The organism is Pseudomonas sp. P42 (assembly GCF_017973755.1).
In the GTDB taxonomy this organism is placed as follows: domain Bacteria; phylum Pseudomonadota; class Gammaproteobacteria; order Pseudomonadales; family Pseudomonadaceae; genus Aquipseudomonas; species Aquipseudomonas iridis.
The window spans coordinates 1-115,343 of the sequence record NZ_JACOPU010000003.1; the positions used below are offsets into that span (position 1 = coordinate 1).

The 115,343-nt window shown below is 59.3% G+C and carries 99 protein-coding genes and 1 tRNA gene; 55 read left to right on the top strand and 45 right to left on the bottom strand.

Annotation, left to right across the window (positions count from 1 at the left end; all coding sequences use genetic code 11):
* Positions 1-284 precede the first annotated feature (284 nt).
* On the bottom strand, positions 285-1,484 hold the full coding sequence (gene tyrS / locus H8B20_RS09405; RefSeq protein ID WP_042561355.1) for a tyrosine--tRNA ligase: 1,200 nt from the start codon (positions 1,482-1,484) through the stop codon (positions 285-287).
* A gap of 212 nt (positions 1,485-1,696) precedes the next feature.
* Between tyrS and H8B20_RS09410 the strand changes: the two genes are divergently transcribed.
* Both H8B20_RS09410 and H8B20_RS09415 read left to right on the top strand, forming a co-directional pair.
* Positions 1,697-3,121 (top strand): peptidoglycan DD-metalloendopeptidase family protein, encoded by a 1,425-nt coding sequence (locus tag H8B20_RS09410; protein WP_210622976.1) that lies wholly within the window; start codon positions 1,697-1,699, stop codon positions 3,119-3,121.
* A 3-nt stretch (positions 3,122-3,124) separates the two neighbouring features.
* Positions 3,125-4,216 (top strand): anhydro-N-acetylmuramic acid kinase, encoded by a 1,092-nt coding sequence (locus H8B20_RS09415; protein WP_210622978.1) that lies wholly within the window; start codon positions 3,125-3,127, stop codon positions 4,214-4,216.
* A 76-nt stretch (positions 4,217-4,292) separates the two neighbouring features.
* Here the strand turns inward: H8B20_RS09415 and erpA are convergent, their stop codons facing one another.
* The gene (erpA, locus tag H8B20_RS09420; RefSeq protein ID WP_042561358.1) at positions 4,293-4,643 is read right to left on the bottom strand and encodes an iron-sulfur cluster insertion protein ErpA; all 351 of its coding nucleotides are present in this window, start codon (positions 4,641-4,643) and stop codon (positions 4,293-4,295) included.
* 168 nt (positions 4,644-4,811) lie between these two features.
* Complete coding sequence (gene argC / locus H8B20_RS09425) at positions 4,812-5,846, bottom strand: N-acetyl-gamma-glutamyl-phosphate reductase (RefSeq protein ID WP_210622980.1); 1,035 nt, start codon at positions 5,844-5,846, stop codon at positions 4,812-4,814.
* Between the two features lie 135 nt (positions 5,847-5,981).
* Between argC and hemJ the strand changes: the two genes are divergently transcribed.
* The 6 genes from hemJ to coq7 all read left to right on the top strand — a co-directional run bounded on the left by hemJ (position 5,982) and on the right by coq7 (position 10,550).
* The gene (gene hemJ, locus H8B20_RS09430) at positions 5,982-6,410 is read left to right on the top strand and encodes a protoporphyrinogen oxidase HemJ (RefSeq protein ID WP_042561360.1); all 429 of its coding nucleotides are present in this window, start codon (positions 5,982-5,984) and stop codon (positions 6,408-6,410) included.
* Between the two features lie 33 nt (positions 6,411-6,443).
* The gene (locus tag H8B20_RS09435) at positions 6,444-7,412 is read left to right on the top strand and encodes an NAD(P)H-dependent flavin oxidoreductase (protein ID WP_210622982.1); all 969 of its coding nucleotides are present in this window, start codon (positions 6,444-6,446) and stop codon (positions 7,410-7,412) included.
* 79 nt (positions 7,413-7,491) lie between these two features.
* On the top strand, positions 7,492-8,442 hold the full coding sequence (locus H8B20_RS09440) for a DUF805 domain-containing protein (protein ID WP_210622984.1): 951 nt from the start codon (positions 7,492-7,494) through the stop codon (positions 8,440-8,442).
* Positions 8,443-8,503: 61 nt separating this feature from the next.
* Positions 8,504-9,292 (top strand): SDR family NAD(P)-dependent oxidoreductase, encoded by a 789-nt coding sequence (locus H8B20_RS09445; protein WP_042561362.1) that lies wholly within the window; start codon positions 8,504-8,506, stop codon positions 9,290-9,292.
* 80 nt (positions 9,293-9,372) lie between these two features.
* Positions 9,373-9,711 (top strand): histidine triad nucleotide-binding protein, encoded by a 339-nt coding sequence (locus H8B20_RS09450; RefSeq protein WP_003228789.1) that lies wholly within the window; start codon positions 9,373-9,375, stop codon positions 9,709-9,711.
* Positions 9,712-9,902: 191 nt separating this feature from the next.
* Positions 9,903-10,550 carry a 2-polyprenyl-3-methyl-6-methoxy-1,4-benzoquinone monooxygenase gene (gene coq7, locus H8B20_RS09455; RefSeq protein ID WP_042561363.1) on the top strand — a complete coding sequence of 216 codons (648 nt, stop codon included), beginning with the start codon at positions 9,903-9,905 and terminating at the stop codon, positions 10,548-10,550.
* A gap of 111 nt (positions 10,551-10,661) precedes the next feature.
* Here coq7 and speD read toward each other — a convergent pair whose 3' ends face one another.
* Together speD and H8B20_RS09465 are read right to left on the bottom strand one after the other, a co-directional pair.
* On the bottom strand, positions 10,662-11,456 hold the full coding sequence (gene speD, locus H8B20_RS09460) for an adenosylmethionine decarboxylase (RefSeq protein WP_042561364.1): 795 nt from the start codon (positions 11,454-11,456) through the stop codon (positions 10,662-10,664).
* A 237-nt stretch (positions 11,457-11,693) separates the two neighbouring features.
* Positions 11,694-12,116: an OsmC family protein gene (locus H8B20_RS09465; RefSeq protein WP_003228794.1), complete on the bottom strand. Its 423-nt coding sequence runs from the start codon at positions 12,114-12,116 to the stop codon at positions 11,694-11,696.
* Between the two features lie 236 nt (positions 12,117-12,352).
* On the opposite strand from H8B20_RS09465, the gene crp reads away from it, so the two are divergent.
* Complete coding sequence (crp, locus tag H8B20_RS09470; RefSeq protein ID WP_007966430.1) at positions 12,353-12,997, top strand: cAMP-activated global transcriptional regulator CRP; 645 nt, start codon at positions 12,353-12,355, stop codon at positions 12,995-12,997.
* Positions 12,998-13,006: 9 nt separating this feature from the next.
* Here crp and H8B20_RS09475 read toward each other — a convergent pair whose 3' ends face one another.
* The 4 genes from H8B20_RS09475 to H8B20_RS09490 form a co-directional block, all read right to left on the bottom strand.
* Positions 13,007-13,708, bottom strand: a complete 702-nt coding sequence (locus H8B20_RS09475; RefSeq protein ID WP_210622985.1) for a lipoate--protein ligase family protein — start codon at positions 13,706-13,708, stop codon at positions 13,007-13,009.
* A gap of 134 nt (positions 13,709-13,842) precedes the next feature.
* Positions 13,843-14,679 carry an indole-3-glycerol phosphate synthase TrpC gene (gene trpC / locus H8B20_RS09480; RefSeq protein ID WP_042561366.1) on the bottom strand — a complete coding sequence of 279 codons (837 nt, stop codon included), beginning with the start codon at positions 14,677-14,679 and terminating at the stop codon, positions 13,843-13,845.
* Entirely contained in the window at positions 14,676-15,725 is a 1,050-nt protein-coding gene (trpD, locus tag H8B20_RS09485) for an anthranilate phosphoribosyltransferase (protein ID WP_200616513.1), read from the bottom strand. Before trpD ends, trpC begins: the two co-directional genes overlap by 4 nt.
* 9 nt (positions 15,726-15,734) lie before the next feature.
* Positions 15,735-16,328, bottom strand: a complete 594-nt coding sequence (locus H8B20_RS09490) for an aminodeoxychorismate/anthranilate synthase component II (RefSeq protein WP_210622987.1) — start codon at positions 16,326-16,328, stop codon at positions 15,735-15,737.
* Positions 16,329-16,734: 406 nt separating this feature from the next.
* Between H8B20_RS09490 and estP the strand changes: the two genes are divergently transcribed.
* Positions 16,735-18,645, top strand: coding sequence for an esterase EstP (estP, locus tag H8B20_RS09495; RefSeq protein ID WP_210622988.1), 1,911 nt, complete (start codon positions 16,735-16,737; stop codon positions 18,643-18,645).
* A gap of 169 nt (positions 18,646-18,814) precedes the next feature.
* Here the strand turns inward: estP and trpE are convergent, their stop codons facing one another.
* The 10 genes from trpE to H8B20_RS09545 form a co-directional block, all read right to left on the bottom strand.
* On the bottom strand, positions 18,815-20,296 hold the full coding sequence (trpE, locus tag H8B20_RS09500; protein ID WP_042561369.1) for an anthranilate synthase component I: 1,482 nt from the start codon (positions 20,294-20,296) through the stop codon (positions 18,815-18,817).
* A 70-nt stretch (positions 20,297-20,366) separates the two neighbouring features.
* Positions 20,367-21,185 carry a phosphoglycolate phosphatase gene (locus H8B20_RS09505; protein WP_042561370.1) on the bottom strand — a complete coding sequence of 273 codons (819 nt, stop codon included), beginning with the start codon at positions 21,183-21,185 and terminating at the stop codon, positions 20,367-20,369.
* A complete protein-coding gene (gene rpe / locus H8B20_RS09510; protein ID WP_042561371.1) occupies positions 21,182-21,856 on the bottom strand; it encodes a ribulose-phosphate 3-epimerase in 675 nt (224 codons plus the stop codon). Before rpe ends, H8B20_RS09505 begins: the two co-directional genes overlap by 4 nt.
* Before the next feature lie 114 nt (positions 21,857-21,970).
* Entirely contained in the window at positions 21,971-23,119 is a 1,149-nt protein-coding gene (locus H8B20_RS09515; protein WP_210622990.1) for an iron-containing alcohol dehydrogenase, read from the bottom strand.
* Positions 23,120-23,343: 224 nt separating this feature from the next.
* Positions 23,344-24,168 (bottom strand): ABC transporter permease, encoded by an 825-nt coding sequence (locus tag H8B20_RS09520; RefSeq protein ID WP_042561373.1) that lies wholly within the window; start codon positions 24,166-24,168, stop codon positions 23,344-23,346.
* A gap of 12 nt (positions 24,169-24,180) precedes the next feature.
* Entirely contained in the window at positions 24,181-25,428 is a 1,248-nt protein-coding gene (locus tag H8B20_RS09525) for an ABC transporter permease (RefSeq protein ID WP_210622991.1), read from the bottom strand.
* 194 nt (positions 25,429-25,622) lie between these two features.
* A complete protein-coding gene (locus H8B20_RS09530) occupies positions 25,623-26,666 on the bottom strand; it encodes an ABC transporter substrate-binding protein (RefSeq protein ID WP_042561375.1) in 1,044 nt (347 codons plus the stop codon).
* A 48-nt stretch (positions 26,667-26,714) separates the two neighbouring features.
* Positions 26,715-27,839 carry an ABC transporter ATP-binding protein gene (locus tag H8B20_RS09535; protein WP_042561376.1) on the bottom strand — a complete coding sequence of 375 codons (1,125 nt, stop codon included), beginning with the start codon at positions 27,837-27,839 and terminating at the stop codon, positions 26,715-26,717.
* Positions 27,840-28,170: 331 nt separating this feature from the next.
* Complete coding sequence (locus H8B20_RS09540) at positions 28,171-28,800, bottom strand: response regulator (RefSeq protein WP_008147212.1); 630 nt, start codon at positions 28,798-28,800, stop codon at positions 28,171-28,173.
* A gap of 110 nt (positions 28,801-28,910) precedes the next feature.
* The gene (locus tag H8B20_RS09545) at positions 28,911-31,307 is read right to left on the bottom strand and encodes a PAS domain-containing sensor histidine kinase (protein WP_210622993.1); all 2,397 of its coding nucleotides are present in this window, start codon (positions 31,305-31,307) and stop codon (positions 28,911-28,913) included.
* Positions 31,308-31,380: 73 nt separating this feature from the next.
* Between H8B20_RS09545 and H8B20_RS09550 the strand changes: the two genes are divergently transcribed.
* A complete protein-coding gene (locus H8B20_RS09550; protein WP_210622995.1) occupies positions 31,381-32,370 on the top strand; it encodes an alpha/beta hydrolase family protein in 990 nt (329 codons plus the stop codon).
* A gap of 70 nt (positions 32,371-32,440) precedes the next feature.
* Here H8B20_RS09550 and H8B20_RS09555 read toward each other — a convergent pair whose 3' ends face one another.
* From H8B20_RS09555 to H8B20_RS09565, 3 genes are read right to left on the bottom strand one after another with little or no spacing between them, the layout of a single operon-like run.
* Entirely contained in the window at positions 32,441-33,208 is a 768-nt protein-coding gene (locus H8B20_RS09555; RefSeq protein ID WP_210622997.1) for a TerB family tellurite resistance protein, read from the bottom strand.
* 1 nt (position 33,209) lies between these two features.
* On the bottom strand, positions 33,210-33,881 hold the full coding sequence (murU, locus tag H8B20_RS09560) for an N-acetylmuramate alpha-1-phosphate uridylyltransferase MurU (RefSeq protein WP_042561380.1): 672 nt from the start codon (positions 33,879-33,881) through the stop codon (positions 33,210-33,212).
* The gene (locus H8B20_RS09565) at positions 33,878-34,897 is read right to left on the bottom strand and encodes an aminoglycoside phosphotransferase family protein (RefSeq protein WP_210622999.1); all 1,020 of its coding nucleotides are present in this window, start codon (positions 34,895-34,897) and stop codon (positions 33,878-33,880) included. Before H8B20_RS09565 ends, murU begins: the two co-directional genes overlap by 4 nt.
* Before the next feature lie 131 nt (positions 34,898-35,028).
* On the opposite strand from H8B20_RS09565, the gene H8B20_RS09570 reads away from it, so the two are divergent.
* From H8B20_RS09570 to H8B20_RS09620, 11 genes are all read left to right on the top strand, one after another.
* A complete protein-coding gene (locus tag H8B20_RS09570) occupies positions 35,029-37,842 on the top strand; it encodes an LPS-assembly protein LptD (RefSeq protein WP_210623001.1) in 2,814 nt (937 codons plus the stop codon).
* Positions 37,817-39,139, top strand: coding sequence for a peptidylprolyl isomerase SurA (gene surA, locus H8B20_RS09575; RefSeq protein ID WP_191624491.1), 1,323 nt, complete (start codon positions 37,817-37,819; stop codon positions 39,137-39,139). The genes H8B20_RS09570 and surA overlap by 26 nt, the downstream gene beginning before the upstream one ends.
* Positions 39,136-40,125, top strand: a complete 990-nt coding sequence (gene pdxA, locus H8B20_RS09580; RefSeq protein WP_210623002.1) for a 4-hydroxythreonine-4-phosphate dehydrogenase PdxA — start codon at positions 39,136-39,138, stop codon at positions 40,123-40,125. The genes surA and pdxA overlap by 4 nt, the downstream gene beginning before the upstream one ends.
* Positions 40,122-40,940: a 16S rRNA (adenine(1518)-N(6)/adenine(1519)-N(6))-dimethyltransferase RsmA gene (gene rsmA, locus H8B20_RS09585; protein WP_210623003.1), complete on the top strand. Its 819-nt coding sequence runs from the start codon at positions 40,122-40,124 to the stop codon at positions 40,938-40,940. Before pdxA ends, rsmA begins: the two co-directional genes overlap by 4 nt.
* Before the next feature lie 113 nt (positions 40,941-41,053).
* The gene (gene apaG, locus H8B20_RS09590) at positions 41,054-41,434 is read left to right on the top strand and encodes a Co2+/Mg2+ efflux protein ApaG (RefSeq protein WP_042561385.1); all 381 of its coding nucleotides are present in this window, start codon (positions 41,054-41,056) and stop codon (positions 41,432-41,434) included.
* Positions 41,434-42,315: a symmetrical bis(5'-nucleosyl)-tetraphosphatase gene (locus H8B20_RS09595; RefSeq protein WP_115147185.1), complete on the top strand. Its 882-nt coding sequence runs from the start codon at positions 41,434-41,436 to the stop codon at positions 42,313-42,315. Before apaG ends, H8B20_RS09595 begins: the two co-directional genes overlap by 1 nt.
* Before the next feature lie 33 nt (positions 42,316-42,348).
* A complete protein-coding gene (gene glpE, locus H8B20_RS09600) occupies positions 42,349-42,678 on the top strand; it encodes a thiosulfate sulfurtransferase GlpE (protein ID WP_042561387.1) in 330 nt (109 codons plus the stop codon).
* 294 nt (positions 42,679-42,972) lie between these two features.
* A complete protein-coding gene (locus H8B20_RS09605) occupies positions 42,973-44,895 on the top strand; it encodes a PrkA family serine protein kinase (RefSeq protein WP_042561388.1) in 1,923 nt (640 codons plus the stop codon).
* A gap of 117 nt (positions 44,896-45,012) precedes the next feature.
* A complete protein-coding gene (locus H8B20_RS09610; protein WP_042561389.1) occupies positions 45,013-46,284 on the top strand; it encodes a YeaH/YhbH family protein in 1,272 nt (423 codons plus the stop codon).
* Positions 46,281-47,843 carry a SpoVR family protein gene (locus H8B20_RS09615; protein WP_210623004.1) on the top strand — a complete coding sequence of 521 codons (1,563 nt, stop codon included), beginning with the start codon at positions 46,281-46,283 and terminating at the stop codon, positions 47,841-47,843. Before H8B20_RS09610 ends, H8B20_RS09615 begins: the two co-directional genes overlap by 4 nt.
* Positions 47,844-47,906: 63 nt before the next feature.
* On the top strand, positions 47,907-49,130 hold the full coding sequence (locus H8B20_RS09620; protein ID WP_210623005.1) for a multifunctional CCA addition/repair protein: 1,224 nt from the start codon (positions 47,907-47,909) through the stop codon (positions 49,128-49,130).
* 95 nt (positions 49,131-49,225) lie between these two features.
* On the opposite strand, the gene folK is transcribed toward H8B20_RS09620, so the two are convergent.
* Both folK and folB read right to left on the bottom strand, forming a co-directional pair.
* Positions 49,226-49,741, bottom strand: coding sequence for a 2-amino-4-hydroxy-6-hydroxymethyldihydropteridine diphosphokinase (folK, locus tag H8B20_RS09625; RefSeq protein WP_210623006.1), 516 nt, complete (start codon positions 49,739-49,741; stop codon positions 49,226-49,228).
* Positions 49,732-50,088 (bottom strand): dihydroneopterin aldolase, encoded by a 357-nt coding sequence (gene folB, locus H8B20_RS09630; RefSeq protein WP_210623007.1) that lies wholly within the window; start codon positions 50,086-50,088, stop codon positions 49,732-49,734. Before folB ends, folK begins: the two co-directional genes overlap by 10 nt.
* A 74-nt stretch (positions 50,089-50,162) precedes the next feature.
* On the opposite strand from folB, the gene plsY reads away from it, so the two are divergent.
* Entirely contained in the window at positions 50,163-50,732 is a 570-nt protein-coding gene (gene plsY / locus H8B20_RS09635) for a glycerol-3-phosphate 1-O-acyltransferase PlsY (protein ID WP_210623008.1), read from the top strand.
* Between the two features lie 23 nt (positions 50,733-50,755).
* Here the strand turns inward: plsY and tsaD are convergent, their stop codons facing one another.
* The gene (gene tsaD, locus H8B20_RS09640; RefSeq protein ID WP_042561395.1) at positions 50,756-51,781 is read right to left on the bottom strand and encodes a tRNA (adenosine(37)-N6)-threonylcarbamoyltransferase complex transferase subunit TsaD; all 1,026 of its coding nucleotides are present in this window, start codon (positions 51,779-51,781) and stop codon (positions 50,756-50,758) included.
* A gap of 202 nt (positions 51,782-51,983) precedes the next feature.
* Here tsaD and rpsU point away from each other — a divergent pair, with 202 nt between their 5' ends.
* The 15 genes from rpsU (at position 51,984) to H8B20_RS09715 (ending at position 71,556) form a co-directional block, all read left to right on the top strand.
* Positions 51,984-52,199, top strand: coding sequence for a 30S ribosomal protein S21 (gene rpsU, locus H8B20_RS09645; protein WP_002551877.1), 216 nt, complete (start codon positions 51,984-51,986; stop codon positions 52,197-52,199).
* Between the two features lie 483 nt (positions 52,200-52,682).
* Positions 52,683-54,647: a DNA primase gene (dnaG, locus tag H8B20_RS09650; RefSeq protein ID WP_210623009.1), complete on the top strand. Its 1,965-nt coding sequence runs from the start codon at positions 52,683-52,685 to the stop codon at positions 54,645-54,647.
* A gap of 67 nt (positions 54,648-54,714) precedes the next feature.
* Positions 54,715-56,562 carry an RNA polymerase sigma factor RpoD gene (gene rpoD, locus H8B20_RS09655; RefSeq protein ID WP_042561397.1) on the top strand — a complete coding sequence of 616 codons (1,848 nt, stop codon included), beginning with the start codon at positions 54,715-54,717 and terminating at the stop codon, positions 56,560-56,562.
* Between the two features lie 126 nt (positions 56,563-56,688).
* A complete protein-coding gene (locus tag H8B20_RS09660; RefSeq protein ID WP_210623010.1) occupies positions 56,689-60,435 on the top strand; it encodes a bifunctional diguanylate cyclase/phosphodiesterase in 3,747 nt (1,248 codons plus the stop codon).
* A gap of 15 nt (positions 60,436-60,450) precedes the next feature.
* A tRNA-Ile gene (locus tag H8B20_RS09665) sits at positions 60,451-60,527 on the top strand.
* A 120-nt stretch (positions 60,528-60,647) separates the two neighbouring features.
* A complete protein-coding gene (locus H8B20_RS09670; protein ID WP_007910086.1) occupies positions 60,648-61,109 on the top strand; it encodes an Lrp/AsnC family transcriptional regulator in 462 nt (153 codons plus the stop codon).
* Positions 61,110-61,330: 221 nt separating this feature from the next.
* Entirely contained in the window at positions 61,331-63,013 is a 1,683-nt protein-coding gene (locus tag H8B20_RS09675; protein WP_042561400.1) for a flavin monoamine oxidase family protein, read from the top strand.
* A gap of 12 nt (positions 63,014-63,025) precedes the next feature.
* Positions 63,026-63,820: a carbon-nitrogen hydrolase family protein gene (locus H8B20_RS09680; RefSeq protein WP_210623011.1), complete on the top strand. Its 795-nt coding sequence runs from the start codon at positions 63,026-63,028 to the stop codon at positions 63,818-63,820.
* Between the two features lie 38 nt (positions 63,821-63,858).
* Positions 63,859-66,264 carry a pyrroloquinoline quinone biosynthesis protein PqqF gene (gene pqqF, locus H8B20_RS09685; protein WP_210623012.1) on the top strand — a complete coding sequence of 802 codons (2,406 nt, stop codon included), beginning with the start codon at positions 63,859-63,861 and terminating at the stop codon, positions 66,262-66,264.
* 158 nt (positions 66,265-66,422) lie between these two features.
* The gene (gene pqqA / locus H8B20_RS09690; RefSeq protein WP_003422658.1) at positions 66,423-66,497 is read left to right on the top strand and encodes a pyrroloquinoline quinone precursor peptide PqqA; all 75 of its coding nucleotides are present in this window, start codon (positions 66,423-66,425) and stop codon (positions 66,495-66,497) included.
* Positions 66,498-66,578: 81 nt separating this feature from the next.
* The gene (gene pqqB, locus H8B20_RS09695; protein ID WP_210623013.1) at positions 66,579-67,490 is read left to right on the top strand and encodes a pyrroloquinoline quinone biosynthesis protein PqqB; all 912 of its coding nucleotides are present in this window, start codon (positions 66,579-66,581) and stop codon (positions 67,488-67,490) included.
* A gap of 135 nt (positions 67,491-67,625) precedes the next feature.
* A complete protein-coding gene (gene pqqC / locus H8B20_RS09700) occupies positions 67,626-68,378 on the top strand; it encodes a pyrroloquinoline-quinone synthase PqqC (RefSeq protein ID WP_210623014.1) in 753 nt (250 codons plus the stop codon).
* The gene (pqqD, locus tag H8B20_RS09705; RefSeq protein WP_042561406.1) at positions 68,375-68,650 is read left to right on the top strand and encodes a pyrroloquinoline quinone biosynthesis peptide chaperone PqqD; all 276 of its coding nucleotides are present in this window, start codon (positions 68,375-68,377) and stop codon (positions 68,648-68,650) included. Before pqqC ends, pqqD begins: the two co-directional genes overlap by 4 nt.
* A complete protein-coding gene (gene pqqE, locus H8B20_RS09710) occupies positions 68,622-69,782 on the top strand; it encodes a pyrroloquinoline quinone biosynthesis protein PqqE (RefSeq protein ID WP_042561407.1) in 1,161 nt (386 codons plus the stop codon). Before pqqD ends, pqqE begins: the two co-directional genes overlap by 29 nt.
* A complete protein-coding gene (locus H8B20_RS09715; protein WP_210623015.1) occupies positions 69,748-71,556 on the top strand; it encodes a S9 family peptidase in 1,809 nt (602 codons plus the stop codon). Before pqqE ends, H8B20_RS09715 begins: the two co-directional genes overlap by 35 nt.
* Positions 71,557-71,705: 149 nt before the next feature.
* On the opposite strand, the gene H8B20_RS09720 is transcribed toward H8B20_RS09715, so the two are convergent.
* Positions 71,706-71,864, bottom strand: coding sequence for a YqaE/Pmp3 family membrane protein (locus tag H8B20_RS09720; RefSeq protein ID WP_003228885.1), 159 nt, complete (start codon positions 71,862-71,864; stop codon positions 71,706-71,708).
* 195 nt (positions 71,865-72,059) lie between these two features.
* The gene (locus H8B20_RS09725; protein ID WP_210623016.1) at positions 72,060-73,343 is read right to left on the bottom strand and encodes an aspartate aminotransferase family protein; all 1,284 of its coding nucleotides are present in this window, start codon (positions 73,341-73,343) and stop codon (positions 72,060-72,062) included.
* 169 nt (positions 73,344-73,512) lie between these two features.
* Between H8B20_RS09725 and H8B20_RS09730 the strand changes: the two genes are divergently transcribed.
* Positions 73,513-74,442: a LysR family transcriptional regulator gene (locus H8B20_RS09730; RefSeq protein WP_210623017.1), complete on the top strand. Its 930-nt coding sequence runs from the start codon at positions 73,513-73,515 to the stop codon at positions 74,440-74,442.
* A gap of 228 nt (positions 74,443-74,670) precedes the next feature.
* Here the strand turns inward: H8B20_RS09730 and H8B20_RS09735 are convergent, their stop codons facing one another.
* From H8B20_RS09735 to bioB, 10 genes are all read right to left on the bottom strand, one after another.
* Positions 74,671-76,449, bottom strand: coding sequence for an acyl-CoA dehydrogenase C-terminal domain-containing protein (locus tag H8B20_RS09735; protein ID WP_210623018.1), 1,779 nt, complete (start codon positions 76,447-76,449; stop codon positions 74,671-74,673).
* A gap of 210 nt (positions 76,450-76,659) precedes the next feature.
* Positions 76,660-78,456, bottom strand: a complete 1,797-nt coding sequence (locus H8B20_RS09740) for an acyl-CoA dehydrogenase C-terminal domain-containing protein (RefSeq protein ID WP_210623019.1) — start codon at positions 78,454-78,456, stop codon at positions 76,660-76,662.
* Positions 78,457-78,547: 91 nt separating this feature from the next.
* On the bottom strand, positions 78,548-79,837 hold the full coding sequence (locus H8B20_RS09745; protein ID WP_042561413.1) for a GGDEF domain-containing protein: 1,290 nt from the start codon (positions 79,835-79,837) through the stop codon (positions 78,548-78,550).
* Between the two features lie 298 nt (positions 79,838-80,135).
* Positions 80,136-81,941 carry an acyl-CoA dehydrogenase C-terminal domain-containing protein gene (locus tag H8B20_RS09750; protein WP_210623020.1) on the bottom strand — a complete coding sequence of 602 codons (1,806 nt, stop codon included), beginning with the start codon at positions 81,939-81,941 and terminating at the stop codon, positions 80,136-80,138.
* Positions 81,942-82,218: 277 nt separating this feature from the next.
* Positions 82,219-82,515, bottom strand: coding sequence for a hypothetical protein (locus H8B20_RS09755; RefSeq protein ID WP_047303795.1), 297 nt, complete (start codon positions 82,513-82,515; stop codon positions 82,219-82,221).
* Between the two features lie 108 nt (positions 82,516-82,623).
* Positions 82,624-83,304: a dethiobiotin synthase gene (gene bioD / locus H8B20_RS09760; protein WP_210623021.1), complete on the bottom strand. Its 681-nt coding sequence runs from the start codon at positions 83,302-83,304 to the stop codon at positions 82,624-82,626.
* Positions 83,301-84,113: a malonyl-ACP O-methyltransferase BioC gene (gene bioC / locus H8B20_RS09765; RefSeq protein WP_210623022.1), complete on the bottom strand. Its 813-nt coding sequence runs from the start codon at positions 84,111-84,113 to the stop codon at positions 83,301-83,303. Before bioC ends, bioD begins: the two co-directional genes overlap by 4 nt.
* The gene (locus tag H8B20_RS09770; protein WP_210623023.1) at positions 84,106-84,837 is read right to left on the bottom strand and encodes an alpha/beta fold hydrolase; all 732 of its coding nucleotides are present in this window, start codon (positions 84,835-84,837) and stop codon (positions 84,106-84,108) included. The genes bioC and H8B20_RS09770 overlap by 8 nt, the downstream gene beginning before the upstream one ends.
* Positions 84,830-86,008, bottom strand: coding sequence for an 8-amino-7-oxononanoate synthase (gene bioF / locus H8B20_RS09775; RefSeq protein ID WP_210623024.1), 1,179 nt, complete (start codon positions 86,006-86,008; stop codon positions 84,830-84,832). Before bioF ends, H8B20_RS09770 begins: the two co-directional genes overlap by 8 nt.
* Positions 86,009-86,167: 159 nt before the next feature.
* Positions 86,168-87,223: a biotin synthase BioB gene (gene bioB / locus H8B20_RS09780; RefSeq protein ID WP_042561420.1), complete on the bottom strand. Its 1,056-nt coding sequence runs from the start codon at positions 87,221-87,223 to the stop codon at positions 86,168-86,170.
* A gap of 91 nt (positions 87,224-87,314) precedes the next feature.
* Here bioB and H8B20_RS09785 point away from each other — a divergent pair, with 91 nt between their 5' ends.
* The 5 genes from H8B20_RS09785 (at position 87,315) to rarD (ending at position 93,202) form a co-directional block, all read left to right on the top strand.
* On the top strand, positions 87,315-88,049 hold the full coding sequence (locus H8B20_RS09785) for a ComF family protein (protein ID WP_210623025.1): 735 nt from the start codon (positions 87,315-87,317) through the stop codon (positions 88,047-88,049).
* A gap of 218 nt (positions 88,050-88,267) precedes the next feature.
* Positions 88,268-89,032, top strand: coding sequence for a TOBE domain-containing protein (locus H8B20_RS09790; RefSeq protein ID WP_210623026.1), 765 nt, complete (start codon positions 88,268-88,270; stop codon positions 89,030-89,032).
* A gap of 70 nt (positions 89,033-89,102) precedes the next feature.
* Positions 89,103-91,004 (top strand): PhoX family protein, encoded by a 1,902-nt coding sequence (locus H8B20_RS09795; protein ID WP_210623027.1) that lies wholly within the window; start codon positions 89,103-89,105, stop codon positions 91,002-91,004.
* A gap of 166 nt (positions 91,005-91,170) precedes the next feature.
* Positions 91,171-92,145 (top strand): serine/threonine protein kinase, encoded by a 975-nt coding sequence (locus H8B20_RS09800; protein ID WP_210623028.1) that lies wholly within the window; start codon positions 91,171-91,173, stop codon positions 92,143-92,145.
* Between the two features lie 169 nt (positions 92,146-92,314).
* A complete protein-coding gene (gene rarD / locus H8B20_RS09805; RefSeq protein ID WP_042561425.1) occupies positions 92,315-93,202 on the top strand; it encodes an EamA family transporter RarD in 888 nt (295 codons plus the stop codon).
* A gap of 220 nt (positions 93,203-93,422) precedes the next feature.
* Here rarD and H8B20_RS09810 read toward each other — a convergent pair whose 3' ends face one another.
* Complete coding sequence (locus tag H8B20_RS09810; protein WP_042561426.1) at positions 93,423-93,941, bottom strand: glycine cleavage system transcriptional repressor; 519 nt, start codon at positions 93,939-93,941, stop codon at positions 93,423-93,425.
* Between the two features lie 521 nt (positions 93,942-94,462).
* On the opposite strand from H8B20_RS09810, the gene H8B20_RS09815 reads away from it, so the two are divergent.
* Positions 94,463-96,640 (top strand): malate synthase G, encoded by a 2,178-nt coding sequence (locus H8B20_RS09815; protein ID WP_210623029.1) that lies wholly within the window; start codon positions 94,463-94,465, stop codon positions 96,638-96,640.
* Positions 96,641-96,741: 101 nt separating this feature from the next.
* Here the strand turns inward: H8B20_RS09815 and H8B20_RS09820 are convergent, their stop codons facing one another.
* Positions 96,742-97,188 carry a response regulator gene (locus H8B20_RS09820; protein WP_210623030.1) on the bottom strand — a complete coding sequence of 149 codons (447 nt, stop codon included), beginning with the start codon at positions 97,186-97,188 and terminating at the stop codon, positions 96,742-96,744.
* Positions 97,189-97,441: 253 nt separating this feature from the next.
* On the opposite strand from H8B20_RS09820, the gene H8B20_RS09825 reads away from it, so the two are divergent.
* The 8 genes from H8B20_RS09825 to H8B20_RS09860 all read left to right on the top strand — a co-directional run bounded on the left by H8B20_RS09825 (position 97,442) and on the right by H8B20_RS09860 (position 106,653).
* Positions 97,442-99,382 carry a putative nucleotidyltransferase substrate binding domain-containing protein gene (locus H8B20_RS09825; RefSeq protein WP_210623031.1) on the top strand — a complete coding sequence of 647 codons (1,941 nt, stop codon included), beginning with the start codon at positions 97,442-97,444 and terminating at the stop codon, positions 99,380-99,382.
* Entirely contained in the window at positions 99,379-100,086 is a 708-nt protein-coding gene (locus H8B20_RS09830) for a 3'-5' exonuclease (protein WP_210623032.1), read from the top strand. Before H8B20_RS09825 ends, H8B20_RS09830 begins: the two co-directional genes overlap by 4 nt.
* A gap of 201 nt (positions 100,087-100,287) precedes the next feature.
* The gene (locus H8B20_RS09835) at positions 100,288-100,806 is read left to right on the top strand and encodes an RNA polymerase sigma factor (protein ID WP_210623033.1); all 519 of its coding nucleotides are present in this window, start codon (positions 100,288-100,290) and stop codon (positions 100,804-100,806) included.
* The gene (locus tag H8B20_RS09840) at positions 100,803-101,777 is read left to right on the top strand and encodes a FecR domain-containing protein (RefSeq protein ID WP_210623034.1); all 975 of its coding nucleotides are present in this window, start codon (positions 100,803-100,805) and stop codon (positions 101,775-101,777) included. Before H8B20_RS09835 ends, H8B20_RS09840 begins: the two co-directional genes overlap by 4 nt.
* Before the next feature lie 266 nt (positions 101,778-102,043).
* Positions 102,044-104,470, top strand: a complete 2,427-nt coding sequence (locus tag H8B20_RS09845) for a TonB-dependent siderophore receptor (protein ID WP_210623035.1) — start codon at positions 102,044-102,046, stop codon at positions 104,468-104,470.
* A 74-nt stretch (positions 104,471-104,544) separates the two neighbouring features.
* Positions 104,545-105,675: a PepSY-associated TM helix domain-containing protein gene (locus H8B20_RS09850; protein ID WP_210623036.1), complete on the top strand. Its 1,131-nt coding sequence runs from the start codon at positions 104,545-104,547 to the stop codon at positions 105,673-105,675.
* Positions 105,672-105,851, top strand: coding sequence for a hypothetical protein (locus H8B20_RS09855; protein WP_042561436.1), 180 nt, complete (start codon positions 105,672-105,674; stop codon positions 105,849-105,851). Before H8B20_RS09850 ends, H8B20_RS09855 begins: the two co-directional genes overlap by 4 nt.
* Before the next feature lie 172 nt (positions 105,852-106,023).
* Complete coding sequence (locus H8B20_RS09860; protein ID WP_210623037.1) at positions 106,024-106,653, top strand: glutathione S-transferase; 630 nt, start codon at positions 106,024-106,026, stop codon at positions 106,651-106,653.
* 244 nt (positions 106,654-106,897) lie between these two features.
* Here H8B20_RS09860 and creD read toward each other — a convergent pair whose 3' ends face one another.
* Positions 106,898-108,268 carry a cell envelope integrity protein CreD gene (gene creD, locus H8B20_RS09865; RefSeq protein ID WP_210623038.1) on the bottom strand — a complete coding sequence of 457 codons (1,371 nt, stop codon included), beginning with the start codon at positions 108,266-108,268 and terminating at the stop codon, positions 106,898-106,900.
* Between the two features lie 169 nt (positions 108,269-108,437).
* On the opposite strand from creD, the gene H8B20_RS09870 reads away from it, so the two are divergent.
* Positions 108,438-109,448 (top strand): acyltransferase family protein, encoded by a 1,011-nt coding sequence (locus H8B20_RS09870; protein WP_210623039.1) that lies wholly within the window; start codon positions 108,438-108,440, stop codon positions 109,446-109,448.
* Positions 109,449-109,463: 15 nt separating this feature from the next.
* On the opposite strand, the gene creC is transcribed toward H8B20_RS09870, so the two are convergent.
* The 3 genes from creC to rloA2 all read right to left on the bottom strand — a co-directional run bounded on the left by creC (position 109,464) and on the right by rloA2 (position 112,136).
* A complete protein-coding gene (gene creC / locus H8B20_RS09875) occupies positions 109,464-110,882 on the bottom strand; it encodes a two-component system sensor histidine kinase CreC (protein ID WP_150593671.1) in 1,419 nt (472 codons plus the stop codon).
* Positions 110,882-111,562 carry a two-component system response regulator CreB gene (gene creB / locus H8B20_RS09880; protein WP_210623040.1) on the bottom strand — a complete coding sequence of 227 codons (681 nt, stop codon included), beginning with the start codon at positions 111,560-111,562 and terminating at the stop codon, positions 110,882-110,884. The genes creC and creB overlap by 1 nt, the downstream gene beginning before the upstream one ends.
* Before the next feature lie 67 nt (positions 111,563-111,629).
* Positions 111,630-112,136, bottom strand: coding sequence for a retropepsin-like aspartic peptidase RloA2 (gene rloA2, locus H8B20_RS09885; RefSeq protein WP_042561441.1), 507 nt, complete (start codon positions 112,134-112,136; stop codon positions 111,630-111,632).
* Between the two features lie 247 nt (positions 112,137-112,383).
* Here rloA2 and H8B20_RS09890 point away from each other — a divergent pair, with 247 nt between their 5' ends.
* Positions 112,384-113,271 (top strand): acyltransferase, encoded by an 888-nt coding sequence (locus H8B20_RS09890; protein WP_210623041.1) that lies wholly within the window; start codon positions 112,384-112,386, stop codon positions 113,269-113,271.
* A gap of 1 nt (position 113,272) precedes the next feature.
* On the opposite strand, the gene H8B20_RS09895 is transcribed toward H8B20_RS09890, so the two are convergent.
* Together H8B20_RS09895 and fdhA are read right to left on the bottom strand one after the other, a co-directional pair.
* Positions 113,273-113,830, bottom strand: a complete 558-nt coding sequence (locus H8B20_RS09895; protein ID WP_042561443.1) for a DUF2780 domain-containing protein — start codon at positions 113,828-113,830, stop codon at positions 113,273-113,275.
* A gap of 209 nt (positions 113,831-114,039) precedes the next feature.
* Positions 114,040-115,239 carry a formaldehyde dehydrogenase, glutathione-independent gene (gene fdhA, locus H8B20_RS09900; RefSeq protein ID WP_042561444.1) on the bottom strand — a complete coding sequence of 400 codons (1,200 nt, stop codon included), beginning with the start codon at positions 115,237-115,239 and terminating at the stop codon, positions 114,040-114,042.
* Positions 115,240-115,343: the final 104 nt, after the last annotated feature.

Here is a 115,343-nt window from a genome sequence, read left to right on the forward strand (position 1 = left end):
ACCACTTGCGCTTCCGATCTCTCGTTAGCGGGAGGCGAATTCTACAGCGTTACTCGCTGTTGTCAACACCTCTTTTTCTCCGCTTTCGACCGAGAAGATCGAACCGTCAAAAGAGCCAAACATCACCACTCTTTCAACTCCTTCCAGACTTCGATGAACTGAAGCGACCCGCTCTCGAAACCTACTTAACTCATTGAATTTCAAGGAGTTTTCCGTTTCGACTGCGCCGGAAGTGGGGCGAATTATAGACGTCTGGAATCTGCCGTCAACCGCTAATTTCGATTTTATTCAGATTTCAGCGTGATACGCGCAAAAGCCTTCTTGCCAGCCTGGCAAACGTGAGTCGCACCCACTGCATATATAAAGGAGCGATCAACGACCTCACCATCTATACGCACACCGCCGGACGCCAGAAGATCACGCGCCGCTGCCGAGTTCTTCACCAGACCTGCCTTATTAAGGACGGCGGCAATCGGCATATCTTCAGCAGAAGCCAGCTCGATCTCCGGCAGATCATCCGGGAGCTCGCCATCCTTCATACGATTACCCGCCGCGCGGTGAGCGTTCGCTGCAGCCTCTTCGCCATGGAAGCGCGCAACGATCTCTTCAGCCAGCTTGATTTTCACATCACGCGGATTGGCGCCTGCTTCTACATCAGCACGCAACGCATTGATCTCGTCCATCGAGCGGAAGCTGAGCAATTCGAAGTAACGCCACATCAGCGCATCCGGAATCGATACGAGCTTGCTGTACATGACGCCCGGCGCTTCTTGAATACCGACGTAATTGCCCAACGACTTGGACATCTTCTTCACGCCATCGAGACCTTCAAGCAGAGGCATCGTCAGAATGCACTGAGCTTCCTGACCATAACCACGCTGCAACTCACGTCCCATCAGCAAGTTGAACTTCTGATCGGTACCGCCCAACTCGACGTCCGCACGCAGAGCGACGGAGTCATATCCCTGAACCAGCGGATAGAGAAACTCGTGAATAGCGATTGGCTGGTTGGTGGTGTAACGCTTGTCGAAGTCATCGCGCTCAAGCATGCGCGCGACGGTGTACTGCGAAGTCAGGCGTATGAAATCCGCCGGCCCCATCTGATCCATCCAGGTGGAGTTGAAAGCAACTTCGGTTTTCGCCGGATCGAGAATCTTGAACACCTGAGTTTTATACGTCTCGGCGTTTTCCAGGACCTGCTCACGAGTCAACGGCGGACGAGTGGCGCTCTTGCCGCTCGGATCACCGATCATCCCGGTGAAGTCCCCTATAAGGAAGATCACCTGATGCCCCAGCTCCTGGAACTGACGCAGCTTATTAATAAGCACGGTATGACCCAAGTGCAGATCCGGAGCGGTTGGATCAAAACCAGCCTTGATACGCAGCGGTTGGCCGCGCTTGAGCTTCTCGATCAGCTCGGACTCGACCAACAGTTCTTCCGCACCACGTTTAATCAGCGCTAGCTGCTCTTCAACCGACTTCATAACAGACCCGCAAGGCTCAGATTCAAAGGGAACCAACCATACAAGATCGCGCACCAATTACAAGTTTTGCCCGGCGCACGGACACCAATCCACAGACGCGATGTCTGTAGACTTGCTTCAGAGATGATTTGGTTATATTTTATACAGTTATTTCATCTTCATCATGTCATTCATCTTTTCCAATTCATCACTTTTCAAAGTCAAAATTACCTATGACCACCGAACCGTCTAAAGCGCCACCGCTTTACCCGAAGACCCACCTGCTCGCTGCAAGTGGAATCGCCGCCCTTCTCAGCCTGGCGCTCCTGGTATTTCCTTCCAGTGATGTAGAAGCCAAAAAGACAACCCTGAGCCTTGAACTGGAAAGTCCCGCTGAACAACTGACACAAGATCAAGACGCTGCAGACGCCGCTCAAGCCACAAATGAGCCTGTAGCCTCACCGTTCGCCCAAATCGAAAACAGTGAAGAAAACACTCCGCAAACCGCTGAAGCCGCGCCCGCCCCGGCTCCGATCGCTGAAAAACCTAAAGCCCCTGGGCATCGAGAAGTAGTTGTTGCAAAAGGCGATACGCTATCGACCCTGTTCGAAAAGGTCGGTTTGCCTGCAACCGCCGTGCATGAAGTTCTGACCAGCGACAAACAAGCCAAACAGTTCAGCCAGCTCAAGCGCGGCCAGAAACTCGAGTTCGAACTCACCCCTGAAGGTCAACTGACAAGCCTGCATAGCAAAGTCAGCGACGTTGAAACCATCACCCTGACAAAGAATGACAAGGGCTTCGCCTTCAACCGGGTTACTACAAAACCTATCGTTCGCACCGCCTACGCTCACGGTGTAATCAACAGTTCGCTATCGCAATCCGCCGCTCGCGCCGGGCTTTCCCATAGCATGACCATGGATATGGCCAGTGTCTTCGGCTACGACGTCGACTTTGCTCAGGACATTCGCCAGGGCGATGAATTCGATGTGATCTACGAACAGAAAGTGGTTAACGGCAAGGCTGTCGGCACCGGCCCCATCCTGTCAGCGCGCTTCACTAACCGCGGCAAGACCTACACCGCTGTGCGCTACACCAACAAACAGGGTAATAGCAGCTACTACACCGCCGATGGCAACAGCATGCGCAAAGCGTTCATCCGCACTCCGGTGGACTTCGCCCGCATCAGCTCCAAGTTCTCCATGGGCCGCAAGCACCCGATCCTGAACAAGATCCGCGCCCACAAAGGCGTCGACTACGCAGCTCCACGCGGCACGCCGATCAAGGCTGCCGGTGACGGTAAAGTGCTGCTGGCCGGCCGCCGCGGAGGCTACGGCAACACTGTTATCATTCAACACGGCAATACTTACCGTACGCTTTACGGCCACATGCAAGGCTTCGCCAAAGGTGTGAAGACCGGCGGCAGTGTCAAACAGGGCCAAGTGATCGGTTACATCGGCACGACTGGCCTGTCGACCGGCCCGCACTTGCACTATGAGTTCCAGGTCAATGGCGTTCACGTCGACCCACTGGGCCAGAAGCTGCCAATGGCCGATCCAATCGCCAAAGCCGAACGCGCCCGCTTTCTGGCGCAGAGCAAACCACTGATGGCGCGTATGGACCAAGAGAAGGCCACCATGCTGGCTTCGAGCAAGCGATAAGCCATGGCTCTCTATATCGGTGTGATGTCCGGAACCAGTCTCGACGGGCTGGACATCGCCCTGATCGAGCAAACCTCGGCGATCAAACTGATCGCCACGCACTACATTCCCATGCCTGAATCCCTGCGCGCCGAGCTGCTTGGCTTGTGCGCAAGCGGCCCCGACGAGATCGCTCGATCGGCGATTGCCCAGCAAGAGTGGGTAAGGCTCGCGGCACAGGGCATCGATGCCCTCCTCAGCCAGCAACAGCTCAAACCTGAAGCTATCCGTGCGATCGGCAGCCATGGCCAGACTATTCGCCACGAGCCAGCGCGCGGTTTTACCGTACAGATTGGTAACCCTGCCCTGCTGACAGAGCTGACGGGTATCACGGTGGTCAGTGACTTCCGCAGCCGCGATGTCGCTGCCGGCGGTCAAGGTGCGCCTCTGGTACCCGCCTTCCATGAAGCTTTGTTCGAAGAGCGTAGCGTTAATCAGGCGGTCTTGAATGTCGGCGGTTTCAGCAATCTGAGTCTGATTGAGCCGACCAAGCCTGTAGCCGGTTTCGACTGCGGGCCTGGGAATGTGCTGATGGACGCCTGGATTCAGCAGCGGCGTGGTGAGAATTATGACCGTAACGGCGATTGGGCTGCCTCCGGTACCGCTGAACCAGCGCTGCTGAAAGCATTGCTCAGCGATCCGTTCTTCGTGACCAAAGGCCCGAAAAGCACTGGCCGGGAAGTGTTCAACCTGCCTTGGCTGGAACGACACCTTGCAAGCCTGCAGGCGTACCCAGCTGAAAACGTACAGGCAACGTTACTCGAACTGACTGCGCTGACCATTATTGAGTCGCTGAAAAGCGCTCAGTCGGATACCCGCGAACTGTTGGTCTGCGGTGGTGGCGCACACAACGCGACACTGATGAATCGTCTTGCCGAGTTGCTGCCAAACACGAAAGTCGCCAGCACTGCCATTCACGGCGTAGATCCTGACTGGGTAGAAGCCATGGCTTTCGCCTGGCTGGCTCATTGCTGCCTCGAAGGCATCGCCACCAACCGCCCGAGCGTCACAGGCGCCAAAGGCCTGCGTGTACTCGGCGCCATCTACCCCAACTGAGTAGATCGCCAACCAATAAAAAACGCCGCAGAACCGTAAGGCTCTGCGGCGTTTTATTGTCTGCAGCGAAGTGCGATCAGATCGAAAACGACGAGCCGCAACCACACGTCGTGGAAGCATTCGGGTTCTTGATCACGAAGCGCGAACCTTCCAGACCTTCCTGGTAGTCCACCTCCGCACCGGCCAGGTACTGGAAACTCATCGGATCAACCACCAGACTTACGCCTTCGCGCTCGACAATGGTGTCGTCCTCGGCAACATCTTCATCGAAGGTGAAACCGTATTGAAACCCTGAACAACCGCCGCCCGTAACAAATACGCGCAGCTTCAAGCGATCATTCCCCTCTTCATCGACCAGGCTCTTCACCTTGTGCGCAGCACCTTGGGTGAATTGCAAAGCCGTGGGGGTGAAGGATTCGACGCTCATGCTGACTATCTCCCGGCGTTACGCCGCCATAATGCGTGATGACGCGCATTATCCGCTTGTCCGAGAAAATCGGTCAACTATTGTTACGGTATATCAATAAACCCGACGAGCTGTTCAGAATGCAAAAAGGCCCGTTCAACGGGCCTTTTTGCTGTGCGAGTTAAAGTGTTACGGCAGCATACCGGCGTGAGAAAGACCGAAACGCTCATCCAGCCCGAACAGGATGTTCATGTTCTGCACCGCCTGCCCCGAGGCGCCTTTGACCAGATTGTCGATCACCGACAACACCACCACCAGATCGCCATCCTGTGGACGGTGAACTGCGATGCGACAGACGTTCGCGCCACGCACGCTGCGGGTTTCCGGATGACTGCCAGCCGGCATGACATCAACGAACGGCTCGTTGGCGTAACGCTTTTCAAACAGTGCCTGAAGATCAACCGAGCGATCGACTACCGTCGCGTACAGCGTGGAGTGAATACCACGGATCATCGGAGTCAGGTGCGGCACGAATGTCAGACCAACATCCTTGCCCGATGCACGACGCAGACCCTGGCGAATTTCCGGCAGATGACGGTGACCTTTCACCGCATAAGCCTTCATGCTTTCCGACGTCTCGGAGTACAAAGAACCTACAGCCGCGCCGCGACCGGCACCGCTGACACCGGATTTGCAGTCGGCAATCAGACGCGAGGTGTCGGCCAGACCGGCTTCAAGCAGCGGCAGAAAACCTAATTGCGTAGCGGTCGGATAGCACCCCGGCACGGCGATCAAACGGGCTTTCCTGATTTGCTCACGATTGACTTCCGGCAGACCGTAGACCGCCTCATCCAGCAACTCTGGTGCACCGTGCGGCTGGCCGTACCACTTGGCCCACTCCTCAGCGTCTTGCAGACGGAAGTCTGCCGACAGATCAATGACCTTCGTGCCTGCCGCCAGCAGCTCACCCGCCAGAGCGTGAGCGACACCGTGCGGCGTGGCGAAGAACACCACGTCGCAAGCGCCGAGGGTTTTGATGTCCGGCACGCTGAACGCCAAGCCGTCGTAATGACCGCGCAGGTTCGGGTACATATCAGCCACGGCCAGACCGGCCTCGGATCGGGAAGTGATGACTGCCACTTCTGCCTGCGGATGCTGTGCCAACAGACGCAGCAGTTCGACACCGGTGTAACCCGTGCCGCCGACGATACCGACCTTGACCATAAACCTGCCCTCTACGAACCCACTGGAAAGCCGTCGATAATAGGGGCCGCGCGCGCCTGCGACAACCGTCAAGGTGACGTGCGGACGCTCAAGCCTCTACTATCCAGACTACCGTGAACCTGGGAATAACTAAAAATGCTCTATCTGTGGATCAAAGCGTTTCATATCGTCAGTCTTGTGTGCTGGTTTGCCGGGCTGTTCTACCTGCCACGACTGTTCGTTTATCACGCACAGAGTGAAGATACGATCAGCAAAGAACGCTTCAGCGTCATGGAGCGCAAGCTCTATCGCGGCATCATGGGCCCGGCGATGATCGCCACGCTGATCTTCGGTGGCTGGCTGATCTACCTCAACCCGAGCATTTTCAGCATGGGCGGCTGGATTCACGCCAAGCTGACCCTTGTCGTCTTGCTGATCGGCTACCACCACATGTGCGGCGCGCAGGTAAAACGTTTTGCCCGTGGCGAGAACACCCGCAGCCATGTCTTTTATCGCTGGTTCAATGAAGTGCCGGTTCTGATGTTGATTGCTATCGTAATTCTGGTGGTGGTCAAGCCGTTCTAACTTCAACCGGTACAAATCTTTGGGGTGTTCATAATGTCGCTGCCCGCTCTGCTCGAACAACGTCTGCGCCTGCCTGTGGTGGCGGCGCCGATGTTTCTGATTTCCAATCCGGAACTGGTGTTGGCCTGCTGTCGTAATGGCGTGGTCGGCAGCTTCCCGGCGCTGAACCAACGCGAAAGCAGCGGATTCAAAGCCTGGCTGGAACAGATCGAGGCGGGACTGGCGACGCTGGACAATCCGGCCCCGTATGCGGTGAACCTGATCGTTCACAACAGCAATCCGCGCTTGCAAGCGGATCTGGATATTTGCGTCGAACATAAAGTGCCCATCGTTATCACCAGCCTTGGCGCGGTGAAGGAGTTGGTCGACGCGGTGCACAGTTATGGAGGCCTGGTTTTCCATGATGTCACCACTCGCCGCCATGCCGAGAAAGCCGCCGAAGCCGGCGTCGACGGTTTGATCGCCGTCGCGGCCGGCGCCGGGGGTCATGCAGGTACGTGGAGCCCATTTGCGCTGATCGCCGAGATTCGTCAGTTCTTCGACAAGACCTTGCTGCTTGCGGGATGTTTGAACCATGGCCACGAGATTCTGGCCGCTCAATTACTTGGTGCGGATTTGGCCTACTTCGGTACGCGATTTATCGGCACCACCGAAAGTCATGCGCCTGACGCTTACAAAGAGATGCTGCTGACAGCCAAAGCAGCCGACATCATTCATACTCCAGCGGTGTCGGGGGTGCCGGCCAGCTTCATGCGCCAAAGCCTTGAGGCCGCGGGTTTCGACCCGGCGACGCTGCAAGGCAAAGGCGAAGTCAATTTCGGCGAAAAGCTCAAGCCGATCAGCGATGAAGCCAAAGCCTGGAAGACTGTCTGGTCTGCCGGTCAGGGTGTCGGGCAGATTGATGATCTGCCCAGCGTGGATCAGTTGATCGCCCGCCTCGACACTGAATACCGGCAGGCTCAGGAACGTGCCGCGCAGTTACCGCAACGCTGGCCGCGCTAAGAAAAAATCAGGCCAGTCGCTGGCGGACTGGCTCTACACTGACGACCTTTCAATCTATCGCGACAAGGATGCCTCGGCCATGAGCGACCCCCGTTACAAGATCGTTTTCGACGGAGCTCTACAGCCCGGTGTCGATATCACCACAGCCAAGCTGAATCTCGCAGATCTGTTCAAAAGCGAAGTGGCCAGCATTGAGCGGCTGTTCAATGGCAGCACCGTGGCACTCAAGCGCGATCTGTCTCACAGCGATGCGCAGACCTACCTGCAAGCATTGAACAAAACCGGGATCGACGCCCGGATCGAAGCCGAAACAGCCTTCGAGTTGAACCTCTCGGACGTACGCGAGCAATCCGCTGCCGTGGCAGAACCCTCCTCGCCTTATGCGCCACCGCGGGCCAGCGTAGGTGAAACCTTCGCAGCGTTTGCACCGCTCAAACCGCTTGGTGTGGAAGGCCGGATCGGCCGATTGCGCTTTCTGGCCTGGACGATGGTCGTGACGTTGGTAAGCCTGCCGATCATCAGCATTTTTGCGCTGATTGCCGTGGGGCTGGTCAGCGCCGAATCCACCAGCGGACTGATCATCGGCGGCATCGTCGCGCTCTTTCTGGGTTTGGCGCTCATCGTCATCAGCATTTTCTTCACCGTGCAACGCCTGCACGATATCGGCTGGTCCGGCTGGCTGTGGTTGCTGACCCTGGTCCCATTCGTGGGCAGCATTTTCCCTTTTGTAATCATGGTCGTGCCGGGCAATACCGGTGCCAACCGATACGGGCCACCACCTCCGCCCAACAACACAGCAGTCAAAGTTTTGAGTGCACTGTGGATCGTCTTTATCGGGTTGTTTTTCATGGGCGGGATACTCGGCGGAATTTCGGCCATCCAGCAGGAATACGAAACAAGCCTCGAAAGCAGCTACGACAGCGGCTCGGTGACCACCGATGAAGTCGAAGTCGAGGACGAGCCCGCAGCGAATTCCACCGACGATGCAGCCGAAGCGGCGCAGGCCCCTGTAGACTCTGCGCAAGAATGAACAGCGCTCCCCGCCGTGACACCCGCGTCGCTGGCGCGGAGCTGTTGCGAGGGAGAATTGCATGACCCGTTACGCTCTGATCACTGGCGCCTCCAGCGGCATCGGTCTGGCCATGGCCGAAGCGCTGGCCCGGCGCGGCCGCAGCCTGATTCTGGTCGCACGACAGCGTGATCAGCTGGAAAGTATTGCTATCGAACTGACCCAGCGCTTCGGCGTCGAGGTCCTGTTCCGAGCCTGCGATCTGGGCGAACCGCTGCGCCTCTCCGGTTTCCTGCTGGAGCTGGAAGAAGGTGACCGGCAAATCGACCTGCTGGTGAACTGCGCCGGCATCGGTACTTGCGGCCCTTTCCTGGCTCAGGACTGGATGACCGAGCAGGACCTGATAGAAGTAAACATCCTCGCCCTTACCCGCCTGTGCCATGCGATTGGCAACAGCATGGCGCTGCAGGGTGGCGGGCAGATTCTCAACGTTGCCTCCGTGGCGGCGTTCAATCCTGGCCCGTGGATGAGCACCTATTACGCCAGCAAGGCGTATGTGCTGCACTTCTCCGAAGCATTGCGGGTTGAGCTCAAACAAAGCGCGGTCAAGGTTTCGGTGCTCTGCCCAGGCCCGACCCGCACGGCTTTTTTCCGCACCGCGCAGTTGAACAGTGACAAACTCAAAGACAGCAAAATGCTGATGAGCCCTGAAGAAGTCGCGCTCTACACCGTTCGCGCGCTGGAGAAAAATCGCGCGATCATCATTCCGGGACGGCGCAATCGCTGGTTCGCATTTTTACCGCGACTGGGTTCGCGCTGGCTGAACCGCACCATCGTCGGCATGGTCAACAAGGCCTACTGCCCGCGCTGATCTGTCCTACGGCAAAACACTGGGCGGGTTCAGTCCCCATGAGTACACTCAGACCAGCCCAAACAACGGAGAAAACAGCAGTGGATACTCTGTTCACCAAGATCATCAACCGGGAAATCCCGGCCAAGATCATCTACGAGGACGACCAGGTTCTGGCCTTCCACGACATCGCCCCTCAGGCACCGGTGCATTTTCTGGTGATCCCGAAAAAACCGGTGCGCACCCTCAATGACCTGACCGAGGACGACAAGGCACTGGCCGGGCATATCCTGTTTACTGCGCAACGTCTGGCACTGGAGCTGGGCTGTGAAGAGGGCTTCCGGGTCGTCATGAACTGCAATGAAAAGGGTGGGCAGACCGTCTACCATATTCATATGCACGTACTCGGACAACGCCAGATGAACTGGCCTCCGGGCTGATGTAACGCAAAAACTGTGGGAGCGATCTTGCTCGCGAAGGCGGAGTGTCAGGCGCTGATGCTTTGAATGTGCCGACCTTCGCGAGCAGGCTTGCTCCCACAAAAGCATGACCGCATGGCTAATGACCCAGCGCAAACCTTCTCCGGCCGATTCGGTTAAACTGGCCGCCGAGATTCTTCCCGGAGGTCAGCATGACTACCCAACGTCACTACTCGCCGATTGACCGTCTTCTGCTGCAGGCCGATGCCGCGATGCGTACCCTGCTGCCCTTCAGTGGCCAGCCGTACCGTCCGTCACCGGCGATTTTGCAGCCGGAAACCCAGATGAGCGACGAAAACACCCGCCATGTCGCCGGGCTGATGCGCATCAACCATACCGGCGAAGTCTGTGCCCAGGCGCTGTATCAGGGACAGGCGCTGACCGCCAAGCTGCCACAGGTGCGCAAGGCCATGGAGCACGCAGCCGAAGAGGAAATCGATCATCTAGTCTGGTGCGAACAACGCATTCACCAGTTGGGCAGTCATACCAGCGTGCTCAATCCGCTGTTCTATGGCATGTCGTTCGGGATTGGCGCTGTGGCCGGTCTGATCAGCGACAAGGTCAGCCTCGGGTTTGTTGCGGCGACCGAGCATCAGGTATGCAAGCACTTGAACGAGCACCTGGAGCAACTGCCAGTCGAGGACGAGAAGTCTCGGGCGATTCTCGAGCAGATGCGCATTGATGAAGAGCATCATGCCGAGAGTGCGCTGGATGCGGGTGGTTTCCGGTTTCCGGCACCAGTGAAGTTCGGGATGAGTCTGTTGGCCAAGGTGATGACCAAGAGTACTTATCGGATCTGAAGTTTGAATCGTCAGACAGGGACTTGTCGTTGGCAAGCCAGCTGCCACAAAGATCCTGTGATGGAATGAAAAAGGCGACCGAAAGGTCGCCTTTTTTTGTGCCTGAAACTCTTACGCTGGCATGTTGCGCGCGTAAAAGATTTCCAGCATCTCGTGTTTCACACGATCAGTCACTTGGGCACGTTGCTCAGACGACAGGCTGCTGGTGGCGTCGCCGAACAGGTAGTTGTCCAGTTCGAAGTTCTTCAGCAGCATTTTGGTGTGGAACAGGTTTTCCTGATACACGTTCACGTCGGTCATCTGGTACGCGTCGCGGGTGTCTTCGGAAAGGTAGTTCTGGATCGAGTTGATCTCGTGGTCGATGAAGTGCTTGTTGCCTTCAACGTCACGGGTGAAGCCGCGCACACGGTAATCCACGGTCACGATGTCCGAATCGAACTGGTGAATGAGGAAATTGAGCGCTTTAAGCGGTGAAATGACACCACAGGTCGACACATCAATGTCTACACGGAAAGTCGCAATACCGGCGTCCGGATGGATTTCCGGGTAGGTATGCACCGTGATGTGACTCTTGTCGAGGTGGGCCAGGATAATTTCGGGCAATGGACCTGGCGACTCTTCGATCTGGCTTTCAGTCGGGGTCACCGGCTCTTCCGAGATCAGAATCGTGACGCTGGCACCCTGAGGCTCATAGTTCTGACTCGCAATGTTCAGAATGTTGGCACCAATGATTTCTACAACTTCCGTGAGGATCTGCGTCAGACGTTCTGCGTTGTACTCTTGATTGATGTACTCGACGTACGCCTGCTGGTCTTGCGGGGTTTCCGCGTAGCAGATGTCATAGATGTTGAAGCTCAAGGTCTTTGTCAGGTTATTGAACCCGTGGAGCTTGAGTTTGCTTTTCACCGTTAAAAACTCTCTATGTATGCGGCACAGCCGCGTGATCAAGCATGCCCGTCAAATGCGAACAACGCACCTGCGTAGGACGGTTAACACCTCTTCGCGATGGCGATTTTGGTTATCTGTTCAGGCGGATGACCCGTCGGCTGACCGATCACTGCCCTGAAAAAAGTGGCGCATTATGCAGACGTCAGCGGGGGATCGCCAGAGTCTGCACTGCTTTTATGATAGTTGAATGTCGCTTCAACCCAGTTCGACGATTTCGTAATCGTGGGTGATCGCCACACCGGCCGCGCCAAGCATGATCGAAGCCGAGCAATACTTTTCGGCAGACAGTTCGATGGCGCGTTTGACCTGGGCTTCTTTCAGGCCACGGCCCTTGACCACGAAGTGCATGTGGATCTTGGTGAATACCTTCGGGTCTTCGGTCGCACGCTCGGCTTCGAGGAAGGCTTCACAGCTTTCAACGGCCTGACGGGACTTCTTCAGAATGCTGACCACGTCGAAGTTGCTGCAACCGCCGACACCCAGCAGGAGCATCTCCATCGGGCGAACACCCAGATTACGACCACCGGCGTCCGGCGGACCGTCCATGACCACGACATGACCGCTACCGGATTCGCCGAGGAACATGGCTTCGCCAGCCCATTGGATGCGTGCCTTCATCGCCCAGACTCCACTGTAAAAAAAGGGTCGCCAGCTTAGCACAGGGGATTGCCCTGACAGCGAGCAGCATTCCTAGGATGAATGCTCCAACCGTGTAGGTAATTTCTCGAATTTGCGACGAAGTGTCTGTTAAGCTGGCGCCAATTCGCTGGCGCCTATGCCAGCTGTGTAGCGACCGCCTTCAGCGCCTCCTAAAAAAATCAAACATCACCGTGCAGTCTTTTCGGGATACAACCATGGTTGCTATTACCCCCACACCCAAAATCAAGAACCTCGACAAGCTGCTGATGCATTGTCAGCGTCGTCGTCATGCCGCCAAGAGCAACATCATCTGCGCCGGCGACCGTTCGGATACGTTGTACTTCATCATCAAGGGTTCGGTGACGATCCTGATCGAAGACGACGATGGTCGCGAGATGATCATCGCTTACCTGAACGCCGGGGACTTCTTCGGTGAACTGGGCCTGTTCGAACAGGCTGGTCAGGAACAACAACGCAGCGCCTGGGTGCGGGCCAAGGTTGAATGCGAAATTGCGGAAATCAGTTACGTGAAATTCCGCGAGTTGTCGCAGCAAGATCCAGACATTCTTTACGTGCTCAGCGGACAAATCGCACAACGTTTGCGCAACACCACGCGCAAGGTCGGCGATCTGGCATTCTTTGACGTAACCGGTCGTGTCGCCCGTTGCCTGCTGGAACTGTGCAAACAGCCGGACGCGATGACCCATCCCGACGGCATGCAGATCAAGGTGACGCGTCAGGAAATCGGGCGGATTGTCGGCTGCTCGCGAGAGATGGTCGGTCGCGTGCTCAAGGATCTTGAGGAACGCAACCTGGTCGACGTGAAAGGCAAGACCATGGTGGTTTTCGGTACGCGGTAAGCTCGAAAATCAGGCGCTGTACATCTGCGCCAGCATCAATCGAAACAGCTCATCAAGAAGCGCCAATGCCTGTGGCGCGTTGAATTTTTCATGCAGGGCAATGTGGCTTTGCGCACGCACCCGCTGCTCGAGGCCACAAGCTTCGTTGAAGCGATTGACCGCCGCCACCATCGATTCGCGCTCGTTATCCATCAACATCGCACCGTGCACCAAGCCCACAGGACGCTGCCCTCCCTGACTCTGACGCCAGCGCTGGGCCGTGCCGACCATTTTGCGGCCGTCGAGATTGACGTTGAAGCGACCGTCGCAGAACGCACCGTCAATTTCGCCCAGCGACGACGTACCGCCCAACTCATCCAGCAACTGACAAATCGGATCACAAAGACGCCGGTAGCCCGTTTCGATGCGATTCAGATCACCTTCGCTGCGCGGTGGTGCGTAGACCAGCGCGATGTTAATCGTCGAGGCTGATTGCGGGACAGGTTCACCCCCCGTCTCGCGAAGGAGTACTGGCCAGCCGGCTGCGGCGGAGACTTCGCAGGCGTGATCGAAACCGGGTAGACGATTGAGGCGGCGAGGCATGACCAGGGCGCGGTCATTGGGCTGCCAGAATAGAAGGCCGAACTCTGAATCGCCGGCGCAGACTGAGGCGAGCAGGTCTTGTTCGGCCTGGAGGCCCGCTTCGATGGTCAGAGGGATTGGCAGCGACATGGAGGGCTCCGGCAGATTTGAATCTTCAGGGGTTTCAAGCGCCTCTTCGCGAGCAGGCTCGCTCCCACAGTGGATTGCATTTCAATGTGGCAGCGAGCCTGCTCGCGAAAGGGTCGGCTCGGTCTGAAAGGTTATCAGTCGAGCGTCGAACCGCTGATCGAACCACCTCGTTCCGGAAAAAACAGGCGCTGCAGTTCAGTGCCTGGACTTTCCGCACGCATAAATGCCTCGCCGACCAGGAACGCATAAACGTCGCTGATTTCCATCAGCTCGACATCGGCACGATTGAGGATGCCGCTCTCGGTGATCACCAGACGATCGCGCGGAATACGCGGCAACAAATCGAGGGTGGTTTCCAGGCTGACGTCGAAGGTATGCAGGTTGCGGTTGTTGACGCCGACCAGTGGCGTGTCGAGTGTTTTCAACGCGCGCTCCAGTTCATCACCGTCGTGCACTTCCACCAGCACGTCGAGACCGACGCCTTTGGCCACCGCCGCCAGCTCGGCCATTTTCACATCGTCCAGCGCGGAGACGATCAGCAGCACACAGTCGGCACCCAGTGCACGGGCTTCGACGATCTGGTACGGATCGATCATGAAGTCCTTGCGGATCACCGGCAGCTTGCAGGCGGCGCGAGCCTGTTGCAGATAGGCGTCGGCGCCCTGAAAGTAATCGATGTCGGTCAGCACCGACAGACAGGTCGCCCCGCCCTTCTCGTAGCTTTTGGCGATGTCGGCGGGAACGAAATCTTCGCGAATCACGCCTTTGCTCGGCGAAGCCTTCTTGATTTCGGCAATCACAGCCGGTTGTTTCTGCTTCGCCTGCGCCAGCAATGCCTGGGCAAAACCGCGTGGTGCATCGGCCGCCTTGGCCAGACTTTCCAGCTCGCTCAGGCTCACGCGGGCGCTACGCTCGGCGACTTCCTGAACTTTGCGGGCCAGAATGTTTTCCAGAACCGTCGGTACACTCATCCTTCATTCTCCACTCTGAATACCGCGGTAAAGGCACCCAACTCCTCGAGTTTCTCCCGAGCGAGGCCGGTATGCAGGGCGTCGTGCGCAAGCTCCACGCCCTGTTTCAAACTGCTGGCAACGTCAGCGGCGTAAAGCGCTGCACCGGCGTTGAGCACAATCATTTCAGCGGCTTTCTGGCCGTTTTCGGTTTTGCGCTTGCCCAGTGCATCGCGGATCAGCGCCAGCGACGCTTCCGGGCCGTCGACCGACAAGCCGTGCAGGCTCTGGCTCTTCATGCCCAGATCTTCCGGCTCGACCCAATATTCGGTGATTTCGTTGTTTTTCAGCTCGGCGACAAACGTCGGCGCGGCGAGACTGAACTCGTCCAGACCGTCCTTCGAATGCACCACCAGCACATGCTTGCTGCCCAGACGCTGCAAAACTTCAGCCAATGGTCGGCAGAGCGCCGGGTTGAACACACCCACTACCTGATGCTTCACGCCGGCCGGATTCGTAAGCGGGCCGAGCATGTTGAACAGCGTACGCAGGCCGAGATCGCGGCGTGGGCCGGCAGCGTACTTCATGGCTTTGTGATGGGTCTGGGCAAACATGAAACCGATTCCGACGTTGTCGATGCAACGGGCGACTTGAACCGGCGTCAGGTTGAGATAGATACCGGCTGCTTCGAGCAAATCGGCGCTGCCGCTCTTGCCCGATACCGCGCGATTGCCGTGCTTGGCTACGGTGCAACCGGCAGCGGCAACCACAAAGGAAGAAGCGGTGGATACGTTGAAAATATTGGCGCCGTCACCACCGGTGCCAACCACGTCGACCACGCCGTCGAGGGTCTTCAGTTCGACTTGATCGGCCAGCTCACGCATGACCGAGACGGCGCCGACGATTTCGTCGATGCTTTCGCTCTTCATGCGCATGGCCATCATGAACGCGCCGATCTGCGCGTCGCTGCATTGGCCAGTCATGATCTCGCGCATCACATCGCGCATTTCTTCGGTGCTGAGGTCTAGGTGCTCAACGATACGGCTCAGGGCTGTCTTGATATTCATGGGAAGTCCTTAGCGCGTGCCGCCGGTTTGTTTGAGGAAGTTGGCAAACAGTTCATGGCCCTGCTCAGTCAGGATCGACTCGGGGTGAAACTGTACGCCCTCAATGTTCAGGGTCTTGTGACGCAGGCCCATGATTTCGTCGACTGATCCGTCATCGTGTTGCGTCCACGCGGTCAGTTCCAGGCAATCGGGCAAAGTATCGTGCTTGACGATCAGGGAGTGGTAGCGGGTGACTGTCAACGGATGATTCAGACCGGCGAAAACGCCCTTGTCCTGGTGGAATACCGGACTAGTCTTACCGTGCATTACCTGACGCGCGCGCACCACGTCGCCGCCAAAGGCCTGGCCGATGGACTGGTGGCCGAGGCAGACGCCAAGAATCGGCAGTTTGCCAGCGAAGTGCTTGATAGCCTCGATGGAAATGCCGGCTTCGGTCGGCGTGCAAGGACCGGGAGACACCACGATGCGCTCGGGGTTAAGCGCTTCGATTTCGGCGATGGTCAATTCGTCGTTGCGCACGACTTTGACTTCGGCACCCAGCTCGCCGAGGTATTGCACAACGTTGTAAGTAAAGGAGTCGTAGTTGTCGATCATCAGCAACATGGCGTTTCGAACCTCTTGAATTCTGACTTGAAGACAGCCTTCAGATGACTTGCCCGCAGGGCGCTGCACGATGTCGGACGCACAGGGGCGTCGGCAAAGCGGCAATTCAAACGAGCAAGGAAGGCAAAGCGATACAGATCCGGCCGAGCCGGCAGAAAAGATTCAGGCGCGCCAACGCCAACGGGCGTGTGCCTTGATGACTTGATCCAGAAGTTTGCTGGTGATCAACACGGGGAAGGTCTCGTTCATACGTTCGGGCACAGTAACTTAGCTGGGCGGAGCGTGCAATATGGCCGGGCCTTTGGTGGATAAATCCAGGGGAGGAATCGCGACCGATGGCAAAAGGCCGGAAGTTTTTGGTACTGTCGTTTTGTTCACCTACAACAATAAATAAACGGACTTGCTCATGATCAGACAGACGTTGTTTGTACCGATGGCCAGCTGCTTGCTCGCATTAGCCTGCGCCCAAGCGAATGCCGCGCCCAATCCTTATTCGAATTTCATTGTTTTCGGCGACAGCCTCAATGATGCCGGCACGTTTAGCGACAGCGGCGGCCCGGACGGCGCCACTCAGCGCTTCACCAACCGTACCGGCCCGGTGTATCTGGATGGCAGCGGCGAATTGCGCTCGCTCAACGCGACGCAGATCCTCGGCGGCAAACTGGGGTTCTCGCCGGATCAGACAGCGTCCTCGTCATCGGCAGTACGCGCGAACGAAGGCCTGGCCGACGGTAACAACTGGGCGGTAGGCGGCTATCGTACCGACCAGATTCTTGATTCGATCACCACGCAATCCGCCACCGGCGAACGCACTCGCGCCGGTTACCTGCCGTCGAACGGCTTTCGCGCCGATCCGAATGCGCTGTATTACCTGTCGGGGGGCGGCAATGACTTCCTTCAGGGACGCGTGACCAGCCTGCCTCAGGCCAGCGCTGCGGCGGATCGTCTGGCGAGCAGTGCGCAAACCCTGCAACAAGCCGGCGCCCGTTACATCATGGTATGGCTGCTGCCGGACATCGGCTTCACACCGGCCTTCAATGGCTCTCCCCTGCAAGCGTTCACGTCCCAGCTCAGCAGTCAGTTCAACACCGAACTGGTGAGCCAGTTGCAGCGCATCAACGCTAACGTGATTCCGCTGAACATTCCGGTGCTGCTCAAAGAGTCGTTTGCCAACCCGGGCCAGTTCGGTCTGGCCACCGACCAGAATCTCAGCGCCACCTGCTTCAGCGGTAGCGGCTGCACCGAGAATGCCCGGTACGGGATCAACAGTGCGACGCCAGACCCGACCAAGCTCATCTACAACGATGCAGTTCACCCCACCGAAGCTGGCCAGCGCCTGATCGCCGATTACGCTTACTCGTTGCTGGCTGCACCGTGGGAAGCAACCCTGTTGCCAGAGATGGCGCATGGCACCCTGCGCTCGCATCAGGATGAACTGCGCAACCAGTGGCTGGCCGACTGGGAAAACTGGCAAGGCGTTGGCCAGTGGCGCGCGATTGTCGCTGGCGGCGGCCAACATCAGGACTTCGACAGCCAGGACAGCGGCGCCAGCGCCGACGGCAATGGCTACAACTTGAACATCGGTGGCAGCTACCGCCTCAACGAGGCCTGGCGCGTTGGCCTGGCGGCCGGGTTCTACAACCAGAAACTCGAAGCGGGCGAGCACGATTCCGACTACAAGGTGAACACCTACATGGGCACCGCTTTCGCCCAGTACCAGCAGAATCGCTGGTGGGGTGACGCGGCCGTGACCGCCGGCCACCTGGATTACGACAGCCTCAAGCGTAAATTCCAGTTGGGGACGAACGAGCGCGGCGAGAAAGGCGACACCGACGGTTATGTCCTGGCTTTCAGCGGACGCGTGGGTTACGACATCGCGCCAGAGGCGAGCAGCCCATGGCACCTGTCACCCTTCGTGAGTGCTGATTTCGCCAAGGTCGAGGTCGATGGCTATTCGGAGGACGGCGCTGACTCCACCGCGCTGACATTCGATGACCAGTCGCGCATCTCCCGACGTCTCGGTCTGGGGATTCAGGGCAAATATCAGATCACTTCGCAAACTCAGGTGTTCGGCGAGTTGGCTCACGAGCGTGAGTACAATGATGACGCTCAGGATGTGACGATGAATCTCAACAGCCTGCCGGGCAACCAGTACACCCTGGAAGGCTACACCCCGCAGACCAACCTCAATCGCTTGAACCTGGGCGTGAGCCACAACCTCACCAAAGACCTGGCGCTTCGTGCCAGCTACAACGTCCGCAAGGATGATGACTTTACCCAGCAAGGGATCCACGTCGGGGTGAGTCTGGACTTTTAAATCGCAGGCACAAAAAAGCGGCGCCCTCACAGGCGCCGCTTTTTTTATGGCTGAACACAAAACCCATGTGGGAGCGAGCCTGCTCGCTAAGCGGTGTATCAGCCAACCTCTATAGCGCCTGACACGCCCTCTTCGCGAGCAGGCTCGCTCCCACTGGGAATTGCGTGAATCAGACGTCCGGGGTTTGTTCAGCCAGGGCCACCGCGCGGAACATCGCGCGGCGTTTGTTCAGGGTTTCTTCCCATTCCAGCGCCGGCACCGAATCGGCGACGATGCCGCCACCGGCCTGCACGTGCAGCTCGCCGTTCTTGATCACGGCGGTGCGAATCGCAATCGCGGTGTCCATGTTGCCGTTCCACGCGAAGTAACCGACCGCGCCGCCATACACGCCACGCTTGACCGGCTCCAGCTCGTCGATGATTTCCATCGCACGAATCTTCGGCGCACCGGACAAGGTGCCTGCGGGCAGAATCGCTCGTAGCGCGTCCATCGCCGTCAGGCCTTCCTTCAACTGACCGGTAACGTTGGACACGATGTGCATCACGTTGGAATAACGCTCGATGACCATTTTTTCGGTGAGTTTCACCGAGCCGATTTCCGAGACGCGCCCCGTATCGTTACGACCCAGATCAATCAGCATCAAGTGCTCGGCGATCTCTTTGTCATCCGACAGCAAGTCTACTTCCAGCGCCAGATCCGCTTCTTCAGTAGCCCCGCGTGGGCGAGTGCCGGCAATCGGGCGCACGGTAATCAGGTTGTCTTCGACCCGCACCAACACTTCCGGCGAACTGCCGACGACATGGAAGTCGCCGAAGTTGAAGAAGTACATGTACGGCGTCGGGTTAAAGCAACGCAGTGCGCGGTACAGGTCAATCGGTGCAGCCTTGAAGTCGATCGACATACGCTGCGACGGCACGACCTGCATGCAATCACCGGCAAGGATGTATTCCTTGATGGTGTCGACGGCTTTTTCGTAATCGTTCTGGGTGAAACTGGAGCGGAACACCGGGTCGGCCGACTGCTGCTTGCTGAAGTCCAGACCACGACGAGGCGTGATCGGCTGGCGCAGTTGCTCAAGCAATTGCTGCAAACGCGCCTGACCTTGCTCGTAGGCATCGGCCTGCGCCGGGTCAGCCAGCACGATCGCGTGCATTTTGCCGGCAAGGTTGTCGAACACGACGACCGCATCGGAGACCATCAGCAGGATGTCCGGCACGCCCAGTGGGTCCGGGTTCGGGCATTTGCCCAGACGTTTCTCGACGTAACGCACGCAGTCGTAACCGAAATAACCTACCAGACCACCGTTGAAACGCGGCAGACCGGCGATGGTCGGCACGTTGTAGCGGGCCTTGAAGGTTTCGACGAAGGCCAGTGGGTCTTCTACGTCGTGGCTTTCGGTCTCGACGCCATCGACGGTGATGCTGACGTGATGGTCGTGCACCCGCAGCACAGTGCGACACGGCAGGCCGATGATCGAGTAACGGCCCCATTTCTCGCCGCCCTGCACCGATTCGAGCAGGTAGGAGTTGGGCTGGTCGGCCAGTTTCAGGTAGATCGACAGCGGCGTGTCGAAGTCGGCCAGGGTTTCGCAGGCCAACGGGATGCGGTTGTAGCCGTCAGCGGCCAAGCGCAGGAATTCTTCGCGGATCATAGGGTGCCTCGTGGTGTGAGGTGTCATCAGTCAGGTGTGCAAACGCGCCGGCAGGCCGGCCAGAAAAAAGTCAGGCGCGCCAACGCCAGCGGGCCAGGGCCTTGATGACTTTCATCCAGAGTTTGCGGGTGACCACCACGATGGCGTTTCCAGAAGGGGGTTGAACAGCGTCGGGCAACGTTATCCCACCGGCCAGATCCAGGCAACCGGGAATTAGCTTGCGCAGATCGTCAATCACCAGCGCCGGGGATTCCTCGGCAATCGGTCGGCCATGGTTGTAGCCGTAGCTGAGCGCCACACACTTGACCCCCGCCGCCTTCGCCGCCAGCACATCACTGCGCGAGTCGCCGACGAACAGCGATTGCGAGGCCGGGATATTGGCCATTTTCATCACGAAGAACAGCGCCGCCGGATCAGGTTTCTGCTGCGGCAGGGTATCGCCGCCGATGATCCACTTGAAGTAGCGGCCGATCTTCATCTGATCCAGCAACGGCGCGACGAAGCGCTCCGGTTTGTTGGTGATCAACGCCATGGCCACGCCCTGCTTTTGCAGCCATTTGAGGGTGTCGCGCACACCGGGATAAACCACGGTCAGTTCATGGCTGGCGCCGTAGGCTTGCATGAACACTTCCAGCGCGTGTTCGGCCTCGACGTCATCCACCGCCGAATGATCGATGCCGCCGGCCAGCGCCCGACGCACCAATACCGGCGCGCCGTTGCCAACCCACTCGCGCACCGAGTCAATGCCCGCTGGCTGGCGGCCAAGGCTGAGCAGCATCGTGTCCACCGCTGCCGCCAAGTCGGGAACCGAGTCGATCAACGTGCCATCCAGATCGAACATCACCAACCGTGGCAGTTTGCCCGGGAACAGCTGCTCAAAACCGCTCATGGGCGAGTCAGCGCCAGTTCGGAGCGCATCTTGTCGATGACTTCCTGATAGTTCGGCGCGTTGAAGATCGCCGAGCCGGCGACAAAGGTGTCGGCGCCAGCAGCAGCGATTTCACGGATGTTGTTGACGTTGACGCCGCCATCGATTTCCAGACGGATGTCACGGCCCGACGCATCAATGATCGCCCGTGCTTCGCGCAGTTTGTCGAGGGTGCCGGGAATGAACTTCTGCCCGCCGAAACCCGGGTTGACGCTCATCAGCAAGACCATGTCGACTTTGTCGATCACGTATTTGAGAACGTCCAGCGGGGTCGCCGGGTTGAACACCAGACCGGATTTGCAGCCGCCTTCACGGATCAGCTGCAGCGAGCGATCGACGTGCAGCGTGGCTTCCGGGTGGAAGGTGATGTAAGTCGCGCCGGCCTCGATGAAGTCGCCAACGATGCGATCCACCGGGCTGACCATCAGATGCGCGTCGATTGGCGCGGTAACGCCGTACTTGCGCAGTGCCGCGCACACCATCGGGCCGATAGTCAGGTTGGGCACGTAGTGGTTGTCCATGACATCGAAGTGGACGAAGTCGGCACCAGCGGCCAGAACATTGTCTACTTCTTCGCCGAGGCGGGCGAAGTCGGCAGAGAGAATCGACGGAGCAATTACGAAGGGCTGCATGACGCACCTTTTCTGAGCTAAATCACGATGGCGCGCATTGTATACCTCAAGTTTCCGCGCGCGCACCGTGACTGCGATGATTGGGTTGTGCCATGACCGCTAGTCGCCGACGGATCAGTACGCCGCGCGGTAGATCTTCTCGATATCCACGGCGCTGAGCTTGCGCGGGTTGTTGCGCATCAGACGCTCGATGCCTGCGGCTTCCAAGGCCATGGCCGGGATCGCGTCTTCCGGCACACCGAAACTGCGCAGCCCCGGGGGAATTTCCACCGCCGCGCACAAATCGGTCATGGCCTGGACGGCTTTGTCCGCTGCTTCAGTGGCGCTCAGATGCGCCGTTTTCACCCCCATGGCTTCGGCAATATCCTGCATGCGCTCGACGCAGGCCATCTTGTTCCAGGTCATGACATACGGCAGCAACAAGGCGTTACTGACGCCATGGGCAATGTTGAATCGCCCACCCAGCGGATACGCCAACGCATGCACCGCACCGACCCCGGCATTGCCGAATGCCATGCCGGCCATCAGGCTCGCGGTGGCCATGTCTTCGCGCGCTTGCAGATTGGCGCCGTTGGCGTAGGCCTTGGGCAAGGCATTGGCGATCAGTTTGATTGCGCCAATGGCGAGGGAGTCGGTAATCGGTGAGGCATTCACCGACAGATAGGATTCGATGGCATGCACCAGCGCATCGACGCCACTGGCAGCGGTAACGCTGCGGGGGCAAGTCAGGGTCATTTGCGGACTGACCAGCGCGACATCCGGTAATAGATAGTCGCTGACGATGCCCTTCTTCAATTGCGCGACCTTGTCCGAAAGAATGGCGACGTTGGTCACTTCCGAGCCCGTGCCGGCGGTGGTGGGGATGGCGATCAGCGGCGGGCCTTTACGCGGCACCTGGTCGACGCCGAACAGATCCTCCAGCGCGCCGTGGTAACCGGCATACGCCGCCACACTTTTGGCGATGTCGATGGCACTGCCGCCGCCGAGGCCGATCAAGCCGTCATGCCCACCCTCGCGGTACACGCGCATGCAATCTTCGACGATGGCAATTTCCGGGTCCGGCAGTACACGGTCGAAAATCTCGTACTCGCGCCCGCCCAATTGGCACAGCGCCAGCTCGACGGTGCCGGATTTGACCAGCGCGGCGTCGGTGACGATCAGCGGATTATCGATATCGAGGCGAGCGAGTTCGGCCGCCAGTTGCTCGATGGCTCCGGCGCCGGTGATCAGTTTGTGAGCGATTTTGAACTGGGAAAGACTCATCGTGCGCAGCCTCTTATAGATGTGGGAGCTGGGCACAAGATTAGCTGGGGATTTGGGGTTGTCTGCTATTCAGGGTGTGAATGACCCAAACATCTGAACACAACACTAATCAAAATGTGGGAGCGAGCCTGCTCGCGAATACGGTGTCTGGTTCAACTGATATGCCAGCTGACACACCGCTTTCGCGAGCAGGCTCGCTCCCACAGGGGGAATAGCGCGGATCCTTAAACCTGTGCGGTACGCAGTTTCTCACTCCGCCCACGCAACCATTCCAGGGTCAGTAGCAGGATGACCGAGAAGGCGATGAGCAACGTGGCTGCAGCGGCAATCGTCGGGCTGAGGTTCTCGCGAATCCCGCTGAACATCTGCCGAGGCAACGTCGCCTGCTCGGGCCCCGCGAGAAACAGCGTCACCACCACCTCATCAAACGACGTCGCAAAAGCAAACAGCGCGCCGGAAATCACCCCCGGTGCAATCAGCGGCAGGGTCACGCGACGAAATGCCGTCAACGGCGAAGCGCCAAGGCTCGCGGCGGCACGCACCAGGTTATGGTTGAACCCCTGCAACGTCGCCGAAACCGTGATGATCACAAATGGCACACCCAGCACCGCATGCACCACGATCAGAGAAAAGAAGCTGTTGCCCAGGCCCAGCGGCGCGAAGAACAGATAACTCGCCACGCCGATGATCACCACCGGCACGACCATCGGCGAAATCACCAGCGCCATCACCAGCGCCTTGCCGGGGAAGTCGCCACGGGTCAGGCCGATGGCCGCCAGCGTACCGAAGATCATCGCCAGCACGGTCGCGGCCGGGGCGACGATGATGCTGTTCTTCAGGGCGCGCATCCACTCGGCCGAAGCGAAGAAGTCCTGATACCACTGCAGCGAGAAGCCCTGCAGCGGGTACACCAGAAAACTGCCCGAGTTGAACGAGAGCGGAATGATCACCAGCACCGGCAGAATCAGGAACAGCAGAATCAAGCCGCAGAGGATCCGCAAGCTGTAGAACCATACCCTTTCGATGGGCGACATGTAAGGACTCAGCATTTCAAACTCCCCTTAGCTCAGGCGCAGGCGACTGGCGCCCACCAGCCAGCTGTAGATCAGATAAAGCACCACGGTCGCCAGCAGCAACAAGCCGCCCAGCGCAGTGGCCATGCCCCAGTTGATGCTGGTGTTGGTGTAGAAGGCGACGAAGTAGCTGACCATTTGATCGTTCGGGCTGCCGAGCAGCGCCGGGGTGATGTAGTAGCCGATGGCGAGGATGAACACCAACAGGCAGCCGGCGCCGACGCCTGCATAGGTCTGCGGGAAGTACACCCGCCAGAAACTCGCGAACGGGTGGCAGCCAAGGGAAATCGCGGCGCGCATGTAGGTTGGCGAGATGCCTTTCATCACGCTGTAGATCGGCAGGATCATGAACGGCAGCAGAATGTGCACCATCGAGATGTACACGCCGGTGCGGTTGAACACCAGTTCCAGCGGCTTATCGATGATGCCCATCGCCATCAGCCCGCTGTTGATGAGGCCGCCCGATTGCAGCAACACAATCCACGCCGCCACTCGCACCAGAATCGAAGTCCAGAATGGCAGCAACACCAGAATCATCAGCAGGTTGCTCTGACGCGACGGCAGGTTCGCCAGCAAGTACGCCAACGGATACGCCAGCACCAGGCAAATCACAGTGATGACCAGGCCCATCCAGAAGGTACGGGCGAAGATGTCGAGGTAGATCGCCTGGTCCGGGGTGGCCGGGGCGATTTCGCCGAGGTCGTCGATACGGTGATCGACTGACGCCAGCAAGTAATACGCGGTGATGTTACTGGTGTTGCGCTTGACCGCTTGCCAGTAGGCCGGATCGCCCCAACGTTCATCGAGGGCTTCGAGCGCTTCTTTATAAGAGGCCGGTTCGCTGGCGAATGGCAACGCCCGGGCAGTTTTGGTCAGCAGGCTGCGATAGCCGGCCAACTCCATGTTCAAGCGCTTGGACAAATCGCCCAAGGTCTGGTTTTTTCGCGCCTCGGCGAGGTCTTCACTCGCCGCTTTATAGACGGGTTCAGCGGGTAGGCCACGGCCGTCCCAACTGGCGATGGCCGCCACGGTGCGCGGCAGGCCGCCGACCACTTCCGGGTTACCGACGCTTTTGTAGAGCAGCGCCACGATCGGCACCAGAAACACCAGCAGCAGGAAAATCACCAGCGGCGCAATCAGCGCATGCGCTTTCCAGCGGTTGACCCGCTCGGCGCGCTTGAGCTTCTGCTTCAAGGTGGGGCTGGCGCCCTCGTTCAGGGGAACGGCGATGGCCATGACGTACTCCGCAAATCTTTGATCGTTACAGAGGTGGCGAACCACCTCTGTTGTGTTGGAACACAGCTACCTGTGGGAGCGAGCCTGCTCGCGAAGAGGCCATCACATTCAACATCTATGCTGGCCGATCTACCGCTTTCGCGAGCAGGCTCGCTCCCACAGGGGTAGGCAAGCCCACCATCACCAGGCCTTGCTTATTTCGCCGCCCAGGAATTGAAGCGCTGTTCCAGTTGCTCGCCGTTGTCAGCCCAGAAGCTGACGTCGATCTGCACCTGGTTGGCGATGTTTTCCGGCGTGGTCGGCATGTCTTTCAGGACGTCCTTGGCCAGCAGCGGTACGGCTTGAGTGTTGGCCGGGCCGTAGGCGATGTTTTCCGAGTAGGTCTTCTGCTGCTGCGGCTGTACCGAGAAGGCGATGAATTTCTTCGCCGCTTCCGCACGCTTGGCGTCCAGACCTTTCGGGATGGCCCATGCGTCGAAGTCGTAGATGCCGCCGTTCCACACCACTTTCAGGTTGGATTCTTTCTGCACCGCAGCAATCCGACCGTTGTAGGCCGAGCTCATGACCACGTCACCGGAAGCGAGATACTGCGGCGGCTGCGCGCCGGCCTCCCACCACTGGATGCTTGGCTTCAGCTCATCGAGTTTCTTGAACGCGCGATCCTGACCGCCCTTGCTGGCCAGTTCCTTGTAGACGTCTTTCGGCGCCACGCCGTCGGCCATCAAAGCAAACTCGAGAGTGTACTTGGCACCTTTGCGCAGGCCACGCTTGCCCGGGAATTTCTTGGTGTCCCAGAAATCGACCCAACTGGTTGGCGCGGTTTTCAGCTTGTCGGCGTTGTACGCGAGCACGGTGGACCATACGAAGAAACCTACGCCGCACGGCTGGATCGCGCCTTTGACGTAGTCTTCGGTCTTGCCGAACAGCGCAGGATCCAGTGGCTCGAACATGTCTTCGTCGCAGCCACGGGACAGTTCTGGCGACTCAACTTCCACCAGATCCCACGACACGCTCTTGGTGTCGACCATGGCTTTGACCTTGGCCATTTCACCGTTGTACTCGCCAGCAACGATCTTGCCGTTGCCCGCCGCTTCCCACGGTGCATAGAAGGCTTTGACTTGCGCAGCCTTGTTCGCCCCGCCAAACGACACCACGGTCAAATCCGGGCCAGCAGCCATTGCGCTTGCCGCACCCATCAGGCCCAGGGTCAGGGCGGTGAACTTCAGGGATCTCAACATTTATTGTTCTCTCCACGTGCAGGGTTGGTGTTGGTATTGCCGGGGCGATCAGTTCGCCTCTAAAAGAGGATCAAGCGCGCGAACGTGCTCGACCTGCCAGCCAAGCGGAACCACGTCGCCGACGCTGAGCCCTGGATCGAGCTCGGCAATCGGTTGTTTCACGAAGAAGTCGGTCTTGCCGCAGACTTCCAGGCGCACCCGGACGTGGTCGCCCAGATAGATGAATTCCGCCACCCTCCCTGAGAAGCGGTTAACGCATTGATCACTCGAACCGTTGAGGCTGACGCGTTCCGGACGGATCGACAGGGTCACCGGCTCGCCGGTCTGGCCGACGTTGACCGCCAGCGCCTCGACCTTCTCGCCACGACCCAACTCGACCACGCAGCGCTCGCCGTTCTGGCTGAGCAACCGGCCGTTGAGGCGGTTGTTCTCACCGATGAAGTTGGCGACGAAGGTGTTTTTCGGTTCTTCGTAGAGGCTGCGCGGCGGCGCAATCTGCTGGATTTCGCCCTGATGGAACACGGCCACGCGGTCGGACATGGTCAGTGCTTCGCCCTGATCGTGGGTCACGTAGACCACGGTCACGCCGAGGCGCTGGTGCAGGTGTTTGATTTCCATCTGCATGTGTTCACGCAGTTGTTTGTCGAGGGCACCGAGGGGTTCGTCCATCAGCACCAGTTGCGGTTCGAACACCAACGCGCGGGCCAGCGCCACACGTTGCTGCTGGCCGCCGGACAACTGCGCCGGATAACGCTGGGCGAAGGCATCGAGCTGGACCATGCTCAGGACTTTTTTCACCTTGTCGCTGACGTCGCTCTTGTTCAGCCCGCGCACGCTCAACGGGAACGCGAGGTTTTCGGCCACGGTCATGTGCGGGAACAAGGCGTAGTTCTGAAACACCATGCCGATGTCGCGCTTGTGCGGCGGCACGTTGTTGATCGAGCGACCGGCCAGCAGAATTTCACCGGCGGTCGGGGTTTCGAAACCGGCGAGCATCATCAGGCTGGTGGTCTTGCCGGAACCGGACGGCCCGAGCAGGGTGAGGAATTCGCCTTTGCGAATGTCCAGGTTGAGGTCTTTGACGATCAGGTTCTCGCCGTCGTAGCTCTTCTGCACTCCACGAAAGCTGACCAGCACATCACTGGCTCCTGCGCTTGTATCGACCTGGCTCATACCCACACCTTTGTTGTTGATGACTGCTTGTGTATCCAGCCTAGTGGCTGGCGGCAGCCACGCAAATCGGGGCGCAGGAGAGAATCGCCTCAGCCGTATGGAAGGTTGGGGGTAGGGATCGCCCTACAAGGATGGCGCGCATTGGCAAGCCAGCGACGAGCGACAAGCTGCGAGCCGCAAGAACCAGCAAAAGCGCCTGTCGCTAACAGATATGCCCACACAACCCCCCTGGTAGGAGCTGCCGAAGGCTGCGATCTTTTGATCTTGTTTTTTAAGATCAAGATCAAAAGATCGCAGCCTTCGGCAGCTGCTACAGAGGATCGCGTTCAGGTCAGAGAAGTTTGTGTTCCATCGCGTACTTCACCAGTTCCGCCAGTGAAGTGATATTGAGCTTCTGCATCAGCCGCGCCTTGTGCGTGCTGATGGTTTTACTGCTCAGGGCCAGCTGCTGGGCGATGTCGTTGACGTTGGCGCCCTGGGCCAGGCGCTCGAACACCGAGAACTCGCGTTCGGACAACAGCGAATGCAATGGCCGCGAATCCGTCAGGCCGACTTCGAAGACCATGCGGTCAGCCAGATCCGGATCGATATAACGCCCGCCCGCCGCAACTTTACGAATGGCAGTGAGCAGCAGCGCCGGATCACTGTCCTTGGTCGCGTAACCCGCGGCGCCGATCTTCAGCGCACGTGCGGCCATTTGCGCTTCGTCGTGCATCGACAGCACCAGAATCGCTGGCGGATTATTCAGCGCGCGGATTCGCGGTATCGCTTCCAGTCCGTTGACCCCTGGCATGGAGATGTCGAGCAAGACCACTTCGCACGGGACATGGCGCAGGGTCTCGAGCAATTGTTCGCCATTGCTCGCCTCCCCCACCACCAGCAGATCCTTGGCCAGGCCGATCAATTGCTTGATGCCTTCGCGGACAATGGTGTGGTCTTCGGCTACCAGTACTCGGATCACGTTCTTCTCCACTTAGAAATTCACGAGCAGGCTCGCTCCCACAGGGAAATGCATTCCAACGTGGGAGCGAGCCTGCTCGCGAAGAGGCCAGCATCAACACCACTCAACCATCAGGCTTCATCCACCGGCACCCACACCATCAGACTGGTGCCCTCGCCCGGCTCACTTTCAAGCGCAAACCGCCCGCCCATGATCAGCACCCGCTCACGTATGCCTACCAAACCAAACGAAGTCGGCCGGCCAGCAGCGGCGACAAATCCTACGCCATCATCGCTGACTGTCAGACACAATTCGTCGCCTGCCAGCACCAGCGTGAGTTCCACAGTATGCGCCTGGGCATGACGCATCACATTGGTCAGCGCCTCTTGCAGGATCCGGAACAAACCAATCGCCTTGGCATCACTGAGCGGTGGCAGATTGTCCGGTACCTGCACCAGGCACGGAATCTGCGTCCGCGCTTCGAATCTTCGCGCCTGCCACTCGATTGCCGAGGCAATCCCGGCATCGAGAATCGGCGGCCGCAACGCGGTCGCCACATCGCGCACCAGCTGAAACAGCTGGGCGATCAGACGTTTCATGCTGTTCAGCCGCTCGTGCAGACCGGGATCGAGTTGCGCGTAGGCCAATTCGCACATCGATGTCTCCAGTTTCAGCACCGTGAGCATTTGCCCCAATTCGTCGTGTACCTCGCGGGCGATCCTCGCCTTCTCTTCCTCGCGCACGCTTTCAAGGTGCGCCGACAGTTCGCGCAGTTGCTCGCGCGATGACGCCAGTTCCAGTTCGATGCGCTTGCTCTCGGTGATGTCCCAGACAATGCCGTCCCAGACATAAGCGCCATCTTCAAGCTGTCGGGTGATCGCCTTGATTTCGGCCCAACGCTGCACCCCTTGGCGCGTGAGGATTCGCCCCTGCCACGACCAGTCGCTATCGGTGTCCAGCGCCTGATCCTGGGTCTGGTGATAACTGGCCTTGTCGTCCGGATGCACCAGACTGCGCAGGCCCATGTCACGGTGAGCGATGGCCGCCGGGGCATAACCGACCAGACTTTCGCTGCCCTCGGATATATAGGCAAAGTCGATTTGCCCGGTGACTGGCGCCCGCTCCAGACGGAACACCAGCCCCGGCACGTTGGCGGCGATGCCTTGCAGTCGCGCCTCGCTTTCCTGCAACGCGGCCAGTGCACGACGACGGTCGGTGACGTCGGTGAGGTAAACCACCAGATATTCGCTGTCACGAAAGCGCAAGAAACTGAGCGACACGTCCGCTGGCAAAACACTGCCATCCGCGCGCACGCAACTGGTTTCGAAACTCTGCGGCCCTTCTTCACTGGCCCGCGCGCGTTTCCACAGGTTGAGCCAACGGTCCATGTGCAGGCCCGGTTCGAAGTCGATCAACGGCCGTTCGATCAGCCCACCCGAGGGGTAACCGAGCATGTTTTCTGCCGCCCGATTGGCGTACCGCACGTGGCTGTCCCAGTTGACCCAAAGAATGCCGACGGTGCTTTGATCGATGGAAAACTGCGTCAGCCGCAAAGCTTCTTCACTGGCTGCGCGCAGGGCAATGTCTTCCCGTGCGGCGAGCAGACGCTGTTCGAGACTGCGCTGCTGACGCCGCTGCCAGAACACAATCGCCATGCAACTGAGCAGCATGACGGCGAACAACAGACTGAGGTTCTGCCAAAACCCAGGCGACTCCGACAACCTCGGATACTTGGGTTGCAGCCATTGATTGTGCAGGCGTTCCAGATCCTTGGCCGGGATCGCCCGCAATGCGCTCTGGACGATACCGGCCAGCTCCGGCCAATCGCGCCGCGAAGCCACGCGCAGCAGTTGCGGCAGACCGATGTCGCCAACCACCACCAGTTCGGCGAACTCCGGTTCCACTGACAGCCGACCGAGCTGCGCTTCATCGACCACCGCGTAAGAGGCCTGCTGACTCAACAACAGCTGCAACGCCTGACGCTCCAGCGGCACGCCTTGCAGGTTCAGGTGTGGATAGTTGCCGCGCAAATAGTCGGCGGTGGTACTCGGCATGCGCACGGCGACGCGGGTCTGGCCGTCTAGTTTTTCCAGATCCACCACGCCGCTGGCCTTCTGATCGCTGACCACCAGTTGCGGCACGCGCATGTACGGATCGGAAAACTGCCACAGGCGCAGCGCACTGGGTGTCTGAGTCAGCCCTGGGGCGATATCGACTTCGCCATCGCGCACCGCCGCTTCCAATTGCGCCAGATCCTGAAAATTGCGCCAGCTCAGCTCAACATTGAGTGCCTGGGCGAGCAACTTCATCAGTTCGACATTGGCCCCGGACAACCGCTGCAAGCGTCGGTCGTATTGCGCGTACGGTGCCTGCAACACCAGGCCGACGCGCAATTCGTTGTGCTGCGCGAGCCATTGCTGCTCACTCGCCGACAATTGCGCAACGTGCGCCGGTGGCGCAGGCGCCGCCCAGCCCATCAAGGGAAACCACAAACAGCCGATAACCCACAGGCAGTGAAATCGCTTCATTGAAGTCTCTTGAACTGACAAATTCTGACCAACCCATTAGGCTGCCGGGATACTTTCTGGCCTGGAATAACCGATGCCCTCTGTTTACCGCCTGGCAATGCCAGCATTGTGCCTGTCGCTGATCCTGCCTTGTGCGTTTTCCGTCAACGCCGCCGATCCGGCCCCGGCCGCCGCAGCGGAAAAACCCGCTGAAGAAAAACCGGCCGAACGTCAGCCACTGCTTGAGCGTAGTCAGGAAGAAGCCGCAGCACTTGAACGTAAAGTGCCGGCGCAAGAACAGCAACAGTTGCAGGCGGCCAGTGAGACCTTCCTGGCCCTTTGGAAACCGGCCAACACCGCCGATCCCAAAGGCGCAGTGATTATCGTCCCGGGCGCGGGCGAGACCGCTGACTGGCCTCAAGCAATCGGCCCTTTGCGGCAGAAGTTGCCGAACGCCGAGTGGAGCAGCCTGAGTATTACCCTGCCCGATCTGCAAAGCGATGCGATCACGCCGCGGGTAGTCGAAGCCGCAGCGGCGCCGAAAGCGCCGGAAACTGGCAGTAAGGATGCCACCACGGCGCAACCCATCGAACAGGCCGCAGGCGGTGAGGCGGAAGTCGCCGATCAAGTGGTGGCCGAAACGACTGAAGAACAGTCCAAAGCCGATGCCGAACGGATCTTCGCGCGGATCGACGCAGCCATTGCCTACGCCGAACAGCAGAGCGCGCGACGCATCGTTGTGCTCGGCCACGGCACCGGCGCCTATTGGGCAGCGCGTTACCTGAGCGAGCGGCAGACAGCACAGGTGGAGAAATTTGTCATGGTCGACGCGCAGGCACCGGCCAAGGCCAAACCGCCACTGGCGGAACTGACGCCAACGCTGAAGCTGCCGACGGCGGATATCTTCTATATGGATAAACCGCTGGATCGCCATGCGGCGTTGGAGCGTATGCAAGCGAGCAAGCGTTTGAAGACCCCGGCATTCAGCCAGGTGGCGCTGAGGGCGTTGCCGGACAACAAGGCTGAGCAGGAACAGTTGTTCCGTCGGGTACGCGGCTGGTTGAATCCGCAAAATCCGGACTGACCAAGGCAAAAGCAAAAGATCGTCCGAAGGCTCGGGCCGCGATCGAACGATCTTTTGATCTTAAAAATGCCTAGCGAAAATCCCGCCGTTCACGAATCAACGTATAGGCACTGTGTAGTTCCCGAGTCCTCTCGGTCGCCTCACGCACCTGCGCAGGGGTCGCGCCGCTGCCAGCGATCTTGTCCGGATGATGACGACTGAGCAGTCGTCGATAAGCCCGTTTGATCTGCGCCGGCTCGCTGCTCGCCGACACGCCGAGCAAACGCATCGCTTGCTGATAAGTCACCGCGGCACTGACGATGGGCCGCTTACCCGGTTCGTAATCGCTGGCCAGCGCTTGCACCTGCTGAGGCGTCCAGCCCAGCCACTTGCCCCACTGCGCCAACAACTCGCGCTCACTGACGCCGGCCCGGCCGTCAGCCCAGACCATGCGCCAACAGGCACGCAACACGCCTTCGGTAGCATGGGGTTGCGCACTCAGACGCCGCAGATACCCGCGCAGATTATCGCCACCCGACTTACCGCGATTGAACGCAGCGATCGCCCGACGCATTGCCGGCTCGCTCATTTCCAGCGCGCGCATCTCGTTACGCGCCTGCTGAATATGCCCGTCCCTGACTTGCCCGTCGCTCTTGGCCAGACGTCCGAGCAACACAAACAGCAGTTCATCGTTGCGCAACATCGGCCGGCCGCCGAGCTTTTCCCTTAAATGCCCCCAGCTCTGCAAGTGCAGACGCCGATCCAGCGCCTGCCCCAACAACGCCCCAAGCATGGCCCCCGGAATGCTGGCGATTGCAAACCCCGCCCCGGCTCCAATCAGAGTCCCTGGCCACAACATATCAGCGACTCGCTTCTATCAAGGTTTCAGCTTCGGCCAGACGCTCATGCGTACCGACATCCACCCAATGACCTTTCAGGCGCTCGCCCGTCACCTCACCGTCCGCCATGGCTTTGCGCAGGAGCGGCGCCAGTTTGAAAGCCCCGTCCGCGCAGCCATCGAACAACTGCGGATGCAGCACCGCGATGCCGCTGTAGGTCAGCGTCGCCGCGTTCGGTTGGCCGTCGATGACCTGCCCTTCCACCAACGAAAAATCGCCGGTCGGGTGATGCGCCGGGTTATCCGCCAGCACCAGATGCGCCAGACCGTTGATCGGTTGATGCAGCACGCTGAAGTCGTAATCGGTCCAGATATCACCGTTGACCACCAGAAACGCATCGTCGCCAAGCAACGGCAGCGCACGGAAAATTCCGCCGCCGGTCTCCAGCGGCTCACCTTCCGGCGAGTACTGGATGCTCAAGCCAAACTGCGAACCGTCGCCCAGATAATCCTCGATCTGCTGACCGAGCCAGGCGTGATTGATCACGATTTCGTTGAAGCCGGCCGCCGCGAGGGCGCGCAGGTGGTATTCGATCAGCGGAACGCCGCCGGCACGCACCAGCGGTTTCGGAGTGGTCAGGGTCAGCGGGCGCATGCGCTCGCCTTTGCCTGCCGCCAGAATCATGGCCTTCATGCCGTCGCTCCGCCACGCAGGCTGGTAAACAGCGCTTGCAGTTCTGCCAGTTCGGGACGCCGAGCGATCACTGCTTCTATATAGGAGAAGAAACGCGGCACATCGGCGAGGTAGCGTGGCTTGCCATCGCGATGGCAAATCCGCGCGAAGATGCCGATGACTTTCAGGTGGCGCTGCACGCCCATGAGGTCGCTGGCGCGCAGGAAGTCTTCGAAGTCCGGCTGCACCGGTATGTTCAGCGCCGAGGCTTGCTGCCAGTAGCTTTCCAGCCAGCCGCGTACGCGCTCTTCAGGCCAGCTGAGGAAGGCGTCCTTGAACAGGCAGGTCACGTCGTAGGTGACCGGGCCATAGACCGCATCCTGAAAATCCAGCACGCCGGGGTTCGGCTCGCTGAGCATCAGGTTGCGCGGCATGTAGTCGCGGTGCACCAGCACTTTGGGCTGCGCCAGCGCACTGTCGATCAACAAGTCGCTGATGCGCTGCCACTGCTGCTGTTGGGTCGAATCGAGTTCGACGCCCAGTTCACGCTTCACGTACCACTCGGGGAACAGTTCCAGCTCGCGGCGCAGCAATGCAACGTCGTAACTCGGCAGCGGCGCGACCATCGGCAACTGCTGAAAAGCCAGCAGCGCCTGCAAGGCATCGCTGAATAATACGTCGGCATTTTCGCTGTCGATCACGTCCAGATAGGTCTTGTTGCCCAGGTCATTGAGCAAAAGAAATCCACGTTCGAGGTCTTCGGCATAAATTTTTGGCACATTTATTCCGGATTTCGCCAGCAAAAATGCGATATCCACGAACGGTTTGCAGTTTTCCTGGGGGGGCGGCGCGTCCATCACGACGAAACTGCGACCCTCGCCTTCCCAACGGAAGTAACGGCGGAAACTCGCGTCGCTACTGGCCGCGGTCAACGTGGCCGGGGGCACGGCGCCCCAGCCCTGATCTGCAAACAGGATTGCCAACTGCTCATCGAGCCAAACTTTCAGGTGTTGCAAGCGTACATCTTGGTCAGGCATTGCAAGGGTCTCCGACGGCGCTAGCCGTCAAGCGGGTCATGCTTTATTATCCAGCATCTTTTTCAGACCATCGAGAGGCGTGCGGCCCACCACCGCGGGCAGATGGCACGCAGGAAGCCCGGACTAATAAGATGGCATTGAAATCCCCCGCGTTTCGTAAAAAATTTCCATTGTTGGTAACCGGCAGTCTGCTGGCTATGCAACCTCTGGCCAGTCAATTCGTTGTTGCCGCCGAGCAGTATGACTGCTCCGTATCGGCTTCGGGTGGTTGGGACTGTGCGCCCAAGACGTCGGCGGCTGCATTGCCACCACGTCCAGTGCATGACGGCAGTGCCGTCAGCGCCACCGGCGATGCCCCGAGCGATAAAGGTTCGGTTGCCGACAATGGCGCCAAGCCAACGCTGGTCACCGAAGCCAAAGGCCGTGGGTTGAAATCCCGTAGCGAAGACTTCAGTCACCTCGACTGGGTTCCGCGCGAGAAGCTCACCGCCGCCCAACTGGCCGAAACCGGCCCGTACTGCTCCGGTGCCTACATCGAACCCACTCGTCCTGGCATGAATGACAAGACGAGCAAAAGCGATGCTCCGACCTTTATCGGCGCAAAAGCTTCGCGCTATAACACCGATGATCAAGTCGGCACGCTGGCCGGTGATGTCGTCCTGCGTCAGGGCAGCATGCAGGTCGAGTCCGACGAGGCCAGCCTGTATCAGGCCGAGAGCCGCGCCGAACTCAATGGCGATGTGCGTATCCGTGATAACGGCGCTCTGATCGTCGGCGACCATGCCGACGTGCAGCTCGACACCGGTGAAGCCAAGGTCGATAACGCCGAATACGTGATGCACAAATCGCGTATTCGCGGTAGCGCCCTGTACGCCAAGCGTGCAGAGAACGCGATCATCCGCTTGAAGGACGGCACGTACACCACGTGCGAACCGAACAGCAACGCCTGGCAGCTCAAGGGCAACAACATCACCTTGAACCCGGCCACCGGCTTCGGCACCGCGACCAACGTGACGCTGCGCGTTAAAGACATTCCGATTCTGTACACGCCGTACATCTACTTCCCGATCGATGACCGTCGCCAGTCCGGCTTCCTGCCGCCGACCATTGGCACCAGCACCGATACCGGCTTCACACTGGTGACTCCGTACTACTTCAACCTGGCGCCGAACTACGACGCCACGTTGTACCCGCGTTACATGAGCAAGCGCGGCATGTTGGTGGAAGGCGAGTTCCGTTACCTGACCAAGTCGAGTGAAGGCCAGTTCGGCGCTGCGTACCTGAATGATGACGACACCGAGCGCAGCAAGCAGACCGATTACGAAAAAACCCGCTACATGTACAACTGGCAGCACAAGGGCGGTCTCGACTCCCGCGTGCTCACCCAGGTGGATTACACCAAGATCAGCGATCCGTATTACTTCCAGGATCTGGAAACCGATCAGATTGGCGTGAAGTCCAGCGACTTCGTGAATCAGCAGGGTTCGGTTACCTATCGTGGCGACAGCTACACCGCGCGGTTGAATGCTCAGCAGTACCAACTGGCCACTGTTTCGAACATCACACCGTATGGTCGTCTGCCGCAGATCACCTTCAATGGTCAGCTGCCGTATCATCCGGAAGGTTTGAATTTCGATTACGAGACCGAGATTGTGCGGTTTGATCGTGATTTGAAGACTGGCGACTTCATTGATGAAAATGGCAATGCCTCGCCGCGGCTGGACAGAAACATTCAAGGCTTGGACCGCGCCAACGGCGACCGCCTGAACCTGAAGCCCGGCGTCAGCCTGCCAATGAACTGGACCTATGGCTTCGTAAAACCGTCGCTCAAGTATCAATACACCCAGTATCAACTTGATCTTGATAATACCGGCAAGAACCAGATCACTGCCCAGCAGAATGCTGCGGCGCAAAACGGTACACGCTATGTCGGTGGTGACTTCAGCACCAACCAGAACCGTGGCGTCCCGATTGCAAGCATCGACAGCGGCCTGTACTTCGACCGCAACACGTCGTTCTTTGGCAAGAACTACCGCCAGACCCTGGAGCCACGCCTGTTGTACCTCTATGTACCTGAGGTGGATCAAGAAGACATTCCAGTATTCGACACCAGCGAAAACACCTTCAACTATGCCTCGCTGTTCCGTGACAACCGCTTCTCCGGCTCCGACCGTGTCGGTGACGAGAACAAGCTGTCGCTGGGCGTAACCAGCCGCTGGATCGAAGACGACGGCTTCGAGCGTCAACGCATCAGTGTTGGTCAGGCTTTGTATTTCAAGGATCGTGAAGTCCAATTGCCGGGCATCGATGCCAAGACCCGTGACGACGCGAAATCCAACGTTTCGCCGTACGCGCTGGAATACGAATACCGCTGGAACCGCGATTGGCGCACCACGGCCGACTACAACTGGGATCCGGACAGCCGCAGCCCGCGTTCGGGTAGTGCGATGTTCCACTACCAGCCTGAAGACAACCCGAACAAGGTTATCAACGTCGGCTATCGCTATCGCAATGACCAGGTTCGTTACGACCAGAACACCGGTAAATGGTCGGTGGGTGGTGGCGACTACGGCACCCCAGGCCAACCTGGCTACGTGAAGGACTACTACAAGATCCAGCAGCATGACTTCTCGGTCATCTGGCCGATCGTTCCACAGTGGAACGCAATCAGCCGCTGGCAGTACGACTACAACCGTAACCGTACCCTGGAAGCCTTCGGTGGTTTCGAGTACGACAACTGCTGCTGGAAATTGCGCCTGATCAACCGTTACTGGGTTTCCTACGACGAATTCAGTCAGGAAGCTCCGCAAAACGAAAAAGGCGACCATGGCGTCTTCCTCCAAATTGTTCTGAAGGGACTCGGCGGCCTCACTGGCGCCAAAGTAGAGAGCTTCCTCGACAAAGGCATCCAAGGTTATCGTGAACGTGAAGACCAAGCTTTCTGATTGTCTGCGCCCGCTGATGCTGGGCGCGCTGTTCCTGGGTACTGCGGCCAACGCCGCAGTACAGTCCATCGATAAAGTGGTTGCGATCGTCGACAACGACGTGGTCATGCAGAGCCAACTGGACCAACGCGTCCACGAAGTTCAGCAGACCATCGCCAAGCGTGGTGGCGGCTCGCCGCCACCGGGCGTTCTGGATCAGCAGGTGCTCGAGCGCCTGATCGTCGAAAACCTGCAACTGCAGATCGGCGAACGTTCCGGCATTCGCATCACCGACGAAGAACTGAACCAGGCGGTTGGTACTATCGCCCAGCGCAACAACATGAGCGTGGATCAGTTCCGCGCTGCTCTGGCTCGCGACGGCCTGTCTTATGACGACGCTCGTGACCAGATCCGCCGCGAGATGATCATCAGCCGTGTGCGTCAGCGCCGTGTAGCCGAACGCATTCAGGTGTCCGAGCAGGAAGTGAAGAATTTCCTCGCCTCCGATCTGGGCAAGATGCAGCTGTCCGAAGAGCTGCACCTGGCCAACATCCTGATTCCGACCCCGGAAAGCGCCAACTCTGAAGCGATTCAGAACGCCGCGCGTCAGGCCATGGAGGTTTACCAGCAGCTCAAGCAAGGCGCTGACTTCGGTCAGATGGCCGTGGCCAAGTCTGCCAGCGACAACGCACTGGAAGGCGGCGACATGGGCTGGCGTAAAGCCGCGCAATTGCCACCTCCGTTCGATCGCGAACTGAGCAGCATGGCCGTCGGCGACATCACTCAGCCTGCACGCACTCCGGGTGGTTTCATCATCCTGAAGTTGCTGGCCAAACGTGGCGGCGAAGCCCAAACGCGTGACGAGGTGCATGTGCGCCACATCCTGGTCAAGCCGAGCCCGATTCGCGACGAAGCGAAAACCAAAGCCTTGGTCGAGTCGCTTTACTCTCGTATCGAAGCTGGCGAAGACTTCGCCGCACTGGCCAAAAGCTATTCGGAAGACCCGGGATCCGCCCTCAACGGCGGCGACCTGAACTGGATCGACCCGAACGTACTGGTTCCGGAATTCCGTCAAGTGATGGCCAATACCCCACAAGGTCAGCTGTCCAAGCCGTTCCAGACCCAATACGGCTGGCACGTTCTGGAAGTCCTTGGCCGTCGCGCCACCGACAGCACTGAACAGGCCCGCGAGCAGCAAGCCATGACCGTACTGCGTAACCGCAAATACGACGAAGAGCTGCAAACCTGGTTGCGTCAGATCCGTGACGAAGCGTACGTAGAGATCAAACTCCCTGGTGCAGACCAGGCAGCGCAGTGAAACCCAAGCGTTTCGCGCTGACACCCGGCGAACCAGCCGGCATCGGTCCCGACCTGTGCCTGCTGCTCGCCTCGCAAGTCCAGCCACACCCCCTGATTGCCATCACCAGCCGCGACCTGCTCCTTGAGCGGGCTGCGCAGCTGGGGCTGGCCGTCAATCTGCTGGAAGTCGGGCCGAGTCACTGGCCTGACGCTCCGGCACCGGCTAACAGTCTCTATGTCTGGGATACACCCCTCAGCGCACCTGTGGTCGCCGGACAACTGGACAAGGCCAATGCCGCTTTCGTCCTTGAGACCCTGACCCGCGCCGGCAACGGCTGCCTCAACGGAGACTTCGCCGGGATGATCACTGCCCCCGTCCACAAGGGCGTGATCAACGAGTCGGGTATAGCGTTTTCCGGACACACCGAATTTCTGGCTGACCTCACCCATACCTCCCAGGTGGTGATGATGCTTGCCACGCGTGGTTTGCGCGTAGCACTGGTCACCACTCACCTGCCCCTGCGCGAGATTGCCGATGCCATAACGCCGGAGCGGCTGGAGCGGGTCACGCGGATTCTGCACGCCGACCTGCAGGAAAAATTCGGCATTGCCCAGCCTCGCATTCTGGTGTGCGGGCTCAACCCGCACGCCGGTGAAGGCGGACATCTGGGCCATGAAGAAATCGACATCATCGAACCTACATTAGAGCGCCTGCGCGGCGAGGGCATGGACCTTCGTGGCCCGCTGCCAGCCGACACTCTGTTTACCCCCAAATATCTGGAGCACTGCGATGCAGTGCTGGCGATGTACCACGACCAGGGCCTGCCCGTGCTGAAGTACAAAGGCTTCGGCGCCGCGGTCAACGTGACCCTGGGCCTGCCGATCATCCGTACTTCGGTTGACCACGGCACCGCCCTCGATCTGGCCGGCAGCGGCAAGATCGACACCGGCAGCCTGCAAGTCGCCCTGGAAACCGCCTACCAGATGGCCGAGACCCGTTTATGACCGAGCAATACCAACACAAGGCGCGCAAACGCTTTGGCCAGAACTTCCTGCACGATGCCGGCGTCATCGACCGCATTCTGCGCTTCATCAGCGCCAAGCCTACAGATCGCCTGCTGGAGATCGGCCCGGGCCAGGGCGCATTGACCGCCGGCCTGCTGAATTCCGGTGGGCAACTGGACGTGGTGGAACTGGACAAGGATCTGATACCGATCCTCAACCAGCAGTTTGCCGGCAAGAGCAATTTCAACCTGCATCAAGGCGATGCGCTGAAGTTCGACTTCAATACACTCAACGCCGAGCCGGACAGCCTGCGTGTGGTTGGCAACTTGCCGTACAACATCTCCACGCCGCTGATTTTCCACCTGCTGAACAACGCCGGCATCATTCGCGACATGCACTTCATGCTGCAGAAGGAAGTGGTCGAGCGTCTGGCCGCAGGCCCTGGTGGTGGTGACTGGGGTCGTCTGTCGATCATGGTTCAGTACCACTGCCGCGTAGAACACCTGTTCAACGTCGGGCCGGGCGCGTTCAATCCGCCGCCGAAGGTCGATTCGGCCATCGTTCGTCTGGTGCCGCACGCGGTACTGCCGCACCCGGCCAAGGATCATCGTTTGCTGGAGCGCGTCGTGCGCGAAGCCTTCAACCAGCGCCGCAAGACTCTGCGTAACACGCTCAAGCAATTGATGAGCAATGCCGAGATCGAAGCCGCCGGTGTCGATGGCAGCCTGCGCCCGGAACAACTCGACCTGGCGGCCTTCGTGCGCCTGGCCGACAAGCTCAGCGAGCAAGTCCCTGAAGCTCCCGCCGCCGACTGACCGGCGATGAACGCTATCGGGCACGACGCCACTCTGGTTTACTGCCCGATACTTGCCTAGACTGAATCCCCATCAGCTACGCCCCGCGTTCCGCTTTGTTTAAGGCCTCTTGCATGTCCGATTCCCGTTACCAGGTCGATGTCAGCGTCGTTACCCACTATCTGGCAGACCAATCGCAACCCGAGCACGACCGCTTCGCCTTCGCCTACACCATCACCGTGCAAAACAACGGCGAGATCCCGGCGCGATTGATTTCGCGGCACTGGGTGATCACCGACGGTGACGGGCATAAAGAAGAAGTTCGCGGCGCAGGTGTGGTGGGTCAGCAACCGTTGATCGACGTCGGCAAAAGCCATACCTACAGCAGTGGCACGGTGATGACGACCAGGGTCGGCACCATGCAGGGCACCTACGAAATGGTCGCCGACGACGGCAAGCATTTCGATGCCGTCATCAAACCCTTCCGCCTCGCCGTGCCCGGAGCCTTGCACTGATGGCAACGTACGCGGTCGGTGACCTGCAGGGCTGTCTCGAACCGCTCAAATGTCTGCTCAGGCAAGTGGCGTTCGATCCTGCGCATGATCGGCTCTGGCTGGTCGGCGATCTGGTCAACCGCGGCCCACAGTCACTGGAAACCCTGCGTTTTCTATATGGCATGCGCGACTCCCTGGTCTGTGTCCTCGGCAACCATGATCTGCACCTGCTCGCCGCGGCGAAAAACATCGAACGCCTGAAGAAGTCCGACACCCTGCGCGAGATTCTCGACGCCCCCGACTGTGACGAACTACTTGAGTGGGTCCGCCAACAAAAACTCATGCACTACGACGAGACGCGTGACGTTGCCATGGTCCATGCCGGCATCCCGCCGCAATGGTCTGTGCGCCGCGCCCTGAAGTGTGCCAATGAAGTCGAAACGGCCCTGCGTGACGACAACCTGCTTCCCGCGTTCCTCGACGGCATGTACGGCAACGAGCCGGCAAAATGGGATAGCGACCTCAAAGGCGTCACCCGCCTGCGCGTGATCACCAACTATTTCACCCGCATGCGATTCTGCACGGCCGAAGGCAAACTCGATCTCAAGAGCAAGGAAGGTCTCGACACCGCCCCACCCGGTTACAAGCCGTGGTTCCAGCATAAAGAGCGCAAGACCAGAGGGTCGCGGATCATCTTCGGACACTGGGCGGCACTGGAGGGCAATATCCATGAGCCAGGTATCTTCGCTCTGGACACCGGCTGCGTCTGGGGCGGCAGTCTGACCCTGATGAACGTCGACAGCGGCGAACGCCTTTCCTGCAAATGCGATGAGCATGGCGGCGCGCTGTCCCCGCTCACACCACTTATCCCCGAAACTTCGCCAGTCAGCGCCCCGCGTTAGACTGCGCAATCAGCCGAGCAACAGGAACCCGCCATGAGCGAATTCAAACGCATCTCCCCGGAACAGGCCCAAGCCCTGCGCGAGCAAGGCGCGGTGATGGTCGATGTCCGTGACCCCGCTACTTTTGCCGCACTGCATATCAGCGGTTCGAAGCATCTGGACAACGTTTCCATCTCGGATTTCATCCGTGCCGCCGACCTTGATGCACCTACGGTAGTGGTCTGCTACCACGGCAACTCCAGCCAGAGCGCCGCTGCGTACCTGATCAGTCAGGGCTTCTCCGACGTCTATAGTATGGACGGCGGCTTCGAGCTGTGGCGTACGACCTACCCTTCGGAAACCGCGCAAGGCACCACCGAATAATTTTTTTGTCACGCGCAGGCCCCGGCTCCCGCGGGCCCGCGCGTGACAGACGAACGGTCTGCCACAACTAATTACGTATCTCGCCTTTACCTCCCGAATTCCCAACTATCCTTAAGCCCAGGCCATCCAAAACAGGGGAGAGCCGGTACACCGGCGCACGGGTCATCGGGAGTGACTTTCAAGGTTGTCGACCGCGAAAGTGTTCTGGGGGGTAAACAAGTGGCCACCACGGCTGCTTGCCAGCATCGACTGAGTGATCCGGCGTCGGCTCCACGTATCGAGCGAGGTGACGTCATGAGTATCTTTAGCCACTTCCAACAACGCTTCGAGTCCACACGCCAGGAAGAACTCTCGCTGCAAGAGTACCTGGAGCTGTGCAAGCAAGACCGTAGCGCCTACGTTTCCGCCGCCGAGCGTCTATTGCTGGCCATCGGCGAACCGGAACTGCTCGACACCTCGACCAACTCGAGGCTGTCACGCATCTTCTCCAACAAGGTGATTCGTCGTTATCCGGCCTTTGAAGACTTCCACGGGATGGAAGAATGCATCGACCAGATCGTGTCGTATTTCCGCCACGCCGCCCAAGGCCTGGAAGAGAAGAAACAGATCCTCTATCTGCTCGGCCCCGTCGGTGGCGGTAAATCGTCCCTGGCCGAGAAGCTGAAACAGCTGATCGAAAAAGTGCCCTTCTACGCGATCAAGGGCTCGCCGGTATTCGAGTCGCCGCTGGGTCTGTTCAACGCCACCGAAGATGGCGCGATCCTCGAGGAAGATTTCGGCATTCCCAAACGCTACCTCAACACCATCATGTCGCCTTGGGCGACCAAACGCCTGGCCGAATTCGGCGGCGACATCAGTCAGTTCCGCGTGGTCAAACTGTATCCGTCGATCCTCAACCAGATCGCTGTGGCCAAGACCGAACCTGGCGATGAAAACAACCAGGATATTTCGGCGCTGGTCGGTAAGGTCGACATCCGCAAACTCGAGGAATACCCACAGAACGACGCCGACGCCTACAGCTACTCCGGTGCGCTGTGCCGTGCCAACCAGGGCCTGATGGAATTCGTCGAAATGTTCAAGGCACCGATCAAGGTGCTGCACCCACTGTTGACCGCCACTCAGGAAGGCAACTACAACAGTACCGAAGGCTTGGGCGCGATTCCGTTCACCGGGATTCTGCTGGCCCACTCCAACGAATCGGAGTGGCACACCTTCCGCAACAACAAGAACAACGAAGCTTTCATCGACCGGATCTACATCGTCAAGGTGCCGTACTGCCTGCGGGTCAGCGATGAAGTAAAAATCTACGACAAACTGCTGTTCAACAGCTCCCTGGCCAAAGCGCATTGCGCGCCCGACACCTTGAAGATGCTGGCGCAGTTCACCGTGCTGTCGCGCCTCAAGGAGCCGGAAAACTCCAACATCTATTCGAAGATGCGCGTGTACGACGGCGAAAACCTCAAGGACACCGATCCAAAGGCCAAGTCGATTCAGGAATACCGCGACACCGCAGGCGTAGACGAGGGCATGAACGGTCTGTCGACCCGCTTCGCGTTCAAGATCCTGTCCAAGGTCTTCAACTTTGATCCGCATGAAATTGCCGCCAACCCAGTGCATCTGCTGTACGTGCTGGAACAGCAAATCGAGCAGGAACAGTTCCAGGCGGAGACCCGCGAACGCTATCTACGCTTCCTGAAGGAGTATCTGGCACCGCGCTACATCGAATTCATCGGCAAGGAGATTCAGACCGCTTACCTGGAGTCCTACAGCGAGTACGGCCAGAACATCTTCGACCGCTACGTGCTGTATGCAGATTTCTGGATTCAGGATCAGGAATACCGCGATCCGGAAACCGGCGAGATTCTCAACCGTGTCGCCCTCAACGAGGAACTGGAGAAAATCGAAAAACCTGCCGGCATCAGCAATCCGAAGGATTTCCGCAACGAGATCGTCAACTTCGTGTTGCGCGCCCGGGCCAACAACAACGGCAAGAACCCGACCTGGCTCAGCTACGAAAAACTGCGGGTGGTCATCGAGAAGAAAATGTTCTCGAACACCGAGGACCTGCTGCCAGTCATCAGCTTCAATGCAAAGGCCAGCAAAGAGGATCAGCAGAAACATAATGACTTCGTTACACGAATGGTCGAACGCGGCTACACCGACAAACAGGTACGGCTACTTTCCGAATGGTACCTACGGGTCCGCAAATCGCAATAAAGCAGCTGCAAGCCTCTGGCGACGAGTTGCAAGAGAACAGCAAAAACCGATCTCGAGAGCGGGTGAGCTTTCACTTGCAGCTTGAAGCTTATGACTTGAAGCTCCCCGGAGGGGCCTATGAGCTATGTGATCGACCGACGTCTCAATGGCAAGAACAAGAGCACGGTGAACCGCCAGCGTTTCCTGCGGCGTTATCGTGACCACATCAAGAAGGCTGTCGAAGAGGCGGTCAGCCGTCGCTCCATTACTGACATGGAGCACGGTGAACAAATCAGCATTCCCGGTCGCGACATCGACGAGCCGGTGCTTCACCACGGTCGCGGCGGCAAGCAGACTGTGGTTCATCCCGGCAACAAGGAGTTCACGGCCGGCGAACACATCGCCCGACCTCCCGGAGGGGGCGGCGGACGCGGCCCGGGCAAGGCGGGTAATTCCGGCGAGGGCATGGACGAGTTCGTCTTCCAGATTACCCAGGAAGAATTCCTCGAATTCATGTTTGAAGACCTCGAACTGCCGAACCTGGTCAAACGTAACCTGACCGGCACTGACACCTTCAAGACCGTGCGCGCAGGGATCAGTAACGAAGGCAATCCCTCACGCATCAATATCATCCGCACCCTGCGTTCAGCTCACGCGCGGCGCATCGCCCTGTCCGGCAGCAGCCGGGCAAAACTGCGCGAAGCCAAAGCGGAACTGGAGCGGATCAAACGCGAAGAGCCGGACAACTTCGGCGATATTCAGACACTCGAAGCAGAAATTGAAAAGCTCAGCGCGCGCATCCATCGCGTGCCATTCCTTGACACTTTTGACCTCAAATACAACCTGCTGATCAAGCAACCCAACCCAAGCTCCAAGGCTGTCATGTTTTGCCTGATGGACGTTTCCGGGTCGATGACCCAGGCAACCAAGGACATCGCCAAGCGCTTCTTCATCCTTCTGTACCTGTTCCTGAAGCGCAACTACGACAAGATCGACGTCGTGTTCATCCGCCATCACACCAGCGCCCGGGAAGTGGACGAGGAGGAGTTTTTCTATTCCCGGGAAACCGGCGGCACCATCGTCTCCAGCGCCTTGAAACTGATGCAGGAGATCATGGCAGAGCGTTATCCGAGCAACGAATGGAACATCTACGCCGCGCAAGCTTCCGACGGTGACAACTGGAACGACGACTCTCCCATCTGCCGCGACATTCTGATCAATCAGATCATGCCGTTTGTGCAGTACTACACTTACGTGGAGATCACCCCACGCGAACACCAAGCCCTCTGGTACGAGTACGAACGCATCGCCGAAGCCTTTTCCGATACGTTTGCCCAGCAGCAATTGGTCTCGGCCGGGGATATCTATCCGGTCTTCCGTGAACTCTTCCAGCGCAGGTTAGTGACATGACCGCCAAAGAGCAGAAACGCCAACCCATTTCCACCGGCTCCGAATGGACGTTCGAGCTTATCCAGACCTACGACCGCGAAATCGCCCGTATCGCGGCCGGCTATGCGCTGGATACCTACCCCAACCAGATTGAAGTGATTACCGCAGAGCAGATGATGGATGCGTATGCCTCGGTCGGGATGCCGTTGGGTTACCACCACTGGTCCTACGGCAAACACTTCCTGAGCACCGAAAAATCCTACAGTCGCGGGCAGATGGGGCTGGCGTACGAGATCGTGATCAACTCGGACCCGTGCATCGCCTATCTGATGGAAGAGAACACCATTTGCATGCAGGCCCTGGTCGTGGCCCATGCCTGCTACGGGCATAACAGTTTCTTCAAAGGCAATTACCTGTTCCGCACCTGGACCGACGCCAGTTCAATCATCGATTACCTGGTGTTCGCCAAGCAGTACATCATGCAATGCGAGGAACGCCATGGCATCGATGCCGTGGAAGACCTGCTCGATTCCTGCCATGCGCTGATGAACTACGGGGTTGATCGCTACAAACGCCCGTATCCGATTTCCGCCGAAGAGGAACGCCGTCGGCAGAAGGATCGCGAAGAACATATGCAGAAACAGATCAACGATCTGTGGCGCACCATCCCCAAAGGCGCGGACAAATACAGCGACAAGGACAGCGCACGCTTCCCGGCCGAGCCGCAGGAAAACATCCTCTACTTCATCGAGAAACACGCACCGTTGCTGGAGCCCTGGCAGCGGGAAATCGTGCGGATCGTGCGCAAGATCGCCCAGTACTTCTATCCACAACGCCAGACTCAGGTAATGAACGAGGGTTGGGCGACGTTCTGGCACTACACGCTGATGAACGACCTGTATGACGAAGGGCTGGTCACCGACGGTTTCATGATGGAGTTCCTGACGTCGCACACCAGCGTGGTGTTCCAGCCAGGTTTCGACAGCCCTTACTACAGCGGGATCAACCCTTATGCACTCGGCTTTGCCATGTACCGCGACATCCGGCGCATGTGCGAAGAGCCCACCGAGGAAGATCGCCACTGGTTCCCCGACATCGCCGGGACGGATTGGCTGTCGTCCATCAAATTCGCCATGAGCAGCTTCAAGGACGAAAGCTTCATCCTGCAGTACCTGTCACCGAAAGTGATCCGCGACCTGAAACTGTTCAGCATCCTTGATGATGACCAGAAAGATGACCTGTTGGTACCCGCCATCCATGACGAAACGGGCTATCGGACTATCCGCGAAACCCTCGCAGCGCAGTACAACCTCGGCAATCGTGAACCGAACGTGCAGATATACAGCATTGATCGTCGCGGCGACCGCTCGCTGACACTGCGGCATCAGCAACACGACCGCAAACCGCTGGGCGATTCCACCGAAGAGGTGCTCAAACATCTGCATCGCTTGTGGGGTTTCGACATTCATCTGGAAACGCTGCAAGGCGACCAGATCATGAAAACCCATCACGTTCCGCCACGCGGTGAACACAGCGAAGGGGATTACGGTCGGCTCGACCTTGCCGTCATTCACCTTTGATTCGGTTCTGGCCTCCGAAAGTTCGACGCAAGGGTTATCCTGTCGGGCTAACGGAGGTTTTTTATGCAGATTTTCAAGGTTGGCGGTGCGGTACGTGATCGCTTGCTGGGCAAACCGGTCACTGACATCGACTGGGTCGTGGTGGGCGCCACCACCGAAGAAATGCTCGCTCAGGGCTATCGCCCGGTCGGCGCGGATTTCCCGGTGTTTCTTCACCCAAAAAGCGGCGCGGAATACGCCCTCGCCCGTACCGAGCGCAAAAGCGGTCGCGGTTATGGCGGCTTCACGTTTCACGCCAGCCCTGAAGTCACGCTTGAAGAAGACCTGATCCGCCGTGATCTGACGATCAACGCCATGGCCGAGGACGACCAGCAAAATCTGACCGATCCTTATCACGGCCAGCGCGACCTCGAGGCCCGAGTCCTGCGTCACGTTTCGCCGGCATTCGCCGAAGATCCGTTGCGAGTACTGCGTGTTGCCCGCTTCGCCGCTCGCTACGCGGATTTGGGTTTCACCGTTGCGCCCGAGACGCTGGACCTGATGCGTCAGCTGAGTGAGTCTGGCGAACTTGAGGCACTGACAGCCGAACGCAGTTGGAAGGAAATCTCCCGGGCACTGATGGAAGACCAACCGCAGGTGTTCATTCAGGTGTTACGCGATTGCGGCGCACTGAAAGTGCTGATGCCGGAAGTCGATGCGCTGTTCGGTGTGCCGCAGCCAGAAATCCATCACCCGGAAATCGACAGCGGCATCCACACGCTCAGCGTGCTTGAGCAATCGGCGCGGCACAAACAGCCGCTCACCGTACGTTGGGCCTGCCTGCTGCACGACCTCGGCAAAGGCCTGACGCCAGAAGATGAATGGCCACGACACATTGCCCACGAACACAAGGGGCTGAAGCTGATCAAAGTGGTCAACGAACGCTTCAAGGCGCCAAAGGACTGTCAGGAATTGGCGCTGCTGGTAGGCCAGTACCACACTCACGGCCACCGCGCCCTGGAGTTGAAGGCCTCAACGTTGCTGGAGCTGCTGCAAAGTTTTGATGTCTATCGCCGGCCGCAGCGATTCGAAGAGTTTATCGCTGCGTGCGAGATGGATGCCCGAGGCCGCAAGGGGCTGGAGGAAAGGAGTTATCCACAGGCTGATTATTTGCGTGGCGCGGCCAGTGTGGCGCGTGGCGTGGCGGTGCAGCCACTGCTGGAGAAAGGATTCAAGGGCCCTGAACTGGGCGAGGCGCTCAAGCGCGAACGGCTCAAGGCTTTGAAGGCTTACAAAGAGAACGCTTGAGGCCAGCTCAAAAGATCGTCCGATCACGGCCCGAGCCTTCGACAACTCCTACACGGGAGTTCGCACTTCCCTGTAGGAGCTTGCGATCTTTTGATTTATAGAATTGGCGGTGTGAGCTGCTCGCCCCGCCACTCGAACGCCACCGGCGCCAACACTTGATCAATCTGCGCCTCGGCCCACAGTGTCGCGAAGCTTTTTCCCACAGCCGGATGCACGCGATCTGGCGCAATGAGCGACAGTGGCCACAACACGAAGGCGTTTTTCAGTATCTCGGCGCGCGGCAGAACCAATCCGTCGAAATTGCCCACCAGATCACCGTACAACAGCACGTCGATATCCAGCGGCAACCCCTTACGGTCAGGGGCATACCGACCGTTATCTGCTTCGATGAATTTCAAGCGACGATCGAGCTCCATCAACGGCAGGTCGGTAAACGCCGACACCACGAAGTTGAAGAACGGACCACTCTTGATCCCCACAGGCTGGCTTTCGAATACCGCCGAACAGCGGATATCCACCAAAAAAGTGGCCAGCGCATCCAGACCGGCGCGCAAATGGGTTTCGCGCTCGATATTGCTACCGAGCCCGAGATAGACCTGAGTCAGCGACATCCGCGCTCGATCTCCACACCTACGCCACCCTTGGCGGCCGGCACGGCGCCGGGCTTGGTCAGCTTCAGGCGTACCCAGGTGATCTTGAATTCTTCCATGAGTACCGCGACCAGACGCTCGGCAAAGGTCTCGACCAGTTGGAACTGCGCCTGCTCGGCAAACGCCTGGATACGCGTGGAAACGCTGGCATAGTCGAGCGCCAGGGTCAGATCATCACCGGCCGCGGCCGGGCGATTGTCCCAAGCGAAGCTCAGATCAAGACGCAAACACTGTCGGATGCCGCGCTCCCAGTCGTAAGCACCGATCACGGTGTCGACTTCCAGGCCCTCGATAAACACTCTGTCCACGCACTTTTCTCCGCTGCACGACAAGGGCGCAATGCGCCGTTAGAATCAGGGCGTCCTCGCCCGGAATAGTAAGCATGTTTTGGTTACTGGCGACTCTCGCCTACCTGCTCGGCTCTCTGTCCTTCGCCATTTTGCTCAGCCGCCTGACCGGAAATCCGGACCCGCGAATGAGTGGCTCGGGCAATGCCGGCGCCACCAACATGCTGCGCCTGGCCGGTCGCAAACTCGCGATCCTGACCCTGCTGGGTGATCTGTGCAAAGGCCTGCTGCCGGTGCTGATCGCTGCGGCTACCGGCCTTTCGCTGCAGGGTCAGGCCTGGATTGGCGTGTGCGCCGTGATCGGTCACCTGTTCCCGCTGTATTTCCGTTTTCGCGGCGGCAAGGGCGTCGCGACCGCTGCCGGCATGCTGCTGGCCCTGTATCCGCCTGCTGCGCTGCTGGCGGTGTGTGCCTGGCTGCTGACGTTCTACCTGACCCGCACCAGCTCTCTGGCAGCGCTGATCGCCACACCGCTGACTCTGCCGCTACTGGCCTGGCAAGAACCGGAGGCACTGCTGCCGATGAGCGCATTGACGCTGCTGATCGTCTGGCGCCACCGTGGCAATCTACGCGACCTGTTTGCCGGGCGCGAACGGCATTTCTGAATACCGCTCATGAGCGCGTCTCATCAGAGTGCCGACAATTGCTCCATCGGCCAGCGCGCCTGCACGCTGATCGCCAGACTTTCCTGCTGTCCGGCCTGCAATCGCTGGCAACCGGCGAACGCGATCATCGCGCCATTGTCGGTGCAGAACTCGGGACGGGCATAAAACACATCGCCTTTCATGTCGCCGAGCATTTTCTCCAGCGACACACGGAGCGCCTTATTGGCGCTGACACCGCCAGCAATCACCAGACGCTTCATGCCCGCCTGTTTCAGGGCCCGCTTGCACTTGATGGTCAAAGTCTCCACCACGGCCTGCTGGAACGCCAGCGCGATGTCGCAACGGGCTTGCTCGTTGTCGTCCCCGGCGCTGATGCGTTGCTGCCACGTGTTGAGCGCCGAGGTCTTCAGACCGCTGAAGCTGAATTCCAGCCCCGGGCGATCACACATCGGACGCGGAAAAGTGAAACGTCCTGCGACGCCCTTCTCGGCCAGCTTGGCGATTTCCGGCCCGCCGGGATAATTGAGACCCATCATCTTCGCGGTCTTGTCAAAAGCTTCACCGGCCGCGTCGTCGAGCGTCTCACCGAGCAACGCGTATTGACCGATGCCATCGACCTGAACCAACTGCGTATGACCGCCGGAGACCAACAAAGCGACGAACGGAAATTGGGGCGGTTCTGGCTCCAACATCGGTGCCAGCAAATGACCTTCCATGTGATGCACACCGAGTGCCGGGATGCCCCAGGCAAACGCCAGTGCCTGAGCGCAGGAAGCCCCCACCAGCAGCGCCCCAACCAGGCCAGGACCTGCGGTGTAGGCGATCGCGTCGATCTCGGTCGGCACACAGTCAGCCTCGGCCAACACCTGACGAATCAAGGGCAGCATGCGTTTGACGTGGTCACGCGAGGCCAGCTCCGGCACCACACCGCCATAGGCGCGATGCAGGTCAATCTGACTGAACAGTGCATCGGCCAGCAGACCCCGTTCACTGTCATATAATGCGACGCCGGTTTCGTCGCAGGAGGTTTCTAATCCCAGTACTAGCATGGGTTTGCGCCTTGTTTAGGCTGAATTCGAAGGCGCGCATAATAGTCCCCGCGTGATGCCCCGACCAGCGGTTTTCGATCAGAGGCTTTGCATTCCGGGCGATGAGGGGTTAACATCCGCAACCCTTAAAAACCGACGACCTCAGCCGCGAATTTTTTGCGACGAGAACGTTGATCCCGGTAATGAAAGAAGGTAGCTCTGGATGCCAGCCGTCAAAGTTAAAGAGAACGAACCCTTCGACGTAGCTCTGCGTCGTTTCAAGCGCTCCTGCGAAAAAGCCGGTGTACTGGCTGAAGTTCGTAGCCGCGAATTTTACGAGAAGCCAACTTCTGAGCGTAAGCGTAAAGCAGCAGCCGCTGTTAAGCGTCACGCCAAGAAAGTTCAGCGCGAACAGCGCCGCGCCGTTCGTCTGTACTAATACACAGACGTTCGTAGCAAGCTTCTGCCAAGCCCGGCCCTCAGCCGGGCTATTGGCATTTGCGGATATCGCTTGATGCTTCATCGTCGACGCCGCACACGCGACTGAGACAAATCTGCTTCAAACGTCAGACCTGGCTCTTTTGCCAGCGGTGCACGTCTTTTCTGACGAGCCTTTCAAGGCTACTGACGAGCACACCCACTGATTCCTCTTACGACGATCAGCCCAAGGCACCTGCATGCGTGCCCGCTTTATTGAGCTATCCGAGGTCTTTAACCGGCCGTCAGCGGATTCAGCGCAACACTTTCAAATAGTCGAAGGCTGATTGGTACTAACGTCAGTGGATTTTCGGCAGATACACTTCCCGACAGCGATAACGCAGACGACACCGGTCGAGCCGCACATTTTGCGCGCTTCAATCAACGACCCGCGTCCGGCCGCCCTTCGCATCGGACTTATTACAGCGCAGACGACGAGCACGCCATGGCCGGGCTGATTCCCCAGAGCTTCATTGACGACCTGCTGAACCGCACCGACATCGTCGACGTGGTCAGCTCGCGCGTGCAATTGAAGAAGGCTGGCAAGAACTACACCGCCTGCTGCCCGTTTCATAAAGAAAAAACCCCGTCGTTCAGCGTAAGCCCCGACAAGCAGTTCTATTACTGCTTCGGTTGCGGTGCCGGCGGCAACGCGCTCGGCTTCCTCATGGATCACGACAACCTGGATTTCCCCCAGGCTGTTGAAGACCTTGCGAAAGCCGCCGGCATGGAAATACCCCGCGAAGAAAGTGGCCGCCCGCACAAGCCGCGCCAGCCGACCGATTCGCCGCTGTATCCGCTGCTCACTGCTGCCGCTGACTTTTATCGGCAGGCGCTCAAGAGCCACCCAGCGCGCAAAGCCGCCGTGGATTACCTCAAGGGCCGCGGCCTGACAGGTGAGATTGCCCGAGACTTCGGTTTAGGCTTTGCTCCGCCGGGCTGGGACAATCTGTTCAAACACTTGAGCAGCGACACACTTCAGCAAAAAGCCATGATCGACGCCGGCCTGCTGATCGAGAACGCCGAAACCGGCAAACGCTATGACCGCTTTCGCGATCGCGTGATGTTCCCGATCCGCGACAGCCGCGGTCGGATCATTGCTTTCGGCGGTCGCGTACTGGGCGACGACAAGCCCAAATACCTGAACTCACCGGAAACCCCGGTATTCCATAAAGGCCAGGAACTCTACGGCCTCTATGAAGCACGCAAGAACAACCGCAACCTTGATGAAATCATCGTCGTCGAAGGTTATATGGACGTCATCGCCCTCGCCCAACAAGGCCTGCGCAATGCCGTCGCAACGCTGGGCACCGCGACCAGCGAAGAACACATGAAACGCCTGTTCCGCGTCGTGCCCAACGTCTTGTTCTGCTTCGACGGCGACCAGGCCGGCCGCAACGCCGCGTGGCGCGCATTGGAGGCAACGCTTTCAAGCCTGCAGGATGGACGTCGCGCGCGATTCCTGTTTCTGCCCGAAGGCGAAGACCCGGACACCCTGGTTCGCGCCGAGGGCACCGACGCCTTCAAGGCCCGAATCAATCAGCATGCGCAGCCGCTGGCAGATTATTTCTTCCAGCAACTGAGCGAAGAGTCCGACCCGCGCTCGCTCGAAGGCAAGGCCCACATGGCCACCCTCGCTGCACCGTTGATCGACAAAGTGCCAGGTGCAAATCTGCGCATTCTGATGCGTCAGCGCCTGACCGAAATCACCGGCCTGAGCAGCGAAACCGTCAGTCAGCTCGCGCAAAACGCACCGCAGGAAGCGCCGCCCGCCTACGATCCGGGCTTCGATTACGACGCAATGCCCGATTACAGCGACTACCATCAGCCGCAGGCGCAGGACATGTACGCGCCGCAGCAGGAGTGGACGCCGAAAAAACCCGGTGCCGGCGGCAAGAAATGGGACAAAAAGCCCTGGGATAAAAACGGCAAGCGTGGTGGCGATCGCGATCAGCAGCGGCCACGGACGCCAATCGGCGTCGAGTCGCCGACCCTGACCGCCCTTCGCACACTGCTACATCACCCGCAATTGGCCGAGCGCGTCGAAGATGCCGGGCACATTGCGGACGAGAATCAGACCAACGCCCAGCTGCTTGTGGCGCTGCTCGAAGCCGTACAGAAGAATCCCAAGCTAAACTCATTTCAGTTGATCGCGCGATGGCACGGCACTGAACAGGGTCGATTGCTCAAGGCACTGGCAGAAAAGGAATGGCTGATTGACGGAGATAACCTTGAACAACAGTTTTTCGACACCATTACTAGCTTGTCAGCCCGCCAACGCGAGCGAAATCTTGAACAGTTACTCAGGAAAGCGCGTCAAAGCGAACTGAGTATCGAAGAGAAAAATCAACTGCGCGACCTTTTAAGTCGCAATGTTTCCGCATCAAGCCCGACCTCAACTGGCGCGTGAGGTCATAGCTCAGGTATAATCCTCGGCTTGTTTTTTGCCCGCCAAGACCTTCAGTGGATAGGGTGTTATGTCCGGAAAAGCGCAACAGCAGTCTCGTATTATTGAGTTGATCAAACTGGGTCGTGAGCAGAAGTATCTGACTTACGCCGAGGTCAACGACCACCTGCCCGAGGATATTTCAGATCCTGAGCAGGTGGAAGACATCATCCGCATGATTAACGACATGGGGATCCCCGTACACGAGAGTGCTCCGGATGCGGACGCCCTTATGTTGGCCGACGCCGATACCGACGAGGCCGCTGCGGAAGAAGCAGCAGCCGCGTTGGCAGCGGTGGAGACCGATATCGGTCGCACGACTGACCCTGTGCGCATGTATATGCGTGAAATGGGTACCGTTGAGCTTCTGACTCGTGAAGGCGAAATCGAAATCGCCAAGCGTATCGAAGAGGGCATCCGTGAAGTGATGGGCGCAATCGCGCACTTCCCTGGTACGGTTGACCACATTCTCTCCGAGTACACCCGCGTCACCACCGAAGGTGGTCGCCTTTCTGACGTCCTGAGCGGTTATATCGACCCGGACGACGGCATTGCGCCGCCTGCGGCAGAAGTGCCGCCGCCGGTCGATCCGAAAGCCGTCAAGGCTGACGACGACACCGACGACGATGAAGCCGACTCTTCCGATGACGAAGAAGAAGCCGAAAGCGGTCCGGACCCGGTCATCGCGGCCCAGCGTTTTGGCGCTGTGTCCGATCAGATGGAAATCACCCGCAAGGCGCTGAAGAAGCACGGTCGCAGCAACAAGGCAGCGATTGCCGAACTGCTGCTACTGGCCGAGCTGTTCATGCCGATCAAACTGGTGCCGAAGCAATTCGAAGCCCTGGTCGAGCGTGTTCGTGGTGCCCTGGATCGTCTGCGTCAGCAAGAGCGCGCGATCATGCAACTGTGCGTACGTGATGCACGTATGCCACGCGCCGATTTCCTGCGTCAGTTCCCGAGCAACGAAGTCGACGAAAGCTGGTCCGACGCACTGGCCAAAGGCAAGAGCAAATACGCCGAAGCCATCGGCCGTGTCCAGCCGGACATCATTCGTTGCCAGCAGAAACTGATCGCGCTGGAAACCGAAACCGGTTTGACCATTGCTGAAATCAAGGACATCAACCGTCGCATGTCGATCGGTGAGGCCAAGGCCCGCCGCGCGAAGAAAGAGATGGTTGAAGCGAACTTGCGTCTGGTGATCTCGATCGCCAAGAAGTACACCAACCGCGGCCTGCAATTCCTCGATCTGATCCAGGAAGGCAACATCGGTCTGATGAAAGCGGTGGACAAGTTCGAATACCGTCGTGGTTACAAGTTCTCGACTTATGCCACCTGGTGGATCCGTCAGGCGATCACTCGCTCGATCGCCGACCAGGCCCGCACCATCCGTATTCCGGTGCACATGATCGAGACGATCAACAAGCTCAACCGTATTTCCCGGCAGATGTTGCAGGAAATGGGTCGCGAACCGACCCCGGAAGAGCTGGGCGAACGCATGGAAATGCCTGAGGACAAGATCCGCAAGGTATTGAAGATCGCTAAAGAGCCGATCTCCATGGAAACCCCGATCGGTGATGACGAAGACTCCCATCTGGGTGACTTCATCGAAGACTCGACCATGCAGTCGCCAATCGATGTTGCCACTGTTGAGAGCCTGAAAGAAGCGACTCGCGAAGTGCTGTCTGGCCTCACTGCCCGTGAAGCCAAGGTACTGCGCATGCGTTTCGGTATCGACATGAACACCGACCATACGCTCGAAGAAGTGGGCAAACAGTTTGACGTGACCCGCGAGCGGATCCGTCAGATCGAAGCCAAGGCGTTGCGTAAGCTGCGCCACCCGACGCGAAGCGAGCATTTGCGCTCCTTCCTCGACGAGTGATACCAGAACCCCCGGCCCAGGCCGGGGGTTTTGTTTATGTAGCAGATTAAATCCTCCGCACCACCCCTCCCCCGCATACCCCGTCTACACTCGAAACAACCACCCCCGAGCCATACCGAGAGCGCTATGCCCAGATTGGCGTCCGTGCTAATTCTGCTGTCATTGATGATCTGGACCGCAACGGCTGACGCGCTGACTCTGACCGATGAAGAACGTAGCTGGCTGACGGCTCATCCGGACTTGCGCCTAGGCGTCGACGCCTCGTGGCCGCCTTTTGAGTTTCGTGACGATCAGTCTCGCTATCAGGGCCTGGCAGCTGACTACATAGACGTCATACGCCAGCGTCTGGCGATCAAACTCACCCCGGTCGAACCCGTGAGCTGGACGGTAGTGCTTGAGCAGGTCAAGCAGGGCAAGATCGATCTGCTGCCCGGGATCATGTCGACACCGGAGCGTCAGGGATATCTGTCGTTCACTCGTCCTTACCTCGACTTCCCCATCGTCATCCTCGCCCACGTCGGTGGCGCACAACCGCGCAAACTTGACGATCTGTACGGCCTGAAGATCGCCGTGGTGGAAAACTACGCGCCCCATGAACTCCTGCGCACCCACCATCCCGACCTGAATCTGGTCGCCATGCCCAATGTCAGCTCTGCCTTGCAAGCGCTTGCGACCGATGAAGTCGACGCCGTAGTCGGTGATCTCGCGTCCAGTGTATGGAGCCTGCGTCAGCTGAAACTCGAAGGCCTGTACGTCAGCGGCGAAACACCGTATCGCTATCAGCTGGCGATGGGCGTACCCCGTGACAACAAGATACTGGTGGGCATTCTGGACAAAGTCCTGGCGGACATGTCCCCCGCTGAAATCAGCGAGATTCAAGAGCACTGGGTCGGCAACGTGCTTGATCACCGGACATTCTGGTCGGATCTGCTGGTTTACGGCCTGCCTGGCCTGGTGATCCTGATCATCGTGCTGGCGGTGGTTATCCGCATCAATCGCCGCCTGAGTTCGGAGATCGCCCGCCGCATCAACCTCGAACAGGAATTGCGCAGCAGTGAGTATCACTATCGCGGCTTGGTAGAGAGCTTGTCGGCCATCGCCTGGGAAGCGCGAATGAGCGACTTCACCTACAGCTATGTGTCACCCCACGCCGAAGACTTGCTCGGCTATCCGCTATCGCATTGGCTGATTCCGGGGTTCTGGCGCAACATCATCCACCCGGCCGATCTGACCCGCGCCCAGAGCTTCTGCGATCACGAAGTGCTGGCCGGACGCGATCATAGCCTCGATTACCGGGTGATCACCGCCGATGGTCGCTGTCTGTGGGTACGCGACATCGTCAGCCTTATCGAACACGGCCATGAACCGGTGATGCGCGGGCTGATGATCGACATCAGCGAGACCAAACGTACCGAGGAGGCCTTGCGCCTGTCCGAGCAGAAATTTGCTTCGGTGTTCCAGCAATGCCCGGACATTCTGGTGATCGCGCGGTTGTCCGACGGTTGCTTGCTGGAAGTAAACGAGGCCTTCGAAGAGCAGATCGGACTGAAAGCCGAAGAAGTCATCGGTCAGACCGCCACCAACCTCAACATCTGGGGGATTCCCGGGGTCGGGCCGGGACTGTTGCAGCGGTTGCAGGCCGGCAGCATTCGCAACCTGGAAATGCCCTTTCGCCGTAACAATGGCCAGGTGTTTACCGGGTTGATTTCCGCCGAACCCTTTGATCTCGACACCACGCCCGCACTGGTCGTGGTGGTGCGCGATATCACTCAGCTCAAGGAAACCCAACAGCAACTGCAAACGTCGGAAGAAAAGTTTGCCAAGGCGTTTCATGCATCGCCGGATGGCTTGCTGCTGTCGCGTCAAAGCGACGGATTGCTGCTCGAAGTCAACGACGGCTTCAGCCGGATCACCGGGTTCAACAGCGCCATGTCGGTGGATCGTTCGGCGCTGGACCTGGGGATCTGGGTCAACCTCAACGAACGCAAACAGATGCTCGATCTGCTGCACCGCGACGGCTTCGTCCGTGATTTCACCTGCCATATTCGCCGCAGTGATGGGCAGATTCGCCTGTGCGAAGTGTCTGCCCGATCGCTACCGATCGGCGAAGAAGACTGCATGCTGACCATCGCCCGCGACATCACCGAACGCCACCTGATGCAGGAGAAACTGCAACAGGCTGCGACTGTTTTCGAAAGCACTGCCGAAGGCGTGTTGATCACCGACACCCAACAGCACATCAGTGCGGTCAACCGGGCCTTCACCGAAATCACCGGTTACAGCGAAAGCGAAGCCCTCGGCCATACACCGCGCCTGCTCGCCTCGGGCCTGCACGACAGCGCGTTTTACGCAGCGATGTGGCACCAGTTGACCGATGAAGGCCACTGGCAGGGCGAGATTTCCAATCGGCGCAAGAATGGCGAGTTGTACCCGAGCTGGCTGACCATCAGCGCAGTGCGCAACCGCGACAAACTCATCACCCATTTTGTAGCGGTATTTGCCGACATCTCCAGCCTCAAGCACGCCCAGGCCAAACTCGATTATCAGGCTCACCACGACCCACTCACCGGCCTGCCGAACCGCACGTTGTTCGAAAGCCGTTTGCTCACGGCACTCAATAATCAGCAGGAAAACGGCGGTCTGGGTGCCGTGCTGTTCCTCGATCTCGACCGCTTCAAACACATCAATGACAGCCTCGGTCATCCAGTCGGCGACCTGCTGCTCAAGGGCATCGCCGTACGCCTCAAAGAACAATTGCGCGACATCGATACCGTCGCCCGCCTAGGCGGCGACGAATTCATCATTCTGTTGCCCGGTCTGCAACAGGCCAGCGACGCCGATCATATCGCGCTAAAACTGCTCAATTGCTTCGGCGCGCCGTTTCAGGCCGGCGAACACGAGTTTTTCATCAGCGCCAGCATCGGCACCAGCCTGTACCCCCGCGACGGTTGCGACGTGGCCACACTGGTGAAAAACGCCGATGCGGCGATGTACCGCTCCAAAGCCAAGGGCCGCAACCGCGTCGAGAGTTACACCCGCGACCTCACCGCGCAGGCCATCGAGCGCGTGGCACTGGAGCACGAACTGCGCCGTGCCATTGAGCGTGAGGAGTTGCATCTCTACTACCAACCGAAAATCAGCCTCGACGACCACAGCCTCGTCGGCGCCGAAGCTTTGATCCGCTGGCGCCATCCAACCTTTGGCGAAGTGCCGCCGGAGCACTTCATTCCATTGGCCGAAGAGAACGGGATGATTCTGCAGATCGGCGATTGGGTGCTGGAGACCGCGTGCCGGCAGATGTTCGAGTGGAACCAGATCTACGACAGCCTCGGGCCGCTGTCGGTCAACCTCGCCGGGGCGCAGCTGCGGCAGCCGAATCTGCTTGGGCGAATCGAGCAACTGCTCAAGGACAACGGCCTCAAGCCGGATTTACTGCAACTGGAAATTACCGAAAACTTCATCATGAGTCAGGCTGAAGAAGCACTGACAGTGCTGCATCAACTCAAACACCTGGGCGTACAACTGGCGATCGACGACTTCGGCACCGGTTATTCTTCGCTGAGCTACCTCAAGCGTCTGCCGCTGGACATCCTCAAAATCGATCAGTCATTCGTCCGCGGACTGCCCGACGACCCGCACGATGCGGCGATTGTCCGCGCCATCATCGCCTTGGGCCGAAGCATGCAATTCACCGTCATCGCCGAAGGCGTGGAAACCCAGGCGCAACAACAATTTCTCGCCGCCGAAGGCTGCGAACAGATCCAGGGCTACATCGTCAGCCTGCCGCTGCCACCGGAAGAGTTCGCCGCGACATTTCTGCGTATTACCGTATCGGATTTTTCGGATAGCACAGCGGCGAAACCGTCGCTATAATCCGCGGCTTACTGAGGGCCTATAGCTCAGTTGGTTAGAGCAGAGGACTCATAATCCTTTGGTCCACGGTTCAAGTCCGTGTGGGCCCACCAATTTGAAAGCCGCGCAAATGCGCGGCTTTTTCTTGGGTGATGGTTTGGTGTTTTCAGTCTTGGCAAGCTTCATCGCCTGTAACATGCGCTGATCAACGATCCGCACCAATGGAGCCCCCCTTGCCCGACATCCGCCCGCCCGTGCTTGACGAAATCGACCGCCAGCTGATTGCAGCCCTGCAAATCAATGCCCGCGAAAGCGTGGCCATGCTCGCCCGACAGTTGGGGATTGCCCGCACCACGGTGACGTCACGATTGGCGCGGCTGGAAAAAGCCAAGGTGATCACCGGTTACGGCGTACGCCTGGGGCAGCGGGTAGTCGATGGCGGTTTGCAGGCGTATGTCGGGATCAAGGTTCAGCCGCGCTCCGGCAAAGAGGTGTTGCGCCGCTTGAGTGCGATGGCGCAGGTGCAGCAGCTGTGTGCGGTGAGTGGCGAATTTGATTATGTGGCGTGGTTGCGCACGGACTCGCCGGAGCAGCTGGATCAGTTGCTGGATCAGATTGGCAGTGTGGATGGGGTTGAGAAGACCACGACGTCGATTATCTTGAGCAGCAAGATTGATCGGGGTCAGCCGGTCTGATTGCAGGCATTGAGATCCAGGATGTCAGATAGGGCCTAGTCGCGGGCAAACTCGCTCCCACAGGGAACAGAGTGAAGCTTAAGATCGTCATTTTGAACAGGAAACTGGCAAAACGACGACACTTTGCGTCTTATTAACGTGTTCTACGCTCCCTAGAATGGCTGGCATCTTTTCCTATACTCAGACGCGCATTCCGCGTCGGGTCGCCAGCAAGGTCAGCCATGAACAAGAACAATCGCCATCCTGCAGACGGTAAAAAGCCCATCACCATTTTCGGTCCGGACTTTCCTTTCGCCTTCGACGACTGGATCGAACACCCGGCCGGACTCGGTAGCATCCCGGTGCAAAATCATGGCGCTGAAGTGGCGATTGTCGGCGCCGGCATCGCAGGTCTTGTGGCCGCTTACGAATTGATGAAGCTGGGCCTGAAACCGGTGGTTTACGAGGCGTCGAAACTGGGTGGGCGCCTGCGCTCGCAGGCGTTCAACGGCACTGACGGTATTGTCGCTGAGCTCGGCGGCATGCGTTTCCCGGTATCTTCCACCGCGTTCTACCACTACGTCGACAAGTTGGGTCTGGAGACCAAACCGTTCCCGAACCCGCTGACACCGGCGTCCGGCAGCACAGTGATCGATCTGGAAGGCAAAACCCATTACGCACAAAGCTTGAAGGATCTTCCTGCGCTGTTCCAGGAAGTGGCTGACGCCTGGGCGGACGCGCTGGAAGCCGGTTCGCAATTCGCCGATATCCAGCAAGCCATCCGCGACCGTGATGTGCCGCGCCTCAAAGAACTGTGGAACACCCTGGTGCCGCTGTGGGACGACCGCACGTTCTACGATTTCGTTGCCACCTCCGAGGCCTTCGCCAAACTGTCGTTCCATCATCGCGAAGTGTTCGGCCAGGTCGGTTTCGGCACGGGTGGATGGGATTCGGACTTCCCTAACTCGATGCTGGAAATTTTCCGCGTGGTAATGACCAACTGCGACGATCACCAGCACTTGGTGGTCGGCGGTGTGGAACAAGTGCCGCAAGGCATTTGGCGTCATGTGCCGGAACGTTGCGTTCACTGGCCAGAAGGCACCAGCCTGAAATCCCTGCACCGGGGCGCCCCGCGTTCAGGCGTGAAAAAAATCGCCCATGCTGCCGATGGTCGTTTTGCTGTCACCGACAACAACGGCGACACCCGCGAATACGCCGCGGTCCTGACCACTTGCCAGAGCTGGCTGCTGACCACCCAGATCGAATGCGACGAAACGCTGTTCTCGCAAAAGATGTGGATGGCGCTCGACCGCACGCGCTATATGCAGTCGTCGAAGACTTTCGTGATGGTCGACCGGCCGTTCTGGAAGGACAAGGACCCTGAAACCGGTCGCGATCTGATGAGCATGACCCTCACCGATCGCCTGACCCGTGGCACCTATCTGTTCGACAACGGCGACGACAAGCCTGGCGTGATCTGCCTGTCGTACTCGTGGATGAGCGACGCGTTGAAAATGCTCCCGCACCCGGTAGAAAAACGTGTAGAGCTGGCGCTGAATGCGCTGAAGAAGATCTACCCGAAAGTCGACATTGCCGCGCGCATCATCGGCGATCCGATCACCGTGTCGTGGGAGGCTGATCCGTACTTTCTCGGCGCGTTCAAGGGCGCTCTGCCCGGCCACTATCGCTATAACCAGCGCATGTACGCGCACTTCATGCAGGACGACATGCCGGCCGAGCAGCGTGGGATCTTCATCGCCGGTGACGATGTGTCGTGGACGCCTGCGTGGGTTGAAGGCGCGGTGCAGACTTCGCTCAACGCAGTATGGGGGATCATCAAACATTTCGGCGGCGCCACACATAAAGAGAACCCAGGCCCGGGTGATGTGTTCAAAGACATCGGCCCTATCGCCCTGCCCGAGTAAGAGGAATTCCTGATGCGTGTAGCCCTTTACCAATGTCCACCGCTGCCACTGGACCCCGCCGCCAACCTCCAGCGCCTGCATCAACTGGCGATGGAGGCCAAAGGCGCCGACCTGTTGGTGCTGCCGGAAATGTTCATGACCGGCTACAACATTGGCGCCGAGGCGGTCAGCACATTGGCCGAGGTCTACAACGGTGAATGGGCGCAGCAGATCGGCCGGATCGCCAAAACCGCTGGCCTGGCGATCGTCTACGGTTATCCCGAGCGCACTGCCGACGGTCAGATCTACAACGCCGTGCAGCTGATCGATTCCCACGGCGAGCGCCGGTGCAATTACCGCAAGACCCATCTGTTCGGGGATCTTGACCGGTCGATGTTCAGCGCAGGTGGAGACGAGGTTCCTGTGGTGGAACTCAACGGCTGGAAGCTCGGTTTCCTGATCTGCTACGACCTCGAATTCCCGGAGAACGCCCGACGACTTGCCCTCGCCGGCGCCGAGCTGATTCTGGTGCCGACGGCGAACATGATCCCGTTCGATTTCGTTGCCGATGTCACCGTCCGCGCCCGCGCCTTCGAAAACCAGTGCTACGTGGCCTACGCCAACTACTGCGGCCATGAGGGCGACATCCATTATTGCGGACAAAGCAGCATCGCCGCGCCGGACGGCAGTCGTATTGCTCAGGCCGGCCTGGACGAAGCGTTGATCGTCGGCGAGCTGGATCGGCAGTTAATGGTCGACTCCCGCAAGGCCAATCACTATCTCAGTGATCGTCGGCCTGAACTTTACGGCGCGCTCAACAAGCGCTAATCCGCTAGCATTGGCACTTCACTGTTCTGGAAGTGCCCATGCCTGCGCCGACTCACCCCCGCCCCCACACTGAAACCCTGGCCAACGGCTTGCGCGTGACCCTGCGTCATGTGCCTGGCCTGAAGCGCAGCGCTGCCGCACTGCGGGTGGCCGCAGGCAGTCATGACGTGCCGCTGGCGTGGCCGGGACTGGCGCATTTTCTTGAGCATTTGCTGTTTCTCGGCACTGAGCGTTTTCCCGCGAGCGAAGGGCTGATGGCCTACGTGCAGCGTCATGGCGGGCAGGTGAATGCCAGCACTCGCGAGCGCACTACCGATTTTTTCTTTGAGTTGCCGAGGCAGTCATTCAGTGCCGGGCTTGAGCGTCTGTCAGACATGCTCGCTCAGCCGCGTATGAATCCGGACGATCAATTGCGGGAACGGGAAGTGTTACAGGCGGAATTTGTCGCCTGGTCACAAGATCCGACGGCGCAGCAGCAGTTTGCGTTGTACGAAGGTTTACCGGCTGATCATCCATTGCGCGGCTTTCATGCTGGCAATCGGGACACTCTCCAGGTCGAGCAGCCGGAGTTTCAAAAGGCTCTGACAGACTTTCATCAGCAGTTCTATCGCACCGGGCAAATGACCTTGAGCCTGGTTGGGCCGCAAAGCCTCGAACAGCTGCGCGAGTTGGCGGAAACGTTCGCGGCGGCGTTGCCGGCTGGGGATAACGTTGTGCAAGCCGCGCCGCCACCGTTAAAGGTGAAAAGTTATCAACAGGTCGCCGAACGCCAGTGCAATCTGCTGTTTGCATTCGACGCCTTGCCTGATTCATCCGCTCAAGCGTTGGCGTTTCTTTGCCACTCGTTGAACAGCGCCAAGCCCGGAGGATTGCTTGCGTATTTGCAGCAGCAGAGCTTGGCTGACAGCTTGAAAGCGGCGCCGCTCTATCAGTTTGCTGACCAAGCCTTGCTGCATCTGGCGTTCAATACATCCTCCGAATCGCTGAGCAGCATTGGCGAACAGGTGCGGGACTGGCTGAGCTTCTTCGCGCAGCAGGACTGGACGCCGCTGCGTGAAGAATACGCAGCCATGCTTGCGCGTCAGCAGCAAGTCAGCGGCGCATTGCAACGGGCGCGGCTCGACAGCGAACAATTGGAAACAGGCCTGAGCGCAACCGGCGTTGCTGCCCTCAAACATATCCTTGGCGAGATCGGCACTGTGGATAACTTCAGCGCCCATTGGCGTTTGCCGACTGCCAATCCGTTTTTGCGCGCCAACGAACCGGTCGCCAACGCCGGACTGATCCGCGGACAAACCAGCGCTCACCGAGGTCTGCGCACGTTCGCGCAGGATCGTTCGCGCGGCCGTCGCGAGCGCTCGCCGATGCACTTCAGCCAGGCATTGCCGGACAACGGTGATCAAGGCGCGATTTATCTGCGCTGGCAGATGGAAGCGGCAGCCACCGCTGGCCTGCAGGCGCAACTGCAGGGCAGCCTGCGGGAAACTCAGGACGACGCCCGTCAGGCCGGGGTGGAGTTGTCATTCAGCACAACCGGCAATCAATGGCTGCTGAAACTGACCGGTCTGCAAGAACCAATGCCGATCGTCCTGGGGCATGCGCTGAAATGCCTGACGCAAGTGGACGCCAATTCCGCGCGAGGTGAGCCGGAAACGCCGTTGCTACCGATCCGCCAATTGCTCAAGGCATTGCCTGAACAATGTTCGGCCTCTGTAGAGACATCCGACAATGCTCGGCACCTGTGGACAACTTCTCGCTGGGATGGCCTGGCCTTGGGCCTCGGTGCGCAAACCCAATCAGCCATGGGCCTGGCCCTGAGCCGCATCCCCGGCACACCCGATAATCAAATACCGGCTCCGTCGGCGATCAATGGCCAACACCTGTGGCGCCACATCGACACCGCGTCCAGCGAACACGCGTTGTTGCTGTTCTGCCCAACGGCCAGTCGCGATGTCGCTGATGAAGCCGCTTGGCGCCTGCTCGCGCAGTTGTGCCAAACGCCGTTCTACCAACGCCTGCGGGTCGAGTTGCAGTTGGGTTACGCGGTGTTCAGTGCCGTGCGGCAGATGCACGGACAGACCGGGCTGCTGTTCGGCGTGCAATCGCCGACGTTCGCACCGGTGGAGTTGCTCCGCCATATTCAACAGTTTATTGAAGCGCTTCCTTCGCTCATCGATGCGACTGACCTCGTCCAGCAACGGCAGAACCTCGCCGATCAATTCAGCGACGAAAATCTATCGACCAAAGATGTCGCCGAACTGCTGTGGCAGTCCAGACTTGCCGGCCACTCGTCGGATTATCTGCCGCAACTGGTCAGCGCGATCGATTCCCTGGAACGCCCAGCATTGCTGGCCGCCGCGCAACGACTGAACCGCGCCGAGGGTGGCTGGCTGTGCCTCGCCAGCGATTCGCCGCTCGGCGCGCCGTGGCAAGCGACAAAGTGATCATTACCGAGGCTGCAACGAGCTTTATCGAATATTCACGGGCAATCACGTTGAAATTTTGAGTAACATAGCCGCCTAACTATTTGGAACATCCCTGCGCTGCCGTGGACTATACCTATGGACAGCGCTATCCCATCCACCACCTGAGGAGTAACCCTATGTCCTGGACAAAACCTGCTTACACCGACCTGCGTATCGGCTTCGAAGTCACCATGTACTTCGCCAGCCGCTGAGTTCTGCCTCGACAGAATTGCAGTGCAACGCCTCGGTTCGCCGGGGCGTTTTATTTTCAGCGTTGAAATGATGGAGCGTTCATGTTCGTCCAGATTCTGGGTTCGGCCGCCGGTGGCGGATTTCCGCAGTGGAATTGCAATTGCGTCAACTGCGCAGGTTTTCGCGACGGCAGCCTGAATGCCAAGGCCCGCACCCAATCGTCGATCGCGATTTCCGATGACGGCGTGAACTGGGTGCTGTGCAACGCCTCGCCGGACATCCGCGCGCAGTTGCAAAGCTTTGCCCCGATGCAACCGGGCCGCGCCCTGCGCGATACCGGCATCAGCGCCATCATCCTGATGGACAGCCAGATCGACCACACCACTGGCCTGCTCAGTCTGCGCGAAGGCTGCCCGCATCAGGTATGGTGCACCGACATGGTTCACGAAGACCTCAGCACAGGATTTCCGCTGTTCAAGATGCTCACCCACTGGAACGGTGGGTTGGACTGGAACCGCATTGAGCTCGACCAGAGCTTCACCGTTGCCGCGTGCCCGAACCTGCGCTTCACCCCGCTGCCATTGCGCAGCGCCGCGCCGCCCTATTCGCCGCACCGCTTCGATCCGCACCCAGGCGACAACATCGGCTTGATCGTCGAAGACCTGAATACCGGCGGCAAACTGTTTTACGCGCCGGGCTTAGGCAAGGTGGATGCGCCGCTGCTGGAAATCATGGCTGGCAGCGATTGCCTGCTGGTGGATGGCACGATGTGGGATGACGATGAAATGCAGCGCCGTGGCGTTGGCACCCGCACCGGGCGCGAGATGGGCCACTTGGCGCAGAACGGCCCCGGCGGCATGCTCGAAGTGCTGGAGCAATTGTCCGAACAGCGCAAAGTGCTTATCCACATCAACAACACCAACCCGATTCTCGATGAGGATTCGCCGGAGCGCGCAGAACTGGCGCGGCGTGATGTTGAAGTGGCTTTCGATGGCATGAGTATTGTGCTGTAGCTGATGGCCTCATCGCTGGCAAGCCAGCTCCCACAAGGTTCTGTGGCGTACGCAAAATCTATGGGAGCTGGCTTGCCAGCGATGAAGTCCAACCAGATACCCAGGATTCCAACGGTTGTTCCCCGGAGAACCGCAATGACCGACACCCCGCTGTCCCCCGCCGAATTCGAAGCGGCCCTGCGCGCCAAGGGCGCTTACTACCACATCTACCATCCGTACCATGTGGCGATGTACGAAGGCCGCGCCAACCGCGAGCAAATTCAGGGCTGGGTCGCCAACCGCTTCTACTATCAGGTGAACATCCCCCTGAAAGACGCCGCGATCCTCGCCAATTGCCCGGATCGTGAAATCCGCCGCGAGTGGATACAGCGCTTGCTCGACCATGACGGCGCTCCCGGTGAAGACGGCGGTATCGAAGCCTGGCTGCGGCTCGGCCAGGCTGTAGGCCTCGACCCGGATCAACTGCGTTCGCAGGAACTGGTGTTGCCTGGCGTACGTTTCGCCGTCGATGCCTACGTTAACTTCGCCCGCCGCGCCAGTTGGCAGGAAGCCGCCAGCAGCTCACTGACCGAACTGTTCGCGCCGCAGATCCATCAGTCGCGTCTGGACAGTTGGCCGCAGCATTACCCATGGATCGACCCGACCGGCTACGAGTACTTCCGCACCCGCCTCGGCCAGGCACGGCGCGATGTCGAGCACGGCTTGGCAATCACACTGGAACACTACAAGACGCGCGAAGGCCAGGAGCGCATGCTGGAAATTCTCCAGTTCAAACTGGACATTCTTTGGAGCATGCTCGATGCCATGAGCATGGCCTACGAACTGAACCGCCCGCCGTATCACAGCGTGACTGAGCAACGCGTCTGGCATAAAGGAATCACCTTATGAGTTTCGACCGCAGCAAGACCCCGACCTGGCGTCCCGGCTACCGTTTTCAGTACGAACCGGCGCAAAAAGGCCACGTGCTGCTGTACCCCGAAGGCATGATCAAACTCAACGAGACGGCCGCGCTGATCGGTGGTTTGATTGACGGTGAACGGGATGTCGCGGCGATCATCGCCAAGCTCGACGAGCAATTCCCCGGCGTACCCGAACTCGGTGACGACATCGAGCAATTCATGGAGGTTGCCCGTGCGCAACACTGGATCACCCTTGGTTGATCTGCCCGCAAAACCTGAAATCGGCCTGCCGCTGTGGCTGCTCGCCGAGCTGACATATCGCTGCCCGCTGCAATGCCCGTACTGCTCCAATCCACTGGATTTTGCCGAACAGGGAAAAGAGCTGAGTACCGAACAGTGGATCAAGGTGTTCCGCGAAGCACGGGAGATGGGCGCGGCTCAGTTGGGCTTTTCCGGCGGAGAGCCGCTGGTGCGCCAGGACCTCGCCGAGCTGATAGCTGAAGCGCGAAAATTGGGGTTTTACACCAACCTGATCACCTCCGGCATCGGCTTGACCGAGCAGAAAATCAGCGACTTCAAGAAGGCCGGTCTCGACCACATACAGATCAGTTTCCAGGCCAGCGACGAGCAAGTGAACAACCTGCTCGCCGGCTCGAAAAAAGCCTTTGCGCAAAAACTGGAGATGGCCCGTGCAGTGAAGGCCCACGGCTATCCGATGGTGCTGAACTTCGTCACTCATCGGCACAACATCGACAAGATCGACCGCATCATCGAGCTGTGCATTGCGCTGGAAGCCGACTTCGTCGAGCTCGCCACTTGCCAGTTCTACGGTTGGGCGCAGCTCAATCGTGTCGGTCTGTTGCCGACCAAAGAGCAACTGGTCCGTGCCGAACGCATCACCAACGAATACCGCGCCAAACTGGAAGCCGAAGGGCATCCGTGCAAGCTGATTTTCGTTACCCCGGACTACTATGAAGAACGCCCGAAAGCCTGCATGAACGGTTGGGGCAGTATTTTTCTGACAGTTACACCGGACGGCACCGCCCTGCCTTGTCATGGCGCCCGACAGATGCCGGTACAATTTCCCAATGTGCGCGACCACAGCATGCAGCACATCTGGTACGACTCGTTCGGCTTCAACCGCTTTCGCGGTTACGACTGGATGCCAGAGCCGTGCCGCTCCTGCGACGAAAAGGAAAAGGATTTCGGCGGCTGCCGCTGCCAGGCATTCATGCTGACCGGTGATGCAAGCAATGCAGACCCGGTGTGCAGCAAATCCGAACATCACGGTGTGATCCTTGCGGCCCGCGAAGAAGCCGAGCACGCCACCCAAACCATCGAACAACTGGCCTTTCGCAATGAACGAAACTCGCGCCTCATCGCTAAAGGCTGAGCCTTTCAGCGCCGCCCAAGCCGTCGCTGCCGGAATGGATTTTGCCGAACTGCAACTCGGTGCCAACGGTTTGTTCTGGAACGAATATCGCCCGGAAGATGCCGCGTGCCGAATCTGGCACTGGCTCGACGGCGTGGCGAAATGTCTGACACCCACGGGTTTCAGCGTGCGCAGTCGGGTGTACGAATATGGCGGTGGAGCGTTTTGTCTGACGCCTGACGGTGTGGTTTTCGTTAATGAGGCGGACCAGCAGCTTTACCGGCAAACGCTGGATGGCTCGCCAGAGGCGCTGACATCAGGCGAGTGCCGGTATGGCGATGTGAATTTCGCCGACGGGCAGATTTTGGCAGTCGAGGAAAATGGCGATCAGCACCGACTGGTCGCCATCGCTCTGGCCGATGGTACGCGCCGTCTGCTGGCCGAAGGCGCGGACTTTTATGCCGCACCGGTTATCAGCCCGGATGGCGCAAGGCTGGCGTGGATCGAGTGGAGCCGTCCGCATCAACCATGGACGTCAACCCGGTTGATGGTGGCCGAGCGTTCCGGGCAAAGCTTTTCAGCGCCCCGCTGCGTGGCGGGCGATGCCATTGAAGAGTCGATTCAACAGCCGCGTTTCGACGCGAAAGGACAGCTTTACTGTCTGACCGACCGCGCTGGCTTTTGGCAGCCTCATGTCGAATCAGTGGATGGATTCGAGCCATTGCCCAGCGTGCAAGCGGATCACGCGCCAGCGCCGTGGCAAATGGGCGGCTGCACCTGGCTCCCACTGGCTGACGGCTATCTGGCCAGTTGGAGTGAGAGCGGTTTCGGTCGCCTCGCAATGAATGGCGATGACCTTACCGGCGATTACAGCCGATTCCGGCATCTGGCACTGGATGAGCGATTCATCTATTGCATCGCAGCCTCGCCAATCAGCCCTTCGGCGGTGATCGCCATTGATCGCGCATCCCATAAAGTAACAGTGCTGGCCGGCGGCGTTGCGCCGCTGGCCGCCGAACGCATCAGCCGCCCGCAAACCCTGCGCTACCCAAGCGGTTCTGGCGAGGCTCACGGGTTCTTTTATCCGGCGATGAGCGGTGAAACGAAGCCGCCGCTGGTGGTGTTCATCCATGGTGGCCCGACCTCAGCGTGCTACCCGATGCTCGATCCGCGCATCCAGTACTGGACGCAACGCGGCTTCGCGGTCGCCGACCTCAACTATCGCGGCAGCAGCGGGTATGGCCGGGAATATCGGCAGGCGTTGCATCTGAGTTGGGGTGACGTCGATGTCGAGGACGCCTGCGCCGTGGTCGACTATCTCGCCAGACAAGGCCTGATCGACGGTGAACGCGCGTTCATTCGTGGCGGCAGCGCTGGCGGCTACACGACCCTGTGCGCCCTGGCCTTTCATCAAGTGTTCCGCGCCGGCGCCAGCCTCTACGGGGTCAGCGACCCGGTCGCCCTTGCCCGGGCGACGCATAAGTTCGAAGGCGATTATCTGGACTGGCTGATCGGCGATCCCGAACAGGACGCCGAACGCTACGCTGCCCGCACACCCTTGCTGCACGCGAGCAACATCCGCGTGCCGGTGATTTTCTTTCAGGGTGAACTGGACGCCGTCGTCGTCCCGCAGCAAACCCGCGACATGGTCACGGCGCTGGAGCAGAACGACATTCCGGTCGAGGCGCACTACTACGCCGACGAACGCCACGGCTTTCGTCGAGCGGTGAATCAGGCGCATGCGTTGGAGCGGGAGTGGGCGTTTTATCGGCGGGTGATGGGATTGGCGGACTGAAATTCACCTCCATCACTCGGATCCGTGTCGCCCCAATCGCTGGCAAGCCAGCTCCCACAGGTGTTCTGGTGTACACGCAAAGTGTGAACAACCAAGACTAATGTGGGAGCGGGCCGCTCGCGATAGCGATCTACCTGGCGCCGCAGAACTCAGCGCTTGGCGATGATGTAAACCGCGTGCACGATCCCCGGAATGTAACCGCACAACGTCAGCAGAATGTTCAACCAGAACGCCCCGCCAAATCCGACCTGCAGAAAAACACCCAGTGGCGGCAACAGAATGGCGATGATGATACGAATGAAATCCATGGGTCAGCTCCTGATTGGGGGTTGGCTCACGTGAGCCATACACGCTAATGACCCGTGCCGCTCGTCAGGGTTCAGTGCTTCCGCCATTTGTTCGCCACTATCGCACGCAAAAAAACGCCCCACACCAAAAGAATCAGGCGTGGGGCGTGCGTTATACCGCGAGACGGTTCTTGAATTCGGGTAGGAAGCTTCGGCTCAGACGGCAATCCCTTTGCGGCATTGCAGTTGTGCGGTGCGCACTCGGGAGAAGGCCCGGGCCAGGCGCAGGAGCATTTCGTCGATGTTGGCCTTGCTGACCGTGAGTGCCGGGGTGAAGCGCAAGCAATCGGCTTGCGGGGCGTTGAGTATCAGGCCTTCATGCAGCGCTGCTTTGACTACGGCATCTGCCGAATCATCCGACAGGGTCAAACCCCAGAACAGCCCCTGACCGCGCAGGTCGCCGTGATCATAACGATGCGTCAGCCGTGCGAGGCCTTCACGCAGATGCTGACCGTTGTCCCGGACCTGCTGAAGGAAGGCGCGATCCTGAACGCTGTCGAGCACCACCAGCCCTGCCGCGGTCATGAGTGCATTGCCATGGTGCGTGCCGCCCAGCTCGCCCGTGTCAAAACAGCACGCTTTGCCACGCGCCAGCAGCGCCGCCAATGGCACGCCACCGCCCAAGCCTTTGCCGAGCACGACAATGTCGGCGCGCACGCCGTAGGACTGTTCGGCAAGCAAGGTGCCGCAACGGCCGATGCCGGTTTGTACTTCGTCGAGGATCAGCAGAATCCCCAGTTCGCGGCACAGGCGTTCGACACCTTTGAGATAGCGATCGGCCGCAGGGACAACCCCGGCATCGCTCTGGATCGGCTCAAGCAGGATCGCTACGGTTTGCGCGTCGACGGCGTCGTGCAGCGCCGGAAGATCGTTGAAGGGCACCAGATCGAAACCCGGCAGCAGCGGTGCAAAGCGATTGTGCAGGTTGCAACTGTCTGACGCCGAGATCGTCGCCAGGCTACGGCCGTGACAGCCCTGCCTCGCCACGATGATTCGCGAGGCGCCGCCACGATGCAGTTGACCCCACTTGCGTGCCAGTTTGATCGCCGCCTCGCAGGCTTCGCTGCCGCTGTTGAGCAGGTACGCCTGATCGCTGGAGGTGCTGGCACACAGCCGTTCGGCGAGGCTGAGCATGCCGCGGTTGTGCAGATTGAACCCGGGGTTGATCAACGCTTGGGCCTGACCGGCGATGGCTTTGACTAACGCTGAAGGACTGTGGCCAAGGCTGTTGGCGCCGCCGGCTTGGGAGAAGTCGAGGTAGGCGCGATCGTTGCTGTCCCACAGCCACGACCCCTGCCCCCGAACGAAAACCTGCTGCGGCCGTTCAACGCTCGGCATCAGGCGATCGCTATTCAGGCTGTCATCCGCATCGGAATGCTCGGCATCGAAGACAAGGTCATCGAGGCTTGGCGCAGGGCGCCGCAGATTGAACAGATTCATTGGAAAAAACCTCGTCCGAGGTTTTTTGAACTGCCTATGCAAACACTGTCGCAGCAAAAGCTATTCATCGCGCGCTCTGGCCCTGTAAGCCTTGTGATTGCGGTTAGACTAGGCGCACTGACGGCCTCGGGCCATTTCGATTTATCAGCATTTTCGATAAGCATTACTTATGGATTTCAAACAACTGCGTTATTTCGTCGCGGTCTACGAGGAAGGTCATGTCGGACGGGCTGCCGAACGCCTGTCGATCTCCCAACCCGCGCTGTCACAGCAGATTCGCCAACTCGAGCAAAACCTCGACGTCACCCTGTTCGAACGCAGCAGTAAACGCCTGCTGCCGACGCTCGCCGCGCACACGCTGTACAACCACGCGCTGCCATTGCTCGACGGGCTGCAACGCGCACGCGAAGCGCTCGGCAACTTCAAGGGCCAGGCTTTGCGCACCTTGGCGATTGGCGTGCTGCAAACCGTTCATACCAGTCTGGTGCCGCAAATGCTTGAGCGAGTGCGCAAGGCGCAACCGCATCTGGTGGTGCAAATTTATGAATTGACCGGGCTGGAGATCGAACGGCGTTTGCTTAACGGCTCGCTGGACATCGGCATCAGCTATCTGCCGCCACGTCAGCCAGGGCTGCATGGCGTGATGCTGTACGAAGATGAACTGACGCTGGTCATCCCGGCGGACCATCCGTTGCGTGAATTCAAGAAGGTTTCGATTCGCCAGGCGGCCGAATTGCCAATGCTGTTACTGGGCGAAGAGTTCCAGATCCGCCAGATCTGGCAGGCGCAATTGACCAGCCTTGGCCGTCGCCCGCAAGTGCAGGCCGAGTTGAACAATATGCTGGGGATTCTCGACAGTCTGCCGCACACCAAACTGGCGACGGTGCTGCCAGGCCACTCGCAAAAAGAGTACGACGATGAAGATCTGCTGTGGAAACCGTTGAGCGAGCCACGGGTGCCGTTGAAAGTCGGGCTGGTGTGTCGCGACGTGCAACGTCAGCAGGCTTCGCTGGCACTGCTGAAGACATTGCTGGAAGAGGTCATGGGCCGCGATGAAAAAGCGCGCAAAAGCCCGCCACCACTGGATTCCCTGACCTGAAAACTTTTCTTCAGGCAAAAGAAAACCCCGCCGAAGCGGGGCTTTGCAGACTGTTTCCCTGACATCCATTTCACTCCGCCACCCTGGCAGAATCCTACGTGTCCGTGTTGTTGCTTTGCGCTTCCTGCGCGACGTCCATGAAATGTAGATTAGCCGTGGATCCAATCTACGCATATGGGAGAACAGCAGCACGTCATGTAAGCGATTGCTTACATGACGCTGTCGGGGTCAGAACTGCGCTGCATCCAGCAGGTAAAGCGACTCGCTACCGGCCTTGACCGACGCGCTCAACGAGTGAATGCGCGGTAGCAAACGGGCGAAGTAGAAGCGCGCGGTGCCGAGTTTGCTGGCATAGAAATCTTCCTGCGCTTCTTTGCCCAACGCGGCTTTGGCCATCAATGCCCACATGTAGGCGTAGGCCACGTAACCAAACGCCTGCAGATATTCGACCGACGCCGCGCCGATTTCGTGCGGATTGCTTTTCGCCCGATCCAGCACCCACGAAGTCAGCTCGTCGAGCGTTGTGACGGCGTCGTTCAGCGGCTTGGTGAATTCGCCGAGATCTGCACTGGCAGTCGCGGTGAAGTGGCGGATTTCGTCAGCGAACAGTTGATAGAACGCGCCGCCACTGCCGACGATTTTGCGACCCACCAGGTCCAGCGCCTGAATGCCGTTGGTGCCTTCGTAGATCTGGGTGATGCGCACGTCACGAACCAGTTGCTCCTGGCCCCACTCGCGGATGTAACCGTGGCCGCCGAAAATCTGCTGGCCGTGCACGGTGGTTTCCAGACCCAGATCGGTGAGGAACGCCTTGGCAACCGGCGTCAACAACGCCACCAGGTCTTCCGCACGCTTGCGCGTCGTCGCGTCTTCGCTGAATTTGGCGGTGTCGAGTTGCATCGCCACGTAAGTGGAGAATGCGCGGCCACCTTCGTTCGACGCTTTCATGGTCAGCAGCATGCGACGCACGTCCGGGTGGACGATGATCGGGTCAGCGACCTTGTCTTTGTTTTGCGCGCCCGTCGGCGAGCGGCTTTGCAGGCGGTCGCGAGCGTATTCGACGGCGTTCTGGTAGGAGCGCTCGCCAGTGGCAAGACCCTGGATACCGACGCCCAGACGCTCGTAGTTCATCATGGTGAACATCGCCGCCAGGCCTTTGTTCGGCTCGCCGACCAGATAACCCACCGCTTCGTCGAAGTTCATCACGCACGTCGCGGACGCCTGGATGCCCATCTTGTGTTCGATCGAACCACAGTTGGCCGGGTTGCGCGCGCCCAGGCTGCCATCGGCGTTGACCATGAACTTCGGCACGAGGAACAGCGAGATGCCTTTGGGGCCCGCTGGTGCGTCCGGCAGTTTGGCCAGCACCAGGTGAATGATGTTTTCGGTGAGATCGTGTTCACCACCGGTGATGAAGATCTTGGTGCCGCTGACCTTGTAGGAACCGTCGGCCTGAGGTTCGGCTTTGGTGCGGATGATGCCCAGGTCGGTGCCGGCATGCGGCTCGGTCAGGCACATCGAACCGGCCCAGACGCCGGCGTACATGTTCGGCAGGTAGGTGGCTTTCAGCTCTTCGCTGGCGTGGGCGTTGATCGACAGGCACGCGCCGGCAGTCAGCATCGGGTACAGACCGAAGGACAGGCTCGCGGAGTTGACCATTTCTTCGACCTGCGCCGACACGGCTTTGGGCATGCCCATGCCGCCGTATTGCGGATCGCCACCAACGCCAACCCAACCGCCCTCGGCGTAAGTCTGATAAGCCTGTGGGAAACCGGCCGGCGTCGTGACGGCACCGTCCGCCCAGTGACAACCTTCTTCATCAGCGGCACGGCTCAGCGGCGCGATGCTTTTGCTGGTGACCTTGCCGGCCTCTTCGAGAATCGCTTCAACAGTCTCGGCGTCGACGGTCTCGGCCAGCGCCGGCAGTTGCGCCCAGAGTTTGGCGACCTCGAACACTTCATTGAGGACGAAGCGCATATCGCGCAGCGGCGCTTTGTAGTCAGCCATGGCAAACCTCGCAAGATCTAAACAGGTGATTCGTGGGAATGTATTCTCGTTGAGCCGGAGTGTACATCAACAACTTTTGCGACACATAGGGTCAACCGGTGACTGATTTGTTATTTTTAGTCACCAGAAAAATATCGCGGCCTTCGGCAGCTCCCACAGATAAAAAGCGATCTCGTGGAGCTGCCGAAGGCTGCGATCTTTTGATCTACCTTAAAGCGCAAACATTTCGGCCGGCAGCTTCATCAAACAATCACTCCCCGCCTCAATCGCCGCACGATGCGCCGCCGTGCGTGGCAGCAACCGTTTAAAGTAAAACTCGCAAGTGGCCAATTTACCCCGAAGATAATCCGCCTCCCCCTCGCCCGCATCCAGTTGCGCTTGCGCCACCAGCGCCATGCGCAGCCACAGATAGCCGAGGATGATGTAACCGCTGTACATCAGATAGTCCACCGACGCAGCGCCGACCTCGTCCGGGTTCTTCATGGCCGCCATTGCGACCTTCATGGTCAGATCGCCCCACTGCTGGTTGAGCTCATTGAGCTGCGTGACAAAGCTCCCCAGTTGCGGATGCCCCTCGTTCGCCGCGCAGAATTTGTGGACGATTTTGGTAAAGCCGCGCAGCAGCTTGCCCTGACTGCCGAGCACCTTGCGCCCAAGCAGATCGAGCGCCTGAATGCCGTTGGTGCCTTCGTAGATTGGCGCAATGCGGCAATCGCGCACCAACTGCTCCATGCCCCACTCGCGAATGAAACCGTGACCACCAAAAATCTGCATGCCGAGATTGGTCACTTCCAGCCCGGAGTCGGTCATGAACGCTTTGCAGATCGGCGTGAGGAACGCCAGCAGGTCTTCGGCTTCCTGACGCGCCTCGGCATCGCTGCCTAGATGGGCGACATCGAGCAGTTGCGCGGTGAAGTAAGTCAGCGCGCGGTTGCCTTCGTTGAAGGCTTTCATGGTCAGCAGCATGCGTCGCACGTCCGGGTGGACGATGATTGGATCGGCCGGTTTGTCCGGGGCTTTGGCGCCGGTCAGCGAACGCATCTGCAGGCGGTCGTTGGCGTATTTGATGGCGCCCTGGAAACTCGCTTCGCCCAGACACAAGCCCTGCATTCCAGTGCCGAGCCGCGCGTGGTTCATCATGGTGAACATGCAGTTCAGACCCTTGTTCGGTTCGCCGATCAAGAAGCCTTTGGCGCTATCGAAGTTCAGCACGCAAGTGGCCGAGGCCTTGATGCCCATCTTGTGTTCGATCGAGCCGCAGGAAACGCCATTGCGCTCACCCGCCTCGCCCGACGCATCCGGGAGGAATTTTGGCACGATGAACAACGAGATGCCCTTTGTTCCCGCCGGCGCATCCGGCAGCTTGGCCAACACCAGATGGATGATGTTTTCGCTCATGTCGTGCTCACCGGCAGAGATGAAAATCTTGCTGCCCGTGACCATGTAACTGCCGTCAGTCTGAGGCACGGCGCGGGTTTTGATGATGCCCAGATCGGTGCCGCAGTGGGCTTCGGTCAGGCACATTGTGCCGGTCCACTGGCCAGCGGTGAGTTTACTCAGGTAAGTGTCTTTCTGATCGGTGGTGCCGTGGGCATGGATTGCCGACATCGCGCCGTGAGTCAGGCCCGGATACACGCCCCAGGACGTGTTGCTGGAGCCGACCATTTCGCTGATCACTAGCCCCAGGGAGCTGGGTAGGCCTTGACCGCCATAAACCGGATCTGCCGCCAGACCATGCCAGCCGCCCTCGACATATTGTGCGAAGGCTTGCTTGAAGCCTGTAGGCGTTGTCACCACCCCGTTGTCGAAATGGCAGCCCTCTTCGTCACCGCTGCGATTGAGCGGTGCCAGAACGTTCTCACAGAACTTCGCGCCTTCTTCGAGGATCGCGCTGATCATGTCCGGGCTGGCGTCGTGGGCGCCGAGGGCGGCGTAGTTGGTGTGGAAGTCGAAGACGTGGTCGATCAGAAAACGCATGTCGCGCAGCGGGGCTTTGTACTCGGGCATGATGGCTTCTCCGTCAGCAGGTTTCCTTGAAACTACTGCCGGCCAACACGCGCCACAATCACTGTCCAGACGCTGAATGCGCCGTCATCACTCAACCCGCAGCAGTGTCCATGCGCACCGCGCCACGGCGGTTCTGGCCGAACGCGACCACGCAGTTGCGCCCCGCACCCTTGGCACTGTAAAGCGCCTCGTCCGCGGATTTGAGAACTTGCTCCGGGTTGCGCTGCTCCACCCGCTCAGCGACGCCGATACTCACCGTCACCGACACGCTGGAAGCACCGGAACCGGCGCGACGCTGGCGACCTTGCTGATCGTCGTTCGGCCGGTTTTCCTGATTGCGCAACTGGATGCTGTAGGACGCAATCGACTCGCGAATGACTTCAAGGTGCGGCATGCACTCCTCAAGGGTTTTGCCTGCGAACACCAAGGCAAATTCCTCACCGCCATAGCGATATGCCCTACCGCCTCCGCTGATTTTGGACAGCTTGCTGGCGACCAGTCGCAGCACCTGATCACCGACATCGTGTCCGTGGGTGTCGTTGAATTTCTTGAAGTGGTCAACGTCGCTCATTGCCAGCACATAGTTGCGCCCCAAGCGCTGCATGCGTTCATTGAGCGCACGGCGACCCGGCAAACCGGTGAGTTCGTCGCGAAAGGCCATTTGATAAGCCTCGTGCGCCACGGCGGCAGCAATCATCAACATCACCTGGCTGCACATGATGTTCAGGGTAAACGGCAGGATGAAGGTTTTCGGCAGCATCCAGAACACCCCGAGCAAACCGACCAGTTGCGCCGCATGCAGTGGACGCGGATTGCGCCAGTATTGCCAGGCCAGCAGCAGGAATGCCGAAATGAACACCGGATACGACAACTGGATGAGGCTCATCCACGCGCCGTGCAGCGCCGGCCAGCGAATTTCCGAAAGCCACATCAGCAACGCCTGTGGGTAACTTTGCTCAAGCCCCAGCGCCACGCTGCCGAAGGCGAGCAACACGGCGAACCGCGCGACCATGTCCTGAAACAAGTGTGTGCGCTCCTGCCACGCAGCAAACAGACCGAACAACAAGGGCAGCAACAGGCAGACGAGATGGAAGACCACGGCGGCGTCTTCGCGCACTTTGCCATTGTCGCGGTAAAAGTCGGTCTGGGTGTCGAGCAAAAAGTAGGCGATGTACACCGTGAGCATCAGAAACAGTTCGCGCTGGCGTCGGTAAACCGCGCAGTAAGCGCCACCCAGCAGCAGGACCAGAGTCGGCAACACGTTGAACAGGGAAGTGAAGAACACGCTGAGGTCTTTGACATACGCAGCCGCCAACCCCGCAAGCAACAACAGCAGAGAAGGCAGGAAATGGCTGAAACGTACAGCGGAAGAACGTGGCAAGGGTAAAGCTCCGACCCGTCATGGCAAAGAGATGGCATTGTGCCTGCAATGTGGCCAGTTAAGCACACAGATTGTGATCCAGATCACATGCAGTCTCTTTAACGGCCGCAAATACTGATTTCTGAGCCGTCGACCAAGGTTTTTTGCCCCTTGGAGATGAAATCTCCTTCATGGCCATCATGCTTGATGGCAACGTCGGGAATTTCTTTCAAAAATACCCGCGGCCGGAGGAAATTCGCGCATAAAAAAACCGCTGCCCCCGAGGGAGCAGCGGTTTTTCAACAGACCGCGTTAAGGCTTAGTAGCCCAGTGCGAAGTCTTCTTCTTTCATATCCATCAGGTTGTTGGCGCCCGACAGCATAGTGGCCACGTGGGTACGGGTACGCGGCAGGATGCGCTGGAAGTAGAAGCGCGCAGTTTGCAGCTTGGCGGTGTAGAACGCTGCGTCGCCCGTGCCTTCTGCCAGTTTCTCGGCAGCCAGACGCGCCATGTCGGCCCAGAAGTAGGCCAGGCAGGCATAACCGGAGTACATGAGGTAATCCACGGAGGCCGCGCCGACCTCTTCGCGATCTTTCATGGCGGCCATACCGACCTTCATGGTCAGCTCGCCCCATTCCTTGTTCAGTGCAGCCAGCGGCGTGACGAACTCTTGAACCGCTTCGTTGCCTTCGTTGGTCTGGCAGAACTTGTGGACGATCTTGGTGAAGCTTTTCAGAGCCTCGCCTTGCGTCATCAGCACTTTGCGGCCCAGCAGGTCGAGTGCCTGGATACCGGTGGTGCCTTCGTACAGCATCGAAATGCGGCTGTCGCGAACGTTCTGCTCCATGCCCCACTCGGCGATGAAGCCGTGGCCGCCGTAGATCTGCACGCCGTGGTTGGCGGATTCGAAACCGACTTCGGTCATGAACGCTTTGGCGATTGGCGTCATGAAGGCCAGCAGTGCGTCGGCCTTCTTCTTCTCTTCTTCGTCTACACCGTATTTGACGATGTCGACCTGTTTGGCAGTGAAGTACACCATCGCGCGGTTGCCTTCGGCGAATGCCTTCATGGTCAACAGCATGCGGCGTACGTCAGGGTGCACGATGATCGGGTCAGCGGCTTTTTCCGGCGCTTTCGGGCCAGTCAGGGAGCGCATTTGCAGGCGATCGCGAGCGTATTTCAGGCCGCCCTGGAAACCGATTTCGGCGTGGGCCAGACCTTGCAGCGCGGTCCCCAGACGAGCGGTGTTCATAAAGGTGAACATGCAGTTCAGGCCTTTGTTCGCCGGGCCGATCAGGAAACCGGTTGCGCCGTCGAAGTTCATCACGCAGGTCGCGTTGCCGTGGATGCCCATCTTGTGTTCAAGCGAACCGCAAGTCACAGCGTTGCGTGCACCGACGGTGCCATCAGCATTGGGCATGAACTTCGGAACGATGAACAGGGAAATGCCTTTGGTGCCAGCAGGTGCATCCGGCAGGCGGGCCAGTACGATGTGGACAATGTTGTCGGCCATGTCGTGTTCACCGGCCGAGATGAAGATCTTGGTGCCGGAAACTTTGTACGAACCGTCAGCCTGAGGTTCGGCCTTGGTACGCAGCATGCCCAGGTCGGTGCCGCAGTGCGGCTCGGTCAGGCACATGGTGCCGGTCCATTCACCCGAAACCAGTTTGGTCAGGTAAGCACTTTGCTGCTCAGGGGTGCCGTGCTCGGAGATGGTGTTCATCGCGCCGTGCGACAGGCCTGGGTACATACCCCACGACCAGTTGGCTTCGCCAACCATTTCGCTGACGGCCAGACCCAGCGACTCAGGCAGACCCTGACCACCGTGCTCGACGTCGTGCGCCAGGCTTGGCCAGCCGCCTTCGACGAATTGCTTGTAAGCCTCTTTGAAGCCAGTCGGGGTTTTAACGCCGGACTCGCTCCAGGTGCAACCTTCGGTGTCGCCCACGCGGTTCAGCGGCGCCAGTACCTGCTCACAAAACTTGGCGCCTTCTTCGAGAATGGCATCAACCATGTCCGGAGTTGCATCTGCGCAAGCCGGAAGGCTCTGATAGTGCGCTTCGTAGCCGAGCAGTTCGTCACGAACGAAGCGAATATCACGCAAGGGGGCCTTGTAGTCAGGCATAGCGATAAACCTCTGCTGATGTAACCGGGAATGAACGACCGTGTTGATTTGTTGTGACGGTCAAACAGTTGTTTGAAACATACGTTTACGCCGAAATCTTGTCAAGCATCGATCATTTGCCGTTCGTCTTCATATCTTCCAAACGCCGGACACAGCAAACCACCATCGACTCGATCGAGTCATGGACGATAAAAAGAAGATTAGTTGAGCGAGAAGGACTTACAACGAAAAACGCCGCGACAATGCGCGGCGTTCAGCGTGCTGGAAGCTTTGAAAATCAGGCGAATGTATCAATGATCGTGCCGAGCACTTCGTCGGATGCCTTGACGACTTTCACGCCCAGCTCAGCTTGGTATTTGCCCTGAGACATCTCGACGATGTTGCTTGCCAGATCAGACTGCTGCGCACGATCCAGGCCACGCAGGCGATCGACCTGTACTTCGGAAGACTGGCTGGTGACCGAACGCTCAATGGTGTTGTTGGCGATCTGGCTGGCCGCCTGATCGACGCGATTCTGCCCGGTCTGAATCGAGCTCAAACCCGCATAAAAAGCTGTGTTACCGGAGATTTCCATAACTGGTCTCATCCTTGGGAAGGATCAATAGTCGCCATTGAACCAGAGGCGCCAGAAAAACACCCGTCAAAAACACTAATGGCACAGTGCCTGCCCATAGGCAAAACCTTAGTCGAGCAAGTCCAACTGCAAATGCTCAGCCACCGCTTCAGCGCTCAAAGCCTTGAGCTTGGGCACTCGCCCAAGACACGGTGCGGGAATCCGCTCCGCGAGTGTCGCCAGATTCTCCTCCAGCCGCGAAGTCTTCGGATCGATGATATTCGCCACCCACCCCGCCAGTTGCAGACCATCTCGGGCAATCGCCTCGGCTGTCAGCAACGCATGGCTGATGCAACCCAGCCGCACACCCACCACCAGAATCACCGGCAGCTTCAACGCCATCGCCAAATCCGAGAGATTGTCCTGATCCGCCAACGGCACCCGCCAGCCACCCGCGCCCTCTATCAGGGTGAAATCGGCATTCATCGCCAGAATCTCGCGCATCGGCGTCAGCAGCGATTGCACCGTCAGCGCGAAACCGGCCTCGCGAGCCGCCAGATGCGGAGCAATAGCCGGTTCGAACGCTATCGGATTGACCTGTTGATAACTCAGCGGCAATGAACATTCGGCCAGTAAGGCCAAGGCATCCGAGTTGCGCAAACCCTTGGGCGTGACTTCGCACCCGGAGGCAACCGGCTTACCCGCGGCGGTGCTCAACCCTGCCGAACGCGCCGCATGCAGCAAGCCGGCGGCGACCGTTGTCTTGCCAACGTCGGTGTCAGTTCCGGTGATGAAATAGGCTGCGCTCATACGGGTTTCTCCAACACGGCGTAGACCACCTGATAAGTCGCCGGCAACCCCGACGCCTGACGGAACTGCTCGTAAGCCTCGACCAGACCAAGAATCCGCGCCCGCCCGGTCAATCCACCCGGGCGACCAGGATTCAGATTGTGCGCCCCCAGAGCCTTCAGCTCATGGGTCAAACTGCGCACATCCGGGTAATGCAGCACATGCGCCTGATTCTCCAGACTCACCGTGCGCAGGCCACTGGCCGCACACAACTGTTCATATCGCGCGAACTCGCGGAAGCGATTCACATGCACCAGACCATCGACCTGACGCCAGCTATCGCGCAACTCAAACAGTGTCCCGACACAAAGACTAGCAAACGCGAAAATTCCGCCGGGTTTCAGCACACGGAAAGCTTCACTGAGCACCGCATCAAAATCCCCACACCACTGCACCGCAAGGCTGGAGAAGATCAGATCGCAGGTTGAATCGCGTAACGGCAGACGTTCCGCATCACCGGCGATGAAATGCTCGGCACCACCCAACGGTCGTGCGTGATCAAGCATGCCCTCGGCAATGTCCAGCGCCAGCCCCTGGCCATGGGCAAAACGCCCGGCCAATGCACGACTGAAATACCCGGTGCCGCAGCCCAGATCCAGCCAGCGCGACGGCACGAAATCCGCAGGCAAGCGCTGCAGCAACTGTGTACCGACATCACGTTGCAACTCGGCGACACTGTCGTAGCTGGCCGCCGCGCGGGAGAAAGAGGCCGCGACCTGACGCTTGTCAGGCAAGCCGCCGGGCAGCGCCACATGGGACAAATCAGTCATCACCGCACTCATGTAAAAAAGCCTGGATCGCACCCGCCACTCCATGGGGGTCTTCCAGAAGAAACGCATGACTGGCCTGTTCGATCAGACCAATTTCAATATCCGGCAACAGGGCGAACAATTCGCCCGCCGCCTCTGCCGGCACCAATCCGTCCTGCCCGGCGAACAGATGCAACTGCGGGCCACGAAACGCCTGCAACGCTTCGCGCGTATCCAGTTGCGCGAGCAATTCCAGCCCGGCCATCAGTGCCGCCGGCGAAGTGTTCGGTGCGCCGCCGAGCATCAGCCGCGACAAGCCTCGCGGGTCTTGCGCGCCTTGAGCACACAGCAGCGAGAAACGTTTGAGGGTCAAACGTGGGTCAGCAGCGCAACCGGCAAGAAACGCATCGAAGGTCTCGGCGGGCATCGCACTCGGCCATTGTTCATGAGCAACAAAGGAAGGATTGCTCGCCAGTGTCAGCAAGCCGCAACACCTGTCGCCCCGGCGCGCTGCCAGTTCGGACGCGAGCATCCCGCCGAGCGACCAGCCTCCAAGCCACACGTCTTGAGGAATGCGCTCATCGAGGTCATCGAGCCAGTCTTGCAGGTCACAGGAGTCGAGTTCCGGCAACGGCTCGACCTCGACATGCAGATGTTCGTCGAGTCCTTGGAGCGCAGCGGCCAAAGGCTCCATCGGCGAAACACCGAGTCCCCAGCCGGGCAGCAGAATCAGGCGATCACGCATGGCTTGGCTCCGTCGACAGTTGGGCAAAGCAATCAGCCAGTCCTTCTAACAATAGCTGCACCTGCGCCTCGCTGTGGGCGGCGGTCAGGGTTACGCGCAGTCTTGCGCTGCCAGCGGGCACGGTCGGCGGACGGATCGCGGTGACCATCAAGCCGCGTTCGCGCAACATCTGCGACAGGCGCACCGCGCGGCCGGCATCGCCGATCATGATTGGCTGGATCGGGGTAAAGCTGTCCATCAACTCCAGGCCGATCTGTTCGGCACCGCGACGGAACTGGCGGATCAGCGTCTGCAAATGCTCTCGACGCCAGTGTTCACTGCGCAGCAGCTCGAGACTTTTCAACGTCGCACAGGCCAGCGCCGGTGGTTGGCTGGTGGTGTAGATGTACGGACGCGCGAACTGGATCAGGCTTTCGATCAACTCTTCGCTGCCAGCGACGAACGCGCCCGCCGTGCCGAAGGCTTTGCCGAGCGTGCCGACCAGCACGGGGACGTCGTCCTGACTCAAGCCGAAATGCTCGACGATACCGCCGCCATTAGCACCCAACGGGCCGAAACCATGGGCATCGTCGACCATCAGCCACGCGCCTTTGGCCCTGGCCTCACGGGCCAGCGCCGGCAGATCGGCAAGGTCGCCGTCCATGCTGAACACGCCATCGGTAACCACCAACGTATTGCCGGTGGCTTTCTCCAGTCGCTTGGCCAGACTGACCGCGTCGTTATGCAGATAACGATTGAAGCGCGCGCCGGACAACAGCCCCGCATCCAGCAACGAGGCGTGATTGAGCCGGTCTTCCAGCACCGTATCGCCCTGCCCGACCAACGCTGTGACCGCACCGAGATTAGCCATGTAGCCGGTGGTAAACAGCAGCGCACGCGGCCGACCGGTGAGATCAGCCAGTGCTTCTTCGAGTGCGTGATGCGGGCCGCTGTGGCCGATCACCAGATGCGACGCCCCGCCGCCCACGCCCCAACGCTTGGCACCGGCACGCCAGGCTTCGATCACCTGCGGGTGATTGGCCAGGCCCAGATAGTCGTTGTTACAGAACGCCAGCAATGGCTGGCCGTCGACCACCACCTCGGGCCCCTGAGGGCTTTGCAGCAGCGGTCGCTGGCGGTAGAGATTTTCGGCACGTCGGGCAGCAAGGCGTGCGGCGAGATCGAAAGACATGCAGGCCTCGATTTTCAAATAGACAGATCCCCTGTGGGAGCGAGCCTGCTCGCGAAAGCGTCAGTCCAGTCGACATCACTGTTGAATATTCGACCGCATTCGCGAGCAGGCTCGCTCCCACAGGGGTTTGCATTCCTTCAGAGGAGTTTGCGCAAGTCTTTACACCGCGGCGTTGTAGAACTGCTCGCTACTCTTCTGCTCCACCAACGCCTGTTCGATCGCGGCCTGATGCACTTCGTCGGAGTGCTCTTCGCGGGCTTCCGGCGCAATGCCCAGACGCGCAAACAGCTGCATGTCCTTGTCCGCTTGCGGGTTGGCAGTGGTCAGCAACTTGTCGCCGTAGAAAATCGAGTTGGCGCCCGCGAAGAACGCCAGGGCCTGCATCTGCTCGTTCATCGCTTCACGCCCGGCCGACAGCCGCACGTGGGATTGCGGCATCAGGATGCGCGCCACGGCGAGCATGCGGATGAAGTCGAACGGATCGATGTCCTCGGCGTTTTCCAGTGGCGTGCCGGCGACTTTCACCAACATGTTGATCGGTACCGACTCCGGATGCTCCGGCAGGTTGGCCAACTGGATCAGCAGATTGGCGCGGTCATCCAGCGACTCGCCCATGCCCAGAATGCCGCCGGAACAGATCTTCATCCCCGACTCACGCACGTAGGCCAGCGTTTGCAGGCGCTCGCTGTACGTGCGGGTGGTGATGATGCTGCCGTAAAACTCAGGCGAGGTGTCGAGGTTGTGGTTGTAGTAATCGAGCCCGGCCTTGGCCAGCGCTTCGGTCTGATCCTGATCGAGACGACCGAGGGTCATGCAGGTTTCCAGGCCCATGGCTTTGACGCCTTCGACCATTTTCAACACGTAGGGCATGTCCTTGGCCGACGGATGCTTCCACGCCGCACCCATGCAGAAACGCGTCGAGCCGATGGCTTTGGCGCGGGCAGCCTCTTCGAGGACTTTCTGCACTTCCATCAGCTTTTCTTTTTCCAGGCCGGTGTTGTAGTGACCGGACTGCGGACAATATTTGCAATCTTCCGGGCAGGCGCCGGTCTTGATCGACAGCAGCGTGGAGACTTGAACGCGGTTGGCGTTGAAATGCGCGCGGTGCACCGTCTGCGCCTGGAACAGCAAGTCGTTGAATGGCTGTACGAAGAGGGCTCTGACTTCGGCCAATGACCAGTCGTGACGCAGGGTGGCAGTGGTGCTCGCGCTCATGGGTATTTCCTTGGTTATGCTTGGCTGGCGGCTGCGGGAACGGAATACCCACAGGCGCTACACGGATGTTCGGCATATTTAAGGAAGTGTCATGCGCTGTCAACCACGAGACAAAGATCAGGTTTACATCTGTTTAAAAAACGTACAGAGCTGCATATTGTGCGATGAGCCAGCAGAAGCAGAAATGCCAATCTGCGTCGCCTGCGAAGCCGAGATGCCATGGCTGGGCGAGCACTGCCAGACCTGCGCATTGCCGCTGCCCAAGGCCGGCCTGACCTGCGACGGGTGCCTGCTAGAGCCTCCGGCGTACGAACAGGTCGCCGTGCCATGGCGCTACGACTTCCCGGTGGACAGTTTGATTACCCGCTTTAAACACAACGCGAAATGGCCGTTTGGTCATCTGCTCGCCGACGTTCTCAGCCAATACCTGCAACATCGCTTCGATGAAGACTTGCCGCGCCCCGATGCGTTGTTGCCGGTGCCATTGGCCGCTAAACGTCTGCGTCAACGCGGATTCAACCAGGCAGCGATGTTGGCGCGCTGGTTGAGTAAGCAACTGGATTTGCCCTGCGAGGAGAATGCTGTGCACAGGATTCAGGACACCAGCGCGCAGCAGGATCTTGATGCCAAGGCGCGCAAGCGCAACCTGCGAAATGCCTTTGCCCTGACGTCAGATGCGAACGTAAAAGGTCGGCATCTGGCGTTGGTTGATGATGTTTTGACCACAGGCGCAACGGCCCAGGCCCTTGCACGATTGTTAATGAATGCGGGAGCGGCAAGGGTCGACGTGTATTGCCTGGCGCGCACGCCAAAACCCGGCTCCTGAGGTCAGCGCAATCCCCTGTAGGAGCTGCGGTACGCTGCGATCTTTTGATCCTGATCTTTAAAATCAAAAGATCGCAGCGTGCCGCAGCTCCTGCATCGATATTGCGCAGTGACGAATAGCTGGGCGCCCCCCACGGACAGGTTCTGCACACGGCTTGACTCGCGCGCCACAAGCCGCCAACTTCACCTTCCACCGCCACAGCAAAAAAGCACCCATTCATGTCCATGCCGTCCCTGCTCTCCCAGCACATTGTCCGTCGTCCGCAGCGCATTGCCCTGCTGCAACATATCGCCGAACAGGGCTCGATCACCCGTGCAGCGAAAAGCGCAGGGCTGAGCTACAAAGCGGCGTGGGACGCCATCGATGAGCTGAACAACCTGTCGCAAAAGCCGCTGGTCGAGCGGGCCGTCGGCGGCAAGGGCGGCGGCGGTGCCAAACTGTCCAGCGAAGGTCAACGGGTGCTGCGCCTCTATCAAAAGCTGCAAGCCTTGCAAGCGCAGGTGCTGGAAGCCGCCGAAGACGCCAGCGACCTCGACCTGCTCGGTCGCTTGATGCTACGCACCAGCGCTCGCAACCAGTTGCACGGCAAAGTCGTGGCGATCAACGCGCAGGGGCGCAATGACCTGATTCGTCTGGAGCTGGCCGAAGGCTTGTGCCTCGAGGCGCAAATTACCCACGACAGCACTGTGCATCTGGAGCTGCAAACCGGTTCGCAAGTGGTGGCCCTGATCAAGGCCGGCTGGCTCGAATTGCTGGCCGACGATCAACCGGCAACGCCTGGGCACAATCATCTGGAGGGCACCATCGAAGCGATTCTCGACGCCGACGACGGCCCCAGCGAAGTGCGGATTTCCCTGCCCAACGGCCACACCCTTTGCGCGCTGGCCGAACCGCAGGACTTGCGCAGCCGTGGGCTGGCAATGGGGCAACCCGTGCAAGCGCAGTTTTCGCCGTCCAATGTGCTGATCGGCACGTCACTTTAATCGCGGCCTGCAACGAAAGCGTCATCGACGCTCATTAAGGTGACTGCCAAAACCAAGCAGGAAGCCTGATGTGAGCCTATTAGAAGAAAACCAATCGACTGATCTGGAAAAAATGGTCGGCCTCAGCCGTCGCGGTTTCATCGGCGCCGGTGCTCTGTGTGGCGCAGCGATGTTCCTGGGCGGTAGCCTCCTGAGCCGCAGCGCATTGGCCACTGGCGTCAGTGCTGGCAACAGCGGTCTGCTCGGCTTCGAAAGCATTCCGGCCGCGACCACTGATGTCATCAGCCTGCCCAAAGGCTACAAATCTTCAGTACTGATCAGTTGGGGCCAGCCCCTGCAAAAGAATGGCCCGGCGTTCGACCCGAGTGGCAATGGCACTGCGGCCGCACAGGAAGTGCAGTTCGGTGACAACAACGACGGCATGAGTCTGTTCGCCTTCCCGGACGACAGAAACCGCGCGTTGATGGCGATCAACAACGAATACACCAACTACCGTTACCTCTACCCGCACGGCGGCATGCCGCAATCGGCCGAAGACGTGCGCAAGGCCTTGGCCTGCGAAGGTGTCTCGGTGATCGAAGTGCAGCGCAAGAACGGCCAGTGGCAATTCGTTCAGGGCTCGCGTTACAACCGACGCATCCATGGCAACACGCCGCTGCGCATCGCCGGCCCGGCGGCCGGTCACGACCTGATGAAAACCGCCGCCGACAAACACGGCAAAAAGGTCCTCGGTACCTTCCAGAACTGCGCCAACGGGAAAACGCCGTGGGGCACTTACCTGACCTGCGAAGAGAACTTCACCGACGTCTTCGGCAGCAGCAACGCCCAGCAGCAGTTCGACGCGGCGCAAAAGCGCTACGGCGTCTCGGCCGCCAGCCGCGAAATCAACTGGCACCCGCACGACCCGCGCTTCGACATGGCGAAGAACCCCAACGAACTCAACCGTCACGGCTGGGTGGTCGAGATCGACCCGTTCGATCCGCAATCGACCCCGGTCAAACGCACGGCGCTGGGCCGCTTCAAACATGAAAACGCTGCACTGGCCGAGACCAACGACGGTCGCGCCGTGGTGTACATGGGCGACGACGAGCGTGGCGAGTTCATCTACAAATTCGTCAGCCGCGACCGCATCAACCACCGCAACGCCAAAGCCAACCGCGACATCCTCGATCACGGCACCCTGTACGTCGCCAAATTCGATAACGGCGACAGCAACCCGGATCACCCGAAAGGCCAGGGCCAATGGATCGAACTGACCCACGGCAAAAACGGCATTGATGCCAGCAGCGGCTTTGCCGATCAGGCTGAAGTGCTGATCCACGCCCGCCTCGCCGCCAGTGTGGTCGGCGCGACGCGCATGGACCGCCCTGAATGGATCGTGGTCAGCCCGAAGGACGGCCAGGTTTATTGCACCCTGACCAACAACGCCAAGCGCGGCGAAGACGGGCAACCGGTGGGCGGGCCGAACCCGCGCGAGAAGAACGTCTACGGGCAGATTCTGCGCTGGCGCACCGATCGCGACGATCATGCATCGAAGACCTTCGCTTGGGATCTGTTCGTGGTCGCCGGCAACCCGGGCGTGCACGCCGGCACGCCGAAGGCCGGCTCGAAAAACATCACCCCGCAGAACATGTTCAACAGCCCCGATGGCTTGGGTTTCGACAAGGCCGGACGCTTGTGGATTCTGACTGACGGCGACTCGAGCAACGCCGGAGACTTTGCCGGGATGGGCAATAACCAGATGCTCTGCGCTGACCCCAAGACCGGCGAGATTCGCCGTTTCATGGTCGGGCCGATTGGTTGTGAAGTCACCGGGATCAGCTTCTCGCCGGATCAGAAGACATTGTTTGTCGGGATTCAGCATCCAGGGGAGAACGGCGGTTCGACCTTCCCTGAGCATCTGCCGAATGGCAAGCCACGGTCTTCGGTGATGGCGATTACCCGTGAGGATGGCGGGGTCGTCGGCGCCTGATAAACCGCTTTCACGAGCAGGCTCGCTCCCACAGGGGATCGCATCCCAAATGTGGGAGCGAGCCTGCTCGCGAAGAGGCCCGACCAGACACCAACCAACTCCCCTGCCGCCATCTGCGCTACCATGCTGGGCCGGACGCGGCAGCCTGCTGCGCGCAGGAGTCAGCATGGCCCATCCGTTTGAAACCCTCACACCCGACCTCGTACTCGATGCCGTAGAAAGCATCGGGTTCCTGAGCGATGCGCGCATTTTGGCGCTCAATAGCTACGAAAACCGCGTCTATCAGGTCGGCATCGAAGACTCCGAACCGCTGATCGCCAAGTTCTACCGACCGCAACGCTGGACCAACGAGGCCATCCTCGAAGAACACAAGTTCACCTTCGAACTGGCCGACGTCGAGATCCCGGTGGTCGCGCCGATGATCCACAACGGCGAAACCCTGCACGAACATGCCGGTTTTCGCTTCACCCTGTTCCCGCGTCGCGGCGGCCGCGCGCCGGAGCCGGGCAATCTTGATCAGTTGTACCGACTCGGTCAGTTGCTCGGGCGCATTCACGCGGTCGGCGCGACCAAGCCGTTCGAACACCGCGAAGCCCTCGCCGTGCAGAACTTCGGCCATGCCTCGCTGACCACGCTGCTCGAAGGCAACTTCATCCCCAAGAGCCTGCTTCCAGCTTACGAATCGGTAGCGCGCGATCTGCTCAAGCGTGTGGAAGACGTCTACACCAACACGCCGCATCAGAACATCCGCATGCACGGCGACTGCCACCCCGGCAACATGATGTGCCGCGACGAGATGTTCCACATCGTCGACCTCGACGACTGCCGCATGGGTCCGGCGGTGCAGGACATCTGGATGATGCTCGCCGGCGATCGGCAGGAATGCCTGGGGCAATTGTCGGAATTGATGGACGGCTACAACGAGTTTCACGATTTCAACCCGCGCGAGTTGGCACTGATCGAACCGCTGCGCGCGTTGCGCCTGATGCATTACAGCGCCTGGTTGGCGCGGCGTTGGGATGACCCGGCGTTCCCGCACAGTTTTCCATGGTTTGGTACGGAACGTTATTGGGGCGATCAGGTGTTGGCATTGCGTGAGCAGTTGTCGGCGCTCAATGAAGAACCGCTGAAACTCTTCTGATTCAAGAAGCAAAGATCAAAAGATCGCAGCCTTCGGCAGCTCCTACAGGGGAACGCATTCCAATGTAGGAGCTGCCGAAGGCTGCGATCTTTTTGCTTTCTGACACGACACATCTATACAACCTCCTTACAATCCCCTCCTTTGTTAGCTGCCTAAGCAAGGATTCTGCATGCAAGCTGCCAACCCGCGCCGCGGGTACATCCTGGGCCTGAGTGCCTACATCATCTGGGGCCTGTTCCCGATCTATTTCAAAGCCATCGCTGAAGTACCAGCGGTCGAGATCATCATCCATCGGGTGTTGTGGTCGGCGCTGTTCGGCGCGCTGCTGCTGATGGTCTGGAAGCACCCAGGCTGGTTGCGCGAATTGCTCGACAACCCGAAACGTCTGGCGATTCTGGCGCTGAGCGGCACGTTGATCGCGGCCAACTGGCTGACCTATGTGTGGTCGGTCAACAACGGGCGCATGCTCGAAGCGAGCCTCGGTTACTACATCAATCCGCTGATCAACGTGCTGCTGGGGATGGTGATTCTTGGCGAACGACTGCGGCGCATGCAATGGATCGCCGTGGGGCTGGCGGCGATTGGCGTGGCGCAGCAGGTGTGGCAAGTCGGCAGTCTGCCGTGGGTATCGCTGGTGCTGGCGCTGACGTTCGGTTTCTACGGTTTGATCCGCAAACAGGCGCCGGTCAAGGCATTGCCCGGACTGGTGGTGGAAACCTGGATGCTGGTGCCGATTGCCATCGCATGGCTGCTGTTCAATCAAACCGCGACCAGTGTTCAACCCGAGTTCTGGACGACGTCGCAAGCGTGGTGGCTAGTCGCAGCAGGCCCGGTAACATTGATTCCGCTGGTGTGTTTCAACGCAGCAACCCGGCATTTGCCCTACACCACGATCGGCTTCCTGCAATACATCGCGCCCACGCTGGTGTTGTTGCAAGCGGTGCTGTTGTTCGGTGAACACATGTCGTCGAGCACGTTGATCGCTTTTGCCTTTATATGGGCCGGCCTCGCCGTTTACAGCGTCGATGCGTGGATAAGTTTGCGCCGACGCAGCTGATCAAAAAACGTACAAACAGCTACAGGCCACGTTGATCGCGGCCCTTAGCGTTCCTTCCCAAGGTTATCCACAGCGTGATCCCCGCCGTTTGTGCGCAAGTCACTGAATGCTGGCGGTTTTTTGATCAACTCTCGCAGAGCCACAGTGGACGTGGCCTGGAGAGCAGTCTCTACAGGTTATCCACAGGCAGGTGCACGTTTAAACTGGATAACCCAAAGCGTTAAACCTCTGTGCGTAACACCAGATCCACCATCAGATCGTCCGCCAGGGTTTCCAGCCGTGATTGCAGGACATCCAGCGACAACGTCAACGGCACCGCCAGAATCGCTTCGGCATGAAACAGCGGCTCGCTGCTCATCGGTGCCGGGCGCACTTCGGTCACCAGCCGCTCCAGGTTGACGCCCTGCTCGCTCAGCAGGCGGGTGATGTCGCGCACAATCCCCGGGCGGTCATTGCCCACCAGTTCCATCGCGATCGGTTTCCAGGTGCAGGATTGCTCGATACCGCTTTCGGCGATCAGCACGCGAATGCCATGAGTCGACAGTGCTTGTAGGGAATCGACTAATTCGTCGTAAGCCTCCGCCGGCACACCCACCCGCAGAATCCCGGCGAACTGTCCGGCCATTCGCGACATACGACTTTCCAGCCAGTTACCGCCATGTTCGGCGATGCATTGGGCGATGCGCTCGACCTGCCCGGGTTTGTCCGGGGCGAAAACAGTGAGTACGAGATGGTCCATGGCGCAGCCCTCTTGTCATGACTTTTGTTATGGAAGGGCAAGTATAGGCAAGCAGAACTTGTGCGTCGTAGCGACTGCTCTCTTCGCGGGCAAGCCCGCTCCCACAGGGGAATGCGCAGGCCATGTGGGCGCCGTCCGATCTGACGTGAAGATAAATCGTGTACAACTTTCGATATTTAACTGGAACAATCCAATGGTTTTTTGAGAACATCCTGTTCCGCGCCGTGACCGCAATGCGTCATGGGGTCGCAGAACGACGTAATTAGTCTGATTTTCACAAGCGCAACTCATCATGTAGTATGCCGCAGCGCGCACTACATAACGCTGGATCGATGTCTGCCCAAGGCATGTTCGCAATCCTGAAAGCCCCGTCAGCAAGGCCCCAAGCCGTTGATTGGTCCCAGCCCAGCCGCCAGCAATGGCATGTACTGGTCCGCAGGTTTGTGGTTTAAATGGCCAGAGGCTTCATTGGTAAATTGAAGAGCTGAAAAGCGAAATAGCTGAGCAGAGTGAGGCAAGCAATGACTGAACACGTTCAAGTCGGTGGCCTGCAGGTCGCCAAAGTCCTGTTCGACTTCGTGAACAACGAAGCCATTCCCGGTACCGGCCTCACCGCCGACAAATTCTGGGAAGGTGCCGACAAGGTCATTCACGACCTGGCACCGAAGAACAAAGCCCTACTCGCCAAACGCGATGACTTCCAGGCTCGCATTGACGCCTGGCATCAGGAACACGCGGGCCAGGCGCACGACGCCGTGGCTTATAAAGCCTTCCTGCAAGAAATCGGTTATCTGCTGCCAGAAGCGGCTGATTTCCAAGCAACGACGCAAAACGTCGATGACGAAATCGCCCGTACCGCTGGCCCGCAACTTGTTGTGCCGGTGATGAATGCGCGCTTTGCCCTCAACGCCTCGAACGCTCGCTGGGGTTCGCTGTACGACGCCCTCTACGGCACCGACGCGATCAGCGAAGACGGTGGCGCGGAAAAAGGCAAAGGCTACAACAAGGTGCGTGGCGACAGAGTCATCGCCTTCGCCCGTGCTTTCCTCGACGAAGCCGCGCCACTGGCCGCGGGTTCCCACGTCGATTCGACCGGCTACAAAATCGCTGACGGCAAACTGGTGGTCACCCTCAAGGGCGGTAGCAACAGCGGTCTGCGTAACGATGCACAGCTGATCGGATTCCAGGGCGACGCCAACGCGCCAATCGCGATCCTGCTGAAAAACAACGGTCTGCATTTCGAAATCCAGATCGACGCCAGCACCCCTGTCGGCCAGACCGACGCGGCCGGCATCAAAGACGTGCTGATGGAAGCCGCGCTGACCACCATCATGGACTGCGAAGACTCCGTGGCGGCCGTCGATGCCGACGACAAAGTGGTGATCTACCGCAACTGGCTCGGCCTGATGAAGGGCGATCTGTCGGAAGAAGTCGCCAAGGGCGGCCAGACCTTCACTCGCACCATGAACCCGGACCGCAGCTACACCACAGTCGATGGCGGCGAAGTGACCCTGCATGGCCGCTCGCTGTTATTCGTGCGCAACGTCGGTCATCTGATGACCATCGACGCGATCCTCGACAAAGACGGCAACGAAGTGCCGGAAGGCATCCTCGACGGTCTGCTGACTTGTCTGGCGGCGATGCACAACCTCAACGGCAACACTTCGCGCAAGAACACTCGCACCGGCTCGGTCTACATCGTTAAACCGAAGATGCACGGCCCGGAAGAAGCAGCGTTCACCAACGAACTGTTCGGCCGTATCGAAGACGTGCTCGGCCTGAAACGCAACACCCTGAAAGTCGGGATCATGGACGAGGAGCGCCGCACCACGGTCAACCTCAAGGCCTGCATCCAGGCGGCCAGCGAGCGCGTGGTGTTCATCAACACCGGTTTCCTCGACCGCACCGGCGACGAAATCCACACCTCCATGGAAGCCGGCCCGATGGTGCGCAAGGCCGACATGAAGGCCGAGAAATGGATCGGCGCCTACGAGAACTGGAACGTCGATATCGGTCTGAGCACTGGCCTGCAAGGTCGTGCACAAATCGGTAAAGGCATGTGGGCGATGCCCGACCTGATGGCAGCGATGCTCGAACAGAAAATCGCGCACCCACTGGCCGGTGCCAACACCGCTTGGGTGCCATCGCCGACCGCTGCTGCGCTGCACGCGCTGCACTACCACAAGGTCGACGTGTTCGCCCGTCAGGCCGAATTGGCCAAACGTGCTCGCGCTTCGGTGGACGACATCCTGACCATTCCGCTGGCGGTCAACCCGAACTGGACACCAGAGCAGATCAAGAACGAACTGGACAACAACGCCCAGGGCATTCTCGGCTACGTGGTGCGCTGGATCGACCAGGGCGTTGGTTGCTCGAAAGTGCCGGATATCAATGACGTCGGCCTGATGGAAGACCGTGCGACGCTGCGTATCTCCAGCCAGCACATCGCCAACTGGCTGCGCCACGGTATCGTCACCGAAGCGCAAGTGATGGAAAGCCTCAAGCGCATGGCGCCGGTGGTCGATCGTCAGAACGCCAACGACTCGCTGTACCGTCCGCTGGCACCGAACTTCGACAGCAACATCGCCTTCCAGGCGGCGGTCGAACTGGTGATCGAAGGCACCAAACAGCCGAACGGTTACACCGAGCCGGTTCTGCACCGTCGTCGTCGTGAGTTCAAGGCTGCCAACGGCCTGTAATTGTGCGTAGCCGCTGGATATGAAGAAGCCCTGATCTTTGATCAGGGCTTTTTTTGATTCTTGATCGTTCACACGCTCCGCGTTGGAATGATCGGGTGGCGCTAAGGCTCAATCCCCAACTCATGCTTGACCAACCCCAGCAACTTCGTCGTATCAATCGGCTTGAGCAAAAAGTCCACCACGCTCAAGTGCATCGCCGCGATCGCGTCTTTCACATCGGCATCGCCCGACACAATGATGATCGGCATCGCCGCCCGCACCGATTCGCGCACCTGACGAACCAGGTCCAGTCCACCGACATTGCCCATGCGCAGATCGGTGATCACCAGCCCGATGGAAGGTTTTTCCTCAAGCATCTTCAGTGCGGTTTCGCCACTGGCGGCGGTCATGCAGCGAATGCCGTCCAACGCCAGAATCTCCGCGAGCAGCTCGCGGGCGTCCTTGTCGTCATCGACGATCAGTACACGCTGCGGCGGCAGGTCGGGTTCGAGCATTACGGCGCTGAGCGCTTCACGCTCGGCGTCGCTCAAAATATCGTGGTCGGACATGGCGTTCTCTACATTTCCAAATCAATCACCTCGCTCAGTCGTCAGACATCGCCAGGCAGAGCTTCAATGTGCACTTCGTCGGATTTTTTTCCAATAGCTGGGCGGGCGAATTTCCGACTGAATTTGTAGGTCACTTCCCAAATATACCCAACGTCATCGCCAACCTAGACTTACGTCCAATGGGCACCCCGGCCGCAGGGGTCGACCATGGCTGCAACGATCCGACAACAACAATTCAAAAAAGACTGCGGTAATGGTTATGAGTAAAGCGGACGCCTTCACCCAGGCAGGGAAAACCGCGGTGTTGCAGAACATTCAGGGTACTGTGCAATTCCTCCAGCGTTTCCCGCCCTTCAATCAGATGGAGCACGCCCACCTCGCCTATCTGGTGGAGCAGTGCCAGCTGCGGTTTTACGGTCAGGGCGAAAGCATCATCAAGCCTGCCGACGGCCCGGTGGAATACTTCCATATCGTCAAACAGGGCCGCGTGGTCGGCGAACGTCCGCACACAGCCAAGGGCGGCACGGAAACCACGTTCGAAATCACCACCGGCGAATGCTTTCCTCTGGCCGCATTGCTGGGTGAGCGGGCAACACGCACCGAGCATCTGGCCGGTGAAGATACTTTCTGCCTGCAACTGAACAAACAGGCGTTCATCAAACTGTTCGCCCTCTCCAGCGTCTTCCGCGACTTCGCCTTGCGCGGGGTCAGCAGCCTGCTCGATCAGGTCAATCAGCAAGTCCAGCAGAAAGCCGTTGAACATCTCGGCACCCAATATTCGCTGAACACCCGTCTCGGCGAGTTGGCGATGCGCCATCCGGTGACGTGCAGCCCCGACACGCCACTGCGTGAAGCGGTGAAGCTGATGCACGAGCAACAGGTCGGCAGCATCGTTGCGGTGGATGAGCACAAGGCGCCGCTGGGCATTTTCACCCTGCGCGATTTGCGCCATGTGGTGGCCGAAGGTGTCGGCGATTTCAGCGAAGCCATCGAACGCCACATGACCCGCGCGCCGTTCTATCTGTCGCCTGATCACAGTGCCTTCGATGCCGCGATTGCCATGACCGAACGGCACATCGCCCATGTCTGCCTGGTCAAGGATCAGCGCCTGTGCGGCGTGGTGTCCGAACGCGATCTGTTTTCCCTGCAACGGGTGGACCTGGTGCATCTGGCCCGGACCATCCGCAGCGCCCAACGCGTCGAACAACTGGTGACACTGCGCGGCGAGATCGGCCAATTGGTCGAGCGCATGCTGGCTCACGGTGCGTCCTCGACGCAGATCACGCACATCATCACCCTGCTCAACGATCACACCGTGTGCCGGGTGATCGAACTGACCCTCGCCGAAAAAGGTGATCCGGGGGTGCCGTTCAGTTGGTTGTGTTTCGGCAGCGAGGGCCGCCGTGAGCAGACGCTGCACACGGATCAGGACAACGGCATTCTCTTTGACGCGCGAGATGCGGCGCATGCCGCGGAGATTCGCGGCAAGCTGCTGCCGATAGCCCAGCAGATCAACCAGAGTCTGGCGCTGTGCGGCTTCACGCTGTGCAAGGGCAACATCATGGCCAGCAACCCTGAGCTGTGCCTGTCCCGTGCGGAATGGGCGCGACGGTTCGCGGCGTTTATCCGCGAGGCGACGCCGGAAAACCTGCTGGGGTCGAGCATCTATTTCGATCTGCGCGTGGTGTGGGGCGATGAACAGGGCTGTGCGCAATTGCGCCGGGGGATTCTCGATCAGGTCGGTGACAACCGCTTGTTCCAGCGCATGATGGCCGACAACGCCCTGCGCAATCGCCCGCCAGTGGGACGCTTCCGTGAGTTTGTGCTGGCGCGCAAGAACGGCGAGAAAGCCACTCTGGATCTGAAAGTCCAGGGCCTGACGCCGTTTGTGGATGGTGCGCGATTGCTCGCGCTGGCCAACGGCATCGATGCCAACAATACGTTGGAGCGCTTCCGTCAGTTGGTGGAAAAGGAAGTCATCGAGCGACTCGACGGCGCGGCATATGAAGAGGCTTATCACTTCATTCAGCAAACGCGCATGCAGCAGCATCAGATCCAGAGCCGCGAGAACCTGCCGTATTCCAACCGGGTCGATCCCGACAGCCTCAATCATCTGGACCGGCGCATCCTGCGTGAATCGCTGCGTCAGGCCCAGCGCCTGCAAAGCAGCCTGACGTTGCGGTATCAGCTATGAGTCTGTTTTCGTGGCTGCGTCCGGCCAGCCCGGTGGTGCCGGCTGATCTGCAACAGCGTCTGGCAAGCCTGCCGTCGATCAATCAACTGGGCGATTGCAGCCTGCGCGAACAGCGCTGGGTGGTGCTCGACCTCGAAACCACCGGGCTGAACCTGAACAAGGATCGGTTGTTGTCGATTGGCGCCGTGGTGATCGAGGACGGCGCGATCGACTTAAGCCAGCAGTTCGAACGCACGCTGCAGTGCTCGGAGGTGAAGCTCGGCGCCAGTGTGTTGATTCATGGCCTGGGGCCGAACGCGATCGCCGCCGGCAGCGACCCGGCCGAGACGCTGGTGGAGTTCATGGAGTTTGTCGGTGACAGCCCGGTATTGGCGTTTCATGCCCCGTTCGATCAGCACATGCTCGGACGGGCGCTGAAGGAACATCTGGGGTACAAATTGCAGCATGTGTTTCTGGATGTCGCCGACATTGCGCCGTTGGTCTGCCCACAGGCGAACATTCGCGAGGCCGGGCTGGATGAGTGGATCGAGTGGTTCAAGCTTGAAGTGTTCGAGCGGCACAACGCGAGTGCCGATGCGCTGGCAACGGCGGAGTTGGCGTTGATACTGTTCAGTCGGGCGCGGGGACAGCAGATTCATAGTCCGCTGGATTTGCAGCAGCGCTTGAGCCAGTGGAAGCGTCGACAGCAGGCGCCCTCTTTCTGACTTTAAACAACACACTCCCTGTAGGAGCTGCCGAAGGCTGCGATCTTTTGACCTTATAAACAGCAAAATCAAAAGATCGCAGCCTCCGGCAGCTCCTACACAGGGCAGCACCCGACCAGTGGCCAATTGCTAACCATTCCCACCTCTGCCACAATCGCGAACAATTCGCGTTAGTTAATATTTCCCAATCGGTGATGTCCGGTGTCGTCAGTCCCAAGCCCTCACAGTGAGCTCGTCGGTGCGATGTATCGCGACCATCGCGGTTGGCTGCTGGCGTGGTTGCGGCGCAATGTGGCGTGTCCGCAGCGTGCCGAAGACTTGAGCCAGGACACTTTCGTACGCCTGCTCGGCCGCGATGAACTGCTGACACCGCGCGAGCCCCGGGCCTTCCTGGTGGCGATCGCCAAAGGGCTGCTGTTCGATTACTTCCGCCGCGCTGCCCTCGAACAGGCTTACCTCACCGAACTGATGCTGATCCCCGAAGGTGAACAACCGTCGGTGGAAGAACAGCAACTGATCCTCGAAGACCTCAAGGCCATCGACCGTCTGCTCGGCAAACTGTCGACCAAGGCCCGCGCTGCGTTCCTTTATAACCGCCTCGATGGCCTCGGCCATGCCGAGATCGCCCAGAAGCTTGGGGTGTCGGTGCCGCGCGTGCGCCAGTATCTCGCTCAAGGCATTCGGCAGTGCTACATCGCGCTGTACGGTGAGCCAATATGAGCCCGGCCAGTTCCAGACCGGTGCCGGCGCATGTGCTGGACGCGGCGATAGCCTGGCAACTGACGCTCGATTCCAGCAGTCCGCTGGAGCGCGAAGAATTCGTCAAGTGGCATGCGGCCCATGAAGAACACGCCCGCGCCTGGCGCCAGTTGGGCATGCTCGATCAGCGATTCAGCGTCGCCAAAGGGCCGGCCCGCAGTGCGCTGCTGCAATCGCGCGAAAGCATTCGCCGCCGCGTACGCAAATTGGGGAGTGGTCTGGCCAGCGTTGTCGCGGTGGTTGGTCTGGCCTTGTTTGCCGGTGAACGCTATCTGCCGCTCGATTACTGGCTCGCCGACCAGCGCACCGCCACCGGCGAACAGCGCACCGTGCGGTTGGCCGACGGCACTTTGCTCAACCTCAATACCCACAGCGCCGTGGACGTGCGCTTCGATGCGAAGCAGCGCCTGATTGTTTTGCAGGAAGGCGAAATCCTCATCGAAACCGCTCACGGCGATACGCGACCTTTCATTGTCGAGACTCGCGAAGGCAGCATGCGCGCGCTCGGCACACGGTTCCTGGTCAAGCGCGAGGAACAGGGCACGCGCCTGAGCGTGCTGCAATCGGCGGTGGCGGCGCATACGCAATCGAACCCTGAAGAACAGATCCTTCGCGAGGGCCAGCAAGTGCTGCTGCGCAGTGACGGGCTTGGCTCGATTGTCGCCCTCACGCCCGGCGCCGATGCCTGGACACGCGGGATGCTGGTGGTCGAGAACGCACGACTGAGCGATCTGGTCCATGAACTGGGTCGCTATCGCCACGGGCATTTGGGCGTGGCACCGGAAGTGGCCGATTTGCGCATTACCGGCAGCTTCCCGTTGCATGACACCGATAAAGCCTTGAGCGCGCTGTTACCGACCCTGCCGGTGCAGATCGAGCAGCGCACACCGTATTGGGTCACCGTGGCGAAGGCTGATTCCAAACCTGAGTAATTGGTTGCCTGAGCTACCGCCATCGCTGGCAAGCCAGCTCCCACAGTTTTCAGTGCTGTACACAAAATTAATGTTTACCGCAGAACCCTGTGGGAGCTGGCTTGCCAGCGATGAGGCCGCCAGTTGCTCGCAAAAACAAGGGTCGCCACAAGAATCAGCAGCCCCACTTCAAGTAAATCGAAATTATTTTCATCCAGCCCTATCACTTTTTGATTTTCATCCGGCACACAGGCAATTGAGAAATATTTTCATTCAGGAGCCGCCGTATGTCCCGTTCGCTAGACACCTTGTTGCGCCCCAGTTTGCTGGCGGTCGCCATTGCCCTCAGCACTCCGCTGGTCAGCAGCCAACTGATCGCCGCTGAACAAGCGTCCAGCGTTCGCGCCTACAATCTGCCGGCAGCGCCGCTGTCGACCACCCTGAACCAGATCGCCAGCCAGGGCGGCCTCGCGCTGTCGCTGAACCCGGCGCTGGCGGCGGGCAAAACGTCGGCGCCCGTGAGCGGCCAATACGACGCCGCCGGCGCTTTGCGCGCAGCCCTGCGTGGCACCGGCCTGCAACTGGAACAAAGCAGCACCGGCACTTACACCTTGGTGGCTGTGCCGGAAGGCGTGATGGCGCTGCCGGAAACATCGGTCATCGGTGTAGAGAATCTGGAAACAGCCTGGAGCCCGGTCGAGGGCTACACCGCCACGCGCACCGCCGCCGGCAGCAAAACCGACACAGCACTGGTCGAAGCGCCACGCTCGATCTCGGTAGCGACCCGTCAGCAAATGGAAGACCGAGGCGTGCACAGTCTCGATGACGCCGTGCGCTATATGCCGGGCATCACCGCCAGCAGCTACGGCAGCGACACTCGGGCCGACTGGCTGCGCGTACGCGGCTTCGAGCCGACCCAGTTCCTGGATGGCCTGCCGCTGCCAAAAGGTGTGTACGCCAACCCGAAACAGGAAACCTGGAACCTCGACCGCCTCGCCCTGCTGCGCGGCCCGGCATCGTCCGTCTACGGCCAGACCCCGCCGGGCGGCTTGCTGGACATGGTCAGCCGTCGCCCAAGCGACATCGCCAGCAGCGAAATCCAGTTGCAGTACGGCAGCGACAACCATCGCCAGATCAACTTCGCCAGCACCGGCAAGATCGATGAGGCCGGTCAGTTTCTCTATGGCATCAGCGGCGTGGTGCGTGACAGCGGTACGCAGGTCGACCACGTCGACAACAAGCGCTACAACATTGCGCCGAGCCTGACCTGGAACATCGACGAAGATACCAAGTTCACCCTGCTGAGCCAGTTCACTCGCGACGATACCGGCATTACCAGCCAGTTCCTGCCGATTCAGGGCACCAAGATCAAATCGCCATTCGGTGATATTTCCCATCACAAGAATCTCGGTGATCCGGACTGGGAATACTACGACCGCACTTACTACGCATTGGGTTATGCCTTCGAGCATCGCTTGAACGACACCTGGCAGTTCAAGCAGAACCTGCGTTACACCAAGTCGGATCTGTCGTTCCAGTCGCTCACGCCAGGCTCGTACCCGTTCACGCAGGTGGATGATCAGGGCAACGTCGGCCGCACCAGCACCAGCGTCGACGAAGACATCAGCCAGTTCGCTGTGGACAACAATTTCCAGGCTGACTTCGCCACTGGCGACATCCGCCACACTCTGCTGCTGGGCTTGGATCACCAGCGCAGTAACACCAATTACACTTCGATCTTCGGTGACGGTCTGGAAACCAACGTAATCAACCCGATCTACGGCCAGCCAATCGTGCGTCCGGCGCGCTCCACTGCGTTCTACGACTACAACCAGAAGACCTACCAGACCGGCCTGTACGTGCAGGACCAAATGGCCCTCGACCAGTGGCGCCTGACACTGGGCGGGCGTGAAGACTGGGTGCACACCAGCACTCAGTTCATCAACAAGGGCGATGCCACCAACACCCAGCGCGACAAGGCGTTCAGCGGCAACGCGGCGCTCAGCTATGTATTCGATTCGGGCTTCGTGCCGTACCTGTCGTATGCCGAATCCTTCCAGCCAACCACTGGCGCCGACGCAACGTCCACCGGTTCGCTCAAGCCCACCGAAGGCAAGCAATGGGAACTGGGCATCAAGTACCAGCCGCCGGGCAGCAAGACCCTGCTCAGCGCCGCTGTGTATGACCTCACCCAGAAGAACGTCTCGGTCAACACGTTCGTCGACGGCGTGTCGATCACCAGCCAGACCGGCGAAGTGAAAGTCAAAGGCCTGGAGCTGGAAGCGGTCTCCGACGTCACCGAAAACCTGAAAGTCATCGCCGCCTACACCTTGGCCAAGTCTGAAGTGCAGAACGGCGCCGACAAAGGCAATCGCTTGCAACTGATGCCGAACCAGCAGGCCTCGTTGTGGACGGACTACACCTGGCACACCGGCGTGCTTGATGGTTTCGGCGTGGGCGCCGGCGTGCGTTATACCGGCAACACCTACGGCGACAAAGCCAACACCTGGCTGGGCAAGGCGGACGCTTACACCGTGTTCGACGCGAGCGTGCATTACGACCTCGGACGTCTGGACAACAGCCTCAAAGGTGCGTCGCTGGCACTGAACGCGACCAACCTGTTCGACAAGGAATACATTTCCACCTGCGACAGCTTCTACTGCTACTACGGCGACACGCGCAGTGTCGTCGCCAGCGCCACTTACAAGTGGTAAGCGACTGAGCTGAAACAGGCCCTGTAACCTGGCCGTCCCTCGCGGACGGCTTTGGTGTTTTTGAAGGTCATGAAATGAAAAGTAAAACAATTCGCCGCTGGTCGTTCATCCACACCTGGACCAGCCTGATCTGCACCGTGTTTTTGCTGATGCTGGCCCTGACCGGTTTGCCGCTGATTTTCCATCACGAGATCGAACACGCGCTCGGCGATGCGCCGCACGTGCGCGAGATGCCGGCCGACACACCGCGCCTGAATCTGGCGCAACTGGTGCAGGCTGCCGAACAACATCGCCCTGACGAAGTCGTGCAGTACTTCGGCTTCGACGACGATGAGCCGAACGCGGTGCTGACGATCATGGCGAAGACTGCCGGCACCGAACCGAACTCCTCACACACCTTCATGCTTGACGCGCGCACCGGCGAAGCGCTGGAAACCCCTTCGGCCAACGGCGGTTTGATGCTGTTCATCCTGCGCCTGCACGTCGACATGTTCGCCGGGCTGCCGGGCAAACTGCTGCTGGCGTTCATGGGTTTGCTGTTTGTCGTCGCGATTGTTTCGGGGACGGTGTTGTACCTGCCGTTCATGCGCCGGTTGAAGTTCGGCACCGTGCGCCAGGACAAATCCACGCGCCTGCGCTGGCTCGACCTGCATAACCTGATCGGCGTCGTCACACTGACCTGGGCACTGGTGGTCGGCGTGACCGGTGTGATCAGCGCATGCTCCGATCTGATCATCGCCGCTTGGCGCAACGATGCGCTGACCACGCTGATCGCACCTTATCGCGATGCACCGCCGCTGACGCACCTGGCACCGGCCACCCGCTTGCTCGATATCGCGGCGGAAGTTGCCCCGGGCATGAAGCCGGATTTTATTGCCTTCCCCGGCACGCGTTTTTCCAGTGAGCACCATTACTCGGTGTTCATGAAGGGCGGCACGCATTTGACGTCGCACCTGCTGACGCCGGTGCTGATCGACGCCACCACCCTGAAAGTCACCGCCGTCGCCGAACGCCCGTGGTACATGGACGCCATGGGCATGTCGCAGCCGCTGCACTTTGGCGACTACGGCGGCATGCCGATGAAAATCCTCTGGGCGACGCTCGATGTGCTGACGATCATCGTGCTCGGCAGTGGCGTGTATCTGTGGGTGGTTCGGCGCAGGGCGACCAAGCCGGTGCTGGAAACGGCGGAGGCGTCTGCATGAAGCCGCGTCAGTCGAATTTCTGGAAGGTGTTCAGCACACCGCTGGTGATTGCGTTGCTCAGTGCGGCGGGGTTGTTCGCCGCATTGTTGGGGGATGGTATCTGGGATGCGTTGAGCTGGGTCGGGCTCGGCGTGCCTGCGGTTCTGGCCATAAAAGGATTGTTGCAGCGAAGCTAGAAAACGTGTGGGAGCGAGCCTGCTCGCGAAAGCGCTCTGACATTCAACATCAACGTTGACTGTACCGACGGCTTCGCGAGCAGGCTCGCTCCCACATTGGTTTTGCGCAGGGATTGAGGAGGCGGCGTTACGCGCTATGCTGCCCCTTCACCATTTTGATCGAGGCCTGCCAATGTCCGCCCCCAGCATGACCCTGTTCCACAACACGCTTTCCCCGTTCGTACGCAAAGTGATGGTGTTGCTGCATGAGACCGGTCAGCAGGATCGCGTTGCGTTGCAAGACTGCGTCCTCAGCCCGGTCAGCCCGGACCCGGCGCTCAACGCCAACAACCCGCTGGGCAAGATTCCGGCCCTGCGCCTGGCCGACGGCACCGTCATCCATGACAGCCGCGTCATCCTCGAATACCTCGATCACCAGCATGTCGGCAACCCGCTGATCCCCCGCGAAGGCTCGGCCCGCTGGCGGCGCCTGACCCTGGCCTCGATGGCCGACGGGATCATGGATGCTTCGGTCATGGTGCGTTATGAACTGGTGCTGCGCGCGCCAGAAAAACACTGGGATGAATGGCTCGAAGCGCAACGCGAGAAAATCCGCCGCGCTCTGAATCTGCTGGAGAACGACGCCATCGCCGAGCTGACCAGCCACTTCGACATTGCCGCGATCAGCGTGGCCTGTGCCCTGGGTTATCTCGACCTGCGCTTTCCGGACCTGGGCTGGCGCGAGGCCAACCCGCAACTGGCCAACTGGTTCTTTGAAGTCAGTCAGCGACCGTCCATGATCGCGACCATGCCCAAGCCCTGAATCTGAGGCGCCTGTTCCGGCCTCATCGCTGGCAAGCCAGCTCCCACAGTGGATTTGGCTGTAACAGAGATATCTGTTTCATCACAGAACCTATGGGAGCTGGATGTGGCAGAGAGAACTGATCCAGCACACATCTTGTGGGAGCTGGCTGGCCAGCGACGGCGCCACCTCGGTTCCGGCGGTAGTGACGCAACAATCAGCGTCACCAACACCTCAGCATCCCGCTGATCCTCTCGCAATCCACTCATTGCACCGCTCCAATATCAAACTCCAGCGGTTTCGCCGGTTTCTGCCCGATCCCGTACCAATCCAGTTTGCGCGTCAGCACCATGAATACACCCAGCAAGCCAAACAGCAGCAGCGAGCCCATCAGCAGCGCATAGTCCTCGGCGCTCAACAAGCCATAGAGCAAGCCATACAAGGCCGCCAAACCCGCCGAAAAACTCAAGCCATGCCGCACGCTGTGCAGCACATGGCAGACATAGAATCCGATCAACACCACACAACCGCTGGCCGATAACAGATACGCCGGGCCAAAACCGATGTGCTCCGACAGCGACAGCAACAACAGATAAAAGAACGCCAGCGCCACACCCACCAACGCGTACTGCACCGGGTGCACCGCCAGGCTCTTGAGCACTTCGAACAGGAAGAAACCGGCGAACGTCAGCACGATGAACAGCAATGCATATTTGATCGCACGCTCGCTCTTCAGGTACTGATCCACCGGATCGATGAAACTTACGCCAAAGCTGCGGCCATTGAAGGCCTCGCAATCATTGCTGCTCACACAGCGGCTCATGGCGTCCTGCAAGTTTGTGGAGAAAAACGTAGTCTGCCAATCAGCGCTGAAACCGGCGTCATTGATTTCACGTTTGGCCGGCAGGAAGTTGCCAACAAAACTCGGATGCGGCCAGTTGGCGGTGAGGCTCACACTGCTGCTCTTGCCCACCGGCAGCACTTGCAGCGAGCCGGTGCCCTGCAGACGCAGGTCGAAGCCGAACGCCAGTTCCGTGGCTTTGCTGGCGTCGAGCAATGGCAGCGTCACCCGTACGCCTTCGCCGAGCCAGCCGACTTGCGTACCGGGAACGAAGTCCAGGCGCTGGCCGTCGAGTTCCAGCTTCAAGGCGTTTTCGATGCCGCGAATGTCACTGATGCCGACCGCGAGAAACGGTGCATCGAACTGGTAGTCGACGAAGTCTTCCTTGATGCCCAATTGCGCCGGCAAGGAGAAATGCCCGTTGATGCGGTTATCAGCGTGGAACAGCCGCGCCTCGTAAATGCCCCGGGCGCGCAGTTCGGTTTGCACCTGACCATCGAGTTCGAAGCGTTCCGGCAAGAAGTACAAACGCCCGCGCTCTTCGCCAGGCTCGTCATAACGCTGATTGGTCTTGTCGTTGATCTTCCAGTTGTGCACCACTTTGCGATACGGCACCACCATCACCGGCCCGCTCAACTGCTGGCTGTAACTGGAGCTGCGAGCGATGTCTTCAAGCACGCCGTCACGCAGTTGCTGGCGATCATCGATGACGCCGTCGATCATCAGCAACGGCACCAGCAACAGCAGGATCAACAGGCCAATGGCCCCGAGTTTTATGGTCAGACTTCGGTTCATAAGGACGCTCCCTTGTTGGAATGGGATCGAGTCTGAGAGCGCTGCATGGTTTTGTTATGGAGGTTGTGTGGGATTTGCGTGGAAATACGTGTAGAACCCGTTTCTCGGCAAGCGCGGTTTATTTCAAACCGGCTCACCTTGAACACTCTTTGGGTAAAGGACTATCACGTTGCACAACAACTCATTCGATTTGATCAGGCACATCGCTGCGTTGCTGGTGCTGGTCAGTCACCACTTTGTACTATATGGCCGGGAAGAACCGGGTATTGCCGGTTACAACTCGCTGGGCGGCATCGCCGTCACCGTGTTTTTTGCGATATCCGGCCTGTTGATTACCCAGAGCTACCTCAATGCGCGCTGCTTCGGCGATTACCTGAGCAAACGCGTCGCGCGCATCTTTCCCGCGTTGATCCTATGCGCGTTCGTCATGACTTATATCGGTGGCAGTCTGTTCGCCGAAGGTTATGTCAGCGGTTCAAGTGCCTTGATCGACTTCATGCGTATTTCGGTTTTTGGCAGGGCCGACATCAGAGAAATTACCGACGGCTTTATTTTCGCCGACTCCTTTAATGGCAGTTTGTGGACACTGAAAATCGAGTTCGGTTTTTATCTGCTGCTGGCGCTCGCGCTTGGACTCTTCCGACGATCTCTGCTGCCTTGGATCCTGTTGGCGATGTTTGTGATGGCCACCTACGTTCTGGGCAATCACGTGACGGGCGCGCTGGCGCAGAAACTTGCGGTGTACAGCACAGCCGGCATCGCGTTCTTTGCCGGGGCCGTGATGGCCTTCTATAAACAACACTTAAGCGACCCGCGCGTGCTAGCTATCACGCTGGCAGCCGGGGTTGTTCTGGTATTGGTCAGCATTGGGACGACGTTGGCCGGCGTACTCGCGACGCTTGGCTTTTGTATCGCCACCGTGAGTATCGGCTTGCTGTATGTCGACCAAAGTATTCGCGGGCGCTTCGATATTTCCTACGGCACTTATCTTTACGCATTCCCGGTACAGCAACTCGTGATCAACAAAACGTCGCTTGGTTTTGGTTGGTCGATGCTGGTGTCCACGCTGATCGTGATTGCGCTGGCAATCGTATCCTGGCGTCTGGTCGAGCAACCGGCGCTGCAATTTATCCATCGCAAGAATCGTCAGCGCGCTGTACAGGCATCGACACAACCCTAAGCCAGCGCAATGCCTCTAAGGCAGGCGCACTGTCACTTGCACACCGCCCGGCACATTGCAGATCGCGAGTTGGCCACCATGCAACTTGACCACTTCTTCAACGAAATTGAGCCCAAGCCCGGTGCTCTTGCGCCCACTGTCCGGGCGCGGCAGCGAGTAGAAGCGTTCGGTCAAACGCGGCAACGCATAGTCGGGAATCGGTGAGGTTTCATTGAACAAGCGGACTTCAATCTGCTCCCCCAACCGTTCGGCACTAACGCGCAGCAAGCCCTGACGCGGGGTGAAATCCAGCGCATTCTCCAGCAGATTGCCCAACGCCTGACGCAGCAGAAATGGCTCGCCGATCAGCAACAAATCCGCTGCGACCGCTTGTTCAACACGCAACTGTTTGCCTTCAATTCGCGCAGCCTGGGCGTGCAACAACTCATCGACCAACACTGCCAGCGGCACGGCCACGCGTTCCTCCAGACCCTGGCGCTGCTCCACTTGCGCCAGATTCAGCAAGCGCTCGATCAACTGCTGCATCCGTGCACTTTCGCTGTCGATGTTGCCGACAAACCGCAGGCGCTGCGCCGGTGCCATCTCACCTTGCAACAACTCCGCCGCGCCACGAATCGCCGCCAGTGGACTTTTCAGTTCATGGGTAAGTGTGTGCACGTAACGCTCGACGTAGGCCTTGCCCTCCAGTTGCGTGCGCATCTGCTCCACCGCTGTCGCAAGCTGCTCCAACTCACCACCGCGATAGTGCGGCACTTCCACACGCCGCCCTTCGCTGACGGCCTGAGCGTAACCGGTCAAGCGATGCAGCGCGCGACTCAGCCACCACGACAGCAATGCGCCGAACAGCAGACCGAGGCCGATCAACCCGGCGCCGTAAAGCAACAGGCGCCGCTCGGTGCGATCGACATACGGCTGCAAAGAGCTGTTGGGCTTGGCCACCGTGACCACACCGATAATGCGGCCGTTGTCACGAATGGGCGCGCCGACGTGCATCACCGAAGAACTCGGGTCATCCGCATCGCTGCGGCTGGAACGGGCACCGTATTCACCACGCAGAGTCAGGTAGACGTCGTTCCAGCGCGAATAGTCCTGCCCCACCGCCACGCCATTGGAGTCCAGCACGACAATGCCATTGGCGTCGGTGACATAGATGCGATGGTTGACCTGATTCTTCGGCAAGCCCCAGATCGTCGCTTGCGGCTGGCGTTCGCCGTAAGCACGGAGCAATTGCGGCCAGCGATTCTCACTGAGGGTGCCGGCCTTGAAGTCGTCTCGCAGGATCTCCGCCATCAGGTTGGCGGTATCAACCAACGTTTCTTCGGTGGACTGACGCACGCCAGGGCGGATTTCTTCCATCACGGTGTTGAGCACGAAATAACCGGTCAGGCCGACAAACAGCACATACACCAGAAAAATTCGCAGGCCCAACGACATCAGCTCTGCCCCGGGCTGTAGCTGTAACCGAGGCCACGATGAGTCTGGATTGGCTCGGCTTCAGCGCGGACGAGGCGCAGTTTGGCGCGTACGCTTTTGATGTGGCTGTCGATGCTGCGCTCGTACCCGGCATCGGCGGCCACGCCCAGCGCATCGAGTAATTGTTCGCGACTGAACACCCGTTCCGGTTGTTCGAGCAGGCATTGCAGCAGGCGGAATTCATGGCGCGTGAGGCTCAATGTCTGACCGCGATAGCTGATCTGGACGCGCTCGGGATCAATGCGAAACAGTTTCGAAGTGGCCTCAATGACGGGACGCGGCGCCATACGCTTGAGGATTGCCCTCACCCGCGCCGCGACTTCCCGTGGGCTGAACGGCTTGACCACGTAGTCGTCAGCGCCGATTTCCAGCCCCACCACACGATCAATCTCGGCATCGCGAGCACTGAGGAACAGCACCGGCACTTCACTGAAACGCCGCAGCTGTTTGCAGGTTTCGAAACCGCTGATGTCTGGCAGGCCGATGTCGAGGATGATCAGATCGGCCGGTGTCTGCCGTTGATGCTCAAGCGCCGCCTCGCCAAGGCTCACCCACGTGGTGGTGAACCCCTCGCCCTGCAGGGCAAAAATCAGCGTGTCGGCAATCGCCGCTTCGTCTTCGACAATCAGGATATGAGGCATGGCATCCGAGCCCGTGGTTGAGTGCGCGAACGTTGCCCCAAGCCTGACGTTACGTCAATGAGACCACTTAGCAGTCAGGCTTGTCAGCCGTGTAACGACGCGCCGGGTTTACTGCCGCGTCAAACTCGCGCAAGGCTTTGGCCCCGATCAACAGCGGATAGTTGAAGTGGCTGCGATCCGTCAGGTTGACCTCCACGGTGCGTTTGACGTTACCCAGGCACAGCTCCAGATCGACCACCGGGCGTTTGGCCGCTTCAGTGGTTTCGCGCTCATCGTCGTCCTCGTCGGAACGGCTTTTGATCTTGCTGATGCGCGCGACCTTGTGTTCATAAACCTTGTTGCTGGCATCTTTGGTGGCGAGGCGGAAACGTACCCAGTCGTCGCCATCGCGGGTGAAGGTCTCGATGTCCTTGGCCGACAGCGAGGCAGTCAGCGCGCCGGTGTCCATCTTGGCCTTGAGCACTTCACCACCGATTTCCGGCAACGCAATGTATTCATAGCGCCCGTAGAGGGTCGGCTCAGCGGCCATGACCGGCAGAGCGACAAGGGCAAACAGTGCAAGGAGGGATTTCACGTAAGGGGCTTCCTTGGGGGAGTTGGGCAATGGGATTTTAGACCGTTGTCTTTGAATTCGTTCGGCAAACCCAAGATCAAAGGATCGCAGCCTTCGGCAGCTCCTACAGTGATGAGAGTAGGAGCTGCCGGAGGCTGCGATCCTTTGATCTTAGTGGTGCAAAGGTGAAACATTCGTCAGCGCAGATTTGGCCTGTCGCCCGAAGCTGCTTATCATGGCGAGCACATCCGTCTTCAAAGAGTTCCTTATGCGCCGCCTGCTCACCGGCTGTTTCGTCACCCTGCTGTTGTTGCTCAACACCCTGATCCTGATCGGGCCGTTGCTGGTGTTTGCCTTGCTCAAACTGATTGCGCCCGGCCGCTGGCGCGATCATGCATCGGCGGCGGTGATGTGGATCGCCGAGACCTGGGCGGAAATCGACAAGCTGATTTTCCGCCTGTGCATCCCGACTCAGTGGGACATTCGCGGTGGCGAAAACCTGCGCCGGGACACCTCGTATCTGGTGGTCAGCAACCATCAGTCGTGGGTCGACATTCCGGCACTGATCCAGACCCTCAACCGACGCACGCCGTTCTTCAAGTTCTTCCTTAAAAAGGAGCTGATCTGGGTGCCGTTCCTGGGTTTGGCCTGGTGGGCACTGGATTACCCGTTCATGAAACGCTACACCAAGGCGTTTCTGGCGAAAAACCCGGAGCTGGCGGGCAAGGATCTGGAAATCACCAAAGCCGCCTGTGAGCTGTTCAAGCGCCAGCCGGTGACGGTGGTGAATTATCTGGAAGGCACGCGCTACACGGCTGCCAAAAGCTGCCAGCAGCAATCACCGTTCAACCAATTGCTCAAGCCCAAGGCCGGCGGCGTGGCGTTCGTGCTGGCGGCAATGGGTGAACAGCTGGACGCAATTCTCGACGTCACCGTGGTTTATCCACAGCAGAAAATTCCGGGGTTCTGGGACTTGATCAGCGGCGGCGTGCCGCGAGTGATCGTCGACATCCAGACCCGCGAACTCGACCCCGCGCTGTGGCAGGGCGATTACGCCAACGATCCGGTATTTCGCGAGAAGGTCCAGAACTGGGTCAACCAACTCTGGACGCTCAAGGATCAACGCATCACCGAGCTACTCGGCGAGCGGAGCTGATTCAGCTACCGGTGCCGGTGCCCCAGATGCTGCCAAGGCTGCTCAACAGCGAACCGCCGACGCCCTGCTGACCGAGGTATTGCAGGATCACCGGGGCAAATTGGCCGATCATGCCGCTGTCCATGCCCAGCGCGCTGAACGCGTTGTTCAGGTCATTGGTGTCCTTGACGTTGCCCAGCGCGTTTTCCAGACCGGCGGATTTGCCCGACGAACCGAGCAAACCGCTCAATGCCGCCAGATTGCCGCTGCCACCCGAGAGCTTGTCGATGCCCGGCACTTCCTTGGCCAGCTGCGAGTAGTCAGTGCTGCTCAGCTGGTTTTTCGCCAGGCCCAGCATCGCACTGGTGCCACCAACGGCTTGCTGCGGCGTGACGTCCAAAGCGCTAAGCGCGCTCAACAGACCGGCGGTTTCCGAGGTCGGCGCCGCGGCGGCAGCCTTGTCACCGCCCTGCATGCCCGAAACCGCCCCCGCTACATCGTTGAGGCTGAAACCGGCAAGCGCGGGGCCTGCGGTCAACGCCATCAATGAGGCCAAGGCAAAACCGCGTGCAATCTTCATTTCAGACATCCTCTTGTGACGTAAAGACCGTTCATTCAACGATCAAACTGCCGGTTTGACCGGGTATGCGCCGCCATGTTCCGGAACCGCAAGCGCCACTGTCGCAGAGCCTGTGTGGAGAAACTGTGAAATCCCGTGAGCGAAGGTTGTGTGGCGCTGTGATGGATAAAAAAACGGCGACCAATGGTCGCCGTTTTTTTCTCGCTCGCTTACGCGGCACTGAACAACTTGTGCGGATCAATCACAAACTTCTTCGGTACACCGGCATCGAACTCGCCATACCCTTCCGGCGCCTGATCGAGGCTGATCACCTGCACGCCCACCACTTCGGCAATGTTGATGCGATCCCACATGATCGCCTGCATCAGTTGACGGTTGTACTTCATCACTGGCGTTTGCCCAGTGTGGAAGCTGTGGGATTTGGCCCAGCCCAGGCCGAAACGAATGCTCAGGCTGCCCATTTTCGCAGCGGCGTCGACGGCGCCCGGATCTTCAGTCACGTAAAGGCCTGGGATACCGATCTTGCCGGCCACGCGCACTACGCCCATCAACGAGTTGAGTACCGTGGCCGGGGCTTCGGATTTGACGCCGTCGTGACCGTGTCCACGGGCTTCGAAGCCAACGCAGTCCACCGCACAATCCACTTCCGGCTCGCCCAACAGCGCGGCGATCTGTTCGTGCAGCGGGGTGTCTTTCGACAGGTCGACGATCTCAAAACCCTGCGCTTTGGCGTGGGCCAGGCGGATGGTGTTGACGTCGCCAACGATCACTACCGCTGCGCCGAGAAGGCGTGCCGATGCGGCGGCGGCCAGACCGACCGGGCCGGCACCTGCGATGTAAACCGTGCTGCCCGGGCCTACGCCTGCGGTGACTGCACCGTGATAACCGGTCGGCAGAATGTCAGAGAGGCAAGTCAGGTCGCGGATTTTCTCCATGGCCTTGTCGCGATCCGGCAGTTTCAGCAGGTTGAAGTCAGCGTAGGGGACCAGCACGTATTCAGCCTGGCCACCGGTCCAGTCACCCATGTCGACATAACCGTAAGCACCGCCGGCACGGGCCGGGTTGACGGTCAGGCAGACACCGGTGTGTTGCTCTTTGCAGGAACGGCAGCGCCCGCAAGCCACGTTGAACGGTACGGAAACCAGATCACCGATTTTCAGGTTTTCGACGTCGGAGCCTTTTTCGATCACCTCGCCGGTGATCTCGTGGCCCAGCACCAGACCGGTCTGCGCCGTGGTACGGCCGCGCACCATGTGTTGGTCGGAGCCGCAGATGTTGGTGGAAACCACTTTGAGAATGACCCCGTGCTCGATCTTGCGACCGCGCGGGTCCTGCATTTTCGGATAGTCGATTTTCTGTACTTCGACCTTGCCAGCGCCGAGATACACCACACCACGATTGCCAGACATGCTTTCACCTCGCTGTTGTTTTTATGGAACCGCGTTGCCCAGGCAGGCAGCGCGTTGAGTGCTCGGGTTATTGCTTGTTGGTTTTGCGTTGTCAGTAATGGCCT

Coding starts and splice junctions, on each gene's coding strand:
- rpsU (WP_002551877.1), top strand. CDS start 51,984: ATGCCAGCCGTCAAAGTTAAAGAGAACGAACCCTTCGACGTAGCTCTG.
- H8B20_RS09410 (WP_210622976.1), top strand. CDS start 1,697: ATGACCACCGAACCGTCTAAAGCGCCACCGCTTTACCCGAAGACCCAC.
- H8B20_RS09735 (WP_210623018.1), bottom strand. CDS start 76,449: ATGGCTGACTACAAAGCGCCGCTGCGCGATATGCGCTTCGTCCTCAAT.
- H8B20_RS09505 (WP_042561370.1), bottom strand. CDS start 21,185: ATGAGCGGTTTTGAGCAGCTGTTCCCGGGCAAACTGCCACGGTTGGTG.
- H8B20_RS09415 (WP_210622978.1), top strand. CDS start 3,125: ATGGCTCTCTATATCGGTGTGATGTCCGGAACCAGTCTCGACGGGCTG.
- H8B20_RS09890 (WP_210623041.1), top strand. CDS start 112,384: ATGCGCCGCCTGCTCACCGGCTGTTTCGTCACCCTGCTGTTGTTGCTC.
- trpC (WP_042561366.1), bottom strand. CDS start 14,679: ATGAGTGTACCGACGGTTCTGGAAAACATTCTGGCCCGCAAAGTTCAG.
- H8B20_RS09440 (WP_210622984.1), top strand. CDS start 7,492: ATGAGCGACCCCCGTTACAAGATCGTTTTCGACGGAGCTCTACAGCCC.
- H8B20_RS09825 (WP_210623031.1), top strand. CDS start 97,442: ATGGTTATGAGTAAAGCGGACGCCTTCACCCAGGCAGGGAAAACCGCG.
- H8B20_RS09530 (WP_042561375.1), bottom strand. CDS start 26,666: ATGTTGAGATCCCTGAAGTTCACCGCCCTGACCCTGGGCCTGATGGGT.
- apaG (WP_042561385.1), top strand. CDS start 41,054: ATGTCCGATTCCCGTTACCAGGTCGATGTCAGCGTCGTTACCCACTAT.
- trpD (WP_200616513.1), bottom strand. CDS start 15,725: ATGAATATCAAGACAGCCCTGAGCCGTATCGTTGAGCACCTAGACCTC.
- H8B20_RS09855 (WP_042561436.1), top strand. CDS start 105,672: ATGAAGCCGCGTCAGTCGAATTTCTGGAAGGTGTTCAGCACACCGCTG.
- pqqD (WP_042561406.1), top strand. CDS start 68,375: ATGAGTTTCGACCGCAGCAAGACCCCGACCTGGCGTCCCGGCTACCGT.
- H8B20_RS09815 (WP_210623029.1), top strand. CDS start 94,463: ATGACTGAACACGTTCAAGTCGGTGGCCTGCAGGTCGCCAAAGTCCTG.
- H8B20_RS09570 (WP_210623001.1), top strand. CDS start 35,029: ATGGCATTGAAATCCCCCGCGTTTCGTAAAAAATTTCCATTGTTGGTA.
- bioD (WP_210623021.1), bottom strand. CDS start 83,304: ATGAGCGCAGCCTATTTCATCACCGGAACTGACACCGACGTTGGCAAG.
- H8B20_RS09550 (WP_210622995.1), top strand. CDS start 31,381: ATGCCCTCTGTTTACCGCCTGGCAATGCCAGCATTGTGCCTGTCGCTG.
- hemJ (WP_042561360.1), top strand. CDS start 5,982: ATGCTCTATCTGTGGATCAAAGCGTTTCATATCGTCAGTCTTGTGTGC.
- H8B20_RS09520 (WP_042561373.1), bottom strand. CDS start 24,168: ATGCTGAGTCCTTACATGTCGCCCATCGAAAGGGTATGGTTCTACAGC.
- bioC (WP_210623022.1), bottom strand. CDS start 84,113: ATGACTGATTTGTCCCATGTGGCGCTGCCCGGCGGCTTGCCTGACAAG.
- H8B20_RS09755 (WP_047303795.1), bottom strand. CDS start 82,515: ATGGAAATCTCCGGTAACACAGCTTTTTATGCGGGTTTGAGCTCGATT.
- fdhA (WP_042561444.1), bottom strand. CDS start 115,239: ATGTCTGGCAATCGTGGTGTGGTGTATCTCGGCGCTGGCAAGGTCGAA.
- H8B20_RS09620 (WP_210623005.1), top strand. CDS start 47,907: ATGCAGATTTTCAAGGTTGGCGGTGCGGTACGTGATCGCTTGCTGGGC.
- H8B20_RS09660 (WP_210623010.1), top strand. CDS start 56,689: ATGCCCAGATTGGCGTCCGTGCTAATTCTGCTGTCATTGATGATCTGG.
- H8B20_RS09785 (WP_210623025.1), top strand. CDS start 87,315: ATGCGCTGTCAACCACGAGACAAAGATCAGGTTTACATCTGTTTAAAA.
- glpE (WP_042561387.1), top strand. CDS start 42,349: ATGAGCGAATTCAAACGCATCTCCCCGGAACAGGCCCAAGCCCTGCGC.
- rpe (WP_042561371.1), bottom strand. CDS start 21,856: ATGCAGCCCTTCGTAATTGCTCCGTCGATTCTCTCTGCCGACTTCGCC.
- H8B20_RS09445 (WP_042561362.1), top strand. CDS start 8,504: ATGACCCGTTACGCTCTGATCACTGGCGCCTCCAGCGGCATCGGTCTG.
- pqqB (WP_210623013.1), top strand. CDS start 66,579: ATGTTCGTCCAGATTCTGGGTTCGGCCGCCGGTGGCGGATTTCCGCAG.
- H8B20_RS09535 (WP_042561376.1), bottom strand. CDS start 27,839: ATGAGCCAGGTCGATACAAGCGCAGGAGCCAGTGATGTGCTGGTCAGC.
- rsmA (WP_210623003.1), top strand. CDS start 40,122: ATGACCGAGCAATACCAACACAAGGCGCGCAAACGCTTTGGCCAGAAC.
- H8B20_RS09435 (WP_210622982.1), top strand. CDS start 6,444: ATGTCGCTGCCCGCTCTGCTCGAACAACGTCTGCGCCTGCCTGTGGTG.
- H8B20_RS09790 (WP_210623026.1), top strand. CDS start 88,268: ATGTCCATGCCGTCCCTGCTCTCCCAGCACATTGTCCGTCGTCCGCAG.
- H8B20_RS09840 (WP_210623034.1), top strand. CDS start 100,803: ATGAGCCCGGCCAGTTCCAGACCGGTGCCGGCGCATGTGCTGGACGCG.
- tyrS (WP_042561355.1), bottom strand. CDS start 1,484: ATGAAGTCGGTTGAAGAGCAGCTAGCGCTGATTAAACGTGGTGCGGAA.
- coq7 (WP_042561363.1), top strand. CDS start 9,903: ATGACTACCCAACGTCACTACTCGCCGATTGACCGTCTTCTGCTGCAG.
- H8B20_RS09555 (WP_210622997.1), bottom strand. CDS start 33,208: ATGTTGTGGCCAGGGACTCTGATTGGAGCCGGGGCGGGGTTTGCAATC.
- H8B20_RS09465 (WP_003228794.1), bottom strand. CDS start 12,116: ATGAAGGCACGCATCCAATGGGCTGGCGAAGCCATGTTCCTCGGCGAA.
- argC (WP_210622980.1), bottom strand. CDS start 5,846: ATGGTCAAGGTCGGTATCGTCGGCGGCACGGGTTACACCGGTGTCGAA.
- pqqC (WP_210623014.1), top strand. CDS start 67,626: ATGACCGACACCCCGCTGTCCCCCGCCGAATTCGAAGCGGCCCTGCGC.
- creC (WP_150593671.1), bottom strand. CDS start 110,882: ATGTCGTTGGGCCTGCGAATTTTTCTGGTGTATGTGCTGTTTGTCGGC.
- H8B20_RS09610 (WP_042561389.1), top strand. CDS start 45,013: ATGAGCTATGTGATCGACCGACGTCTCAATGGCAAGAACAAGAGCACG.
- pqqF (WP_210623012.1), top strand. CDS start 63,859: ATGCCTGCGCCGACTCACCCCCGCCCCCACACTGAAACCCTGGCCAAC.
- H8B20_RS09675 (WP_042561400.1), top strand. CDS start 61,331: ATGAACAAGAACAATCGCCATCCTGCAGACGGTAAAAAGCCCATCACC.
- H8B20_RS09605 (WP_042561388.1), top strand. CDS start 42,973: ATGAGTATCTTTAGCCACTTCCAACAACGCTTCGAGTCCACACGCCAG.
- H8B20_RS09680 (WP_210623011.1), top strand. CDS start 63,026: ATGCGTGTAGCCCTTTACCAATGTCCACCGCTGCCACTGGACCCCGCC.
- estP (WP_210622988.1), top strand. CDS start 16,735: ATGATCAGACAGACGTTGTTTGTACCGATGGCCAGCTGCTTGCTCGCA.
- H8B20_RS09715 (WP_210623015.1), top strand. CDS start 69,748: ATGAACGAAACTCGCGCCTCATCGCTAAAGGCTGAGCCTTTCAGCGCC.
- H8B20_RS09595 (WP_115147185.1), top strand. CDS start 41,434: ATGGCAACGTACGCGGTCGGTGACCTGCAGGGCTGTCTCGAACCGCTC.
- trpE (WP_042561369.1), bottom strand. CDS start 20,296: ATGATCCGCGAAGAATTCCTGCGCTTGGCCGCTGACGGCTACAACCGC.
- H8B20_RS09740 (WP_210623019.1), bottom strand. CDS start 78,456: ATGCCCGAGTACAAAGCCCCGCTGCGCGACATGCGTTTTCTGATCGAC.
- H8B20_RS09525 (WP_210622991.1), bottom strand. CDS start 25,428: ATGGCCATCGCCGTTCCCCTGAACGAGGGCGCCAGCCCCACCTTGAAG.
- rarD (WP_042561425.1), top strand. CDS start 92,315: ATGCAAGCTGCCAACCCGCGCCGCGGGTACATCCTGGGCCTGAGTGCC.
- creB (WP_210623040.1), bottom strand. CDS start 111,562: ATGCCTCATATCCTGATTGTCGAAGACGAAGCGGCGATTGCCGACACG.
- tsaD (WP_042561395.1), bottom strand. CDS start 51,781: ATGCTAGTACTGGGATTAGAAACCTCCTGCGACGAAACCGGCGTCGCA.
- H8B20_RS09545 (WP_210622993.1), bottom strand. CDS start 31,307: ATGAAGCGATTTCACTGCCTGTGGGTTATCGGCTGTTTGTGGTTTCCC.
- H8B20_RS09810 (WP_042561426.1), bottom strand. CDS start 93,941: ATGGACCATCTCGTACTCACTGTTTTCGCCCCGGACAAACCCGGGCAG.
- H8B20_RS09720 (WP_003228885.1), bottom strand. CDS start 71,864: ATGGATTTCATTCGTATCATCATCGCCATTCTGTTGCCGCCACTGGGT.
- H8B20_RS09730 (WP_210623017.1), top strand. CDS start 73,513: ATGGATTTCAAACAACTGCGTTATTTCGTCGCGGTCTACGAGGAAGGT.
- H8B20_RS09830 (WP_210623032.1), top strand. CDS start 99,379: ATGAGTCTGTTTTCGTGGCTGCGTCCGGCCAGCCCGGTGGTGCCGGCT.
- murU (WP_042561380.1), bottom strand. CDS start 33,881: ATGAAGGCCATGATTCTGGCGGCAGGCAAAGGCGAGCGCATGCGCCCG.
- H8B20_RS09750 (WP_210623020.1), bottom strand. CDS start 81,941: ATGCCTGACTACAAGGCCCCCTTGCGTGATATTCGCTTCGTTCGTGAC.
- creD (WP_210623038.1), bottom strand. CDS start 108,268: ATGAACCGAAGTCTGACCATAAAACTCGGGGCCATTGGCCTGTTGATC.
- dnaG (WP_210623009.1), top strand. CDS start 52,683: ATGGCCGGGCTGATTCCCCAGAGCTTCATTGACGACCTGCTGAACCGC.
- plsY (WP_210623008.1), top strand. CDS start 50,163: ATGTTTTGGTTACTGGCGACTCTCGCCTACCTGCTCGGCTCTCTGTCC.
- H8B20_RS09475 (WP_210622985.1), bottom strand. CDS start 13,708: ATGTCGCTGCCAATCCCTCTGACCATCGAAGCGGGCCTCCAGGCCGAA.
- crp (WP_007966430.1), top strand. CDS start 12,353: ATGGTTGCTATTACCCCCACACCCAAAATCAAGAACCTCGACAAGCTG.
- H8B20_RS09800 (WP_210623028.1), top strand. CDS start 91,171: ATGGCCCATCCGTTTGAAACCCTCACACCCGACCTCGTACTCGATGCC.
- H8B20_RS09615 (WP_210623004.1), top strand. CDS start 46,281: ATGACCGCCAAAGAGCAGAAACGCCAACCCATTTCCACCGGCTCCGAA.
- H8B20_RS09895 (WP_042561443.1), bottom strand. CDS start 113,830: ATGAAGATTGCACGCGGTTTTGCCTTGGCCTCATTGATGGCGTTGACC.
- H8B20_RS09725 (WP_210623016.1), bottom strand. CDS start 73,343: ATGAATCTGTTCAATCTGCGGCGCCCTGCGCCAAGCCTCGATGACCTT.
- H8B20_RS09490 (WP_210622987.1), bottom strand. CDS start 16,328: ATGTTGCTGATGATCGACAACTACGACTCCTTTACTTACAACGTTGTG.
- bioB (WP_042561420.1), bottom strand. CDS start 87,223: ATGAGCGCGAGCACCACTGCCACCCTGCGTCACGACTGGTCATTGGCC.
- H8B20_RS09845 (WP_210623035.1), top strand. CDS start 102,044: ATGTCCCGTTCGCTAGACACCTTGTTGCGCCCCAGTTTGCTGGCGGTC.
- folK (WP_210623006.1), bottom strand. CDS start 49,741: ATGTCGCTGACTCAGGTCTATCTCGGGCTCGGTAGCAATATCGAGCGC.
- H8B20_RS09565 (WP_210622999.1), bottom strand. CDS start 34,897: ATGCCTGACCAAGATGTACGCTTGCAACACCTGAAAGTTTGGCTCGAT.
- rpoD (WP_042561397.1), top strand. CDS start 54,715: ATGTCCGGAAAAGCGCAACAGCAGTCTCGTATTATTGAGTTGATCAAA.
- H8B20_RS09820 (WP_210623030.1), bottom strand. CDS start 97,188: ATGTCCGACCACGATATTTTGAGCGACGCCGAGCGTGAAGCGCTCAGC.
- H8B20_RS09860 (WP_210623037.1), top strand. CDS start 106,024: ATGTCCGCCCCCAGCATGACCCTGTTCCACAACACGCTTTCCCCGTTC.
- bioF (WP_210623024.1), bottom strand. CDS start 86,008: ATGTCTTTCGATCTCGCCGCACGCCTTGCTGCCCGACGTGCCGAAAAT.
- H8B20_RS09850 (WP_210623036.1), top strand. CDS start 104,545: ATGAAAAGTAAAACAATTCGCCGCTGGTCGTTCATCCACACCTGGACC.
- H8B20_RS09515 (WP_210622990.1), bottom strand. CDS start 23,119: ATGAGTCTTTCCCAGTTCAAAATCGCTCACAAACTGATCACCGGCGCC.
- erpA (WP_042561358.1), bottom strand. CDS start 4,643: ATGAGCGTCGAATCCTTCACCCCCACGGCTTTGCAATTCACCCAAGGT.
- H8B20_RS09770 (WP_210623023.1), bottom strand. CDS start 84,837: ATGCGTGATCGCCTGATTCTGCTGCCCGGCTGGGGACTCGGTGTTTCG.